Origin of the sequence: Microbacterium sp. cx-59 (genome assembly GCF_020805625.1) — a bacterium.
Classification (GTDB): Bacteria; Actinomycetota; Actinomycetes; order Actinomycetales; family Microbacteriaceae; genus Microbacterium.
Window position 1 is genome coordinate 341876 of sequence record NZ_JAJHGO010000009.1, and the last position, 114247, is coordinate 456122.

Below are 114247 nucleotides of genomic sequence, written 5' to 3' on the forward strand. Positions count from 1 at the left end.
GCGGTCTGGGCGGTGCGGGCGGCCTGGGCCGCGGCGGGCTCGCGGGTGGCCTGACGGCCAACGCGGGCGGCGCATCGGGCTCGGGCGGGATGCTCGGCCGAGGCGGCGCCGGTGCGGGCGCGGCCGGCGCGGCAGCAGAGTCGGGCGCCGGCACGCGCGGCGGAACCGGAATGATGGGCGGCGGCGGTGCGCCCGGCGGCGGCGGTCGCTCAGAGCAAAAGGGGCGGGGCCTGGGCGGTCCGATCGCGCCGAAGCTCGAGGACGATGAAGAGTTCGGTCCGCGTTCGGAGAACGCGGGCTCGGGGGGAAGGGACTGACCATGTTCGAACGAGCGAAGCAGGAATGTGAGGAGGGGTCATGAGCAACCAGATTTCCGCAACCGAGGGCGCGTTGCTGCGAGGTGCGGAGGCCGTTTCCGGCACCCACCTCGACATCACCGACGCCACTCGGCGCGTGCAGGCAGAGCTCGAGCAGATCCAGTCGATCTGGCAGGGGGATGCGTCGAGGTCGTACACCGAGATGATGAACTCGTGGACGGCGGGTGCGCACCGCATCAACCAGACACTGATTCACCTCGAAGAGGCACTGCGCAGCACGCACCGCGATCAGACCGCGCTCGAGGAGCAGCACCAGTCCACGATCAGTGGTCTCGGTTCGATGATGGGAGGGCAGTAATCATGGCAGATATGAGTGTCTCCCCCGCGGCGCTTTCCGCGTCCGCGGCACAGCTGCGCAGCGAGAGCCAGCGCATCGAGTCCGCTCTCCGCAGCCTCGAGCAGGAGGCCAACCGCCTGCGCGGAAACTGGGATGGCGCCGCACGCGTGGCCTACGACAACGCGCAGCGGTCGTGGTCGGTCACGTTCGAGCAGATGAAGTCGGTGCTGGCGAGCATCGCTTCGGCCACGGAGCAGATCTCGGACGGCTACGTCGAAACCGACAAGCGGTCCGCGAAGCTCTTCAACCGCTGACACGCGGCGCAACACCACCGTGCGGCTGGCGTCGGTTCCGTCCGATACCAGCCGCACTCCCTTTTTCCGCGTGTGTACGGGCGGCGACGACGGACAGCCGCGGCATCTGTCAATGGCCGCGGGAGTTCGTGCCGCGAACGATACGCTGATGGCACTGTTGTGACTGCTCGGGGGAACGATTTCGCATGACACGCGCTGACGCTGACGCCGCTGGTCGCGCCTCCACCGACGGGGTCGACCGCGCCCTGGTCGACGGGGGACGCTGACCGGTGCCGACAGAGCTCACCGAGCGACGTCGCGTCGCCATCGTCGACGGCGCGCAGCGACACGATCTCCTCATCCCTCTCGATGCCACGCTGAACGACGCCCTCCGCATCCTCGGCATCCGACCCGAAGTGGGCCGCGACGTGCTGATGGAACGCGACGGCCGCGAGGTCAGCCCGCTCCTACGCGTCGAAGACCTCGCCGACGGCGCCGTGCTCGCCGTCATCGACCTCTCGCAGCGCATCACCGCTCCGCGCGGACGCCGCGGCCGGCGACCCTCGCGTGCCCGCGGCGACGTACCGGGCGCCTGGTGGGCGATCGCCGGAATCGCCCTCGTCCTCGCCGTGGTCACGCTCGTCGCACCCGACGCGGTGCCGTCGGGGCTGCGCGCGCCCGTCGCCAGCGTCGCGGCGCTCGCGGCCGTCGTCTCCGGGCTCATGTTCAGCATCCGCGCACGGTCCGACCGCCCCGGCGGACACCCGGCCATCATCGCGATCCTGCTTCTCGCCTTCGCCGCGGGCACGACGATCGTGCCGCTGCTCCCCGCGGCGACCACGACGCTCTCCGTCTTCGTCGGGCTCCTCTTCGCCGCCGTGCTCGCCGGAGTGCTGCGCCTGGTCGGGCGCCCCGCGGCGCTTAGCGCGGAGTTCGGCGCGAGCACGACGATCCTGCTCACCATGGCCGCCATCTGGGGATTGGCGCTCCTGATGCACGTCGACGCCCTCGGCGCGACGGCCGTGACGCTCGGGATGGTGCCCGTCGCGCTGCGGATTCTGCTGTCGAGCCTCGTCGACGTGCCGCCCGGCATGTTCGTCGACTACGAGCGCTTCCAATCCACGCGGTGGAGCGTGCGCCAGACGCTCCCCGAATCCATCACGTCGATCGGTGCCGCCGACGCCCGCGACCTCGTAGCCCGCTCCACCGGTCGCCTCATCGCGGGAACGTTCATCCTCTGCGTCGCCGCGGCCGCCGCAGCGCCCATCGCGGTCGGCTCGTTCGACTCGCCCGATGCCCTCGTGACGGCGGGGCGCATCGCGCTCGCTATCACCACGGTGCTGGCGCTCCTCCTCGGCGCGCGTCGTTCGTCGGTGCCCTTCCTGCGCTGGATGCCGCGGGCCGCCGCCGCCGCCATCATCGTCGTCGCGGTGCTCGCCGCGACCCGGGACTCCGGGGCCGTATCGATGACCGTGCTGGCCGGCATCCTTCTCGCGATCGGCGCCGCTGCGGCCTTCGTCGTGATCCCCGCCGGGCGCGGCGCGCAGTCGCTCTTCTGGTCGCGGTTCGGCGACGTCTTCGAGTGGATCGCCATCGCCCTCTCGCTTCCCGCAGGGCTCCTGGCAGCCGACGCGATCACCGTTCTCCGAGGAGTGATGAACTCATGAGCCTGCCGCCACAGTTCACCGGCGAGCCCGCCAGCGTCGGCGCCCGACTCGCCGCGTTCAGCATCGACGTCGTGATCCTCGTCATCGTCGGGGTCGTCGCCTGGCTGCTCAGCGGCTCGCCCCTGTTCGGGCTCTTCCTCACCGCGGAAGCCGTGCTCGCGCTCTGGATCCTGCAGGCGCGTACCGGAGTCGGCCCGGGCAAGGCCATGCTCGGCCTCCGCGTGGCTCGTCTGGATGCCCCGTACTCGCCGGGCGCGGGGCGATCCTTCGTCCGCGGGTCGCTCGTCGCGCTCGGTGGCCTCGTCTTCGCCGCGGGCGCCTGGGTCGTCGAGGGAACGGCTGCATCCGACCGGTCCGGACTCCGTCGCTCCTGGGCTGACAAAGCCGCGCAGACCGTCGTCGTCGCGGTGCCGCGGCGCCCCAGGGCCGAGCGCGGACGCGGACGGAAGGGCGCCGCATCCGGGGTCTACTCCGTGCCCTCCCCGACCATCATCGCCCGCCCCTGGACCCCGGCCGCCGTGCCCGCCGACAAGTCGCGCGGTGCGACCGCTGCGGATGCCGCGGGCCCTCCCCCCGCCGCGCCCTGGGGTTCGCCGCTCACGCTCGCCCCAGCCCCCACCGCACCCGCCGACCTCGGCAACACCGACCAGCCGGTGCGCCCGACGGGTGCCGTCCCGCTCGTGGCGGCCGAGGGTGCCGATGAGGCTCTGTCGGGCGAACTGCTCCTCATCTTCGACACCGGTCAGCGAGCCCAGTTGCCCGTTCCGGTCGCCGTGAACCTCGGTCGAAACCCCGAGCAGACCGAGGCGACCGACGCTGTGCTCGTCGTGCACGACCCCGACTCGAGCGTCTCGAAGACCCATCTGCGCCTCGAACACGACCGTTCCGGCACCTGGGTGACGGATGCCGGTTCGACCAACGGCACCGAGCTGATCGACGACGATGGCGACGCCCGCACTCTTTCCCCGTACGTCCGCACCTACGTCGACGACGACACCCGCATCCGCATCGGAAACCGCGTGTTCACCGTCAGCCGCCTGATCGGAGACCTTTCGTGAGCAAGGGGCCTCGCCTGGCACCACCATCCGTGCCGAGCGGACGCATCGTCGTCCAGCCGCCGCCGGAACTCGTGCCCAACGAGGGCGGCAGCAGCATGCTCACCTCGCTCCTCCCGATGCTCGGGAGCGTCGGTGCGATCGTGATGGTGACGATCTCGAACGCCGGTCCCACCGGCTTCATCACGGGCGGCATGTTCCTGCTCTCCTCGCTCGGGTTCGTCGCCGTCAACGGCTGGCGGCAGAAGGCGCAGCGCAACGCCCAGGTGCTCGGCAACCGACGCGAGTACCTCGCCTACCTCGGCGAACTCCGCGAGACCGTGCGCACCGCGGCGCGCAAGCAGCGCCGTCACGGTGGCTGGGTCACGCCGGCGCCCTCGGCACTGCCCTTCATCGCTGAGGAGCGCACCCGCGTCTGGGAGCGCCAGCCGGGCGACGAGAACTTCCTCCGCACCCGCATCGGCACGTCCGACCAGCCCCTGTGCATCACCCTCGAAGCCCCCGAGCTGCCCCCGCTCGCGCAACTCGATCCCGTCGCCGCATCCGCCGCGCACCGGTTCATGCTGACCCACGAGATGCAGCCCGCCCTTCCGCTCGGCGTGACCCTCACCGACTACGCGAAGGTCGAGATCGTCGGATCGGACGAGGATGCGGTCCGAGCCCTCGCCCGGGCGATGGTCATCGGCGCCGCCACCCTGCAGGACCCCGAAGACGTCGTCGTGGCGATTCTCGCCGGTGACGCGCAGCTGCCCGCCTGGGACTGGGCGAAGTGGCTTCCGCACGCACTGTCGGGCCGTGTCACCGACAAGCTCGGACCCGCCCGCCTCATCGCCTCCACGCTCGACGACCTCGAAGACCTGCTGCCGGCGAGCCTGCGCGAGCGCCCGCGCTTCGGCCGCGGCGGCGGCGTCACCCCTCACGTCATCCTCGTCGTCGACGGCGTCCGTCTGCCGATGGGCGACCCGGTCGTCGGCGGCGACGGGATGCTGGGCGTTACCGTGATCGATCTGCCGAGCCGCTGGGCCGAGCTCGAGAACCCCGACGTACTGCGCATCGCGATGCCGGATGCGGACGCCGCCGAACGCCAGGCCGAGTTCATCGACCTGTCTCTCGGGTCGAGCCTGTTCACCCCCGACACCACGACGATCGCCGAGGCCGAGGCCACCGCTCGGCGCCTGATGCCGCTGCACACGAACCCGACGGCGCTCACCGACACGAACGCCGCCCTGCAGGGTCAGCGCGAACTCGTCGAGCTGCTCGGACTCCCCGACGTGCGCGAGGTCGACTTCGACCGCGCCTGGGCGGGGCGCCTCGAACGCGACCGGCTGCGTGTGCCGATCGGTCAGGACGTCGACGGCGTGCCCCTCGTGCTCGACCTCAAGGAGGCCGCGCAGCAGGGTATGGGCCCGCACGGCGTGATGATCGGTGCGACGGGTTCGGGGAAGTCCGAGGTGCTCCGCACCCTCGTGCTCGCGCTCGCGCTCACCCACTCCCCCGAGCAGCTCAACTTCGTGCTCGTCGACTTCAAGGGTGGCGCGACGTTCGCCGGGATGGCGGGCATGCCGCACGTCTCCGCGATCATCACGAACCTGGGCAGCGAACTCGCGCTCGTCGACCGTTTCCAGGACGCCCTGCAGGGTGAGGTCGTGCGGCGCCAGGAGCTGCTGCGCGCCGCCGGCAACTTCGCGAACGTGTCGGACTACGAGAAGGCCCGGAAGGGCGGGCGCACCGACCTGGCACCGCTTCCCGCGCTGCTGATCGTCGCCGATGAGTTCTCCGAGCTCCTCGCCGCCAAGCCCGAGTTCGTCGAGAGCTTCATCAACATCGGTCGCGTCGGCCGTTCGCTGCAGGTGCACCTGCTGCTCGCCTCGCAGCGGCTCGAAGAGGGCAAGCTCCGCGGCCTCGACACCTATCTGTCGTACCGCATCGGCCTCCGCACGTTCTCCGCGGCGGAGTCGCGCACCATCATCGGCACGCCCGACGCGTACACGCTCCCGCAGGAGCCGGGCGTCGGATTCCTCAAGGCCGACACCGACAACCTCGTCCAGTTCCGCGCGGCGTACGTCTCGGGCACCCCGAAGACGAAGCTCCGCGGCGGATCGACCGCATCCGCCCAGGAGACAACCGACTACACCGCGCAGATCGAGATGTTCACGGCCGCCGCGCAGCCGCTGGACCTGGTCGAGGAGACCTCCGCCCCGGTGCGCGACGCCGCCCAGCCGAAAGAGGAGCGCTCGACGTTCCAGATCGCGGTCGAGCGGATGTCGGGACGCGGCCCCGAGGCCCACCAGGTCTGGCTGCCGCCGCTCACGGATCCGTCCTCGCTCGACGAGCTCATGTCGGACCTCGTCGAAGACCCGCAGCTCGGACTCGTGTCGAAGGCCTGGCGCGGAGCCGGTGCGCTCACCGTGCCGCTCGGCATCGTCGACGTGCCGCTCGAGCAGCGCCGCGAGCACCTCGTCGTCTCGCTCGGCGGGGCCGCCGGTCACGTCGCGATCGTCGGCAGCCCGCTCAGCGGAAAGTCGACGATGGCCCGCACGCTCGTCTCGGCGCTCGCGCTGACGGCCAACCCGCTCGAGCTGCAGTTCTACGTGCTCGACTTCGGCGGTGGAAGCTTCACCGGCATGCAGCAGCATCCGCACATCGCCGGCGTCGCGACGCGCACCGAAGCCGAGTCGGTGCGCCGGACGGTCGCCGAGGTCGAGTCGATCATCGACGACCGCGAGAAGTTCTTCCGCCAGAACGGCGTGGACTCGATCGACACCTACCGCCTGCGCCGCAGCCAGGGCGTGGTCGACGACGGCTACGGCGACGTGTTCCTCGTGGTCGACGGCTGGGCGACGCTCCGCTCCGAGTACGAGGCCCTCGAGACCCGGGTGCAGACGATCGCGGCGCGCGGCCTCAGCTTCGGCGTGCACCTCATCGTCACCGCGAACCGGTGGCTCGAGATCCGCGCAAGCCTGAAGGACCTCATCCAGACTCGACTCGAGCTGCGTCTGGGCGACCCGACAGACTCGGAGATCGACCGCAAGCAGGCGGCCAACGTGCCCGCCGGCCAGCCCGGCCGCGGCCTCAGCCCGAAGCGCCTGCAGATGCTGTCGGCGCTCCCCCGCATCGACGGCTCGGGCGATGCCACCGCGCTCGTCGACGGCGTGGAAGACATGATCGCGCGCGTTTCGGCGGCCTGGCACGGACCGGCCGGCCCCAAGCTGCGCCTGCTTCCCGAGAACCTTTCGCTCGACGAGCTGCGCACGCAGGCAGGTGCCGACGACCCGCGGATGCTGCTCGGCGTCGACGAGGCGCAGCTCGCCCCGTTCGGCATCGACCCGCGCAAAGAACCGCACATGTACCTCTACGGCGACTCAGGCATGGGCAAGTCCGCGTTCCTGCGGAGCCTCACCCAGGAGATCATGCGGCTGTACGGCCCCAACGAGGCGAAGATCTTCGCGGTCGACTACCGCCGTTCGCTGCTCGGCGAGATCCCGTCCGAGTATCTGGGCGCGTACCTGACCTCGCACGAGCCGGCCTCGAGCGGACTCGCGGAACTCTCCGCGTTCTTCTCCGGCCGCATCCCCGGTCCCGACGTGACCCCCGAGCAGCTGCGCGACCGCAGCTGGTGGTCGGGCGCCGAGGGCTTCGTGATCGTCGACGACTACGACCTCGTCGCGACCAGCCAGGGCAACCCGCTAGCCGTGCTGCAGCCGTTGCTCGCGCAGGCCGCCGACGTGGGCCTGCACGTCATCCTCACGCGGCGCACCGGTGGCGCGAGCCGCGCGGCGTACGACCCGATCATCCAGCGCTTCACCGACCTCGGGGTGACCGGCATCCTGCTCGGCGGCAGCCCCGAGGAGGGACCGCTGATCGGCCGCGTGAAGGCCGTGCCGTCGGTACCCGGTCGTGCGCAGATCGTCAGCCGCGCGCAGGGCCTCGTGGCCGCGCAGCTCGCGTTCGCGCCCCCGCGCATGCACTGACTCCCGCCCGCTCGAATCGCGCCCCGGTGCTCCCGGGTTCGGGGCCGGGGTGCTCCCGGGTTCGGGCCTGGGTGCTCCCGGGTGCTCCCGGGTTCGGGGCGCGATTCTGCGTTTGGGGCGCGATATTCGCGCCCCAAACGCAGGAATGTGCCCCGAACCCGAAAGAAGGGAGGACGGGGCGCGGCAGGGGACGGACGAGGCGCGGCAGCGCGCGGCAGCGGGGTGACAGCGCGGGGAGCGGCGCGACAGCGGGGCGACAGCACGCGCGGAGCACAGTCGAGGCAACGCCACAGAAAGGCTCCCCATGACCTCCTCCTCCACCCTCGCGGTGCACGCCGAAGGGCTCGTCAAGACGTTCGGCGCCATGCGCGCCGTGGACGGCGTCGACCTGATCGTTCCGGCCGGCACCGTGTACGGCGTGCTCGGCCCCAACGGCGCCGGCAAGACGACCACCATCAACATGCTCGCCACGCTGCTTCGCCCCGACGGCGGGTCGGCGCGGATCTTCGGGCACGACGTCGTCCGCGACGCGCAGATCGTTCGTCAGCTGATCGGCGTGACGGGCCAGTTCGCCTCCGTCGACGAGACGCTCTCGGCCACCGAGAACCTCGTGATCTTCGCGCGGCTGCTCGGCCTCAGCCGCAGCGCTGCCCGCGCGAAGAGCGACGACCTGCTCGAGCGCTTCGGCCTCACCGAAGCGGCACGGCGTCCGCTGAAGAAGTTCTCCGGCGGGATGCGGCGGCGACTCGATCTCGCCGCATCCCTGATCGCCCAGCCGCCGTTGATCTTCCTCGACGAGCCCACCACGGGACTCGACCCGCGCACCCGCGGTCAGATGTGGGACACCATCCGCGAACTGGTCGCGAGTGGCTCCACGGTCCTCCTGACCACGCAGTACCTCGACGAGGCCGACCAGCTCGCCGACCGCATCGCGGTCATCGACCGGGGTCGTGTCGTCGCCGAGGGCACGTCCGACGAGCTGAAGGCGTCGGTGGGGAAGTCCAGCCTGCACCTGCGACTCGCGGATGCCGGAGACTCTGGCCTCGCCCTCGAAGCGATCGACCGCGTCCTCGGTGTACGCGGCACCCGATCGCCGGAGGCTGCGCGCCTCTCCGCGCCGATGACCCACCCGGACCGCGTCGCCGATCTGCTGATCGCGCTGCGCGAGCAGAGCATCGACGTCGTCGAGATGAGCGTGCAGAAGCCGACGCTCGACGAGGTCTTCCTGACCATCACCGGCCACGACACGGCCGATCAGAACACGTCGGATACCTCCGACGAGAAGGAGCCGGTGACGGCATGAGCACTCTCACCATCCACCCCGCCCGCATCGTTCCGGCCGGGGAGCGGGATCTGAAGAACCGCACCAGCATCGTCCAGACCCTGCAGAACACCCTCACCATGGCGTACCGCGGGCTCGTCAAGATCCGCCGCACCCCCGAGCAGCTGGTCGACGTCACGGTGCAGCCGCTCATCTTCACGCTCATGTTCGCCTACATCTTCGGCGGGGCGATCGCGGGCGACGTACAGGACTACCTGCCCGCCCTCATTCCCGGCATCCTCGTGCAGACCGTCATCACGACATCGGTCGTCACCGGTACGCAGTTGCGCGAAGACATGGACAAGGGCGTGTTCGACCGGTTCCGGTCGCTCCCGATCGCCCGCATCGCGCCGCTGTCAGGCGCTCTCCTCGCGGACACCGTGCGGTACGCGATCGCCACCACCCTCACGTTCGTGACGGGTTACATCATGGGCTACCGTCCCGCCGCCGGCCTCGGCGCGGTCATCGCATCGGCCCTGCTTGTCATCGTCTGCTCCTGGGCGATCAGCTGGATCTTCGCGTTCTTCGGCGTGATCGCCCGCACGGCATCGAGCGTGCAGGGCATCTCGATGCTCGTGCTGTTCCCGCTCACCTTCCTCTCCAACGCCTTCGTCCCGGTCGACACCCTGCCGAGCTGGCTGGCCTGGTTCGCGAACGTGAACCCGATCTCGCACCTCATCAGCGCCGTGCGCGATCTTGCCAACAGCGGCATTATTGGCGTGGACTTCTGGATGTCGCTGGCCGGCGCCGCGGTCATCGTCCTGATCTTCGCCCCGCTGACGGTGCGCGCGTACATGCGCAAGGCCTGAGCAGCCGGATGAGGGAGGCCGCGGTGATCCGCGGCCTCCCTCATCGCGTCAGTCCGAGTCTGCTCGCGCCACGAGCCGAGTGAGATCCGGTACCGGCGCGCGAGGCGCGTCGGGGTCGCGTCCCGCCGCGATCAGATCGCTCCGCAGACGCACGACGGCCGGATCGGTGGCGTCTGCACGCCCGCGGAGCGCATCCGCGGCGGCCACCGCATCCTGTGCGTCGTCGAGGCGCCCGGCGCGAACGAACCAGCCGGCGAGGGTCACGGCGATCTCCGCCAGGATCGGGGAATCGGCCGCGCGAACCGCGATCGGCACCGCCTCGCGCAGCGGCACGATCGCGGCGGCCGTGTCACCCGCGAGGGTGAGCGCCGCGGCTCGCCGCGCGAGACTCACCGCGATCACCTGCGGCGGGTAGCCGACCGTATCGACCTCGGCGATCCCGTCGAGGTGCCTCAGGGCTGCCGCGCCGTCGCCGACAGCGAGTTCGACGGATGCTGCCGCCAGCGCGAACTGGTGCCGCGCGCGCAGGGATCCGTCCCGTTCGGCCGTCGCGCCGCTCATCGCGAGCCTCGCGCGGGCCTCATCGATCCGCCCCATCCGCGTCAGCAGGAGCACGCCCTGCGACTGCTGCTGGATGACATCTCCCACGCTCGTCAGCCCCTCGAGCTCGCTGCTGACCGCATCCGCCACGGCGAGCGCCTCCTCGAGACGGCCCTGCAGCGTGAGCCACTCGGAACGCATCTGACTCGCCAGCGCGAGACCCCAGACGTCGCCGACGCTTTCGAACGCGGCCAGCGCACGCTCGCTGCGCACACCGAGCTCGTCCACCAGCCCGCTGTTCTGCGCGATCGCGGCCTGGATGACGGTGACGAGAGCCCGGCTCCACGCGGGAGCGCCGACGGGGAGATCGTCGTCGCGCAGCTCGATGGCCAGAGACCAGGGTTGATCGGTCGTGCCGCGCCCCTCGCTGCGAAGCGCGGCCCGCAGCAGCGCCGCGAGCGTCGCCGCGAGATCCGACGGCGTCGCATCCGCGGCATCCAGCACCCGCCGCGGATCGAGCGCACCGACGGGCACGGAGATGACCTCCTGCTGCATCACGCGGATGAGGATGGCGAGTCCCGCAACGATCACGGCGGGTTCGGAGTCGAGATCCTCGGCGGCCGGGAGCACCTCCGTCAGAGCGCTGCTCAGGGCGTCGAATCGTTCTCGCATGAGCCACACCCAGAACTGGGATCGCACGAGATCGAGGGACGTGCGACCGAGTTCCGGTCGCGACGTGCTCCAGCGCAGCGCCGCCGACAGGTTCTCTTCCGCCGCGTCGAACCATGCGACGGCGGCACGCACATCGGGCGTGCGCAGCAGTCGGTCGCGCGGGAGCGCGAGGGAGGCCATGACCCGCGCCTGCCGGTCGTGCGAGGCGGCCAGTCGGCCTTCGCGCCGCAGCGCGTCGAGGCCGTACTCGCGCACGGTTTCGAGCAACCGGTAACGGCCTCGCCGCCGGTGCACGAGCGATCGGTCGACGAGCGCATCGACGTCCGCGGCATCCACATCGAACGCGGCCGCGACCGCGACGACGTCTTCGGCGGCCACCCCGTCCGGGAAGACCGCCACGGTCAGCAGCGCATCGCGCTCGGCCGCGGTGAGCAGCTCCCAGCTCCAGTCGATGACAGCGCGCAGCGTCTGGTGACGGGCCTCCGCGGACCGCGGCCCGCGGGCGAGCAGCGCGAATCGGTCGGCGAGTCCTGCCTCGATCTCGTCGACCGTGAGAACGCGCGCTCGCGCCCCTGCCAGCTCGAGCGCGAGCGGCAACCCGTCGAGGCGACGGGCGATCCGCGCGACGGCGGCCCGCTCACCCGGGTCGAGCTCTCGACCGCGCGCGGCACGGATGCGCGCCGTCAGCAGCAGCGCGGCGTCCGCATCCGCGAGCGGACCCAGTTCGACGAATGCCTCGACGGGCAGTCCGAGCGGTTCCCGGCTCGTGACGAGCACCCGGCACGCGGGCGCGACGCGCAGCACGTCGGCGACGACGTCCGCGGTCTCGGCGACGACGTGCTCCGCATTGTCGAGCACGAGAAGCACGGCGCGGTCGGCGAGCGCCTGCAGCGCGCGTTCGCGCGGGGTCGCGGACGCGACCGGGGTGGTGTCGTTGACGCGGATGCTGCGCCCGAGCGCTGTGGCGACCGCATCCCAGACCTCCCCGCCCGACACGGGGGCGAGCTCGACGAGCACCGCGGGGCCACGCGCTCGTGCGGTTTCGAGCGCGAGCGTGGTCTTCCCCGCACCGCCGGGCCCGATCAGGGTCACGAGACGGTTCTCCGCGAGCTGCCCGCGGATGAGCGAGAGTTCGTCGGCGCGACCGACCAACGTCGTCACCGCGGCCGGGATCGATCCGGGTCCCGAAGCGGCGCCCGCATCCGGGGTCGCGGCGCCCGCATCCGAGGCATCGGGACGTCGTTCGGCAGCGAGCCGCTCCGCGTGTGCGCGGTCCTCCCACAGATCGCGCACCACCCAGTCGAAGCCGTCGGGGGTCCAGACCTCGCCGCGCCAGAGCGAGAGGGCGTCGCGCGCGCGGCGTACCGCGGTGTCGGGATCTGCCACCCGCGCCGCCGCAACGAGATCCGCGAACGCGGTGACGTCGACGTCGGCCCGCGGCACGTCGAGGAGGTACCCGCCCGGCGCCGCCCGCACCACTCCGGCGGGCAGCGTTCGACGCAGTCGCGACACGAGCGACTGGAGAGCGGCGCGCGGGTCTTCGGGAGCATCCGCCGGCCAGACGTCCTCGGCGAGGGCCCGGTAGCCGACCGTCGTGCCCGCATCCAGGGCGAGGCGGAAGAGCAACGCGCGCTGTCCGGCGCCGCTCACGTCGAGGCGAGCGCCGTCGTCGTCCCAGGCGCCGAACCCGCCGAAGAAGCGCAATCGCACGTCCTTACTGTAGGACCGCGGCGCCGCCGCCCCCGCCGCCCACCGCACGCGCGTCCTTCCGCATCCGGCTCCCGATTCTCGTCGGCCCGGCTCCCGTCTCCCGCATCCGGCTTGCGTCCTCCCGGTTCGGGGCGCGTTCCTGCGTTTGGGGCGCGAGATTCACGCCCCAAACGCAGGAATGCGCCCCAAACCCACGAGGGCGCGCGGGCGCGGGTCAGCCGCGGGTGGTGACGTGCTCGGCGAAGAGGCCGGGCCACGCCATGACGCCGTACGGGCTGCGAGCCACGACGAGGCGGCTGTCGGAGATCAGGTCGCAGAGGGTGCGGGCGGTCTTCAGCGGATGCGTGCGGTCGCCCGTCCAGGCGAGCACGAGCGTCGGCGCCGTGATGCGGGCGACCTTCTTGCGCGTCGGCAGGTCGGTGGCCGCGGCGCCGCGGAGCACCGTGGGCAGCAGCTCCGCCGGCACGGTCGGCCGCGTCTCGGGGGCATCGGCGAGCGCCGGCGGAACCGGCGCCGTATCGCCCAGCGCGAGAAGCGCCGAAAGACCGCCGCGCTCGACGAGCTTCGCGTTCGCCCGATAGACATCGCCCTGCGCCCGGCGGCGCTTCCACGCCGTCGGCGGGGTGACGAGGGTCAGACTCGAGAACCGGTGCCGGTCGGCGACCGCCGCGTGCAGCAGCGTTCCCGTTCCCATCGACGGCCCGACGCCGTGCACGCGTTCACCGGGGGCGACACGGTCGAGCAGCGCAAGCAGGTCGTCCGCGAGCGAATCCCATCCGTAATCCTCCGCGCGGTCGGTGCCGGTGGAGAGGCCGTGCGCCCGAGCGTCGTAGCGCAGCACCCGGTGCCCGCGCAGGGCCCGGCCGAGATCGAGCCCGAGCTGGGCGTCACGCGCGCGGCTCGAGGTGAGGCCGTGCAACTGCACCACGAGGGGTCCGTCGTCTCCCGTGATGTCGTAGTCGAGCGTGGCCCCGCGCACCGTCATCGCGGGCATCGGCCCTCCTGGAATCGTCGAGAAATCTGCGACCCCTAGACTACGACGCCATGCGCCTGACCAACGTCGCCCAGCTGTCGCTCCCTCCGGGACGACTGCACAGTTACGTCGTGCCGGTGCGGCGCACCGACCGGAGGCTGCCGGTGTCGTTCGACCAGGAGCGGCACGTGGGTCAGGGCGATCGTCCCGGCTCGTGGATGGCGATCTCGTTCCGGATGCCGCGCGCCACCCGCGACGAACTCGGCGCCGCGTGGGACGCCGTGGTGGCGCGGCACGCGACGCTGCGGACCGTGTTCGCCGACGAGGGCGGCGTGCGCCTGTACGAGGGCGAGGCGGAGGCGGGCAGCTGGCGTCCGCATCCGGTATCGGGCACCACCGCCGCCGCGGTGCGTGAGATCTTCGACGCCGAGTGCCGGCCGTACGCACCCGGGTCGTATCGCCTCTGCGTCGTCGAGCCCGACGGCGAGGCTCCGGTCGTCGTGATCGGCGCCGACCACTCGCACGTCGACATGTGGTCGCTCGTCGTGCTCGGGCGCGACCTCGGACTGGCCGTGGACTCCGTCCGCACGGGCGCGCCGATCCCCCTCGAGCCCGTCGACGGGTTCGCCGCGCACACGGCGGCACTCGAGCGGATGCCGCCGGCCCCGGCTGAGGTCAGTGAGCGGTGGGAGCACCTGCTGGCGGCCGAGGGCGAGGCGATGCCGCGCTTCCCGCTGCCGCTCGGCGACCTGTCGGTGCCGCATCCGGAGGTCGTCGAGGTGCACGACGTGCTGGATGCCGACGGGGTCGTGCGCCTCACCCGGGCGGCCGACCTGCTGCGGGTGCGCGTGACCGCGCTGGCGCTCGGCGTGCTCACCGAGGTCTCGCTGCGACTGGCGGGCACACCGCTGCGCGCGGTGTTCCCCGTGCACAGCCGGAACGATCCGCGCTGGTTGCACGCCGTGGGCTGGTTCATCACCAACGCGGTCATCGAGTGCACCGACCCCGACCCGCGGGCGTGCGCCGCCGACGTGAAACACGCCCTGCAGCTCGGTTCGTTCCCGCTCGCGCCGATCTTCGGGCCGCGCGGGGGGATGCCGGCCACTCCGGGGATGTTCGCCATCTCGTGGCTCGACACGCGGCGCCTGCCGGTGTCGGTGCCGGCGGATGCGGACGCCCACTGGGTCTCCGCCGTCATCCGCACCGACGGGGTCATGATCTGGTTCGTCGTCAACGACACCGGGCTGCACCTGCGCTGCCGCTATCCCGATACTCCCCAGGCCCGTGATTCGGTCGGGCGCTGGCTCGAGGCCGTCGAAGAGGGCGTTCGAAAGGCGGCGGACGACCCGGTCGTGTCGGCCCCGCCGTTAGCCTGAAGGGATGGCCACGCGGGATGAGAACAGACGTCGACGACTCACCCGAATGCCCTCGCAGGGCGCGATCGTCGCGGTCCTCGCCCTCGCCGGCCTCGCGTCGTCGTTCATGTTCACGCTCGTCGTGCCGATCCAGGCGAAGCTGCCGGAGCTCTTGGACGCGAGCCGGGAAGACACCGCCTGGGTGGTGACCTCGACCCTGCTGGCGTCGGCGGTGATCACCCCGATCGCGGGTCGACTCGGCGACATGTACGGCAAGCGCCGGATCGTGCTCGTGCTCCTCGGACTGCTCGTGCTCGGTTCGGTCATCGCGGCGCTCTCGCCCGGGATCGTCGGCGTCGTGGTCGGCCGCACCCTGCAGGGCGCGGTGACCGGTGTCGTGCCGCTCGGCATCTCGATCCTCCGCGACGTTCTGCACGAGGACCGCGTGGATGGCGCGATCGCGCTGATCAGCGCGACCCTCGGCGTGGGCGGCGCGCTCGGTCTGCCCATCAGCGCCCTGGTCACCGAGAACGCGGACTGGCATGTGCTGTTCTGGGTCGCCGCGGCCCTGGGCGTCGTCGTCTTCCTGCTCGTGCTCTGGATCGTGCCGGTCAGCGTGCTGCGCACCGCCGGCCGCTTCGATTACGTCGGCGCCGTCGGGCTCGCGATCGGGCTCGTCGGCGTGCTGCTCGCCATCTCGCGCGGCAACGAGTGGGGTTGGGCGTCGCCCGCGACCCTCGCCTGCGGACTCGGCGGCATCCTGGTGCTGCTCGTCTGGGGCGCGTACGAACTCCGGATCGCCGAGCCCCTGCTCGACCTCCGGATCGCCGCGCGGCCGGCCGTGCTGCTCACGAACATCGCCTCCATCGGCATGGGCTTCGCGCTGTTCGGCTCGAACGTCGTGTACCCGCAGATGCTCGAGCTGCCCGTCGAGACGGGTGCCGGATTCGGACTCTCGCTGCTCGCCGCATCCCTCGTCGTGATGCCGTCGGGTCTCGTGATGATGGTGCTCTCGCCGTTCTCGGGTCGCCTCGCGCGCACCGTCGGGCCCCAACTGCTGCTCGTGCTCGGGGCGATCTCGCTCGTCGTGGCGTACGGCTTCACACTGCTCTTCTCGAGTGAGGTCTGGCACATCGTCGTCGCGAACATCATCATCGGGGTGGGCATCGGGTTCGGTTACGCGGCGATGCCGATGCTGATCATGCGGTCGGTGCCGCAGTCCGAGACCGGAGCGTCGAACGGGTTGAACGCCCTGTTCCGGTCGCTCGGCACGTCGAGCGCGGCGGCCGTCATCGGCGCCGTGCTGGCGACCTACTCCCGTCCGTTCGAGGGGATGCCGACACCGACCGCCGAGGCCTTCCACATCTCGTTCCTGCTCGGCGGCGGGGCGGCGGTCGTGGCCCTCGTGCTCGCGCTGTTCATCCCCCGCCGGCGCGACGCCCGCGAGGGCCGCCCCTCGCTGCCCGAGTAGCCCGCGCCGGCCGCGATGGCACGGGGCCGCGAGACAGCATCCGCGGGTCGAGACAGCTGTCGCCGACCGACGTCTCGCCGCCCCACTGCAGTCTCGCGGCCGACGTGCTGTCTACGCGCGCCGAGCGCCGCCGCGCGAGGAGCACCGCAGCCGGGCTACGGTGAGGCCATGAACGACTCGACGGGGGCATCCTCCGCCCCAGCGGATGCACACGCCACCGGTTCAGACACCGACGCCCGGTTCTTCGGCCAGCCGTGGGCTCTCGCACACATCTTCGGCGTCGAGATGTGGGAACGCTTCAGCTTCTACGGTCTGCAGGGCATCCTGCTCATCTACCTGTACTACACGGTCGATCAGGGCGGCCTCGGCATCGACAAGGCCGTTGCGACCGGCATCGTCGGCGCCTACGGCGGAACCGTGTACCTCTCGACGATCCTGGGCGCGTGGATCGCCGACCGCATCCTCGGATCCGAGCGCGTCCTCTTCTTCAGCGCCATCGTGATCATGGCCGGGCACATCGCCCTCGCCCTGGTTCCGGGAGTCCTCGGCGTCGGGATCGGTCTCGTGCTCGTCGCGCTCGGCTCCGGCGGGTTGAAGGCCAACGCGACCTCGGTCGTCGGCACCCTCTACGCGGCCGACGACGCGCGTCGTGACGGCGGTTTCTCGCTCTTCTACCTCGGCATCAACCTCGGCGCGTTCTTCGGCCCGATCCTGACGGGACTGCTGCAGTCGACCCTCGGGTTCCACTGGGGCTTCGGGCTCGCGGCCGTCGGCATGGCGATCGGTCTGGTGCAGTACTCGTTCGGCCGGCGCAGCCTGCCCGCCGCGAGCCGCGCCATCCCGAATCCGTTGCCGAGAAAACGGTACGGGATGTGGGGCGCCATCGCTGCAGCCGGCGTGATCGTCATCGTGATCGCCGTGGTCACAGGACTCATCCGCGCCGACAACCTCGCGCTCGTCGTGATCGCGGTGACGGTCGCCGCAACGATCGCGTACTTCGCCGTCATCCTGTCGTCGAAGCGGGTGTCGTCGGACGAGCGCTCACGCGTGTTCGGCTTCATCCCGCTGTTCATCGTGAGCGTCGGCTTCTGGTCGCTCTACCAGCAGCAGTTCACGGTGCTGACGATCTACTCGGACGTGCGCCTGAACCGCGACCTGTTCGGGTGGGAGATGCCGGTGTCGTGGGTGCAGTCGATCAACCCGGTGTTCATCATCATCCTGTCCGGGGTGTTCGCCGCCCTGTGGACGAAGCTGGGCCGGCGCCAGCCGACCACCCCGGTCAAGTTCGGTCTCGCCGCGATCGTAATGGGAGCGGCGTTCCTGCTGTTCCTCATCTGGGCGGATGGCGGCCAGAACACCACCCCGATCCTCGCGATCATCGGCATCCTGTTCGTCTTCACGGTGGCCGAACTACTGCTCTCACCCATCGGCCTGTCGGTGTCGACGAAGCTCGCGCCGTCGGTCTTCCGCACCCAGATGGTGGCGCTGTTCTTCCTGTCGGTCGCCCTCGGCACGGCGATCGCGGGCCAGCTCGGCACGTTCTACGATCCGACCAACGAGGTGCCGTACTTCGCGATCCTCGGCGCGATCGCCGTCGCCCTCGGCGCGGCCCTGCTGCTCTGCGCGAAGCCCGTGCTCGCGCTGATGCGCGGCGTGCGCTGACCCACCCGCGGCCCGTCCCACCTGGCCGGCCTCACCCGCGAGACGGGATCTGCGCGCCGAGACAGCGGGGTTACCCCACGGTCTCGGCGCCAAGATCCCGTCTCGCGGTAGGAGGGGGGGGTTACGGCGTGGCGGAGAAGGCGGCGTCGAACGCGGCGGCGGACGGCTCGTACGACGACAGCCGGCGCACGAAACCGAGCGCCTCGGGCGCCCCGACGAGGCGATCCATGCCCGCGTCCTCCCACTCCACCGACAGCGGTCCGCGGTAGTCGATCGCGTTCAGCATCCGGAACGCGTCCTCCCACGGCACGTCGCCGTGCCCCGTCGAGATGAAGTCCCAACCGCGCCGCGGGTCGGCCCACGGCAGATGCGACGAGAGCCGGCCGTTGCGGCCGTTCCCGAGGCGCTTCTTCGTGTCCTTGCAGTGCACGTGGTAGATCCGGTCTTGGAAGTCCCAGAGGAAGGCGACCGGGTCGATGTCCTGCCACACCATGTGCGACGGGTCCCAGTTCAGTCCGAACGCCTCCCGGTGTCCGATCGCCTCGAGCGCACGCTGCGTCGTCCAATAGTCGTACGCGATCTCCGAGGGGTGCACCTCGTGCGCGAATCGCACCCCGACCTCGTCGAACACGTCGAGGATCGGGTTCCAGCGGTCGGCGAAGTCCTGGTAACCGGCCTCGACCATGGCGTCGGATGCGGGCGGAAACATGGCGACGTACTTCCAGATCGACGAGCCGGTGAACCCCGTGACGGTCTTCACGCCGAGCTTCGCCGCGAGCCGTGCCGTGTTCTTCAGTTCTTCCGCCGCGCGCTGACGGACGCCCTCCGGGTCGCCGTCGCCCCACACCGAATCGGGCAGGATGTCGCGGTGGCGCTGGTCGATCGGGTCGTCGCAGACCGCCTGACCCTTCAGGTGGTTCGAGATCGTCCACACCTGGAGGCCGTTGCGCTCGAGAACGTCGCGCTTGCCCTGCACGTACGCGTCGTCGTCCCAGCGGTTCGGGTCGAGGTGGTCGCCCCAGCAGGCGATCTCGAGTCCGTCGTAGCCCCACTCGCCCGCGAGCCGCGCCACCTCCTCGAACGGCAGGTCGGCCCACTGGCCGGTGAACAGGGTGACAGGTCTGGCCATGAGTTCGTCCTCTCCTCGGTTCAGGATGCCGCGAAAGCGCGGCGAGCGTCCGTCGTGTCGGTGTGCGTCCATGCGCTGGCCTGTGCGGCGCTCCGCTCGACCGCGCCGAGCACGCGCTGCACGTGCAGTCCGTCGGCGAAGGACGGCGAGGGTTGCGCACCCGCGGCGATCGCTTCGACGAAGTCCTTCGCCTGGTGCGAGAACGCGTGCTCGTACCCCAGCATGTGCCCGGCCGGCCACCACGCGCCGACGTAGGGGTGGGTGGGTTCGGTCACGAGGATCGTGCGGAAGCCCTGCTCGCCAGCGGGCGCCGTCGCATCGTAGAACGCGAGCTCGTTCAGGCGCTCGAGGTCGAACACCAGAGCGCCGCGCGATCCCGAGATCTCGATGCGCAGGGCGTTCTTGCGCCCGGTGCGGAAGCGGGATGCCTCGAACGAGGCGAGCGCACCGCTCTCGAGGCGTCCGGTGAACAGTGCCACGTCGTCGACCGTGACCGCGCCGCGCCCGGCCGCGGCAGTGCCGGAGAGCCCGGATCCGGCGGCGAGCAGCGGGCGCTCGGTGACGAGGGTGTCGAGGATGCCGGACACCTCGGTGACCCGCTGCCCGGTGATGTACTCGGCGAGGTCGACGGCGTGCGCCCCGATGTCGCCCAGCGCCCCCGAGCCGGCGTGCTCTTTCTCGAGGCGCCAGGTCAGCGGCGCGTCCGCGTCGCTGAGCCAGTCCTGCAGGTACTCGGCCCGCACCTGTCGCACGTCGCCGATGCGTCCCGCCGCGACCATGTCGCGCGCGAGCGTGGTCGCGGGCACACGGCGGTAGGTGAAGCCCACCATGGCGCGGGCTCCATGGGAGAACGCGGCGGATGCGGCATCCGCCATCCGCTCCGCCTCGCCCACGGTGTTCGCCAGCGGCTTCTCGCACAGGACGTGCTTTCCGGCGGCGAGCGCCGCGATGGCGATCTCGGCGTGCAGGTCGCCGGGGGTGACGATGTCGATGACATCGATGTCGCCGCGCTCGATCGCGGCCCTCCAGTCGGTGCCGGATTCGGCCCAGCCCCAGGTGTCGGCGGCCGCGCGGGTGCGATCGGCGTCGCGCGCGACCAGCAGGGTCATCTGCGGGTCAAGCGGAAGGTCGAAGAAGCGCGGGGCGACGCGCCATCCCTGCGAGTGCGCTGCACCCATGAAACCGGCGCCGATCATGGCGACGCGGAGCGGTCGAGTCAACGCGCTCTCCTTACTGTGTGGGGGTGAGGGCGCCCGAGACGAGCTCGGACGCCCCCGGGGTCAGGACGCGAACGCCAGGTCGATGAACTCGGCCACGTTGTCCTTCGTCACGACGGGCGCGTCCAGCACGATGCGGTTGGGCACGCTCGGGGTGATCAGATCGCTCTGCGTCTTGCTCTGCGCGATCAGACGGGCGAGGGCGATTCCGTCGGCGGCCTGCGTCGACGGGTAGATGACCGTCGCCTTCAGCACGCTGTCATCGGCCTCGATCGCCTCCATGGCGTTGCGGCTGCCGGCGCCGCCGACCATGAAGAACTCGTCGCGGCCGGCCGCGTTGATGGCCGCGAGCACGCCGATGCCCTGGTCGTCGTCGTGGTTCCAGATCGCGTCGATCTTCGGGTTCGCCGACAGCAGCTGCGACGTGACGGCCTCACCGCCCTGCACCGTGAAGTCCGCGGCCACGCGCGGCCCGACCTCCAGGCCGCAGTCCTCGAGCGCGTCCGAGAAACCCTGCGAGCGATCCTGCGTGAGCGGCAGCGCGTCGATTCCAGCGATCTCGGCGACGACGGCATCCGGGGTGTCGCCGAGCTGAGCGCAGATGTAGGTGCCCGCGCTGACACCCATCCCGTAGTTGTCGCCGAGCACGGTCGTGCGGGCGGCGAACGGGCTGGAGAACTCGCGGTCCACGTTGATGACGGGGATGCCGGCTTCCATCGCCTGGATGGCGACCTCGGTGAGGGCCGCGCCGTCGCTCGGCAGCAGCACGATCGCATCGACGCCGTCGTTGATGAAGGTCTCGACGGCGGCGATCTGCGCGTTCACATCGTTCGTTCCCTCCGCGACCTTCAGGTCGACGTCGGGGTAGCTCTCGGCAGCGGCGAGCGCGCCCGAGTTGATGGCGCCGAGCCATCCGTGGTCGGCGGCCGGTCCGGAGAACCCGATCGTGACGGTTTCGCCGGTTTCGGCATTCTCCTCGGTGGTGGTGCCCTGGTTCACGACGTCGTCGCCGTCATCGGATGAACCGGTGCACCCAGCGAGGAGTCCGATACCGGTCAGAAGCGCGACGCCGGTCAGTGCCAGGCGGGTACGCGGCTTCAGGTATGAGCGCATGTCAATTTCTCCCTTGAATGTGATGCAGCTGAGGCCATCGCCGACCTCGAGTCATCCACGCTGAAGAGAGGTCTACGTTGACGAACCTCACCGTAGCAGAAGCATTGTGCATTCAGGCAACTTTTGTTTGTTTCTCAATATAAGTAGGTGCTGATCATTTTGCCCGCAATTCCGGGCAGATTTCTGTGTGCCGCGCCTGCCCGCATCCGAAACATGTGGCGCAGAGGGGTCGCGCCGCCCTCGCTCGACGTGTTACGTTTCGCCGCGTGATCAAAGTTGACCATCAAACGTCATTACTCCGCGTGCGAGGGGTGACGAAGTCGTTCGCCGGTGTGCGCGCCCTTCGCGGGGTCGACCTCGACGTCGCCCCGGGCGAGGTGCACTGCGTGCTCGGCCAGAACGGCGCCGGAAAATCGACGCTCATCAAAACCCTTGCGGGCGTCCATCGCCCCGACGACGGCGAGATCCTCTGGCGCGGCGAGCCCGCCGAGATCACGACGCCGGAAGCGGCGATCGACCTCGGAATCGCCACCATGTATCAGGAGCTGGACGTGGTCGACGGGCTCACGATCGCCGAGAACATCTTCCTCGGGCACGAGCTGGCGCGCGGAGGATTCACCCGGCGGTCCGAGGCCGCCGCGCAGACGCGGGCGCTGCTGAAGCGGCTCGGTCACGGCGGGCTCTCCCCGCACACCGAGGTCGGCCGGCTGAGCGCCGCGAACAAGCAGATCGTCAGCATGGCGCGGGCGCTCTCGCACGACGTGAAGCTCATCATCATGGACGAACCGTCGGCCGTCCTCGACACCGAAGAGGTGAAGAACCTCTTCCACGTCGTCCGCGAGCTGACCGCCGAAGGCATCGCCGTCGTCTACATCACGCACCGCTTGGAAGAGATCCGGCAGATCGGCGACCGCATCACCGTCCTGAAGGACGGCCGCACGACCGCGGTCGGTCTGTCGGCGGCGGAGACCCCCACCCCCGAGCTCATCCGACTGATGACCGGGCGGGAGGTCGCCAACGTCTTCCCCACCCGGGTTCCGGTCGCCGACGATGCCCCGGTGGTCCTCGATGTCGAGAATCTCACGCTCGATGGGGCGTTCACCGACGTCTCGTTCACCGTGCGGGCGGGCGAGGTCGTCGGACTCGCGGGGCTCGTGGGGTCCGGCCGCTCCGAGATCCTCGAGACCATCTACGGCGCCCGGAAGGCGACATCCGGAACCGTGAGAGTGCGCGGCGCAGCGCTGCGGCGCGGATCCGTCGTCTCCGCGGTGGGTGCGGGCATCGGCCTCTCCCCCGAGGAGCGCAAGAGTCAGGGGCTGGTCCTCGACGAACCGATCTACGTGAACGTCACCCTGGCGTCCATGTCCCGATTCGCTCGGGGCGGATTTCTCCGTGACCGTGCCGCGCGGGCCGTGGCACGGGCCCAGATCGACGCGCTCGAACTGCGCCCGGCCGACCCGGACCGACCGGCCCGCACTCTCTCCGGCGGCAACCAGCAGAAGATCCTGCTCGCGCGCTGGCTCGTGCACGGCACCCGCGTTCTGCTTCTGGATGAACCCACACGCGGGGTCGACGTCGGCGCCCGCGCCGAGATCTACACCCTCATCCGCGACCTCGCCGCCGCCGGCAACGCGGTCGTCGTGGTCTCCAGCGAGATCGAAGAGGTTCTCGGCCTCGCCGACATCGTGCTCGTCATCGGCGACGGTCACGTCCTCCGCGCCCTCCCCTCCCCTGAGATCGACGAGCACGGCGTGCTCGACCTCGTCATGAAAGGAACCGCCGCGTGAGCGAGCAGCCTTCCCCCACCGGCGTCCAGACCCTCGCCCCGGATACCGCGGCGACGTCGACGGATGCGGCGACGCCCGCGTGGCGCCGCATCCTGTCGGGTTCCGTGGGTCGCAATCTCGGCCTCGTGGTCGCGCTTCTGCTGATCGTCGTCGTCGGCGCGATCGCGGGCGGCGGCGACTTCGTGAAGATCGACAACATCCTGACGATCCTCCGCCAGGCCTCGATCGTCGGCGTCATCAGCGTCGGCATGACCCTCGTGATCATCGCCGGCGGGATCGACCTGTCGATCGGTTCGGTACTCGGCCTCGCCTCGGTCGTGGCGACGCTCGCCGCCGTGCAGGACCTCGCCGACCAGATGCACTGGATCGTGATGGTCGTCATCGCCCTCGCCGTGGGCGTCGGGGCGGGACTCATCAACGGCATCGTCATCGCCTACGGCAACGTCGTCGCCTTCATGGCGACGCTCGCGATGCTGGTGGCCGCCCGCGGCCTCGCCGAGATCCTCGCCGACCGCCGCACTCTCGTCGTGGAGGATCGCGGCTTCGTCACCTTCATGAACGCCGACATCCTGGGCATCGACATCCTGATCTGGATCTTCGCGATCGTCGCCGTACTCGGATGGGTGCTGCTGAACCGCACCACGTTCGGCCGCCGCACCGTCGCGATCGGCGGCAACCGCGAAGCCACACGCCTGGCCGGCATCAACGTGCGGCGCCACACCATGTGGCTCTACGCGCTGGCCGGACTGAGCGCGGGCATCGCCGCGGTCATGATGCTGGGTCGCACGACCGCCGGCAGCTCCACGAACGGGCTGTTCTACGAACTCGACGCCATCGCGGCGGTGGTGGTCGGCGGCACCCTCCTGCTCGGCGGGCGCGGCACCGTCACCGGCACCGTCTTCGGGGTGCTCATCTTCACGACACTCACGAACGTGTTCGTGCAGCTCAACCTGTCGTCGTCGGTGCAGCAGGTCGCGAAGGGTGTGATCATCGTCGTTGCGGTGCTGCTGCAGCAGCGTTTCACCCGATCGACCGGACGTTCCGGATGATGAGTGGGCCGCGAGAGGGCCGGCCGCACCGGCTCGTCTCGCGGTCAGGCGCCCCGCAACGCGGGGCGTAATCTGGCAACCACGGGGACTCGGCGTGCACGTGCCTACCCGGGACCGATCGATCGAAGCCGGGAACAGAGATGGCCACCGACACCTCCCGCGCCCCCTCGGGCGTGACGGAACTCTTCCAGCTCCTTCGCGACGGGGCGCCTCGCACCCGCGCCGAGCTCGCCAAGTCCACCGGGCTGGCGCGTTCGACCGTCGCCATGCGCGTCGACGAGCTGATGCGCATGGGGCTGATCGCCCCCGTCGCGGATGCCGTCTCCACCGGCGGGCGTCCGCCATCCCAGTTCGCGCTCAATCCGGCGGCACGGGTCGTGCTGGCCGCCGACATCGGCGCCTCGCACGCGACCGTCGCGGTCACCGACCTCGCCGGCAGCATCCTCGCCGAGCACAGCGAACCGCTCGACGTGACGCTCGGACCGGAGGTCGTGCTCACCTGGCTGTGGGAGAGCGGGCAAGGGCTGCTCTCCGGCCTCGGGCGCGATGAGCGGAGCGTGGCCGCCATCGGCATCGGCGTGCCCGGGCCCGTCGAGCACTCCACCGGGCGCCCGGTCAACCCGCCGATCATGCCCGGCTGGGACCGCTTCGACATCCCCGGCTGGCTGCAGGCGCACCTGCCCGTTCCGGTGCTCGTCGACAACGACGTGAACATCATGGCGCTCGGCGAACGTGCCACCGCCTGGCCGGGCGTGGATCATCTGCTGTTCGTGAAGGTGGCCACCGGAATCGGGGCCGGCATCATCTCCGGCGGCACCCTGCAGCGCGGCGCCCAGGGATCGGCCGGCGACATCGGGCACGTCCAGGTCGCGCGCGGCGCGGATGTGCCGTGCACGTGCGGTAACCGCGGATGCCTCGAAGCCCTCGCCGCGGCTCCGGCGCTCGCGCGACAGCTGCGCGCGCACGGCCTCGACGCGCACTCGGGCAACGACGTGATCGAGCTCGTCAAGCGCGGCAACATCGAAGCGATCCAGGCCGTCCGCCAGGCCGGCCGCGACATCGGCGAGGTGCTGACGGTCGCCGTCAGCTTGATCAATCCCTCGGTCATCGTGATCGGCGGGTCGATGGCGCGCGTCGGAGAGCACCTCATCGCCGGGGTCCGCGAGGCCGTCTACACCCGCTCGATGCCGCTCGCGACCGAGCACCTCGCGATCGTGCACTCCGCAACGGGGGCGAAGGCCGCGATCCTCGGCGCGAGCATGCTCGCCGCCGAGTACGCCCTCTCGCCCGAGGGTCTCGCCCGCGGCTTCGCCGTCGGCTGACCCGCCCGCATCCGCCGGCGGGCCCGAAACCCGCGAGACAGCAGTTCGGCGTCGAGACGTCGGTCGCGAGCCAACGTCTCGTTGCGAAACTGCAGTCTCGCGGATGGTGGGGGGTCAGGCCAGCGCGTGGCGCAGGAGGGCATCGGCGTTTCCGCCGAGCACTCGCGCGGACACGTCGTCGGGCAGGGCCGCGCGGCGCACCTCGCCGACCGGATCCTCCGACCCCATATCGAACGGGAAGTCGCTGCCGAGCACGACCTGACTCGCGCCGACGCTCTCGATGAGGCGGCGGAGCGCGAGCGGATCGTGCACGACCGTGTCGAACCAGATCCGCTCGAGGTAGGAGGACGGCGGATGCTGGCAGCCGCGCGCATCCGGACGCACCCGCCACGCGTGATCGGAACGCCCGATCACGGTCGGCAGGTAGCCGCCGCCGTGAGCGGCGACGATGCGGAGACCCGGGTGCCGGTCGAGGACGCCGGAGAAGATCAGGTGCGACAGCGCCACGGCGTTCTCGGTCGGCTGCCCGACGGTATTCGCGAGATAGAAGCGATCGAGCCGCTCGTCGAGGCTGCAGCCGAACGGATGCAGGAACACGACGCAGCCGAGTTCCGCCGCGCGCGCCCAGAACGGCTCGAGGCGCGGGTCCGACAACTCGACGTCTTCCGCGAACGACGAGATCTCGACGCCGGCGAGCCCCCGGCCGAGCACGGCATCGTCGAGGCATTCGACGATGCGTTCCGGATGCTGCAGCGGCACGAGCCCGAGTCCCACCAGCCGCTCGGGGTCGTGCGACACGTGCGCCGCGATCAACCGGTTGGCCTCGACGGCCGCCCAGACGGCGAGCCCCTCCGGAGCCCACGGGTAGAAGTGGTTCGGCGAGGCGCTGACCCACTGCCGGTCGACGCCCTGCGCGTCCATCGCGGCCAGTCGGACACCCACGTCGGTGAGCTTCGGGATGCGGGCGCCGACCATCGGACCGGAGACGGCCTGACTCTCCGGTCCGTTCCGGCGGGCCTCGAGCTCGGACGCGGCACGCACGAGATCGGGAACCCGCCGTTCGATCTCGGCGTGCAGCCCGGGCATCAGCAGGTGCGCGTGCACATCGGTCACCCGGGTCATGCGGGCTGTGCCATCAGGTGCGCGGTCGCGAAGATGAGCCCGGGGGCATCCGCATCCCGATTTCCGTCGAGCTGCCACTGCCCGAGCTGCACGGACGCCTCGACGACCGCCGACGCCCGCGGCACCCGACGCGCGTGGAACTCGTCCCAGAGCGATTGGTCAACAGCGTCGGCGGCGAGCAGCAGTTCGCTCAGCACGACCGCGTCCTCGAGCGCCTGGGCCGCGCCCTGCGCGATCGTCGGCGGGCAGCTGTGCGCCGCGTCCCCGATGACGACGACACGTCCGCGGTTCCAGGCGCCCTCGATCAGATGCGCGGTGAACCACGTGTAGTTGACCCGCGAACCGGCGGCGAGGTCGGCGCGCACCGAGTTCCAGGGCCCGCCGTACGCGCGCGACTCCTCGAGCATGATCTGGGCCGCATCCGCATCCGTCACCCCTTGGCGGTCCTGCGCCTTTTCGACGAGGAACGCGTACATCGTGTCGTCTCCGGTGGGCGTGTAGCCCGCGATGTAGACGGGGCCCCCGTAGTACAGCTCCGTCCGCTCGACCTCGGCCGGTCGCGAGACGAGGGTGCGCCAGATTCCCATGCCGGTGGGCTGCGGTTTCGTGTCGATTCCGATGAGGTCGCGCACCGTGGAGTTCAGCCCGTCGGCGCCGATCAGCAGGTCGTACACCCCGGCGGACTGCTCGCCGAGGAAGACCTCGACCCCGTCGTCGTTCTGGGCGAGGCCGGTCACCTTCGCACCGAAGCGGATGCTGACCCCCGCCCGCGCGGCGTGCGCGTGCAGGATGGCGGCGAGGTCGGGGCGGTACATGCCCATCCCCGCCGGGTAGTCGGGTCCGCCGGTCTGCACGTCGGGCAGCTCCGCGACGATCGGCGCATCCGGCCCGGGCGCTCGCAGGGTCAGCCCCGTGAAGGGGTACCCCTGGGCGCGGGCGTCGTCCCAGACGCCGAGCAGGTCGAGGGCGCGCAGCGAGTTGCCCTGCAGGGTGATGCCGGAACCGAGGATGCTGACCTCGGGCTTCTCCTCGAAGACATCGACGGTGACGCCCGCGCGGGCGAGCAGGATGGCGGCGGCGAGCGCGGCGGCGCCACTGCCGGCGATGGCGACCTTCTGGACTGCGGTCATGTCAGAACCTCTCTGTTCTGGAGAATGCGCGAACGGCGTTCACGCGCGGAGCGGTCACGCCGGGGCGATCACGGGGCGGTCACACGGATTCGTCGGCGACGCAGCGCACCGTCTGGGTGCCGAGGCCCGCGATCGTTCCCGTCATGACGTCGCCGTCGCGGAGGAAGCGCTTCCAGTGCTGGCCGTTTCCGGCCGGGCTCCCGGTGAGCAGGATGTCGCCCGGAAGCAGCGGCATGGTCTGCGACGCGCCCGAGACGAGGGCGGCGATGTCGAACAGCAGGTCGGACGTCGACGCATCCTGCATGGTCTCGCCGTTCAGCGCGAGATGCAGGCGGGCGTCGTTCGCCTCGACGAGGTGCGCCGGCACGAGGAAGGGTCCGGTCGGCAGAAAGCCGGGCGCGTTCTTGGCGCGATACCAGTCGGTGCCGATCTCCTTCATGTCTTTCCGGAAGACGAGGTCGCGCGTGGTGACGTCGTTGACGATCGTGTACCCCGCGATGTGGGATGCCGCATCCGCCCGCGAGACGCGGAACGCCTCGCGCCCGATGACGACCGCGAGTTCGAGTTCCCAGTCGTGCACGTCGCTGTAGGCGGGCAGCACGAGCGGCACGTCGTCGCCGACGACGCACGCGGGCAGCCCGATGAAGAAGTAAGGTTCGCCGTTCGCGGCGCGATCGTCCATCATCTTCGCCGCGAACTCGCGCGCTTCTTCCGGCGTGCGGTCGCTGTTGTTCGTGAGGCCGGCGGCCACCAGTTCGATCACGTGCTGCCGGTAGTTCGCACCCGTCTGCAGCACCTGCCGCGGCTCGACCGGCGCCGTGAGCACGACATCGGCGAGCGGTCGCCACGGACCGTCGGCCCGCGCGAGCGCGGCGAGGCGGTCCCAGTCCGGTGCCGCGAGGAACCCGTTCAGGTCTGCCGCGCCGAGGTCTTCGGCGTCCAGCGGACGGATGCGGTCGCCCGCGGCGAGACCGAGACGCACCGCTCCCCCCTCCCGGTACCTGGCGAGCGCGAACGGTGCGTCGAGTGTTGACGTCGTCATGATTCCTCCTCGATTCGTGACGGGTGGAACCCGGGGGCGACCGCTGCCGCCCCCGGGTCGGGAATCATCCCTGGCCGTGCCGCGCGTACGGGTTCAGCAGGGCGTCGCGGATCTCGTCGGGCACACCCTCCTCGGTCGCGGACGGACCGTCGGCGGGCGGGAACGACTCCGTCATCGACATCGGCATCGCGCCGTTGCGGTAGAAGTTGTTCGATCCCTGGGAGGGACGCCAGGTGTTGGGCTCCCAATCCGGCACGTAGTTGCGGTAGCCCCCGGTGTTGAGCTCGATCCGGAGGGTCGACGGCTCGCGGTAGTAGAGGAAGTTCTGCTCGCCGATGCCGTGGATCGACGGACCGTACTCGATCGGGATGCCGCGTTCGAGAAGCACGTCGGCGGCGATCAGGAGCTCTTCGCGGGTATCGACCCAGAACGCGTAGTGGTTGATGCGTCCGGCTCGCGAGGATCCGTCGAGAACGACCCCGAGGTCGTGCGACTTCTCGTTGGTGGTGAGCACCGAGAACACCGAGATCGGCGCGTCATCCAGCACCGTCTTGGCCATGATCCGGAAGCCGAGCACCGTGTTGTACCAGGCCGCGAACCCGTCCACATCGCTCGTCGCGATGGTGACGTGGTCGAGCTGACGCGGAGCGCCGGCGACGAGGCTCCGCTGCTCCGGGCGGTCGGGGTAGATCGAGGCCACGTGCGGTTCGGCGCGGTGGCGTTCCACATCCCAGTGCACCGTCATGCTGTGGCCCCACGGACCGATGAAGCGGTAGGCGCGGCCGATTCCGTAGCCGTCGAACCATTCGCCCTCGACACCGGCGGCCTCGACACGCTTCGCGACCTCCTCGAGCGCCTCCGGGCTCGACGTGCGCCATGCCATGGTCTCGAGCGCGGGCTCGTCGCCCGGCACGATCACGACGCTGTAGGCGTAGTAATCGCCCCAGCAGCGCAGGTACACGTTGCCGTCTTGGCGCGCGACCTCCGTCAGCCCGACGTTCTTCTTGTAGAACTCCACCGATGCCTCGACGTCGGGGGTGGTGACCGCGACGTAGGACAGGTGCGAGAGAAGTGTGATCATCTTCGATCGTTCCTTTCGAAAGGGCGACGACTCCGTGCCCAGGTCCACTATGCGAGGCGAATCGATATCAGGGAATCCACGGTTGGCTATCTCGCGCATCGACGCGGCTGATACATTGGCGGCACCCAACCGGAGGAACACACCGTCGTGTCCGAACCCGCATTGCTGTCCCGTCTCGACCTCAACCTGCTCGTGTCGCTCGACGCGCTGCTCACCGAGCGGAGCGTCACCCGCGCCGCCGAGAGCCTGCGCCTGAGCCAACCCGCGCTGAGCGCGTCGCTCGCGCGACTGCGCGCGCACTTCAACGATCCGATCCTGGCGCGGCGCGGCAACACCTACGAGCTCACGCCGTTCGCCCTGCGCCTCACCGACCACACGACGACCGCGCTCGAAGCCGCCCGCCGGGTGTTCGAGAGCCGGGCGGCCGGGTCGTTCGCGCAGTCCACCCGCGAGTTCTCGATCTACGGCTCCGACTACGGCTTCGCCACCATCGGCCCGGTCGCCTCGAGGCTCGCGAGCGAGCGATCCCCCGGGGTCCGCTTCCGTTTCATGCTGCACACGCCCGCCGTCGTCGAAGACGCGAGCAATCGACTGCGCTCGGTCGACGCGATGATCCTTCCGCACGGGTTTCTCGCCGACCTGTCGTTCACCGACCTCTGGCACGACGACTGGGTCGCTGTCGTCGCCGATGACAACCCGCACGTCGGCGACCGGCTCGAGATGGCCGACCTCGGGACGCTGCCGTTCGTGCTGACCTACGCATCGCGGAGCGCGTTCACCTCGGTGAGCCGGCAGATCCAGCAGCTCGGCATCGAACCGCGGGTCGACGTCGTCGTGGGGAGCTTCCTGAGCCTGCCGCATTTCGTGCGCGGCACGGAACGCGTCGGCCTCATCCAGAGCGCGCTCGCCCCGATGGCCGGAGAGGTCAGCGGCATCCGCGTCGTCGACCTGCCGTTCGCCGCGACTCCGCTGCTGAACGCGCTGTGGTGGCATCCGGTGCACGAACGGGATCCGGAACACGCGTGGATGCGGGCGCTGTTCGCCGAAGCGGGCGCGGTCGTCGCGGCGGGCGACCACGCCGCCTGACGGGGCTGCGCGGCCGCTGGGCACGCGGCCCGGCCCGGAATGCGCGGCCGCGACTGCACGCCCGCGGCTCGACCCTGAGGAGGGGCACCGGACGACGTCCGAGTGCCCCTCCTCCGGCCGGCGTTCAGGCGGCGACGGTCTCTTCCGCCGGCGCCTCGACGACGGGCGCTCGACGCAGGGCGACGGCGACCAGCACGGCGACGACCGCTGCCGCGATGCCGACGACACCGACTGCCGTGCCGAGCGAGCCCAGCACCCCCGAGAGCACGCCCATCAGCACCGGCGTCAGGAACTGACCGAAGTAGAAGGCCGCGGTCCACCATCCGGTGACGCGACCGCGCTCGGCGAACGTCGTCGTCGCGACCACCCACTTCACGAGCGAGGGCAGCAGCAGGCCCGATCCGAACGATGCGATGACCGCGCCGACGACGAGGCCCGGGAGGGCGGGCACGGCCCACACGATCAGCATCCCGATCGCCTGCAGTGCGAACCCGATCGGCAGCAGCAGCCGTTCCCCCCGCTTCGCCAGCCGGGCGAAGGTGATTCCACCGGCCGCGGTGGCGAGCGAGGCGACCGCCGCGACGCCGCCGATCGTCGACGTCTCCGTCGCCGGGACGCCGGTACCGACCACGAGGTAGCTGACCTCGATGATCATGACGTAGAAGGCGAATCCGCCGAACACCGACACGATGAGCGGCACAGCGATGCGGCGCCACGGCACGGGCGGGCGCTGAGCGACCTCGACGGCGGCCTTGCCGGATGCGGCGCGCGGTTCCCACAGCGCGAAGATCATCGGGATGCCGATCACGAGGCTGATGGCGTACACCCAGAACAGTGTGTGCCATCCGCCGACACCGAGTGCGCCGCCGAGCACGATGAACACGGTCGCGGCGAGGGTCGTGGTGATGGTCTGCGCCGCCAGGTAGCGGTTCCGTCGCTGCTCGTGGAAGTAGTCGACGATGAGCGTCGTGCAGACGGTCATGATCGCGGCCTCACAGATGCCGACGAGCACGCGGCTGATCAGGATCTCGGGGAGACCCTCCAGCCAGGCCGGAGCCGTGCCGACGAGCGCGTAGGCGAACATCGCGATGATCAGCAGGGTCTTGCGCCCGAGACGATCGACGACCTGACCGGCGAACGGCGCGAAGATCGCGATCATCAGCGCGGGCAGCGCGACGATCATCGGCACGAGCACTTCCGAGCCCTGCACGTCCGCGAAGTGGGCGGACAACTGCGGCAGGACAGGGGTGATCAGCACGGAGCCGAGAACGGGCATGCAACTGCCGGCCAGCAGGAGGATGCCCTGCCAGGTACCGGCACGAGCGGTGCGGTGGGTCGTGGTGGATGCGGACGTCATCGTCTGTGCTCCTCGGGATCAGGACAGCGCCCGCGTTCCCCACGCGAACACCGCGCCCCGCGACAGTGCGGTGGCGCGTCCATTCGACTGCGACGGCCGCATCCGCGGAAGACGTGATCACTGATCCGCACCATCAGCGGAGCCGATGCGCGCGCACGGTCCGCATCCGCGAGACGGGTTCTTCGCGCCGAAACAGCGGGGTAAGCCCCCGATCTCGGCGCGAAGATCCCGTCTCACGGTTCTCGGGCGGCGGTCACGCGGGAGCGGGGGCCTCAGCCTCGAGAGTCGATGCGGGAACCCGGATGGCGGCGCGGCTGCGGAAGTGGCCCGCGAGCGCGAGCAGGATGCCGCCCGCCGCCCAGGCCGCGAGCGTCAGCCACTGCGCAGAGGTGTCGGCCGCCGGGAAGTACGCGACCGACCGCAACAGCGTGCTCGATGCGCCCGGCACGAAGTACTGGCCGATCGCACCCCACGGCTGCGCGAGGAACTGCCACGGAAGGGCCGCGCCCGAGATCGGATTGCCGACGAGCATCGTGAGGATGGCGCCGACCGCGACGCCCGGCGTGCCGATGAGCGCGGTGAAGCCGACGATCAGCGCCGACGTCCCCAGCACCGAGATACCGATCACGAGCGCGATCGTCGCGTAGTCGCCCGGGACGAATCCGAACCAGGTGTGCAGCACGAGCGACAGGATGAGTCCGCTCGCCACCGCGAAGCCGCCGAGCGCGACCAGGCGGCGGATGACGCCGACCACCAGCAGTGAGATCACGATGCCGCCGATCATGCCGCCCATCGTCAGCGGGAAGGCCGCCGCCGTGAGCCCCGTGCCGTTCGGGTCGTCGGCGGAGAGCGGAACGATCGGCGTCACGGCGACCGTGACCGCATCGGCGTCTCCGCCCGCGGCGGCGACCTGCGCGCTCAGCTGAGCCTGCAGCTGCGCCGCGAGTCCGCCGAGCTGCTGCGAAACGGCGGTGCTGGCGGCGGGCGCCGTCAACACCTCGGGCGCGTTCGGCGCCTCGTTCAGCACGATCGCGCCGTAGGTGTGGCGCTCCTCGATCTGCGCGACGGCGGCATCGCGATCGGACGCCTCCGTGAGGTCGAAGACCCCGGGCGCGCTCGCGTCGAGGGCGTCCTCGAACGCGGCGACCGCATCCGCCGACCCGACGATGCCGAGCGGCACATCGTGCGCGCCCGCGGTTTTCGAGGGCCACAGGAACGCGAGCACGACGAGGGTGACGATCAGGGCGCCGATCACGCCGATGCCGACGGACAGGGACCACTTGGTGTGCGGGCGCACGGACATGACGACTCCAAAGAGAATGATTGATCTTTTTGAAGAATGCTAGCAGAACGATTATTCTGTGAACATGCCCCGGCTCACCGACCCCGTCCGCCAACAGCGCATGACCCGGATCGCGGATGCGGCGCAGCGCTGCTTCGCTCGCGAGGGCTTCGCCGGAACATCCATGGCCGACATCATCGCCGAGTCGGGAATGTCAGCCGGCTCGATCTACTCGCACTTCACCGGGAAGACCGACCTCGCCCGCTTCACCGCCACCGCGATGCTCGAGAAGCGTCGCACCTCGCTCGCCGAGCTGACCGCGAGCGGGGGCACGCCCACCCCGCTGCAGGTGCTCACCCGCCTCTACGGCGACATCGCCCACCCCGGCGTTGCCCCGATCCTCGTGCAGCTCTGGGCCGAGGCGCCGCACAACCCCGACCTCGCAGAACTCGCACACCACAAGTTCACGGAGATCCGCCGGCTCCTGCAGGGAACGCTCCGGCCGTGGGCCGACACGCAGGGCCCGGATGCGGAACGCCTCGCCTCGGACGCCGCCGACACGATCATGCTCCTGTTTCAGGGCATCGTGATCCGGGGCAGCATCGATCCGGATGCCGACAGCGACGCCCTGCTCCGCGCCGTGTCGAGGCTTCTGCGCTGACGAGACAGGCGCTCAGACGAGGCGCGAGTCGGCTTCGATCCGCGCCGTCGCCGCGCGCAGCAACGGCAGGTACGTGCCCGTCAGGGTCTCGATCGGGGCCCGAGTGCTGCTCGTGGAGACATTGACGGCCGCCGACACCGCACCGTCCTTGTCGTGCACGGGCACCGCGATCGACCGCAGCCCGGCTTCCAGCTCGCCATCGACGACGGCGAAACCCTGCGTCCGCACGCGCGCGAGTTCATCGCGCAGACCGTCGAGGTCGGTGAGGGTGCGCGGCGCACGGGCCTGGAGGTCGGATGCGGCGAGCACCGCATCCGCCTCCGCCGGGTCGAGCCCCGCGAGCAGGACGCGCCCCATACTCGTCGCGTACGCGGGAAACCGGGTGCCGATCGTGATGCGGACGCTCATGATGCGACGCGTCGGCACGCGCGCGATGTAGACGATGTCGGTCCCGTCGCGCACCGCCGCCGACACGCTCTCCTCGACCTCACGCGACAGGATCTCGAGGTGCGGCTGCACGATCTCCGGCAACGACAGCGCCGACAGATAGCTGAACCCGAGCTCGAGCACGCGGGGCGTGAGCGCGAACTGCCGGGCATCGCTTCGCACGTAGCCGAGGGTCTCCAGGGTGTGCAGGAACCGCCGCGCCGCCGCGCGCGGCAGACCGGTGCGCCGCGCGACATCGCTCAGCGACAGGGCCGGATGCTCCGCATCGAACGCACGGATGACGGCGAGACCGCGCGCGAGCGACTGCACAAACTCGCCAGTCGCGCCCGCATCCGCGGATCCTGAGTCACTCACCGGTCCATCCTCCCCCGTCGGCGCGATCCGCGACGACCCGATGCGGTGCGGTCGTGGCACGTGGCGCGGGGCGCGGGGCGCGGGGCGCGCGGCTCGTGGCACGCGGCGCGTGGCTCAGCGTTCGAGAACGACGGCGAGACCCTGCCCGACGCCGATGCAGATCGCGGCGACCGCGACACCGCCGCCGCGGCGGACGAGTTCGTGCGCCGCGTGTCCGATGATGCGGCCACCCGAGGCCCCCAGGGGGTGCCCTATGGCGAGAGCGCCGCCGTGGATGTTGAGGTTCGCCGGATCCAGGTCGGGCCAGAGCTTCGCGCACGCCAGTGACTGCGCGGCGAAGGCCTCGTTCAGTTCGACGAAGTCCACATCCGCCCAGGTACGACCGGCCCGCGCGAGCGCACGGTTCGCTGCTTCCACGGGGGCGACCCCGAACACATCGGGATCGTTGCCGAACACACCGCGCCCCGTGATTCGGGCCAGCGGCTCGACGTCGAGCGCACCCTCCGCGCCCAGCAGCACGGCCGACGCACCGTCGTTGATCGGCGAGGAGTTGCCGGCCGTCACCGAGCCGTCCTTCGCGAACAGCGGCTTCAACCCGGCCATCTTCTCCGGTGTCGTATCGGGACGGATGCTCTCGTCGCGCGCGAGCTCATACCCGTCGACCTGCACGATCTCGCCGTCGTAGATTCCGGCCGCCCACGCATCGGCGGCCCGGCGGTGGCTGAGCAGGGCGAACGCGTCCTGCTCCTCGCGGGATATCCCGTAGATCTGCGCGAGTTTCTCTGCGGACTCCCCGTTCGAGATCGTCCAGTCCGACCGGAGGGCGGGGTTCACCATCCGCCATCCGATCGCCGTGTTCCACATCGTGGGGTTGCCGGCCGCCGGCCACGGCTTCGGCGACTTCTCCACGACGAAGGGCGCGCGGCTCATCGACTCGACGCCGCCCGCCAGCACGATAGCGGCGTCACCGGTCTCGATCGCCCGCGACCCCTGGATCACGGACTCGACCGACGACCCGCAGAGCCGGTTCACCGTCACGCCGGGAACGCTCGAGGGAAAGCCCGCCAGAAGCGCGCCGAAGCGTGCGACGTTGCGGTTGTCTTCGCCGCCCTGGTTGGCATCGCCGAAGATGACTTCGTCGATCCGGGCCGGGTCGAGTCCGGCGCGCTCGGCGGTCGTGCGCATGACGAGCGCCGCGAGGTCGTCGGGGCGGACGCCCGACAGTGCCCCGCCGGCGCGCCCGAACGGCGTGCGGACGGCGTCGTAGATGTAGGTACCGGTCATCGGTTCATCCCTTCGGAAGCGGCGGGCCGCGGGGACGCGGCGTCGATCAGGTCGAGCCCGGTCAGAGCCCGCAAGTCGTCGATCGTGTTCTCACCGAACAGCTCGCGAACGGCGAACCCCTCGGCCGTCACGTCGAACACGGCGTGATCGGTGTAGACCCGCGAGACGCAGCCGACACCGGTGAGCGGATAGGTGCACTCGGCGACCAGCTTGGAGCCGCCCGTCTTGGTGAGCAGGTCGGTCATGACGTAGACGTCCTTCGCGCCGATCGCGAGATCCATCGCACCGCCGACCGCGGGAATCGCGCCGGGCTCACCCGTCGACCAGTTCGCCAGGTCGCCGTTCTGCGCGACCTGGAACGCGCCGAGCACGCACACGTCGAGATGACCGCCGCGCATCATCGCGAACGAGTCGGCGTGATGGAAGTACGCCGCCCCGGCCAGCGCCGTGACCGGCTGCTTGCCCGCGTTGATCAGGTCGGGATCGATCCGTCCGGCCTCCGGCGCGGGCCCCATCCCGAGCAGTCCGTTCTCGGTGTGCAGGATGATCTCGTCGCCCGCGGGAAGGAAGTTCGCGACGAGGGTCGGCGCCCCGATGCCGAGGTTGACGTAGGCGCCCTCCGGGATGTCGGCGGCGATCCGCCGGGCCAGATCGTCGCGCGAGATGCGGGTGGTCATCGTGCATCCTCCTTCGAGGCGGGGGCGGGCGCGGGGTCTGTCGTTGCGGCGGAGGCGGGCGCGGGCGCGGCGTTCGGGCGGCCCTCGATGTCGACGCCGCCGACGAAGGCACCATCCTCCAGCCAGCGGCGGGATCCGACCGCAACCAGGCAGTCGACGAAGATTCCCGGGGTCACGACGGTCTCGGGGTCGAGTTCACCGAGCGGCACGACCTCGTCGACCTGCACGATAGTGGTCGTCGCGGCCGTCGCCATCACGGGCCCGAAGTTCCGCGCCGTCTCGCGGAACACCAGGTTGCCCCAGCGGTCTCCGCGGAGGGCGCTGATCAGGGCGAAGTCCGCGCGGATCGGATACTCCAGCACGTACTCGCGCCCCTCGATCACCCGGGCTTCCTTCCCTTCGGCCAGCACGGTTCCCACCCCCGTGGGCGAGAAGAATGCTCCGATGCCCGCCCCGGCGGCACGGATGCGCTCGGCGAGGTTGCCCTGCGGCACGATCTCGAGCTCGATCTCACCGGCGCGGTACAGGCCGTCGAAGACCCAGGAATCGCTCTGACGCGGGAACGAGCAGATGATCTTGCGCACGCGCCGCTTCGCGAGCAGCGCCGCGAGTCCGGTATCGCCGTTGCCCGCGTTGTTGTTGACGATGGTCAGGTCGCTCGCCCCCTGGGCGATGAGCGCGTCGATGAGTTCAACGGGCTGCCCGGCGCGGCCGAATCCGCCGATCATCACGGTCGCGCCATCCGGAATTCCGGCGACGGCGGCGTCGACGTCGGTCACGGTCTTGTCGATCACGGTGCTCCCTCGCTCGTGCGTCGTGACGCCGGCGGGGCCGGCGTCCTCGCACGTTGTGTTCGCTGTGCGAACGTGCGTGCGTATGATGAACACTTTACAAGCAGAGTGGGTCATGCACCAGCCCCGTGCGCGCTCCGGCACGCAGCGACGCCCCGCGCGGCCGCTGCACGGGTCCGCGAGGCCACTCCACGGGTCGTCGCGGGGCGCTCGAGGCGCCGATAGGTCGTGAGTCGTCGGACCGGTGGGGCAGAAGTGAACCAACGGGACGCATGCGACGCCCCAGCACCGCCGAATCCGACGACTGCGGACCCAACCGGGCCCTCGCGAGCGGAATCCGACGGGCGAAGACCCGTCCCGCACCCGCGAGCCCACTGCGACCGGCGGCGAGCTACGACCGGCGAAGACAGGCGGCCGGACGGACCGACGGGTCATGAGTCGTCGGACCGGTGGGGCAGAAGTAGACCACTGGGACACCTGTGCCGCTTCCCCGTCACCGAATCCGACGACTGCGGACCCACCCGGGCTCGACGCCGCCGAATCCGACGACTGCGGGCACGCCCGGGCCCGCGTTACCGAAATCCGACGACGGCGAACCCACGTGGGCCCGCGCCGCGGATCACTCGGCCGCGAAGACGTCCGTCGCGATGCGGAAGGCGGTGTTGGCCGCCGGCACGCCGCAATAGATCGCCGACTGCAGGATGACCTCGACGATCTCGTCCTGCGTCAGACCGTTGCGGATCGCTGCGCGCAGATGCATCGCGAGCTCTTCGTGATGCCCGAGCGCGATAAGGGCGGTGAGCACCGCAACCGACCGCTCGCGGCGGGCGAGTCCCGGCCGCGACCAGATGTCGCCCCAGGCGTAGCGGGTGATGAGGTCCTGGAAGTCCGCGGTCAGCGGCACGGTTCCGGCAATCGCGCGGTCGACGTGCGTGTCTCCGAGCACGTCGCGGCGCACCGCCATGCCCTGCGCGTGGCGCTCCGCATCGGTGAGTCCGTCGGGTCGGGTCATGCGCGGTGTCCTTCCGGGAGGCTGCCGAAGAAGTCGAGCAGCGCGGATGCGGTGGCCTCCGGCTGCTCGGCCGGCGGGAGGTGCGCGGCGCCCTCGATGACGTCGGCGCTGCCGCCGGGCACGCCGGCCGCGATCTCGACCGCCTTCGCTTCGGGGGCGACCTGGTCGAAGCGCCCCCAGAGCGCCCGGATCGGCACCCGGATCTCGGACAACCGCGAGCGCACGTCGTACGCGGCGAGCGCCTCGCAGCAGAGGGCGTATCCCTCGTCGTCGGCGTTCTGCAGGGCGTGCAGCAGCCGCCCGCTCAGGTCGGGTTCGCGCTCGATCGACCCGGGCGCGAACCAGCGCTGGGCAGAACTCACGATGAGCGACGACGTGGACTGCGCGCGCACCTGCGCCGCGCGGGCGTGCCAGGAGTCCGGGTCACCGAGCACCGCGCCGGAGGCGACGATCGCCGCGCCCGCCACGAGGCCCGGATGCCGCAGCGCGAGCGCGAGTCCGGTCGCGCCGCCGAGCGACACTCCGGCGTACAGGATGCGGTCCGCGCCCTGGGCCCGTGCCGCCTCCGCGACGGCGTCCGCGAGCTCGCCGACGGTGAAGGGCGACGTCGGATGCGGCGACTCCCCGTGCCCCGGCAGATCCCAGGCGGTGACGCGGTAGCGGGCGCGGAGAGCGGGCGCAGCCGCGTCCCACAGGATCGTGGACGTGCCGAGCGACGGCCCGAGAACGAGCAGCGGCGCGGCCGACGGCCCCTCGGGGTCGGTCAGGGTGATGGTGGGCACAGTCATTGCGCGCTCTCCGCCTCAGCCGCGGAGCCAGGCGACACGTCGGTCGAAGGCGCCGGCGCGCCAGAACCCGAAGCGCCCGGCGCCGGCAAACCACGACCCGGCAAACCACGCGTCGGCGCGTCAGAACCCGGAGCCCCCGCCGGCTCGTCGGGGTGGGTGGCCGCCGGCTCGTCTGCGTAACTCCTCCACAACACGCCCGAATCGTCCACTGGGGCCGCATCCGCAGGATCTGGAGGAGTTGTCGCCGCCGCACGCACCGCACCGTCGACGAGCTCCCCGGCCAGCCCGGTGTAGTGCGCCGGATCGAGCAGGTCGTCGACGCCATCCGCCGGATGCGTCGCGCCCGGCGCGCGATCGACCGCCGCCTCGAGCGCCACCGCGACGAGCGCCCGCAGGTCGCCGCCGCGGCCGGCGTCGCGGACAATGCGCGCGACCTCGTCGGAGCCGAGGAGCGCGGTCAGGGCGAGCGAAAGGCGTTCGGCGACGACGAGGCCGCCGGTCACGGCCAGGTTCCGGGCAGTCGCCTCCGCGTCGACGCGGAGGCCCGCCACGAGCGACACCCCGGTCGCCGACGCGCCGAGCGCGAGGCGCAGCAGCTCCCGCAGCGTCGGCCACTCCGCGTGCCAGGCTCCGTCCGGACGCTCGTCCGCCGCCAGCGCCGCGGCCAGGTGCAGGGTCGCGGCGAGCTGCGGGGCCCGTAGTGCCGCGGAGCGGATCAGCACGGATGCCGCGGGATTCTGCTTCTGCGGCATCGCGCTCGAGCCGCCGCCCGCCCCCTCGGCCAGCTCACCGATCTCGGTGCGGCTGAGGGTGGCGACGTCGGTCGCGAGTTTGCCGAGGGCGTCGATCGCCTGCACCAGCGCATCGCCGAGCTCGGTGACCGGCCAGCGCTGCACGTGCCACGGGGCGTCGGGCACGGCGAGCCCGAGCTCACCGGCGAACGCGGCGGGGAGGGCGGCGGCCGCATCCGCTCCGCCGATCTCGACGAACGCGGCGAGGGTGCCGCCGGCTCCGCCGAGCTGCGCGGGAAGCGCCGCGAGAGTCTCATCGAGCCGGATGCGGGCGCGCCGCACACCGCGCAGCCATCCCGCCGCGCGGGCGCCGACGGTGGTGGGCACGGCGTGCTGCGTGAGCGTCCGGGCGGCGGCGGCGACGTCGCGGTGCGTCGCGGCGAACACGGCGAGCCGCTGCTCGGTCTCCCGCAACGCGGTCTGCACCGACGCCCCCGCCCGCTGCGAGACGAGCATGAGCGCGGAGTCGAGGATGTCCTGGCTCGTCGCACCGCGGTGCACCCACGCGCGCGTCTCGAGCGGCACGCGCTCCTTCAACGCCCCGACGAGCGGAATGACGGGGTTCCCGCCAGCCACGGATGCGGCGACGATCCGCGCGAGCGTGATCCCGCCGGCGACGGCCAGGGAATCCGCGACCGCGACGGCGACCGCATCCGGTGCCGTTCCGACGGTCGCCCACGCGCGGGTGAGCGCGACCTCGACCTCGATGAGGGCCGCGAGGATCGCCGCGTCGGACACCTCCGCGTCGGCACCGACCGTGACGGGCGAGAGCAGTCCTTCGTCGAGGGCGCCGATCGGGTCAGAAGGCAAGGAACACGGTCTCCTTCTCGCCCTGCAATCGGATGTCGTGGCGGAGATATCCCTCGGGCGTTCGCGTCGCCACGAGCGTAGCGCGCTCGGCGTCGCTCAGCTCCGACAGCAGCGGGTCGGCCGCGAGCGCAGCCGCGTCTTCGGGCAGGTAGATGCGGGTGTGCAGCTTGTTCGGCAGCCCGCGCGCGAACACGACGACGGCGAAGAACGGTGCCTTGCCGGGCTCGGCGCCGGGGTTGCGCGTCCAGAACTCGTAGCGTCCTTCGTCGGTCGTGAACGCGCGACCGAAGCCGGTGAAGGTATGGTCGTCGCGGCGGCGCGAGCCGCGCTCCCGCGAGATCGTGCCGTCGCTGTCGGCACCCCAGATCTCGACGCACGCGTCGGGGATCGGTGCTCCCGCACCGTCGTAGACCGTGCCGCCGACGACGATCGCGCCGGGGGTGTGCGGAAAGACGACCTCGTGCATCTTCGGGTACTGCAGGCCGAATGCGAAGAACGGGCCGATCGTCTGCCCGCCGGTGGGCGCGAGCGCGGCCGGTCCCCGGTCGTCGGCGATCGCGGCGCGTGCGCGGCTGAGGCCCGCCGCGCGGAAGTCCTCGGTGACCGACGGCGCGTCGCTCAGCCCGGTGTCGTTGCCGGTATCGCTCATGTCAGTGCTCTCCCTCGGGCTCGAACCACGTCGCATCCGGACCGTCGACGACGATGTCCCAGCGGTACCCCATCGAGAACTCGGGAACCGTCAGGTCGTGGTCGTACGTCGAGATCAGGCGGTCGCGGTCCTTCTGGTCGCGGATCGTGTTGTAGATCGGGTCGAGCGCGAACAGCGGGTCGCTCGGGAAGTACATCTGCGTGATGATCCGCTGCGTGAAGCCCGTGCCGAACAGCGAGAAGTGGATGTGCGCCGGCCGCCACGCGTTGATGTGGTTCTTCCACGGGTACGGCCCCGGCTTGATCGTGGTGAAGAAGTACTCGCCGTCCTCGCCGGTCACCATGCGCCCTGCGCCCGTGAAGTTCGGGTCGAGGGGAGCCGGATGCTGATCGCGCTGGTGGATGTATCGTCCCGCCGCGTTCGCCTGCCACACCTCGATCAGCTGGTTGCGCACCGGACGACCCCACGCGTCGACCACGCGGCCGGCGACGGTGATGCGCTCGCCCAGCGGTTCGCCGGAGTGCTGCAGGGTGAGGTCGGCCTCGATCGCGGCGACGTCGCGCTGACCGTACGCCGGGGAGGACAGCTCGATCGTCTCGGGATCGACCAGGCGCGGGTTCTTCGTCGGATGGCGCAGCACGCTCGACCGGTACGGCCGGAAGTCGTAGAGCGTGGTCGGCACCGATTCGCCGCGGGCGTCGCGCGCCGCGGCATCGGCGTGGAGCTCCGCGATCTCGGCGGTGATCTCGCGCTGGCTGGGCATATCGGGCGAGGCGAGCAGCGACTCGGGCGCAGCGGCCTTGACGGCCTGCTCACTGGCGGCGCGAGCCGGATCGGCAGCGATCATGGGGTCTCCTTCGACGTTCCACACACGTGCACCCAGAGTCGCACCGGAGGGCCCTCCCCCGGCACTAATGTTCTCAATCAGTGGGAATCCGGATGCCGAAGCGCGCGCGTCAGATCTTTCGCGGCCTGCATCACGAGCGGGGCGAGGCGCCGCTCGTGATGGGCGTCGTCGAGATGGGCCACGATCCCGATGGCCGCCACCGGCAGGCCCGGCACGACGCCGAGTGCCGCGGCGACCGAGAAGTTGCCGAGCGTCATCTCCTCACGGGTGGTCGCGTACCCGCGCCCCCGCGCCCGCTCGATATCTGCCCGCAGCCGCACCGGATCGGTGATCGACAACCGCGTCTCGAGCTCCAGCGGCGCCGCCAGGTACGCCTCGAGCCAGCCCTCGTCGCGCGTGGCGAGGAGCGCCTTACCGACGCCCGTCGCGTGCAGCGGGTGGCGCCCGCCGCTTCGGCTGATCGTCGGCACTGATCCGCGTCCCGTGATGCGCCCGACGAAGATGGCGGATGCGGCCGCCGGAGTCGGATCGTCGAGCACCGCGAGATGCACGTTCTCGCCCGTCGCCTCGTACAACCGCACCATGTGCGGCAGCGCGGTCTCGCGCAGGTGCGCCGCGAGCGGTGAGAGCTCGCCGATCTCCCACAGTCGCGCCCCCACGGCGTACCGATGCCCGGGGGTGCGCGTCAGCATCCCGAGCTCCACCATCATGCCGATCAGGCGGTGCACGGTCGACAGCGCGAGCCCCGAACGGGCGGCCAGTTGACTCGCGGTGAGCTGCGGATCGTCGTCGGTGAAGGCGGCCAGCACGTCCATCGCCCGCCGCAGCACACCGTCGCTCATGCCCGTCCCCTCCTCCGCCGAGGCTACCCGGGCGGAGGCGCCAGTGCCCGGGCACGACCCGCCGCGCGCCCGGGCGCGACCCGCCGCTCGGCCCGGGCGCGACCCGCCGCGCGGCGCGGGTGCGACCCGCCGCCCTCCGCCGTGCGTCGCCTACGATCGGGACATGAGCGCTGCCCGGACGATCGCCCGCTGGGCGCTCGGGGCGGGCCTCGTCTTCGCCGGCACAGGCCACCTGACCTTCGCGCGGCAGTCGTTCGTCGCGCAGGTGCCGCAGTGGCTGCCCCTGCCGGTCGATCTCGTGGTCGTCGCTTCGGGCGTGGTCGAGATCGCGCTCGGGCTGGCGCTCCTTCTGCTCGCACGACACCGCGTGCTCGTCAGCTGGATCGTCGCCGCGTTCTTCGTCGCCGTGTTCCCCGGCAACATCGAGCAGTTCGTGCGCGGGACGGATGCGTTCGGCCTCGACACCGACCTCGCCCGCGGCATCCGCCTCCTCTTCCAGCCGCTGCTGGTCGTCTGGGCGCTCTGGTCGACCGGCGCCTGGCGCGCGTGGCGCACCCGGAACTCGCGCGAACGGCCGGTTCCGCCCGCCCGCTGACCCGGCAGACTCCCAGTGAGTGAGAACTGTCTGCGGATGCGGCGCCCCGCCGCGCGAAGCTGACTTCCGCATCCGATTGCCTGACCGTCGAAGGAGACGTCATGACCACCGCCGACCGTACGCGCGTCGCAATCGTGGGAGCGGGGCCCGCCGGCCTGCTTCTGTCGCACCTGCTGGCCGCCTCCGGCATCGAGTCGATCGTGGTCGACCGGCGCTCGCGCGAAGAGATCGAGAACACGATCCGTGCCGGCATCCTCGAGCAGGGCACGGTCGATCTGCTGGTCGAGAGCGGCGCGTCGACGCGCGTTCTGGAAGACGGCAACCGGCACGACGGCATCGAGCTGCGTTTCGCCGGCGAGGGTCACCGCATCGACTTCCCCTCCCTCACCGGGCGGAGTGTGTGGCTCTATCCGCAGCACGAGGTGCTCCGCGACCTCGTCGCCGCGCGCCTCGCGGCGGGGCAGGATCTTCGTCTGGGCATCACCGTCGAACGGGTCGAAGACGCCGAGACGACCCGCCCGCGCGTGATCGGCACGGATGCGGACGGCCACCCCTTCGAGATCGAGGCGGACGTCGTCGTCGGTGCCGACGGTTCCCGATCGGCGGTGCGCTCGGCCGTCACCGGCGGCATCCGCAGCGACCTCTTCCGCGAGTACCCGTTCGCGTGGTTCGGCATCCTCTGCGATGCCCCGCCGAGCGCCGACGAGCTGATCTACAGCAACTCCCCGGACGGGTTCGCCCTGATCAGCCAGCGGAGCGCGACCGTGCAGCGGATGTACTTCCAGTGCGACCCCGACACCGACCCGGATTCCCTCAGCGACGCGCAGATCTGGGCCGAGTTGCAGGCGCGCGTGCCAGGCACGACCCTGCACGAGGGGCACATCTTCCAGCGTGACGTGCTGCGGTTCCGGAGCTTCGTCGCCCACCAGCTGCGGCGCGGCCGGGTGGCGCTGATCGGCGACGCCGCGCACACCGTGCCGCCGACGGGCGCGAAGGGGATGAATCTCGCGGTCGCCGACGTCGTGCTGCTGGACCGTGCCCTCGGCGCGCTGCTGGTCGAGAACGACGAGCGCCCGTTCGACGCGTTCGCCGAGACGGCGCTGCGCCGCATCTGGAAGGCGCAGCACTTCTCCTGGTGGATGACGAGCATGCTGCACGTCTCGCCGGATGCCTCGCAGTTCGACCGGGAACGCCAGCTCGGCGAGCTGCGCTCGGTCGTGGAGTCCGAGGCCGGCCGCACCTACCTCGCCGAGGCCTACACCGGCTGGCCGTTCGAAACCAGGCTGCCCTGACCCCCTCCCCGGCTCACTACCCGCGAGACAGCATGCGGGCCGCGAGACAGCGGTCGGGAGCCGACGTCTCGCGGCTGCACTGCAGTCTCGCGGTCAAGAGGGGGCGGGCGGGGGCGGGCGGGATGAGGCGGAGTAGAGTCCCGTGCTCGTGACCCCTTCGCCGCGCGGCCCGCGCATCGCCCTGCTCGTCTGCGCGGTGTGCCTGATCGCGGCGAACATGCGCGCGACGATCACGGGGGTCGGGCCGCTGCTCGATCAGATCGCCGACGACCAGGGCACGACGAGCGCGGCACTCGGGGCGCTGGCGTCGGTGCCGCTGCTCACCTGGGCGATCGTCTCCCCCGCCACCCACGCGCTGTCGACGCGGTTCGGGATGTCGCGAGTGGTGCTGTGGGCGATGATCGCGCTCGGCGCGGGAACGGCCTGGCGCTCCTGGCCGGGGGCATCGGTGAACCTCTGGCTGGGCACCGTGCTCATCGGTGTCGCACTCGCGGTGGCCAACGTCCTGATGCCGGCCGTCGTCAAGCGCGATTTCGGCACCCGCGTCCCGCTCATGATGGCCGTCTACACGGCCCTCCTCGGCGGCGTGGGCGCCGTGGCGTCGGGCGTCGTCGTGCCGATCTCGCAGGCCGTCGGCGGCGAATCGGACGGATGGCGCATCGCGCTCGCGTCCACATCCGCCCTCCTCCCGATCGCGATCGCCCTCTGGGTGTGGGTGATCGCCCGCTCCCCGCACTCCCCGCCCGCGCGGCGCACCGGCGCGCAGCCCGCCGCTACCACGCGACGCGGTTCGGGAATCTGGACCGACCCGGTCGCCTGGCAGGTCGCCGCGTACATGGGCCTGCAGTCGTCGTCGTTCTACATGCTCGTGACGTGGCTGGCGCCGTTCGCGGCGTCGCACGGCCGGTCAGCGGTGGCGGCCGGATTCGACGTGATGATCTTCCAGGTCATGGGCGTCATCGGCTCGCTGGCCGTGCCGCTCGCCCTGCGCGGCCGCGCCCGGCGGTGGGTGCCGGCCGCGCTCCCCGTCGGTGGCGTCGTCGCCGGCATCGGCCTGATCGTGGCGCCCGACGCGCTGACCCTCTGGGCCGCGTGCGGCGGACTCGCGGCCGGCGCATCGCTCAACATGTCACTCACCCTCATGGCGGAGCGCGCCCGCGACCCGGCGACCTCGTCGGCCCTGTCGGGCATGTCGCAGTCGGTCGGCTACCTCTTCGCCGCGGCCGGGCCGATCTCGTTCGGCGCGCTGCACGCGCTCGACCCCGGGTGGACGGCGCCGCTGCTTCTGCTGATCGCGGTGCTCGTGGCGCAGTTCGCCGTCGGGGTGGCCGCGGGCCGCGACCGGTTCGTTCTCGAACGGCGCTGACTCCCGGCATCCCACGGCGCCCGCACCTCGCGGCGCCGACATCCCACGGCACCCGCCCCTAATCGGAGAACGCGATGCGGCGCAGCAGCCCGGCGAGCTGCGCGCGCTCGCGCTCGTCGAGGTCGGCGTGCAGCGTCCGTTCCGCCACCCGCGCCGACTCGAGCGCCAGCGCGTGCAGCGCGCGTCCGGCATCCGTTGCCCGCACCACGTTCGCCCGGCGGTCGGCCGGGTCGGGTCGGCGTTCCACGAGTCCGCGCCGCTGCAGGTCGTCGACGAGAGCGACGACCTGGCTGGGGTCGAGCCGGAGGAACGCCGCGAGCTCACGCTGACTCGGGCGGGCCCCGTCGGCGACGAGCGCGAGCACCGAGTACGAGCGCACCTTCAGCCCGTGCGGCGCGAGCGCCGCGTTTCCGGCCGCCAGCGAGAGCGCGTTCGCGCGGGCAAGAAGAAAGCTCACGTCGTCGGTCAGCGACGACGTCGACAGGTCACCCGCCGCATCCGTGCTCCGGGTCGCACGCGCTTCGCGCACGGAGGGCGCATCGCTCGACGTCATGACCGAAGAGTAGCAAAGAGTGTGCGAAACAATAATTGACAATTTCAACGACTAGGCGCTTCAATGAAGACACCAACGAAGGAGTTCCCCATGTCTCTCGACGGCAAAGTCGCCATCGTCACCGGATCCGGCCGCGGACTCGGCCTCGCGTACGCGCAGGAGCTCGCCCGGCAGGGCGCCGCCGTCGTCATCAACGACGTGGATGCGGACACCGCCGCCGAGGCCGTCGCGGGCATCGAGAGCGCGGGCGGCAAAGCCGTCGCCGTGGTCGCCCCGGTCGGCTCCTCCGACACCGCGAAGGAGCTCGTGCGCACAGCCGTCGACACCTTCGGCCGGCTCGACATCCTCGTCACGAACGCCGGGGTGCTCCGCGACACCGTGCTGTGGAAGATGAGCGACGACGACTTCGACACGGTCATCGGAGTGCACCTGCGCGGCACGTTCACGTGCGTCCGCGAGGCCGCCACCTACATGCGCGAGAACCAAATCGCCGGTCGCATCATCTGCATCGGATCACCGACCGGCCAGCGCGGCAACTTCGGCCAGACCAACTACGCAGCCGCCAAGGCCGGCATCGTCGGCATGGTGCGCACCTGGGCGCTCGAGCTGAAGAAGGCGGGTATCACCGCGAACGCCGTGATCCCGGTGGCCGCGACCGCGATGACGGCGACCGTGCCGTACTTCGCCGCGGCCGTGGAGGCGGATGCGGCGGGCGACCCGATGCCGGCGTTCTACCGCCACGATCTCGGCTTCGGCACCTCCGACGACGTCTCGGGGCTGATCGCCTACCTCGCCTCCGATGCCGCATCCGGTGTGACCGGTCAGGCGATCGGGGTCGGTGGCGACCGCATCCAGCTCTGGTCGCATCCCGAGCCGGTGGTCACGGCCTACCGCGACGGCGGCTGGACCTACGCCGCACTCGAAGACGAGTTCCCCGCCGTGATCGGTGACCACGCGCAGTCCGTCGGCGAGCGCTTCCCGGCCCTGCCGGAAGATCTGCAGCGTCCCTGACTCCGGATGCTCGGGCTCGCGCCCGGGCACCCGTCTCGCGCGAAGGAGCCGAGATGACCCGTTACGAACCCGCCATCGATGTCGCCGCGGTCCGGGCGATCGACGTGCACGTGCACATCGAGGTCGATGCCCATGGGCACTCGTCCCTGCCGGACGACCTGGCCGATGCCGCATCCGCCTATTTCAGTGCCGACGTCGGCCGGCCCGACCTCGACGGGGTCGCGCAGTACTACCGCGAGCGGCAGATGGCCGCTGTCGTCTTCACGGTCGATGCGGAGACGGCACTCGGCCACGCCCCGCTCTCCAGCGAGGAGATCGCCGAGGGCGCTGCCCGCAACAACGACGTGCTCATCCCGTTCGGCTCGGTCGATCCACGGAAGGGCGCAGCGGCCGTCGATCGCGCCCGCCGACTCATCGAGGACCACGGCGTGCGGGGCTTCAAGTTCCACCCGACCGTGCAGGGCTTCGACCCGAGCGACGAGGCGTGGTTCCCGCTCTACGCAGCCCTGCAGGACGCCGGTGTCGTGGCGCTCTTCCACACCGGCCAGACCGGGATCGGCGCGGGGATGCGGGGCGGACGCGGCTTTCGGCTCGCCCTGTCGAACCCGATGCTGCTCGACACCGTCGCGGCGGAGTTCCCCGACCTGCAGATCATCATGGCGCACCCGTCCGTGCCGTGGCAGGACGAAGCCATCTCGGTGGCGACCCACAAGCACAACACGTGGATCGATCTGTCCGGGTGGAGCCCGAAGTACTTTCCGCCGCAGCTCGTGCGCGCCGCGAACTCGTTCCTGAAGAAGCGAATCCTGTTCGGTTCGGATTTTCCGCTGCTCACCCCCGACCGCTGGCTTCGCGACGTCGAACTGACCGACCTGAAGCCCGAGGCGATGCCCGGCATCCTGAAGGACAACGCGGTTCGCCTGTTCGGACTGGGCTGATCGTGCCCCCTCTGCTGCGCAGCGCGTCGCCGTTCGGCGTCGACGCCCTCGGCTTCGCGGGGGCGCACCTCAGCCCGGCGGCCGTCGCCGCGCTGACGCGGCTCGACGAGGTGCTCGGCAGCGCGGTGCATCCGCAGCTCGCCGCGGCGTGGGAGACGGCGACCCTGCCCGCATCCGTCCTCGATCCCCTCATCGCCCTCGACCTCATGCGCCCGGACGGCGTGGATGCGGACGAGGCCGCGTCCTCGATGTTCTCCGGATGGCGCACCTACGTGCTGGCGCGCACCGACGCGTCGATCGCGACCGCGTACAACGCGCAGTCGGGCCTGTTCCGAACCGCGGTCCGCCTCGGCGGCTCCCCCGCGCAGTTCGCGGCGCTCGACGACGAGATCGCGGCGTTCCGCATCCGCGGCGTCTTCGCCCTCACCGAACCCGGGCACGGATCCGACATCGCCGGCGGCCTCGAGACCACGGCGCGGCGGGACGGCGACGCGTGGGTGATCGACGGCGCGAAGCGGTGGATCGGCGGCGCCGACACCGCCGACGTGCTGGTCGTGTTCGCGCGCGACGTCGCCGACCGGCAGGTGAAGGCGTTCCTGGTTCCGCGCACCGCGCCCGGCGTCACGCTCACCCGCATCGAGGGCAAGGTGTCGCTCAGGCCCATGCAGAACTTCGACGTCGCGCTCGACGGCGTCCGCGTGGCGGAAACCGATCGGCTGCCGCGGGTGCGGGCGTGGCGTGACGTCGCCGGTATCCTCCGCGCGCTCCGCTCCGACGTCGCGTGGATCGCGACGGGGATGCAGGCCGGCGCGCTCGATGCCGCCCTCCGCTACGTCGGCGCGCGCGAGCAGTTCGGCGGCCCGCTCGGCGGGTTCCAGCTCGTGCAGGAGAAGCTCGCCCGGATGCTCGGAAACCTCACCTCCTCGCTCGGGATCGTGACCCGGCTCTCGGCCGCACAGGACGCGGGCGATGTGCGCGATGAGACGTCCGCGCTCGCGAAGATGCAGACCGCGCTGCTCGCGCGCGAGACCGTGTCGCTCGCCCGCGAGATCCAGGGCGGCAACGGCATCCTCCTCGCCCACGACGCGGCACGGTTCTTCGCGGATGCGGAATCCGTCTACTCGTACGAGGGCACGCACGACATCAACGCCCTCATCGTCGGACGCGCACTCACCGGCGAATCCGCGTTCACCTGACCCGCCGCACGCCCGACGGGCGGCATCCGACCCCTCTCATCCACCAAGAGCTCAGCCACCACGAACTCAGCCACCACGAGGAGACACCACATGACCACGACCGCCGCCTACCCCGACGCCCCGACCCTCGTCGGTACCGACCTCGGCTGGACCGACTGGGTCGAGGTCACCCAGGACCGGGTGGACCTGTTCGCGGACGCAACCGACGACCACCAGTGGATCCACGTCGACCCGGAGCGCGCGAAGGACGGCCCGTTCGGTGCGCCGATCGCGCACGGGTTCCTGTCGCTGTCGCTGACGGTGAAGTTCTGGTCGGAGCTCTTCGATCTCGACGGCGTCACGACGAAGGTGAACTACGGCCTCGACAAGGTGCGTTTCGTCTCGCCGGTGAAGGTCGGATCCCGCGTCCGCGGCGGGGCGGTGATCGCCGAGGTGACCGAGGTCGCCGGCGGCTACCAGTTCGCCGTCGACCAGACGATCGAGATCGAGGGCGGCACGAAGCCCGCCGTCGTCGCCCGCGGGCTCTACCGCTTCTACGCCTGACCCGCACACACCGAACGCGCCACCTCGACGAAGAGGACACGACGATGCAGAACCACGGACTTGGCTCCTGGATGGCCACCCGGCGACGGAAGAATCCCGACAAGCCCGCCGTGATCTTCGGCGACGGCGAGGTGCTCACCTACCGGGCCTTCGCCGACGCGGCGGACCGGATCTCGGCAGTGCTCTCGCAGCGCGGGATCGGCAAGGGGGATGCGGTCGCGTATCTCGGTGAGAACAGCCCAGAGTTCCTGCAGGTGCTGTTCGCGTGCGCGCAGCTCGGCGCGGTGTTCGTGCCGGTGAACACCCGGCTCGCCCCGCCCGAGGTGACCCACGTGCTCACCGACTCGGGCGCGCGGGCGCTGATCCACGACGCGGAGTTCGCCGGCCGGGTCGCCGACGGCATCGAGGCGGCGCAGATCGCGCACGCGATCCTCACGGGCGACGGGGCCGCCGGCATCCCCGGGCTCCGGCAGTGGATGGCCGAGGCGGGCGCCGGCCATGCCGATGTCGCCGTCGGGCTCGATGACCCGGCCGCCATCGTCTACACCTCGGGCACGACGGGCAAGGCGAAGGGCGCGGTGCTCTCGCACGGCAACCTCACCTGGTGCGCCATGAACTGCATCATCGATTACGACGTCGTCTCCACCGACATCGCCCTGATGATCTCGCCGCTGTTCCACGTCGCATCGCTCGGCATGGGCGCGTTGCCCGTGATCCTCAAGGGCGCCACCATCGTGCTCGAGAAGGGGTTCGAGGCCGGCCGCGCGCTCGCACTCATCGAACGCCACCGCGTGACGATGCTGAGCGGTGTGCCGACGACCTACCAGCTGATGGCCGATCACCCGAGCTGGCCGGATGCCGACACCTCCAGCCTGCAGAAGCTCACGTGCGGCGGCTCGGCCGTGCCCACCCGCATCCTGAACGCCTTCGAGGAGCGCGGACTGTCGTTCTCGCAGGGGTACGGGATGACCGAGACCTCGCCCGGAGCGACCGCGCTCGCCCCCGACATGACGCGCACGAAGCAGGGCAGCGTCGGGCTGCCGCACTTCTTCACGGACGTCCGGATCGCCGATGACGCGGGGCGGATGGTGCCGCGCGGCACCGTCGGCGAGATCGAGATCTCCGGCCCGAACGTGTTCCTCGGGTACCACGGACTCCCCGACGCGACAGCTGCCGCGTTCACCGACGACGGCTGGTTCCGCTCCGGCGACCTCGGCTATCTCGACGAGGACGGGTACCTCTACATCGCCGATCGACTGAAGGACATGATCATCTCCGGCGGCGAGAACATCTATCCGGCCGAGGTCGAGAACCTGATCAGCGACATCCGCGGCATCTCCGGTGTCGCCGTGATCGGCGTTCCCGACGAGCGCTGGGGCGAGGTGCCGTGGGCGGTCGTGACGCTCGGCGAGGGAGCGCAGGTGACGACCGAGTCGGTGCGCGCCGAGCTCGACGGGGTGCTCGCCCGCTACAAGCTGCCGAAGAACGTGGTGGTCGTCGACGACCTGCCGCGCACCGCATCCGGCAAGATCCGAAAGCCCGACCTCCGCGCCCGCTTCGGCCGGCGCTGACCCCCGCCCCGCCCGAGCCCTGACTCCGAGCCCAGGCCAGGCCGACCGCGAGACGGGATCGGGGCGCCGAGACATCGGGGTAACCCCACTGTCTCGGCGCGAAGATCCCGTCTCGCGGAATAGGGGCGTCGGGCCGAACGAAGGAAGGGCGGTCAGCGGTCGGCGAGCGCGGAGAGATCCTCGCGCGCGGCGGCCAGCAGTTCGGTGCGCCGCGCACGGTAGGCGGCGATCGACCGGGCGGCCGGCCAATCCTCGTCGAGGAAGTCGCCGGGCAGGCGCGGGTCGGCGCGGAGCAGCGCGAGCCAGTCCGACACGAGCATCGTGAGCGCAGATGCCGGAGGCACGGATGCGGCGAGCACCGCCGGGTCGTCCCACACCGCGAGGAACCGCTCGTGGGCGGCTCGCAGCGCGTCGAGATCCCACGCGCCGCGCACCGACGCGGCGAGCGGGAACTCCGGCAGGTCCTGCGCGCGGAACGCCACGACGCACGACTCCGGGAGCTCGTCGCGGAGCGAGCCGAGCGCGGCGACGAGGTCGACAGCCCCGGGCGCCACCCACAGTCCGTCGCGCACCGGCGCGAAGCCCTCCCAGGTGAGCGCGGCACGCAGCCGGTGCCGAAGCGTCCGCTGACCCTCGGGCACCGAGAATGTCACGAGCGTCCATCCCTGTCCCTGGGGCGAGAACGGATGCGGGGAGTGCACGCGCTGAGATGCCTCGCGCAGCACCTCGCGGCCGTGATCGGTGAGACCGTACTCGACCCCCCGGCCGACGCGGCCGCGGGTGAGGAACCCGCGAAGCACCATGCGGTCGAGTGTCGCACGGGCCGTCGGCACGGCGACCCCGGCGCCCTCGAGCACGTCGAGATAGACGCCCGCACGCACCGGATCGTCCATGCCCACGTCGAGCTGCTCGCCGAGAAGGGCGAGGAGGAGCTGTTTGGGGTTGCGGGCGGATGCCGCATCCGGAGTCGTGTCCGCGGCGCGCGCCTGCGTGGCGATGGCCGGCACGTCAGGCGACCGGCCGCACGGCTTCGCCGCGCTTGGCGCGCTGGATCTGCTCGTACACGTGCGTGCGGAGCTCGGTGAAGCGCGGCAGCGCGCGCGTGGTGATCTGGTCGCGCTCGGGGGCGAGGTCGACCCTGAGGTCTTCCTGCACCCAGGTGGGCGACTTCGAGAGCACGACGACCCGCTCGCCGAGGTAGACGGACTCGTCGATGTCGTGGGTCACGAACAGGATCGACATGCCGCGCTCGAGGTGCAGGCGCCGCACGAGGTCTTCGAGGTCGGCGCGGGTCTGCGCGTCGACCGCCGCGAACGGCTCGTCCATGATGAGCACTTCGGGCTGGTAGGCGACGGCGCGCGCGATGGCGACGCGCTGCTGCATGCCCCCCGACAGCTGCCACGGGTAGCTTCCGGCGGCGTGGTCGAGCCCGACGGCCGCGAGCGCGTCGTCGATCAGCCGGTCGCGCTCGGCCTTGCTGAGCTTCTTATGCTTCAGGGGCAGCTCCACGTTGCCGCGCACGGTGAGCCACGGGTAGAGGCTGCGGCCGTACTCCTGGAAGACGAGGGCCATGTTCGGCGGGGGGCCGGTGACCTTCTTGCCGTCGAGCACGACGGACCCCGCCGTCGGGGAAAGGAGCCCCGCGATGCACTTGAGCAGGGTCGTCTTTCCGCATCCGGACGGACCGACGATGCACACCAGCTCGCCGCGGTTCATCGTGAAATCGATGTCGCCGATCGCCTCGACCGAGCCCGTCGACGATTCGTACACCTTCTTGAGGTGCTCGACCTGCAGGAGTGTGTCAGGCACGCTCCACCTCCTTGATTCCGTGGTACCAGCGCAGAACCCTGCGCTCGACGAGAGTGAAGATGACCGCGAGCAGGATGCCAACGAGACCGAGGAGCACGATGCCGCTCCACATCTCCGCGATCAGATAGTTGCGCTGGAAGTAGGCGATCCGGAAGCCGAGTCCCGATGACGAGTAGAACATCTCCGAGATCACCATCATGATGAGCGCGACCGACAGGGTCTGCCGAACGCCCGCCATGATCCGCGGACTCGCGGCCGGCAGCACCAGTCCGAAGAGCCGCTGCGAGCGGGTGAGCGCGAACGAGCGCGCCGTCTCGGTCATGACCGCATCCGTGCCGCGCACCCCTTCCACGGTGTTCAGCAGCACCGGCCAGAGCGATCCGAACACGATGACGACGATCTTCATGTTGTCGGTCACGCCGAGGAGGGCCACGAACACCGGGATGAGGACGGGCGGCGGGATGGCGCGGAAGAACTCGAGCAGCGGCTCGAGGAGCTCGCGCAGCCAGCGCGTGAGGCCGATGACCGTGCCGGCGGCGACACCGATCGCGACGGCCAGCACGATCGCCAGGGCGAGGCGCGCGAGGCTCGGGATGACGTCGGCGAGAAACGCCGGACCGATCCAGGTCTGGATGAACGCGTCGAGGATCGTCAGCGGCCCGGGGAAGAACTTCGCGGGCGACACCGTGCCCCAGATTCCCCAGATCACGAGCAGCACGATCGGGAGTCCGATCGCGAACCCGACGCTGCGCGAGAGACCGCCCCAGATGGACGGGCGGGCGGGTGCCGTTCGCACGGTGCTCGTGTAGAGGGTCACAGGATCTCCTCCCCGCGCACCGACTGATGCCAGGCGAGGGCCCGGCGCTCGATGGCACGGAAGCCGAGGTTGACGATCAGCCCGAGGACGCCCGTGACGAGCACGATCGCGTACACGGTGGTGATGTTGCCCACGTTGTAGGCCTGCACGATCGTGCGGCCGAGCCCCGGGTTGCCGATGGTCATCTCCGCGGTGACCGCCAGGATGAGGGCGACCGCGGCGGCGAGCCGGAGCCCCGTGAAGATGTACGGCAGGGCGGTGGGCAGCACCAGGCTTCGCAGCTGCGCCGAGCGGGTGAGCCCGAAGCTGCGTGCGGTGTCGCGGGCGACCGTGTCGATGTCGGCGACGCCGTAGAGCACCTGCACGAACACCTGCCAGAAGCACGCGTAGACGATGATCACGAGCGCGGCCTGGATCTGGATGCCGTACGCCAGGATCGCGAGCGGGATGAGGCCGACCGAGGGGATTGGGCGGAGGAACTCCACCATCGAGTGCGTCGCGCGGCGGAGGAACGGGATCATCCCGACCAGCGCACCGAGCGCGATACCGAGCACCGCGGCGATCGCGAGTCCGATCAGCCAGGCGGTCATGGTGCGACCCACGTTCCGCCAGAACTCGAGATCGGTGACCATCTTCGCGAGCTGCGAGAAGGTGTCGACCGCGGAGGGGAGCTGGGTGGGGCTGACGATGCCGGCCATCGCGACGAGCTGCCAGCATCCGAGGAACCCGACGATGCCGAGCACGCCGAGCGCCGCCTTGCGGACGGAACGCGGCGACCGGCGGCGGGTGCGCGGAACGACGATCGTCGAGGTGTGCACCGGCGCGGGAGGGGCGAGGGTCATGAGACGCCTTCCGGGAAGAGGGGATGCGGGGATGCCGCCGCGGGGGCGGCATCCCCGGGAGTCACGACTGCGGCTGGATCAGCGTGTCGAAGTCGGGCTCGGCGTCGATGTAGCCGTACTCGACGGCGAGCGCGGCCAGGTCCTCGATCCCGGCATCGCCGAGCTCGGGCGTGAAGTCGGGCAGTGTGATGGCGGCAGCCGCCGCCTCCGGGATCTCGAGGTTCTTCACGATCGCCGCGCGGACGGCGTCTTCGTTGTCGGTCGCGTAGGCGAGGGCGTCGGTCATCGCCTCGGAGTACGCGGCGACGAGGTCGGGATCGCTGTCGATCTTCTCCTGCGTCGTGAAGTTCGTCAGCACGGTGAGGCCCGGAATCGTGGCCTGGTACGGCGAGACGACGTCGACGCCCCCGGCGCCGACGATCTGGCCGCGGAACGGGTCGGGCGCCCAGCCGGCGTCGATGTTGCCGGCCTCGAGCTGCGCCTTCACATCGGGGAACGCGACCTCGATGAACTCGATCGTGGACGAGTCGCCGCCCGCGTCGTCGACGGCCTTGCGGATGGTGAGGTCGCCCGCGGCGCCGATGCTGTTGACCGATACGCGCTTGCCTGCGAGGTCGGCGGGACTCGTGATGCCCGAGTCACCGAGGGCGACGACCGAGTTGACGTCGGCTCCGTCGGCGAGGCTCGAGGCGTAGTTGCTGAAGATCACGACGCCCAGGTCCTGCAGGCTCGCGCGGATCGGGCCCATCGGCTGCCCGATCGCGAAGTCGATGTCGCCGCTCAGCAGAGCGGGGATCGCCTGCGCGCCGCCCTGCGCGGGCACCACCTCGACGTCGAGGCCGTGCTCCTCGAAGATTCCCGCGTCGATCGCGGCCCAGAGTGCGCCGGTCTCCGCGATGGGGAGCGCCGCCACACGAACGGGCGTCAGCTCCCCGGAGCCTTCGGGGGCGGCGGAGTCGCTCGCCGCGGGGGCGGCCGAGTCGGAGCATCCGGCCAAGGTCAGTGCGGCGACGGCCGCCAGAGCGAATGCTGCAAGGGTCTTCTTCATCGAAGGGCCTCTCAAGGAACGGGTCAGCGGGATGTCGGCCACGGCGCGGCGTCGTCACGCTCGGGCAAGAATGCACCCGCACGCGTCGGCACCGCGGTGTGCTGACTCCGCCATCGTGGGCGACCCAAGCCCCTGTGTCAAGACTTTCGTGACGATCGTCACGATTTCGTTGACTGAATCACGCCCGTCCCGGTTTCGTTGAGCAACCCTCCGCGGTCCGCACGCTGCCCCGATCCGCGGCCCGGGGCGACCCGGTCGTCGCGGACAGCGTGCGGATGGCGGAGTCAGAGTCCGCGGCCGCGCAGGCGCGCGGGCCAGATGCCCGCCTTCCCCGGGTTCAAGATCCCGCGCGGATCGAGCGCGTCCTTGAGACGTTCGTTGAAGCGACGCTGGGCGTGATCGTTCCAGGAGTAGGTGTCGGCGACGTGGTCGGCCCAGGCGTGGTGCGCGCGGTACTCGCCGTACCCGTGCGCCGCGGCCTCGTCGATGAGATCGTGCACGAGGCGAAGCGTCTCATCGCGCTGCACGGCATCGGTCCGGCTGTAGAGCAGCAGGCTGATGTGGTGCATCTCGCGCAGGCCCACCACGAACTGGGCGGCGTAGTCCTTGCGTGCCGCATCCGCCCGGGCCTTCACCATCCGGAACTGGCGCAGGGCGTCCTCGCCGTCGGGGGCGGAGATGGGCGAGAACCCCATGTGCGCGCCATCCGGAAGCCAGTTCAGCAGGTTCGCCTCTTCGATGGTCGGGATGCCGGTGTTGATCCGGTGCCGATCGTGCAGGGTGTGCGCCCCGCGGTCCTCCTCGGTGAGCGGGCGGGTCTGCGTGGTGGAGAACTTCGCCCCCGGGATCTTCCCGAAGGATCCCTCGATGATCGCCAGGTACTGCTCGATGACCGGCGGCGGTCCGTAGACCGTGCCGTAGAGGTTCCAATACCCGAGGCCGAGTTCGGCCTTCATCCGGTCCACCACCTCATCCGGGATCGGGGTGTCGTCCGCGTGCCAATCCGCGCGCGCGGAGACCTGGGCCGCGTCGAGGAAGATGTTGCGCAGCACCGGCACGTTCTGCAGCGGCGCCATGTTGATGCGCAGCGGCAGCATCGTGTCGATGATGGCGCCGAGGTCGTCGGCCCGATCGAACGTGATCTGGAACGTCTCCGCCGCGGGCGGTGCACCCATGAGCTGCACGCCCATCTTGGTGACGATGCCGAAGTTGGACTGCTCGAACAGGTTGTCGGGTTGCGGCCCGAAGCTCGGGGCGAACAGCTGCCACGTGTTGCTGCCGGGGATCCCGCCCATGCCCGTACGCAGCACATCGCCGTCGGGCAGGACGATCTCCATCCCCGACTTCCAGGCGGAGTGGTTGCCGTACGGCGTGTATCCGACGCCACGATCGAGCGTGTTTCCGACGATGCTCCCCCAGGAGAGATCGGGGCCGTCGATCCAGAGGTCGTACCCCTTCTCCTGAATGGCCGCGTACAGCTCGAAGTAGGTGACGCCCGGCTCGATCAGCGCGTAGGCGTACTTCTCGTTCAGCTCGAGCACCCGGTTCAGCCGGCGCCCCACGTGCACGATGATGCTGCCCGCGACGCGCGGGGCCGCACCGCCGTACCCGAGATTCTTCCCCGTGGAGATCGCGTGCAACGGCACCAGGTACTCGTTCGCGATGCGCACGATGCGCTGCACGTCTTCCGTGGAGCCGGGGTACACCACGGCGCTCGCCGTGAACGACAGGTCTCCGGTGACGGGGAACTCGTCGTCGTAGCGGGACACCTCGGCCGGGTCGACGTGGACCCACTCGTCGCCGAGCGCGGCGACCAGTTCCGCGATCGCCGCATCGAACGCGTCGGCGGTGACGTCGGGGGGAAGCACGCGGACCGAATCGGACGGTCGAGTGGAGGCGGATATGGTCATGGCGAACTCCTCGTCGAGTCTGCGAACGGCGGTGCCGTCGGGCGCCGCCGGCCCGGGAACGGGCAGACCCACCCTCGCCCCGCGTCGATGCACCGCCAAGGCCGACTGCGCGAATCGGATATCGAGGGGAACGCCGCTCAGCCGCGGCGGAGCGTCTCCACGGGCGACTCGCCGAAGCGCCGCCGGTAGTCGGTCGCGAAGCGCCCGTGGTGCGCGAAACCGCACCGGTCGGCGATCTGCGCCACGGAGATCTCCGGCGCACTGGCACGCTCCAGCTCGCGTCGCGCGAGCGTCAGACGTCGCTGGCGCAGATAGGCCAGCGGCGTGGTGTCGAGCGCCCGGCGAAAGCCGATCTGCAGGGCGCGCACGCTGACGCCGACCACCGCCGCGAGTTCGGGGACAGCGAGCGACGTGACCGTGGGCGACGAATCGACGTAGGCGATCGCGCGGCGGATCGCCCCCGGGCCCGCCGCGTCTCCGGGGTGGGCCAGCTCATCGCGGAACGCGTGCGGAGAAGCGACGAGGAGACCCGCCATGAGCGCCTCCTGAAGTCCGTCCCGCACGACCGGATCCGCGCCGAGTCCCGACGGCCCCCACAGCCGACGCGCGAGCAACTGCACCACCGCGAACCAGTCGCGTGCCGCGGGGCTCGTGAGCGGGAACTCCAGCGCGAACTCGATGTGGGCGCCGCCGAGCCGCCTTCCCAGCAGCGACTCGAGGCGCGATTCGAGCGCCGCGGAGTCGATCTTGATGCCGAGCACGCGAGTGGGCGTCTCGAACCCCTCGAAGCCGTGCGGGTGGAGTCCGTACTGCGCCGCCCGGAGGCCGGTGGCGAGCATCTGCTCGCCGGGGCGTCCGGTGCGAAGGGTTCCGGTCAGCGGGATGTTGATCTGGTAGGCGCCGGGCACCGATCCCGATTCGACGCGGGCCCCCGCGCTGTACTGCACCGTGCCGAGCGTGACCGGGCCGGCGCGGTACGAGGTCAGGGTGAGCCGCGGCGGACGCGCGGTGTCCAGCGGCCGGAGCGTGTGCCGGTGGAAGACCTGCGCCCCGACCGACTCCGCTTCCTCCATCGAGGCGTTCCGCACGGCGAACGATGCGGGGGCCACTCGACCCGGCGCCTCGGCCTCCTCGCCCGCGCGCGGGGCGGAGCGGTCGCCGCGGGCACGTCCGGCTCGGGGCGTGCCGCCATCATCCGATATGCGCATCATCCACCGCCCGCCGCGACGGCGAGCGCACCGGGCGCGCGATCGAGGTCGTCATGAAGTCTCCGGTTCGTCATCGAACGGGGTATGTCGGGCGACGAGTCGTGTCGGGCGACGGGTCGCATGACCAGTATCCGTCTCCGCGGATGCATCGGGTCATCCGTGAGATCACGGAATCGACCCGCCGCATGCGCGGGCATGGATAATCGACGTCAGGACGAAGGAGTCTTGATGCTCAGCGAATCGCGCAGCGAGTTCGTCGGCCGCCGGGCCGAACTCGCGACGATCGGCGCGCTGCTGGGCGACGCGCGACTCGTCACCCTCACCGGAGTCGGCGGCGTCGGGAAAACCCGCCTGGCCCTCCGCGCCGCCAACGAATACGCGCGTTCGCGGGAGGTGCTCACCTGGTTCGTCGCCCTCGACACCCTGCAGGATCCGCAGCGGGTTCCGTTGACCGTTGCGCGCGCGCTCCCCCTCGGCGAGCATTCCGCGCGCGACCCGCTCGACTTCCTCGTCGACGTTCTCGCGGACACCCCCGCGATCGTCGTGCTCGACAACTGCGAGCACCTCATCGACGCTGTCTCCGCGTTCGCCGACGAGCTTCTGGATGCGGTTCCGGGCCTGACGATCCTCGCCACCAGCCGCCGGCGCCTCGATGTGGACGGCGAGCAGGTGTACGCGGTGCCGCCGCTCTCGCTGACAGAGGATTCGGCAGCGCCCTCGGATGCCGTCGCCCTGCTCCTCTCGCGCGCCCGCGCGGCGGATGCGGCGTTCGAGCTGGCGCCGCGGGAGTGGGCGGTGGCGGCGGAACTCTGCCGCGCGCTCGACGGCCTGCCGCTCGCGATCGAACTGGCGGCGACGCGCCTTCGCGCCCTCCCGCTGACCGACCTGCTGGGCCGCCTCTCGTCGAGATTCACGCTCCTGCGTGCGGCGGGGCGCTCGGCGGTCGCCCGGCAGCGCACCCTCCGCGCCGTCGTGGACTGGAGTTACGAGCTGTGCTCCCCCGAACAGCGCGCTCTCTGGGACGCGATGAGCGTCTTCCGCGGCCGCTTCGATCTCGCCGCCGCCGCGGCCGTCGCGGAGCGGCCCGAGGCCGAGGTGGTCGACATCCTCGACGACCTCGTGGCGCAGTCCGTCGTCGAGGCCGACCGCGAGAGCGGCGGATTCCGGATGCTGGAGACCATCCGCGCCTACGGACGCGAGCGTTCCGAAGAGCACGGAACGCGGCCCTCGCTGCTGCGGCGCCACCTCGACCACTATCGACGGCTCGCCGAGCGGTCCCACCGGGAGTGGTACGGACCGCATCAACCGCAGATCATCGCCGCCCAGCGCGCCGATCGGGCTGAACTCCACGCCGCCCTCGCCACGGCCGTCGCCATCGACACGGACGCCGCGCTCGATCTCTTCGGCCGCCTGCGCTACCACTGGGGCGTGAGCGGGCTTCTCCCGGAAGGCCGGGCGTGGGCGACGCGGGTCCTCGGCCTGCCGGGCGGCGGATCGGTGGTGCGCACCCGGGCGCTGCTCACTGCCGCCTGGCTCTGTCTGCTGCAGGGAGATCTCGCCGAGGCCGACGAACTCCTGACCGAAGCCGAGCGGCTGGCTCCGAGCGCACCGCCCGCGGACGCGGCGCAGTTCGCGATCGAGGTGCATCGCTGGCGCGGTTCGCACGCCCTGTTCTCGGGTGATCCTCGGCGCGGGGCCGTCGAGTTCGCTCGGTCGATCCGGCTCGCGACCGACGCGGGCCATCCCGAGGAGGCCCTCCTCGCCCAGTTCCAGTTGACGACTGCCCGCTGTCATCTCGGCGAGCGGGGGGCCGGCGCGTCCGCGCAGGCGGCCGTTCGTCACGCCGAGGCGATCGGGGAGATGTGGATGCGGTCCCTCGCGATGTGGTCGCTCGCGCTCGCCGCGTTCTGCGACGGCGAACTGGACGAGGCCGAACGCTACGGTCGCGCCTCGCTGACCGCCGACGACGGGATCGACGACCCGGTCGGAGACTGCCTCGCGCTCGAGATCCTGAGCTGGATCGACGCCGCACGGGTGCCCACCGAGCGGTCCGCGGTGCTGCTGGGTGCCGCCCGCACCCGGTGGCGCCGGGTCGGCTCCGACATCTCGCGGCTCGGCCCGCACCTGACCGCGCACCACGATCGCTGCCTCACGCGGGTGCGCGAATCGCTCGGCGAGCGAGCCTTCGAGCGGGCCGTGTCAGCGGGCGAGCAGCTCTCGCCCGCCGAGGCCGTGTCGTTCGCCGCGTCCGCACACGGCTCCGGCGCGCTCAGCGAACGGGAGTCCCAGGTGGCCGCCGGCATCCACGCCGGACTCAGCAACCGGGAGATCGCCGACCGCCTGGTGCTCTCCATCCGCACGGTCGACACGCACGTGCAGCGCATCCTCGCGAAGCTCGGGTTCGGCTCCCGCACGCAGATCGCCGCGTGGTTCGAAGCGACCTCTCCGCCGCCCGTCGACACGCTCCGGATTACGTAGTCCTACGGATACCGCACAGCCGGACGACGGCGGACACTGACCGAAGACATCGTCGTCATCGGACAGCCGGCTCGCGCCGCCCTCCGCGGATCAAGGAAGACCCGGCTATGGAATCACGCCCGCATATCGTTCTCGTTCACGGCGCCTGGGTGGGCGGATGGGAGTTCGCCGGCATCATCCCGCTGCTGCAGCACGCGGGCTGGAGCATCGAGACCGTGGAGCTTCCGTCGACCGGATCCACGGGCACCATGAGCGCGGATGCGGACGCCGTCACCGCCGCCCTCGATCGGGCGCCCGGACCGGTGCTGCTGGTCGGCCACTCCTACGGCGGGGTGCCCGTGACGCAGGCGGGCGACCACCGCGCCGTCGCCGGGATCGTGTACGTCGCTGCGTTCGCCCTGGATCAGAACGAGAGCGTGCAGAGCGCGCTCGGAGGCGAGCTGCCCGGGGTCTGGAGCGCCGCCGAAGGACAGGTAAGGCTCGGCGCCGACCGCGCGGCGCTCGTCGCGCTCGTGTCGACCGGACTGCCGCCCGGCACTCCGCCCGCGGTCGGAGAACAGCTGGCCGACATGTTCCGCCCGCAGTCGCTCGCCTCGCTCACCGAACCCGTGCGCTCGGTCGCCTGGCGGACGAAGCCCAGCTGGTACGTCCTCACCGAGAACGACGACCTCGTCCCGCCGGATTTCCAGAGATCCCTCGCCGAGCGCGCCGGCGCTGAGATCATCCGCGTCCCCACCGGGCACGCGCCCTTCCAGGAGGCCCCGGCGGACTTCGTCGCGGTCATCGAACGGATTGCGGCGGAGTTGCCGCAATCGACCCCGAACACCCCCCACCCGAGGAGCGAACAATGACGATCACTCACCCCGCATCCACCGACGAGGCCACCGCCTTCTCGCCCGGCCGACTGTTCATCGACGGCGTCTGGCGGGAGGCATCCGACGGCGGCCGCACCGACATCATCGCGCCGGCGACCGGTCAGAAGATCACCGATGTCGCCCGCGCGACCGTGCAGGACGTCGACGACGCGGTCGCCGCCGCCCGGCGCGCGTTCGACTCGGGAATCTGGTCGGGCCTGTCCAGCCGGGAACGCGCCCGCATCCTGCAGCGGGCGTACGACCTCATCCGCGAGCGCAGCGAAGATCTCGCGCAGGCCGAGAGCATCGATGTCGGCAAGCCGATCATGCTCGCCCGGGTCGTCGACGTGAACAACGCCGCAGAGCTCTACGAGTACTACGCGAGCCTCGGTCATCACCTGGACGGCGAGGTGCGCGAGATCACCGCGGACGCGCACGCCTTCGTCACGAACGAGCCGTACGGAGTGGTGGCGGCCATCACCCCGTTCAACTTCCCGCTCATCCTGTCGAGCTCGAAGATCGCCCCCGCCCTCATCGCCGGGAACACGATCGTGCACAAGCCGGCGGGCGAGACGCCGCTCTCGGCACTGCTGATCGCCGACATCCTGCACGAGGCCGGTGTGCCCGCCGGAGTGTTCAACGTCGTCACCGGGTCCGGTGCGACGATCGGCGATCACCTCGTCGGACACCCCGACGTCGACAAGGTCGCGTTCACCGGGTCGACCGAGATCGGCGCCCACGCCGCGGCACTGGCCGGGCAGACGCGCAAGCCCTTCACCGCCGAGCTCGGCGGGAACGCGGCCAACATCCTGTTCGCCGACGCCGCCCTCGATACCGCCATCCACACGGTCATCTCTGCTTTCGTGTTCAACGCCGGCCAGTTCTGCATGGCAGGACCCCGGCTGCTCGTCGAGCGGCCGCTGTACGAAACCGTGCTCGGCATCCTCGAGCAGGCGGTGCCGCACGTCCCGTTCGGCGACATCACCGATCCCGACACGGTCATCGGGCCGCTCGCCAGCCGCGTGCAGCTCGAGAAGGTCCGCGACATGGTCGACCGGGCGCGCTCGGCCGGCGCACGGGTCGTCACGGGTGGTGCGCCCGTGCCGCGGGGCGGCGGGTTCTTCTACGCCCCGACCGTGCTGGCCGACGTCGCCGCCGATGCCGAGATCGTGATCGAGGAGGTGTTCGGTCCCGTGCTGACAGTGCAGCCCTTCGACACCGAGGACGAAGCCATCGCCCTCGCGAACGGCACCCGTTACGGTCTGGCGAGCGGCATCCAGACCTCGGATCTGGCCAAGGCCCACCGGGTCGCCCGCCGCCTCCACGCCGGCATCACCTGGGTCAACGGATGGGCGATCCTCGACCCGGCGATCTCGTTCGGCGGGGTCAAGGATTCCGGCTGGGGCCGGGAGGGCGGCCCGGAGGCGATGGCGTCGTACCAGAAGTCGCACTCCATCGTCATCAACCTCGCCCAGGGCGTCGGCCGATGACGGCGGGGCGCGCGGCGGTCCTCGAGAACGGAGCGCTGACGGTCGCCGACGTCGAGTACGGACGCCCCGGTCACGGCGAGGTGCGCGTGCGACTGGTCGCGAGCGGCCTGTGTCACACGGATCTCGGCGTCATCGCCGGCGGCATCCCGTTTCCATCCCCCGGGGTCATCGGGCACGAGGGCGGCGGCATCGTCGACGAGGTCGGGGCGGGGGTGACGCAGATCACGGTCGGTGACAAGGTGCTCCTGAGTTTCACGTCGTGCGGTGCGTGCGCCGGATGCGACACGGGCCACCCCGCGTACTGCGAGACCTGGCAACCGCGCAACCTGTTCGGGCTCCTGCGCGGCGAGGACTCCGGGGCGATCACCCGCGACGGTGCGCCGATCTCCGGCCACTTCTTCGGTCAGTCCTCGTTCGGCACCTACGCGATCGCCGATGAGCGGTCGCTCGTGAAGGTCGGGGCAGACGCCGACCTCGCGGTGCTCGCGCCGCTCGGCTGCGGGGTGCTCACGGGCTTCGGGTCGATGTGGAACGTGCTCGATCCCGGCACGAGCGACACCGTCGCCGTGTACGGCACCGGCGCGGTGGGGCTCTCCGCCGTCATGGCGGCCGCGGATCGGCATCCGGCGGCGATCGTCGCGATCGACCTCGTGGACGAGCGGCTCGCGCTCGCCCGACGACTCGGCGCCACCCACACGATCAACCCCGGCACGGAGAACGTCGCCGAGCGGCTGGCGGAGATCACCGGCGGGCACGGCATCGATCTGAGTTTCGACACCACGGCGAACCCGCGGGTCGCCCGCGGGGCTCTGGATGCGGCCGCCATCCGGGGCACCGTGCTCGTCTGCGGCGCGCCGCCCCCGGGCACGGAGATCCTCGTCGACATCCAGGGCATCCTGACGGGCAAGGTGCTTCGCGGTGTCACGATGGGCGACACCGTGCCGCAGGAGCTCATGCCCCGCCTCGCGGCCCTGCACGCCGAGGGGCGCCTGCCCCTGGAGGAACTCGAGAAGACATACGCACTCGACGAGATCGACCAGGCCGTCGCCGACATGCACCACGGCGTGACGGTGAAACCGGTCATCGTCTACTGAGTCGTGGGGGCCACAGCGATGCGGCCCCCACGCGGACGGTTGTGGACACGGCGCCCAGCGCACACAATCAACCGTAACGGCCCGCTCATCGTCGATGCGAGGGCCGTGCACGATCGTCGTCGCACACAGGGGTGCACACCCGCTCGCCCCCGACGAACGCAACGCTTCACAACACGATTCACAGAGAGGTGAATGTCGATGACCGACAACGTTCTTACCGCCGCCGGAGTGCGGACGGGTCTCTACATCGGAGGGGAGGAGCGGTTCACCGAGAACACGCTCGACATCGTCGACCCCGCACAGCCGGGCACGATCGTCGGACGCGCGGCCGCCGCATCCGCCGATGATGTGACGGATGCGGTCGCCGCCGCGAAGTCCGCCTACCCGGCCTGGTCGGCGCTCGGGGCGACCGAGCGCGCACGCCTGATGACCGAGGCGATCGCCGGAATCGCGGACGACCGCGACGAGGATGCGGCGATCCTCTCGCAGGAGAACGGCAAGGTGAGATTCGAGGCGTGGGTCGACGCCCTCGTCTTCGAGATCCGCTGGAACCTCGCCCTCATGCTGGCCGCCGAGGTCGACACGAGCAAGACCCTGCCGGTCGTTCCGGGCGCGATCCCGGTCTCGACCGAGGTCGCGTACCAGTCGCTCGGGGTGGTCACGGTGATCGTGCCGTTCAACTGGCCCATCGCCATCCTGGGCGCCGCGCTCCCGCATGCTCTGCTCGCCGGCAACACCGCCATCGTGAAGCCGCCGCCCTCCGCACCGCTCGCGACCGCGCGCCTCGTGCAGCGCATCGCCGAGAAGCTTCCCGCCGGTGTGCTGAACATCGTGACGGGTCGCGACGAGAACATGGCCGCCCTCATCCAGAACACGGATGTGGCGAAGGTCTGCTTCACGGGAAGCGTGAACGGCGGAAAACGCATCATGGAGATGGCGTCGAAGAGCCTCACCCGAGTGACGCTCGAGCTCGGCGGCAACGATGCGGCGGTGTTCCTCGAGGACGCGATCCTCGACGATGCGCACCTGGACCGACTCTTCGCGGCCGTGTACGACACGACCGGCCAGATCTGCATGAATGCGAAGCGGGTGTTCGCCCACCGCTCCCGGATCGACGAGGTCGTCGCGGGGCTGTCCGCGCGCCTGGAGAAGGTCGTGATCGGTCACGGGCTCGCCGAGGGCACCACGATGGGCCCGCTGCACCAGCCCGCGCAGAAGGCGTTCGTCGAAGACCTCATCCGGGAGGCGAAGGACGCCGGAGCCGACGTGCGCGAGTTCGGCGAGCTGCCCGGCGGCGACCTGGCGGACGGCAACTTCCTGCGCCCCGCGATCGTCGTCGACCCGCCTCTCACGCTGCGCGTGGTGACGCAGGAGCAGTTCGGCCCGGTCATCCCCATCATCCCGTTCGACACCGAGGAGGATGCGGTGCGCCTCGCGAACGATACCTGGGGAGGCCTCTGCGGATCGGTGTGGACGGCCGACCCGGCCGCGGCGCACCGCGTCGGCAGTCAGCTCGAGTGCGGCTACGTCTGGGTCAACGACCACGGCGCCACCCGCCTCGATCTGCGGGCGCCGTTCGGCGGCGTGAAGCAGTCCGGGTTCGGGCGGGAGCAGGGCATCGAGGGCGTCCGCGCCTTCCAGGACACCCGCTCGATCGCGACGATCGACCCGGAGGCGCTCGCCGCCATGGCGCACTAGCACCGCCGCCGCATCCGCATCCGCATGCGTCCGTCTCCGCCCGTCGCCTGACCGCGAGACTGCAGTGGGGGGGGGGGGGGGGGGGGGGGGGGGGGCGGCGCGCGCGCGCCCCCCCGCCCCGGCCCGGGGGGGGGGGGGGGGGGCGGGGGTTGTGTCCCCCCCCCGGGGGGCCCCCCCCCCCCCCCCCGCGCCGGGGGGGGGGGGGGGGGGCCCGGGGCGCCCCCCCCCCCCCGCCTCTCCGGGAGACCCCATGAAAGCCCGCTCCGCGCCCTACCTCTTCATCGCCCCGACGATGATCCTGCTGCTCGCCTTCGGCGTGCTGCCGATCCTGATCGCCCTCTTCGTGAGCTTCACCGACATGAACCTCGCGGGGCTCGGCAACTGGTCGGTGATCGAGTTCATCGGTCTCGACAACTACACGAAGCTCTTCGCCGATCCCGACTTCTGGCAGGCGCTGACCAACACCGGGATCTTCGCGATCATCGGGGTCCCGTGCGTCGTGATCATCTCGCTGGTCATCGCGCTCCTGCTCAACCGCTCCGGCAACTGGTTCTTCAAGGCCCTGCGGACGTTCTACTTCGTGCCGGCGATCACCGCGATCGTCGCGATCTCGCTGGTCTGGGGCTACCTCTACAACACGCAATTCGGGCTGTTCAACTACATCCTGTCGCTCGTCGGTCTGCCGCCGGTGCAGTGGCTGAGCGACCCGGTCATGGTCAAGGTGTCGCTCGTGCTCGTCGCCGTCTGGCGCGGCACCGGGCTGAACGTGATCATCTTCCTCGCCGCACTGCAGGGCGTGCCGAAGGAGTATCTGGAGGCGGCGAGCCTCGACGGTGCGAGCGAATTCCGTAAGGCTGTCTCGGTCGTCATCCCGCTCCTCCGCTTCGCGATCTTCTTCGTCACGATCACGACGATCATCGCCTGGCTGCAGTTCTTCGACGAGCCCTTCGTGCTCACCAAGGGCGGGCCGCTCGGGGAGTCGACGAGCGTGTCGCTCTTCCTCTACCAGACCGGTTTCTCCGCCAGCCAGTTCGGTTACGCCAGCGCGGGCTCCGTGATCCTGTTCGCGATCATCGCCGCGATCACCCTTATCCAGCTGCGAACCAGGAGATCCGATGACGATTACTGACCTCCGAGAGACGCTCGCCCCGAGCCCCGACGTTCCGCTCTCGCGTGCACCACGGAGCGCACGGCGATCCACCGCCCGGGCGACCACGGTCATCATCGGCATCATCCTCGGTATCGGGGCGCTCATCACCGCCTTCCCGTTCATCTGGATGATCACGTCGTCGGTGAAGCCGCGGAGCGAGTCCGTGGCCTACCCGCCGGCGGTGCTGCCGGAGAGCCCGACGTTCGAGTACTTCGTTCAGCTCTTCCAAGAGCTCGACTTCGGTCGCTATCTCGTGAACACGATCGCGATCGTCGCCATCAGCATGATCGGCCTCATCCTGATGGCCATGGCGGGCTACGGGTTCGCGAAATTCAGCTTCCGCGGCCGCGAACCGCTGTTCTTCCTCGTGCTGATCACGATGATGATCCCCGTGCAGGTCACGATGATCCCGACGTACCTCATCCTGAACGGCGCCAAGCTCACCAACACCCTGATCGGGATCGCGCTGCCGACGCTCGTCTCCGGCTTCAGCGTGTTCCTGTTCCGGCAGTTCATGGTCACCATCCCCACCGAGTTGATCGAGGCGGCGCGGATCGATGGGGCCTCGGAGCTGCGGATCTTCTGGCGGATCATCCTGCCGATGTCCCGCCCGATCTTGGCCGTTCAGGTGGTACTGACCTTCATCGCGGGGTGGAACAGCTTCCTCTGGCCACTCATCCTCGCCAACGACGAGCGGCTCTACACACTGTCGGTCGGCGTCTCGCTGCTCAACCAGCAGATCGCCACGAACCCTTCTCTGCAGATGGCGGCCGCAACGCTCATGGTCGTCCCGATCCTGATCGTCTTCGTCATCTTCCAACGCTTCGTCGTGCAGGGCTTCGCTCTGTCCGGCCTGAAATGACAGGTACCTCCATGACAACGTCGCGGTTCGACGGATTCGTGCACGCCCGAGACGCCCAGCTGGTCGACGGCCAGGGGCATCCGCTGCTGCTGCGGGGGATGGGTCTCGGCAACTGGTTGCTGCCCGAGGGGTACATGTGGAGGTTCGGCGACGAGATGAGCTCGCCCCGGCAGATCGAAGCCCGCATCCGGAGCCTGGTCGGGGCGGAGCGAGCCGAAGAGTTCTGGCGCCGGTTCGGCGAGGCCTTTCTGACGGAACTCGACATCGCCCGCATCGCCGAGCTCGGCTACGACCATGTGCGGCTGCCGTTAAACTCCCGATCGCTCATCGACGATGACGGTCGGATGCTCGAGGCGGGTTTCGCGCGCATCGACGATCTGATCGGATGGTGCCGGTCGCACGGTATCTGGGTGCTGCTCGATCTGCATGGCGCTCCGGGCGGCCAGACCGGCACGAACATCGACGACTCCCCGCGCGGTCTGCCCGAGCTGTTCATGGAGGAGCGCTACCGGATGCTGACGATCCGACTGTGGGAAGAGCTCGCACGACGCTATCGGCACGAGACCGTGGTCCTCGGGTACGACCTGCTCAACGAGCCGCTTCCCAACGACTGGCAATACACCTACGCGGGCGAGCTCGCGGAGCTGTATCGAGCGCTCACCATCGCCATCCGGGAGATCGATCCCGATCACCTCATCGTCTACGAGGGCGCCCACTGGGCGACCAACTGGTCGATCTTCACGGAGGTCTGGGATGCGAACTCGATGCTGCAGTTCCACCGCTACTGGTGTGCTCCGGACGAGTCGAGCATCGACGAGTATCTCGCCGCACGCGACCGTCTCGGGCTTCCGATCTACATGGGCGAAGGGGGCGAGAACACGCCGGAGTGGATCTACACCGCGCACCGGCTCTACGAACGGCACGGGATCGGCTGGAACTTCTGGCCGTGGAAGAAGCTCGACACCCGCACATCGCCGCTGTCGATCCGGAGGCCGGCCGGCTGGGACCTCATCTCCGACCCGGGCGCCACTCCGGGGCCGAATGAGGCCTGGGCGATCCTTGAGGTGTTCCTCGCGGCACTCCCGGTCGATCAGTGCGACGCGCGGTCCGATATCGTCAACGCGATGTTCGCTCGCGCGCCCCTCTCTCTTCCGGCGTGGGGCCATGATCCGCAGACCCCGCCGTCGACCCGAGGGCTGGCCGGGATCGCCGCTCCGACGATGTGGCATCACACGGCGGGCGAGCCCTACACGGCCGAGGAGGTGCTTCCGTTGCAGATGGCGGTCGACGCCGAGGTGCGCTTCGCGCTGGAGAAGAGACCCGAGGAGTGGACGCTCGACAGCGACACTCCGGACGACTTCGTGGGCCGATGGGCCGACGGGCACCTCGTGATCCGTGCGCTCCGTCCCGCCGTGCTCCGCGGCGTGAAGGTCTCTGCGTGACGACGGTCGACGGGCACCGCGCGGGCGCACTCCCGTATCGTCGTCTCATCATGAATGGTCCCCTCCCGCAACGGGCCGTGACGGCACCCTCGGACGCATCAACTGTCACGTCCCTGCGGCAGCGTAACCGGGCAGTGGTGTTGAAGCACATCCTGCTGCGCGGTGAAACGACGCGCGCCGAGATCGTCGCGGAGATCGGCCTCTCGGCCGCATCCGCGGCGAATATCGTCGTCGAGCTCATCGACGACGGCCTCGTGGAGGAGCGCGGAAGCAAGTCGTCTCGGGGCGGCCGACCAATCACGATAGTGGGACCGCGCACCGACGCCGCCGTGACAGTGGGCATCGACGTCGGGGAACGCGGTGTGGCCGCGGAACTCTTCGACCTCTCGATGAACCGCATCGATCGCGAGTTCCGGGGCGGACATGAAGCGGAGACGGCGCCGCGCATCGCCGCAGACATCGCGGCGGCGCTCGACGCGTTGCGATCCCGCCATCCGGCGCGTTGGGGCACCCTGGTTGGCGTGGGCCTCGGCCTGCCGGGCATCGTGGAGACGGATGCGGACGGCATCCAGACGGTCTACGCGCAGAGCCTTGGGTGGGAACCGGTCGCGGTGACCCGACTGTGCGCGGTGGATGCGGTGCCCGTGATCGCCGAAAACGGCGCCACCCTGCAGGCGCGAGCGGAGCTCTGGTTCGGGAACGCGAAGGACAGCCAGCACGCTATCGTCGCCCAGATGGGTCGTGGCATAGGAATGGGGCTCGTGATCAACGGCGAGATCGCGACGGGAAGCCGTTCGAGCGCCACCGAATGGGGACATACGACCCTCCAGGTGGGCGGCGCGCTCTGCCGCTGCGGAAACCGCGGATGCGTAGAGGCCTACCTCGGCGCCGATGCGATCCTCCGTCGCTGGAAGGACACCGGCGCCGACGTTCCGGGCTCCGGATGGTCGGCACTCGGCGCGCTCATCGATTCCGCTGAGGAGGACCCTGCAGCACGAGCCCTCATCATCCGGGTGATCGACGAGCTCGGGGCGGCGCTCGGCAGCATGGTCAATCTCAACAATCCCGAGCGCGTGTTGATCGGGGGCTGGGTCGGTGAACGCCTACTCGCTGCCTACGCGGAGGAGATCGACGCCGCAATCACCGCGCACGCGCTGCACCGCCCGGCGTCGCAGTACAGGCTCATGGGCACTCGATTCGCCGGCGACTCTGTTGCGGTAGGAGCAGGGCTCCTGCCCCTGGATGCTCTCATCACCACGGGCTGGACGGTCGCTCGCGCCGGGTGACCGTCAGGCGGACGATCGATCATCGCGCAGATCGCCGAGCAGGTGCGGGTGCTCCTTCCCGCCTGAGCATCAGGCCCCGGATGCGGCCGCCGCGATGATCTCTGCGACGGCGTCGGGCTGCGACAGGAACGGGGAGTGGCTCGCGTTCAGGCGCGCGACGCGGGAGCCGGCGCGGGCACTCAGGGCCTCTTGTGCGGGAATCGGGAAGATGGCGTCCTGCTCGGTGAGGATGTAGGTCGTCGGCCGATCCCGCCATGCGACCTGCGTGAGCGGTTCGGTGAACGCGCGGACCGACTGCGGAAGAAGCCGGGCGGCCGAGGCATCCGCGACGTCCGCGTCGACATCCCCGTAGAACAGGTGCTGCGGCGGCTGGTCGTCGTCGCCCGCGGTCACGACCGGCCCGTTCACGTGCCACCAGTCGGGAGCTTCTCCGCCCACCGCGGCGAGAAGCGACTCGCCCTCGTCGAGCGCGAAGGCCGCGATGTAGACGATGTGCCGCACCCGCGGGTCGGTCGCCCCCTGCGTCGTCGGCACGCCCCCGTACGAGTGGGCGATGACCGTCACCGGGCCGGCGATCTCGTCGATCGCGGCGGCCACCGCATCCGCGTCGTCCTGCATGCCCAGAAGCTCCTTGCCCTCGGCGTGCACCGTCGGCAGGTCGATGAGGCGGATGCGCCATCCCTGATCGGAGAGCAGAGTCGTCACCTCGTCCCAGCACCAGGAGCCGTGCCAGGCGCCGTGGACGAAGAGCAGGGTGGGTCGGTTGTCGGGCATCGTCGCCTCTTCCGTCGGAATTCGTTCGGGTGCGACGAGAATAGGATGCGGCGGTGTCACGGCGATGTGGCAGGAGGCGAGAATCGATGGCGATGCGCGAAGCGGCGATCGGCGCGCGAGTGGTCGGCACCACCCGGGGGCTCCCTCCCGGCCGGGACTTCGACTACTTCTGCGATGCGGTCGCCGATGTCTACGTCGGCATCCGGCCGCAGCGGTCGGCATCCTTCGCTGCGGACTTCTCGCTCTACGACATCGGGCCTTTCTCGCTCGGACTCATCAGCACCCCCGGGGTGTCGGCGAGTCGCGACCGGGCGTCGCTGCGCCGGGTGTCCGATGACGCGGTGTTCGTGAACCAGAGCTCCGGCGCATGGGGCCTCGCGCAGGGCGGTGCCACGTGGCACGTGGGCGCCGGCGCGCTGGTGCTCGACAACGATGCTCCGTTCACGGTCATCGCCGACCCGCGGCGACGGTTGCGGCTCGCGTCGGTGCGCATTCCGCGCGCGATGCTGTCGCGGCGGGCAGGGTCGATGATCGCCCTCTTGGACGACCGTCTGGCCGGAACTCCGCTCGGCGCGCAGGTGTCGGCGCAAGTCGAGCTGCTCACGTCGGCGGCCCGCAACGGCATGGTGCGGGTCGCCGAGGTCATGGCAGTCAGCGTGCTCGAGATGCTCGAGGCGGCCTGCGCGGCGGAACCCGCACTCCCCGGTCGTCGCGATGCCATGCGGGCGTACGCCCTGAGTCGGGTCGGCGACGCCCGTCTCGACCTGACCGCGATGGCCCGGGCGTTCGGATGCTCGACCCGCACGGTCCAGACCGAGTTCGCCGCCGAGGGCGAGACCTTCTCGACGTGGCTCCGCAGCGTTCGCCTCGATCGGGCCCGCGAAGCCCTGCGTGGGCCCGACGATCGCGGCCGGTCGATCCGGTCGGTCGCGGCGGAGTGCGGTTTCGCGGATGTCGGCACATTCCACCGTGCCTATCGCGCCCGGTTCGGGCGCACCCCCGCCTCCGATCGCTGAATGCCGGACGAGCCACGTCCTCGCCGGGCCGCGGCCGGTGCGTGTCGAGCAGGTGCGCCCGCACTTCCCGGGATACGCCCCTGACAAATCCGCCTTTCGTTGAAAGGCTGTTCCTATGGAGACGATTGCCCATCGACGCTTCAGCGCACCTCTGCGTGCCGTGCTCTTCGTCGGTCCCGCGATACTTCTGCTCGTCGGCGTCCTGAACGTGCGTACCCCCGCCGGGGCTGTCGTCGTGCTTGTCGCCATCGCCATGCTCATCGTCGTGACCTTCTTCTCGGGTGTCCGGCTGCGCGCGGGTCAGGCCGGCGTTGCGTTCTCGCTCGTGCCGTTCTGGGGAAAGACGCTGCGATGGACCCACATCGCCGCCATCGATGTCGAAGAGGTGCGCCCGTTCGAGGACTTCGGAGGGTGGGGCATCAAGGGCAGCCAGAAGCGACACGGAATCCTGCTGAGCGCCGGGGAGACGACGGCCGTTCGCATCACGACGACGGACGGTCGCCGCTATCTCGTGGGTGTCGGGGATGCGTCGAACGCCGCGGTCGAGGCGGTGCGTGAGCTGGCTCCGCCGGATACGACGGCGCGGTTCCTCCCGTGACGGCCGTTGATCTCGCCCCATCCACTCGGCGGGCGCGGACGGGAACCATGCCCACGGATCGCGCACTCGAGGACGAGATCCGGCGACTCCTGAGCCTGCGGGCGGCCGGCGCGACGATCTGTCCCTCGGATGTGGCGCGAAGCCTCGGCGACGAGCGGTGGCGAGAGCTCATGGACCCCGTGCGCGAGGCCGCCCGTCGCCTGACCGAAGCCGGGGAGGTCGAGATCACCCAGGGCGGCGAGGTGGTCGAACAGGCCAGCGCGAAGGGTCCCATCCGCATCCGACGGCGGAGCTGACCGCCCCGCGCCGATGGTCCCGACCTCCTCCGGCGGTGCGATCAGAGCGTCGTTGTCGCGGCAACCGAGCGGGCGTTCGCGACCGTCCAAGCCAGCGCGTAGTCTGCGACCACTTCCCAGCCGGGCTCGGCGCAGGTCCAGTGGCCCCGCCCCGCGAACTCGTAGTACTCCGTGACGGCGGGCGACTTGGACCAGTGCTTCGCATTCGACTTGTTGACGGCCGGCGGCATGATGTGGTCTTCGCTTCCGCCGATGAAAAGAAGCGGAGCCCGATCGATCGAGTAGTCGACCCAGGTGGCCTGGTGGCCGGGCTGATAGTTCGCGAGCAGACCGTACGCCCAGATCCAGTTGCCCGGCGCGGGGATGGCGAAGCGGTCGTGGACCGCGTCAGACTCCTCCCGGCTGAGCGTGTTCGTGAAGGCGTAGTGCCACTCGTCCTTGGTGAAGCCCACCGCCTTGTGCAGGTTCGCCGGGTTCTTCAGCGCCGGAAAGAGAGATCGTGCCTGCGACAGCGGCGTCACGCGGACGCCCTCGGTGGGGGCGGAGTCGATCACGGCACCGGCCGCACCGAGTCCGCGGGCGAGCAGGAGCTGGGTAAGGAGGCCGCCGAAGGAGTGGCCCATGAGGATGGGCGGCTTCGGCAACGCTTCGATGACGCCCGTCAGATGCGTGAGAGTCTCCGGGACGGTGAGATTCGCAATGAGGTCCGGGCTCTCGCGCAGAGCTTCGACCTCGATCTCGAATCCCGGGTACGCAGGCGTGATCACGGTGTAGCCCTGCGCTTCGTATCTCGCCTTCCACTCCGCCCAACTACGCGGAGTAACCCAGAGGCCGTGAATGAGGACGATCGTGTCTGGCGTGTCGGAGCTCATGGTCGTTGCCTTTCAGATATCGGTCTGACAGCCCGTCGTCGCGCGGGCCGGGATTGACTCCACCTTCGCCTCGATCTTGAATGCGCGCACCCCGTGGAGTACGTAGTGCTGACGGGTCAGGTGCGGCGCGCGTCCGTGAGCTGTCGGCGAGAGGTGATGCCGAGCTTTCGGAATATTTTGCGGAGGTGATAGTCCACCGTATGGGGGGAGATGAAAAGTGCGGCGGCGATCTCCGGGTTGCTGCGCCCCTCCGCAGCAAGGGTCGCGATCAACGACTCCTGAGGACTGAGATCGCTCTCGGATGCGGGTGGCGGCGCAACATCGCCGGTCGCGGCGAACTCGTGCCGGGCGCGGGTCGCGAACGGCACGACACCGAGCGCGTCGAAGGAACGCACCGCTCGGGCCAGATGCACCCGTGCGTCCCGTCGCCGTCGCTGACGACGCAGCCACTCGCCGTAGAGCAGGTGCGTCCGAGCGAGGTCGCCCGGCGCAGGGATCTGCTCGAATTGCTGGATCGCGGCGAGAAACTCTCCTTCGGCGGAAGCGGTACTCGCGAGCAGTGCCCGGGAGCGATGTGCGAGCCCGCGCATCCACGGGGTGGGTGTCGCCGTCGCAAGTCCCTCAAGCGATGCGGTCGCCGCCCGCGCGTCGCCCAGGTACCCGCTTCGCCCGGATGCTTCGGCGTAATCGGCCAGCGACAGATGGGCCACATGGAGAAAGCCGTTCTCCACCAGAGGGCGCAGCAGAAGGTAGGCCTCTCGGTACTCGCCTTCGGCGACGAGGCGGCACCCGAGACCGCGCTGCGCCACCGTCCACGCTCCGGTAAAACCGCTGTCGCGCGCTGCGTCTCCGGCGGTATCGACCGCCCCGCGCGGGGCGCCCGCGAGCGCCAGGTGCGCCGCGTTGACCACGTGCTCTGCGGGATAGCCGATCGCTCGCCGGAGCTCACGGATGTTCTCGAGAGCGTGTCCGGCTGCGGCGATGTCGAGGAGTTGGACATGGATCGTGGATTGCATCCACAGCGAAGAATCCAACGCTTGCAATGCTCCGCGCGCACGCGCGATGTCGACCAGGCGGCGGGTGACATCGAGCGCGGCGTGCGGGTCGGCGAGAGCCATTCCGAGGGGCACGGCGCTGGCGCCCACCTCGAAGAACGCGTCGTCATCGAGCTCGTCGATGACGCGCATAGTCTCGCGCATCGGCGGCAGAGAGTCCGGAATCGGACCGAGGATGTGGGCCGCGAGCCCGCGAAGGATCTCGGCGTGCGGTCCAGGCGCTGAGTCGGCTCCCGTCTGCAATCGCTCGCCGAAATCTGTGAGCTCGATGCCGGTGGTACGTCGTTCTGTCGTCCACACGTACGAGTACGCGTTGATCAGGGCGTGCTGCTCGGCGACGGCAGAGACCGGACGAAACGCGTCGGCAGCGCGCGCGAACATCGAGGCGACGAGCGGAACGCTATCGGCATCTGCAATGAACAGCGCGACGAATGCGCGCGCGGAAAGCGCGCGACCCCGGTGCTCCGGGGTCAGGGCTTCGAAGTCGAGGGCGTCCAACATCTCGCGGGCGAGCAGCGCGGCTCCTGCGCCGAGGGCGGCTTCCACTGCGGCGATTTGATGCTCGTCATGTGAGACACCGACGGGCGTCAGCTCTGCGGAGCGTGCCAGAAGTCCCGCCTGAGCAAGGAGGGCTCCCCGCCCGCCGGCGGCATCTGCGAGCGCGGCCAGCCGTGCGGCCAGTGGGATGTCTGGCGCGACGGCGACCGCCGAGGCATGCATGGCCGCAGCCGTGACGAAGCCCTGGGCGTGGGATGCCCCCTCGAGAGCGATATGTGCCTTGCGCCGATCGGCCGACGAGGCGCCGTTGTACACGGCAGAGCGGATCAGCTGGTGGCGGAACCGCATTCGCACTCCGACTTCGAGCAGCTTCGCGTTCTCGAGCGGGGTCGATGCGTCGGGAGGGAGTCTCCGCTCGTCCGCCGCCTGCCGAACGACGTCCGCGGCACCGGTCGTATCGGTGGCGGCGAGCAGGGCGAAGGCGACGGCGCTCGCAGGAAGCTCTCGGACTTGCTGGAGGTAGAAGTCCTCGAGGAGTGCGCCGGGCGGAAGTGGCTCCAGCGACAGGGCGCGAAGCGCGAGCCGCTCCGCATCCGCGTGTGACGCGAGGTCGGTAATCGCGAGGGGGTGGCCATCCAATTGCGCGGCGACCCTCACTGCGAGGTGGGGATCGAACTGCCGCGGAGAACGAGCGTTCAGGAGTGCGACGGCCGATAGCGCATCCAACCCATCCAAACGGTGCACCGCGATTCCGGCGAGCATCTCCAGGGTCGTCGGAGTCGGACGCGATGCGAACACAATGAATGCGGATTCCGCAGTGAGACGACGCGCGACGAACGCGAGGGCGGCGAGCGACGCCGGGTCAAGCAGGTGAGCATCGTCGACAACGCACACCACCGGACGGGGCGCCGACGCGAGGAGCGTGAGAACTGCGGCGCCGACCTGATATCGGTCTGGTGGCGGGCCGCCCGCGCGTCCTGTGGCCACCTCGAGTGCGTGTCGCAGGTCGAGAGGAAGAGTCGAGAGATCGTTCTGCAGATCACGGAGGAGAAGATCGATGGCGGCGTAAGGGAGGTCTGCTTCGGTGGAGAAGCCGGTCAGCCGAAGGACTCTCGAGTCGCGTGTCTCGCGCCGCGTGAGAAATTCATCGAGAAGTGCTGTCTTGCCGATCCCCGGGTTGCCTACGATGACGAGAGCGGACGCATTCCCGCTTTGGGCAGCACGGAGGAGTGTGCCGAGAGTCTCGAGGTCATCGGACCGGCCCACGAAGAGTGTCGGATTCGCGTCGATGGGGGCAGGGTATCGAAGTCGGTGCCTGCAAGCGACTACCCGCATCCGCCCGGAGGATGATCCCGCGATGCGCGGATAAACTCTCGTGTGCCCTCCTCCGATCCCGCTGCCACCGACGGGCCGTCGATCGACCCCGACGACCTCGCCACCGCCCTTCGCGTGCTGGCCGCCGCCGAGGCGCTCGAGAAGGACGACCCCGACTACGTGACGCTGCGGCACGCGACCGGCAAGTTGTACAAAGCGGTCAAGCTGCAGGGCCGCCGCGACAAGCGCGACCGCATCGCCGAGGCGGATCGGGCCGTCGTCGCCGCGACCGCCACCGGGGCCTCCGATCGCATCGACGATGAGACGCGCGGCATCCCGCTCGCGGTGCGGATCGCCGCGCCGACCGCCGGCGAACTACTCAAGCCGCGGGCCTGTTACATCTGCAAGAAGCCGTACACGACGGTGGATGCGTTCTATCACCAGCTCTGCCCGGACTGCGCCGCGATGAGTCACGAGAAGCGCGATGCACGCACCGACCTCACCGGACGCCGCGCACTTCTCACCGGTGGCCGCGCGAAGATCGGCATGTACATCGCGCTGCGGCTGCTGCGCGACGGGGCCCACACGACCATCACGACGCGCTTCCCCCGTGACGCGGTCCGTCGGTTCGCCGCGCTCCCGGACTCGGCGGACTGGCTGCACCGGCTGAAGGTCGTCGGCATCGACCTGCGCGACCCGGCCCAGGTCATCGCGCTCGCCGAGTCGGTCGCCGCCGCCGGGCCCCTCGACATCCTGATCAACAACGCGGCGCAGACCGTTCGTCGATCCCAGGGGGCGTACAAGCCGCTCGTCGACGCGGAGCTCGCGCCGCTTCCGGACGGACCGCTGCCGGAGCTGCTCACCTTCGGGCACACGAACGACGCGCACCCGCTGGCGCTCGCGCAGTCCGTCTCCGCCCACCCGATTCTCGCCTCCGCCGCGCGGACGGCCGACGAACTCACCGCTGAAGCGATGACGGCCGGTTCGTCATCCCTCGAGCGACTCGCCGCGGGAACCGCGATCGACGCGGGTGGGCTCGTGCCCGACGAGGACCACATCAACAGCTGGACCCAGCACGTCGACCAGGTCGACCCGCTGGAGATGCTGGAGGTGCAGCTGGCGAACACGACGGCCCCGTTCCTCCTCATCCGCGGACTCCGTGCCTCGATGGCCGCCTCGCCGGCACGCCGCACGTACGTCGTGAACGTGTCGGCGATGGAAGGCGTGTTCGGGCGCGGCTACAAGGGCCCCGGCCACCCGCACACGAACATGGCCAAAGCGGCGCTCAACATGCTCACCCGCACGAGCGCTCGCGAGATGTTCGAGTCTGACGGCATCCTGATGACCGCCGTCGACACGGGGTGGATCACCGACGAACGCCCGCACTTCACGAAGGTGCGTCTCGCCGAAGAGGGCTTCCACGCTCCGCTCGATCTCGTCGACGGCGCGGCCCGTGTCTACGACCCGATCGTGCGCGGCGAGGCCGGCGAAGACCTCTTCGGGGTCTTCCTCAAGGACTACCAGCCGGGCGCGTGGTGACCTCGGGAAGGAAGTAGGCGAGGGCGAGCGGGGCGATCTCGATCTCGTCGGCATCCGCCCGTGTGACCCAGCGCGACTCGGCGATCTCGGCCGCGATCACCGGAACCGCGGCGCCGATCTCGACCCGGAAGACGTCCGCGACGACGAGGTGCCCGGGTTCGTTCGCTGCGGGCGCCGTGAACGTGCCGAGCGAGGTGATGGCCGACGCGGGCGGACGGATGCCGATCTCCTCGTCGAGTTCGCGGACGAGGGTCTGCGCCGCGGTCTCGCCCGGGTCGGGCTTGCCACCCGGCTGCATGAACGCCGTGGTGCCGCGCTTGCGCACCAGCAGAAGGCGGCCGCTGTCGTCGGTGATGACGGCGGCGGAAACGTGGATGCGGCGCTCCGCGGGCACGTTCGCGTCGACGCTCACGGGCGCACCGACTCCGACGTCATCCACGCCACGACGACGTCGCCGATCATGGCGCGCAGGTGGTCGCGGCGCGACGGGTCGAGCAGGTCGCGGTCGAACAGGTACCCGAAGGTGTACTGGTTGGCGACCTGGAAGAAGCAGTACGAGCTGATCACCAGGTGCACGTCGAGCGCGTCCACGTCGTCTCGGAAGACGCCGTCTTCGCGACCCCGGGTGAGCGCCACATCGAGCACACCGAGCGCGGGTGCGTTGAGGGTGCGCAGCGACTCGAGTTTGTGGATGAAGTCGCCGCGGTGGATGTTCTCGATCGACACGAGCCGGATGAAGTCGGTGTGCGCGAGATGGTGGTCGTACGTGAGTTCGGCGATCCGGCGGAGGGCTTCGATCGGCGGCAGGTCGCCGACGTGCAGCGACTGCTCGGCCTCGCGAATGCCGCGGTAGGCCCGCTCCAGGACGGCGAGATACAGCCCCTCTTTGCCCCCGAAGTAGTAGTAGATCATCCGCTTCGTCGTTCGCGTCCGGGCGGCGATCTCGTCGACCCGGGTGCCGGAGAAGCCCGACTCGGCGAAAGTGCGGGTCGCGACGTCGAGCAGCTCTGCGCGGGTGCGTTCCGCGTCGCGCTGTCGGATGGCGGGCTCGGTCACGGTGTCAGCCTACTGAGCGCCGCATGCGGGCGACGGCGGCGCCGACCCGTCGTCGCTCCGGAGCTGGTGGATCATGCTCCTCCTCCACGACCGGGCCTGAGGTCGCGTCCGGCATCGGCGGAGGTTGCACGACTTAGACTGGAGCCATCTTCCCTCCCGTTTCGCAGACCCCGACGAGTTCCGCCATGCCCGACCGCACCCCAGAGCGCGCATTCCAGCCGCGCCACGTGCAACTGGCGCGCGCGCTCTTCGCGGTGGTCGCGGCCGTGATGATCACGTTCTCGCCCGACCATTCCGCATCCGTCGGTCTGTCGGTGTTCAGCGGATTCGCGATCGCGACCGCGCTCGTGCTGCTGATCTCGGCGTGGCTCGTCTTTCCCGCGGGGCAGCGTGCGCTGGTGCTCACGCTCGGCGTGCTGACGGCGCTCGCCGGGATGGCGTCGGGGATCCCCGCGTTCCGCACCACCGAGGTGTTCTTCGGAGTGGTCGTCTCGTGGGCGCTCCTCACCGGACTCGTCGAGGGGATCGCCGGCTTCCGCGCCCGGCGCGGCTCGGCCCGCGGGTCAGCGCTGCGCTCGCAGGCGAATGACGAGCTGACGGTCGGTGTCGTGGGCGTGCTCCTCGGTCTCGGGCTCCTCCTCGTGCCGACGCAGTATGCGCTGGACTACTACATCGATGAGGCCGCGCAGTCGTTCACGCTGACCGGCATCACGATCGGCGTCGGTCTGTTCGGCGCCTACGCCGCTATCGTCGGCGTCTACCTCGCGATCGCGGCGTTCTCGCCCCGCCGTGAGACATCGGTAACGGAGGTTGCCTCATGACCGACAAGCCGACCCGACGTGACCTGATGAAGCCGGTGCAGCTGCTCGGCCTGGCGTTCGTCGCCGCCGCTTTCGCCGGCATCGTGACCCTCATCTCGATGGGCTTCTTCCAGAACCGCGCTCCGGGTCAGTCCGGGCACGCGCTGGTCGTCGGCGGCATCGTCGCCGGCATCACCTTCATCGTGACGCTCGTCGTCATCGCCCTGCTGGTGCTCGCGGTCGACCCCGTGCAGATGACCAAGGGCATCGATGGCCCCGTGCTGTTGCCGAAGAAGCCGGATGCTGCCGCCTCGGGCGAGCCCGACGCATCCGACTCCGAGTCTCCGCCGACCGCCTGACGCAATCTGCGGGTCGCCGATGTATCGGCATCCGGAATCGCGTGCTCCCCGATGGCGGGGCGGGCTCCGCTCTCAGCGTGACGCGAGTCCGACGAGCGCGGCGATGACGCCCGCGAGGATGAGGACCCCGATCCCGATGAAGTGCACGACGTATCCCGCGACGAGCATCGGCAGGTCGGGGCCGCCGTAGCCGGCGGGGGAGAACATGAATCCGCGGGCGCCGATGCTCCAACGCATCTGGAACGCGATACGGCGCAGGTTGTCCGAGGGCGCCGTAAAGGTGCGTCCCTGCCGTTCACGCGGAACTTTCCAGGCGGCCTGCGCGGCATACCAAGCGATGACGAAGAACGGCATTGCCAGCGATGCCGCCCATCCGATCAACGCCACGCCGATCAGGATGCCCATCCCGGTGCCGAGCGATGTGAGGAAGAACACGCCAAGAGCCGTGAGCCCGATCGCGGCGGGCACGAGGAGCAGTCCCCACGTCCAGCCGGGGAAGGCGTCGCCGGACTGGCGGCGCGCCACGGGGTACGGGTTCTGTCCTGTCATATCGGTCTCCTCTGCGTCACCACCCTAGACGGCGCCCGGTCGGCATCCGGATGCGGCCTCTTGCGCTCCGGCAGCTGCCGGACAGGCGGAGTGCCCCGGCCGAGACCGGGGCACTCCGTGATGAGAAGGGTGCTCAGTGCACCGGCATCCCGCCGGTCACGGCGATGGTCTCGCCCACGACGTAGCTCGACTCCTGCGAGGCGAGGAAGACGAACGGTGGGGCGAGTTCGGCGGGCTGACCGGCGCGGCCGATCGGCGTCTGCGAACCGAACTCCTCGATCTTCTCGTTCGGCACGAACGCCGGCTGCAGCGGGGTCCAGATGGGTCCGGGCGCGACGCCGTTCACGCGGATGCCGCGCTCGATGAGCTGCTGCGACATCGCGCGCGTCCAGTTGGCGATACCGGCCTTCGAGACGGCGTACTCGGCGAGCGACGGCGAGGGCTGGAATCCCTGCACGCTCGAGGTCGTGATGATCGACGCGCCGGGCTTCAGGTGCGGCGAGGCTGCCTTGGTCAACCAGAAGAGCGGGTAGATGTTGGCCTTGAGTACATGGTCGAGCGTCTCGGTCCGGAAGTCGTCGATGCTGTCGACGGTCGGCATCGTGCCCGCGTTGATCACCAGGATGTCGAGGCCGCCGAGCTCGGCGACCGTCTTCTCCACGAGCTCCTGGTTCATCGCCTCGTTCTGGATGTCGCCGGGCAGCAGCACCGCGGTACGGCCGGCCGCGCGCACGAGCTCGGCGACCTCCTCGGCCTGCGCCTGCTCCTCCGGAAGGTAGCTGAGTGCGACGTCGGCGCCCTCGCGCGCATAGGCGATCGCGACGGCGCGACCGATGCCGGAGTCGGCGCCGGTGATGAGGGCCTTCCGTCCCGGCAGACGGTTGTTGCCGACGTAGCTCTGCTCGCCGTGGTCGGGGGCGGGGTCCATCTTGTGGATGTCGCCGGGTCCGTCCTGCTGCTGCGGGGGGAACGGCGGACGCGGGTACTGGGTGGTGGGGTCCTGTGCGGTGTACATGTTGTCAGCCATGCGTCGCACGCTACCCAGCGGTCTCTTCCCGGGGCCCCTCTTGACCCTTCCTCCGGATTGACCTACCGCGGGCGCCCGGCGCCGCGTTTCCGCGAGACGGGATCTGGGCGCCGAGACGTAGGGGTAACCCCACTGTCTCGGCGCGAAGATCCCGTCTCGCGGTCGGGAGGGGGGCGGGAGGGGAACCGGCGGGGCGGGGTGGGAGGATCGAGGGGCGCGCGGGGAGCGGCGCGCAGCGAGCGGAGGGTGACGATGAACGCACCGGCGTCTCGGGACGACCTGCTGCGGATGCGGATGGCTTCGCAGTTGCTCGCCGCATCCGCTCCGGAGGCATCCGGAACACCACCCGACATCGCCGGGGTGGCGCGGCACATGCTCGCGGTGCAGGGCCAGGATCCGGTCGCCGCGTCGTGGGCGCTCGGGGTCCGTGCGCCGGGGGCGAGCGTCGCCGACGTTCGCGCGGCGCAGCGCCGAGGTGAGGTCGTGCGTTCGTGGCCCATGCGCGCCACCGTGCACCTGGTGCCCGCCGAAGACATCGGATGGATGCAGCAGCTGCTCACGCCGCGGCTGCTCGCGGATGCGGCGCGGCGCCGCGAGCAGCTGGGTTTTCCGCTCGACATCCTCGAGCGGATGCGCCGGATCGCGATCGAGCGGCTGTCGGGCGGCACGCAGCTGCCCCGCGCCGAACTGTTCGCCGCCTTCGTCGAGGAGGGCATCGAGATGCGGCCCGGCTGGTCGTACCACGCGGTGTGGTGGCTCTGCCAGACCGGCACGCTCGTGTTCGGGCCGCCCCTCGGGGCGAGGGATGCGGCGCTGGTTCTCGCCGACGAGTGGATCACGCGCCCGCGGCAGTTGGAGGGCGACGACGCGCTCATCGAGCTCGCTGCCCGGTACCTGGCAGGCCACGGCCCGGCCACGCCCGCCGACCTCGCGTGGTGGACGAAGCTCACGCTCGGCGACGCCCGCCGGGCCTTCGCTCGCGCCGCGGAGTGCGGTCGTGCGGCGGTCGTGGAGGTGGACGGCGCGCCGTGGTGGGTCGCGCCCCACGCCCTCGATGCGGAGCTCCCGGAGCCGCCCGACGTGCTTCTTCTTCCGGCGTTCGACGAACTGCTGCTCGGCTACCGTGACCGCAGCCTGTCGGCGGATGCGGTGCACACCTCGCTCCTGATGTCATCGAACGGCATCGCCGTGCCGACGGTCATGCTGCGGGGTCGGGCGGTCGGCTCCTGGAAGCTCATCGACGGTGAGGCCGTGGTGACGCCGTTCCCCGGGGCACCGCATCCGCCCGCATCCGCCCTCGCCCAGGCCGTCGCGCACGCCGAGCGCTTCCCGCGCTGACCGGCGCCCCCGCGCGCCCGCCGGTGCCCGCGAACCCCGCGAGACTGCAGTCGGGCGGCGAGACAGCAGCTCTGCGCAGACGTCTCGCCGCGCCACTGCAGTCTCGCGGTCAGAGCGGCCCGATGAGGGGGGGGCCACCGCGAGCGCGCGAGATCAGTCGCGGGGGGTGACCAGGGCCTCGGCGAGGCCGACGTAGGTGGCGGGGGTCAGGGCGAGCAGGCGCTCCTTCGCGGCGTCGCCGATGTCGAGGCCGCGAACGAACTCCGCGAGCTCCGCGGCGCCCACCCGTCGGCCGCGCGTCAGCTCTTTGAGGAGCGCGTACGGATCGGTGATCTGCGACCGACCGGCGACGACCTCGGCGCGCACGACGGTCTGGATGGCCTCGGCGAGCACCTCCCAGTTCACGTCGAGGTCGGCCAGCAGCACGTCACGAGCGAGCGAGATCTCGCCGAGGCCGCGCAGCAGGTTGTCGAGCGCGAGCAGCGAGTGACCGAACGCGACGCCGATGTTGCGCTGCGTCGTCGAGTCGGTCAGGTCGCGCTGCATCCGCGAGGTGACCAGCGTCGAGCCGAGCGTGGCGAACAGGCCGCCCGCGAGCTCCAGGTTCGCCTCGGCGTTCTCGAACCGGATGGGGTTGATCTTGTGCGGCATCGTCGACGACCCCGTCGCCCCCGCGACCGGGATCTGCGAGAAGTAACCGAGCGAGATGTACGTCCAGATGTCGGTGGCGAGGTTGTGCAGGATGCCGCCGGCGTGCCGTGCGCGGTCGTACAACTCGACCTGCCAGTCGTGCGACTCGATCTGCGTGGTCAGCTCGTTGAAACCGAGGCCGAGTCCTTCGATGAAGGTGCGCGAGATCTCGATCCAGTCCGCATCCGGCTCCGCGGCCAGGTGCGCCGACCAGGTGCCCGTGGCCCCCGAGAACTTCGCGAGATACTCCGACGACTCGAGCTGCGCGAGCACGCGCTGCAGGCGCCACACGAAGACGGCGAGCTCCTTGCCCATGGTGGTCGGGGTCGCGGGCTGGCCGTGCGTGCGGGCCAGCATCGCCGCATCCTTCGTCTCGTGGGCGACGCCGTCGAGGCGCGCCGTGACCTCCTGCAGCTTCGGCAGCCACACCCGGGTCACCGCGCGCTGCACCGTCAGGGCGTACGCGGTGGAGTTGATGTCTTCGCTCGTGCACGCGAAGTGCGTCAGCTCGGCGATGCGGGTGAGGCCCAGGGCGTCGAGCCGGTCGCGGACGAGATACTCCACGGCCTTCACGTCGTGACGCGTCACGGCCTCGCGTTCGGCGAGCCAGTCGATCTCGTCCTGGCCGAAGTCGCGGTAGAGCTGACGCAGGTTCTGCTTCTCGTCGTGCGTCAGCGGCTGCGTTCCGAACAGTTCACGGTCGGTGAGGGCGATGAGCCACTCGACTTCGACCTCGACGCGGGCCCGGTTGAGCCCTGCCTCCGAGAGAAAATCGCCGAGAGCGGAGACCGCGGAGCGGTACCGGCCATCGAGCGGGCTGAGCGGCTGAACGGGGAAAGACGACACGGTACTCCGTCGGTCGGATGCGGCGCCCGCTTCGCGGCCTACCCGGCGGAGCGAATGGCGGGTTCGAGTTGCCGGAAGAGCGCCCGGCACGCGTTCTCGATCATACCGAGGACCTCATCGAACGCCTCGTCGCCCGCGTAGTACGGGTCGGGAACGTCCTGCACCTCGTCGACGGATGAGTCGAACGACAGCAGCAGCGCCACCTTGTCGCCGTCGGCTTCGGACCGCGCCCACGCCCGCAGGTTGCGTTCGTGGGAGCGATCGAGCGCGACGACGAGGTCGTTCCGGTCGAAGTCGGCGTAGCTGAACTGCTTCGCGCGGTGCCGCGTGCCGTCGTACCCGTGGCGTTCGAGTGCCGCCGTGGTGCGAGGATCCGCCGGTTCGCCGACGTGCCAATCGCCGGTGCCGGCGCTCGTGGAGACCACGCGGTCGCCGAGGCCCACCGAATCGGCGAACCACCGGAAGACCACCTCGGCCATCGGTGAGCGACAGATGTTGCCCGTGCACACGAACACGACGCGGAAGGGCGCGGGTTCGGTCATGCCTCCATTCTGGTCCCCACTCCTCCTGCACAGCACGGTCGCACGCTGGATCGATCCCGAAGTCGGATGCGGACGCCCCCGCCGGACGCGCAGCGCAGGCACGCTCGACTCATGTCCTGGGTACCCGATCCGACCACGACGGCGAACTTCATCGCGGACGTCGCCGCTGCCCGCGGTTATGTCGCGGTCGCGCGTCACCACCTCGTGGCGGCGCGCACGCTGACCACCGGGCTCGCGGCGGCGACGAAGTGGGCGTCTCCGGCGATGGTCGCGTTCGAACACGACCTCGACGCGTGGTTACGCGACCTCGCGCTGCGGGAGGAGGCCATCGAGGCCTTCGATCAGCAGCTCGAGGCGGCGAATACCCGCCTCGTGCAGCGCGGTTGGCCGGGCTAATGGGCGATGCGATCACGATCTCGTCGGGCGGGGGCATCGCGGTCGACACGGCGGCCTTGGATGCGGCCGCCGCCGTGCTCGCGTCGGCCGCCGACGAGTTGCATAACGCGGCGACCCAGTTTGTGCTCTGCGAGCACCGGATCCCGGCGCTGTTCCTCGGGATCCCGACCAGTCCGGCGCTCGTGGCGTCACGGCTGTCGGAGACCGGTGGTCGCGCCGACGAACTCGCCGGCGCACTCCGCGCCGCATCCGCGACCTACACCCTGGTCGAGCTGCGCGTCGCGTACGACGTGGCGATCGCTGCCGGGGATGAGGCCGGCGCCGCCGATGCGCAGCGCGCCATCGACACGTTCGAGGCGCAGCATCCGGATGCGGTCGCCACCGCCGACGCCGCGCTCGACGCCGCGCGAGCCGCCGGCGACGGACCTGTTCTCGACGCGTTCTGGGGCGGGTTGCCCCTGTGGGTCGTGGGCGTGCCGGTGGTCAGCCTGATCGGGATGGCGCTCGCCCAGGTGCGCTCGAGCGGCCAGGGAACGGTCGCGGCGGGCACGAGGGTCGCTCCCGGCGGAACGGCGGCGAACCTCGTGCCCCTGCCGGTGTCGCAGAACGCGACGGCCCCGCGGACGCTGGCGGATGCGGCGGCGCGGATCCCCGCATCCGGAGACGCCCGGGTGCGGATCGAGCAGTATGTGCGTGCGGGCGGCGGCCGCACCTTCGCGGTGTACGTCACCGGCACGCGCTCGATGAGCGGCGCCGACCCGTGGGACATGACCTCGAACGTGCAGTCCTTCACCGGGCATCGCTCCGACGCTCTCGCCACGGTCGAGGCCGCGCTCGTCGAGGCGGGGGCGGAACCCGGCGACGAGGTGCTCGGATGGGGGCACTCGCAGGGCGGCATGAGCGTCGGCCAACTCGCGCAGACGGGTGTGTACGACATGCAGGTGGTGGGCACGTTCGGCTCGCCGACCTCCGTCGATGTGGGCGCCGACACCCTCAGCGTGCAGGTGCGGCATACCGACGATCCGGTCGCGTCGCTCGCGGTCGGGCACCCCGATCGCGTCGGGGCGGAGCAGAGCTTCCTGGTCGAGCGCACGGTGGATGAGACGGGCGGCCTGCACGATCTCACCCTTCCCGCGCACCACCTGGAGACGTACGTGCAGACGGCCGAGGCGGCGGATGCATCCGGTGATCCCCGGGTGATCGCCCTGCACGACCGGCTCAGTGAACTCGCGGACGCCGAACTCGTCGAGGTGCGGGAGTACGGCGCCGAACGCGACACCGACCGCGGATCGTTCTACCCGCAATCGAGCACCCGGAACCGGCCGTGAGCGTCAGTCCTCGCGACGCTTGGGGCGCAGGATGACGCCGAAGATCCAGTTCATGAGGCTGATCAACAGCGCGGCGATCACACCCCACCAGAAGCTCTCGACGCGCAGGCCCCAGGCCCAGAACTCGGTGATCCAGCTCGTCAGCCACAGCAGGAACCCGTTGACGACCAGCGAGAACAGACCGAGGGTCAGCACGTAGAGCGGGAAGGTGAGCACCTTCACGACCGTGCCGACGATGGTGTTCACGAGCGCGAAGATCGCAGCGATCACGAGCAGGGAGATCACGAGCTGCAGCGTCTCGCCGGGGGCGAAGGCGATGACGCTGACTCCGAGCGCGGGGATGAGGGTGACGACCCAGATCGAGAACGCGTTGACGACGACGCGGATGAGGAAGCCCATGCGGTCAGTGTGGCACGCCGCATCCGTCCCCCGCAGGCGCATTCGGCCGGCAACCGGGGCGCATGAGCGCGCGGGAATGGGTGCGCTCTTAGACTCGGGGTCGTGAGCGATCCGATTCCCGTCCGCGTCCGCCCCGAGATCGCCGCCCTGCCGGTTTACCGCCAGGGACGCCAGGCCGGCGCCGACGCCTTCAAGCTCTCGAGCAACGAGAACCCCTTCGATCCGCTGCCCGGCGTCATCGACGCGATGCATCAGGCCGTGTCGGTGAACAGGTATCCGGATGCGACGGCCACCCGCCTGCGCGAACGCCTCGCCGCCCGGTTCGGGGTGACGATCGACGAAGTGCACATCGCGGCGGGCAGCGTGTCGATCCTGTCGCAGCTCATGCTCTCGGTCGCCGGACCCGGCGACCAGATCGTGTACGCGTGGCGCTCGTTCGAGGCGTACCCGAATCTCGTGACCGTGACCGGCGCCGATCGCGTCGAGGTTCCCCTTACCTCCGACGGACGGCACGATCTGTCGGCGATGGCCGCGGCCGTCACCGACAGCACCCGCGCGGTGGTCGTCTGCAGCCCGAACAACCCGACCGGCCCGGTCGTGACGCAGAGCGAGTTCGACGCGTTCCTCGACGCGGTGCCGAGCGACGTGCTCGTGATCCTCGACGAGGCCTACGCCGAATTCGTCACGGCACCGGATGCGGTCGACGGACTCCGCGAGCTCGGTGTCGTGCGCCCGAACGTCGTCGCGCTCCGCACCTTCTCCAAGGCGTACGGCCTGGCGGGGCTCCGCATCGGCTACGCGGTCGGGCACCGCCGGGTGCTCGACGCCGCGCGCGCGACGGCGATCCCGCTGTCGGTGACGGCGCAGGCCGAGAACGCCGCCCTCGCCAGCCTCGACGCCGAGGACGAACTGCGCGAGCGCGTGCGGCAGATCGCCGTGCGCCGCGACCGGATCGCCGACGGACTCCGGGAGGCGGGCTGGCAGGTGCCCGACGCGCAGGGCAACTTCGTGTGGCTGGCGACGGGAGTCGATTCGGCGGAGGCGGCGGAGGCGTTCGAAGCCGCCGGAATCATCGTGCGTGCCTTCGCCGGCGACGGCCTGCGGGTGTCGATCGGTGAGGAGGAGTCTGTGGAGACCGTCCTACGAATCGCCGCATCCGTTGTGCAGCACCTTCCAGAGGGCCACCCGGCACGGCGGATAGCGTAGACGCTGTGACTGCACCCGACACGGTGACCCACGACGCCTCGAACTCCGACGATCCGCACCTCGTGCGGGTCATCGCGGCCGACGGATCCTTCGCCCCCACCCCCGCCGCAGAGCCGTACCTCGAGGCGATCGCGGCCCTGAGCGACGCAGAACTCGAGACCTTCTACCGCGACATGGCGGTGATCCGGGCCTTCGACCGCCAGGCGACCAACCTGCAGCGGCAGGGGCAGCTCGCCCTGTGGCCGCCGAGCTACGGCCAAGAGGCCGCGCAGGTCGGCTCCGCCCGCGCCGCCCGCGCGCAGGACCACCTGTTCCCCTCGTATCGCGAGCACGTGGTCGCCACCATCCGCGGCGTCGATCCGATCGACATCATCCGGCTCATGAAGGGACTCACCCACGGCGGGTGGAACCCCTACGACCCGAAGAACGGCAACACGCACCTCTACACGCTCGTGCTCGGATCGCAGACGCTGCACGCGACCGGTTTCGCGATGGGCCTCTCCCTCGACGGCAAGAGCGGGTCCGGCGACCCGGAACGCGACGAGGCCGTCATCGTCTACTACGGCGACGGGGCATCCAGCCAGGGCGACGTGCACGAGGCGATGGTGTTCGCCGCCAGTTTCCAGACGCCCGAGGTGTTCTTCCTGCAGAACAACCAGTGGGCGATCTCGGTGCCGGTGCGCACCCAATCGCGCGGGCCGCTGCACCTGCGGGCCGCCGGATACGGCATGCCCAGCATCCACGTCGACGGAAACGACGTGCTCGCCAGTTACGCCGTCACACGCCGGGCGCTCGATGAGGCGCGGGCCGGCGGCGGGCCGCGCGCGATCGAGGCGACGACCTACCGGATGGGCGCGCACACGACCAGCGATGACCCCACCAAGTACCGCACGTCCGAAGAGGAACAGTCCTGGGCGCTGCGCGACCCGATTGAGCGGATGCGGGCGTTCCTGCGCGGCCGCGGCGCGAGCGACGAGTTCTTCGCCGACGTGGATGCGGAGGGCGCAGCCGTCGCCGAGGACGCCCGGGCGCGCACCGTCGCCCTCGAGTCCATCCCGTCCGACGTCATCTTCGACCACGTCTACAGCGAGGAGCACCCGCTGGTCGCGGAGCAGAAGCAGTGGCTGGCCGACTACGAAGCGTCGTTCGAGGAGGGCCGGGCATGACCGACATCTCCACCATGCCGCTGAGCAAGGCGATGAACGCCGGGCTCCGCGCCGCGCTCGCCGCCGACGACCACGTGCTGCTCATGGGTGAGGACATCGGCCCGCTCGGTGGCGTCTTCCGCGTGACCGAGGGCCTGCAGGCCGAGTTCGGCCCGCGTCGCGTGATCGACACTCCGCTGGCCGAATCCGGCATCATCGGCACGGCGATCGGCCTGGCGATGGCCGGTTTCCGCCCGGTGTGCGAGATCCAGTTCGACGGGTTCGTCTTCCCCGGCTTCGACCAGATCACCACGCAGCTCGCGAAGCTCACCAACCGGCACGAGGGCGCGCTGCGCATGCCCGTCGTCATCCGCATCCCGTACGGCGGACACATCGGCGCGGTCGAGCACCACCAGGAGAGCCCGGAGGCGTACTTCACGCACACCGCGGGCCTACGGGTTGTGAGCCCGTCGACCCCGAACGACGCCTACTGGATGATCCAGGATGCGATCGCGTCCGACGACCCGGTCGTCTTCCTCGAGCCGAAGAGCCGGTACTGGCCCAAGGGCGAGGTCGATCTATCGGCCCGCGCCCTGCCGCTGCACGCGTCGCGCGTGGTGCGTCGCGGCACCGACGTGACGCTCGTCGGTCACGGCGCGATGGTGTCGACGATGCTGCAGGCCGCGGCGCTGGCCGAGTCCGAGGGCGTGTCGATCGAGGTCGTCGACCTCCGGTCGCTGTCGCCGGTCGACTATGGTCCGATCCTCGAGTCCGTCCGCCGCACCGGCCGCATGGTCTACGCGCAGGAGGCGCCCGGGTTCACCTCGCTGGGTTCCGAGGTCGCCGCGACCGTCGCCGAGCGCGCGTTCTACTCCCTCGAAGCCCCGGTCCTCCGGGTGTCGGGCTTCGACACCCCCTTCCCGCCCGCACGACTCGAGGGGCAGTACCTGCCCGATGCCGACCGCATCCTCGAAGCCGTCGACCGCGCCCTGACCTACTGATCCGCCCGCCCATGACCGCGAGACTGGATCTGGACGCCGAGACGGTGGGGTTACCCCCCTGTCTCGGCGCGAAGATCCCGTCTCGCGGTCGGGGCTCCCGGCGAAAGGAGCTCGCATGAGCGACCAGACCTTCCACCTGCCCGACGTCGGTGAAGGCCTCACCGAGGCCGAGATCGTCACCTGGCGCGTCGCCCCCGGCGATCAGGTGGCCGTGAACGACGTGCTCGTCGAGATCGAAACCGCCAAGTCGCTCGTCGAGCTCCCTTCGCCGTACGCGGGCGTCGTCGGCGACCTGCTCGTAGAGGAGGGCAAGACGGTCGACGTGGGCGCGCCGATCATCACGATCGCGGATGCTGCGGCCCCCGCGGCCGTCGTCCCCGCGCCCGCCGCGGCCCCCGCTGCAGACGAGGGCGGGTCGGTGCTCGTCGGCTACGGCTCGGCCGGCCAGGTGTCGTCGCGGCGGAGGAAGCCCGCGGAGCGGCCGGTTGCCGCATCCGTCGGCGTCGTGGCCAAGCCCCCGATCCGCAAGCTCGCCCGCGACCTCGGGGTCGAGCTCGCCTCGGTCACCCCCAGTGGCCCCGCCGGCGAAGTGACCCGCGAAGATGTCGTGGCCCACGCCTCGCAGGCCAGCGTCTTCCGCAACATCGAGACGCCCGAGTGGCCCGATGAGCGGGAGTCCACCATCCCGGTTTCCGTCGCGACGGCCGCACCGGCAGCCCCGGCTCCGGCCCCGGCCGCCGTGGTCAACGACGCGCGCGAGGAGTCGATCCCGGTGCGCGGCGTTCGCAAGGCGACCGCATCCGGCATGGTGCGCAGCGCCTACACGGCCCCGCACGTCTCGGTGTGGCGCGACATCGACGCCAGCCGCACCATGGAGCTCGTCAAGCGCCTGAAGTCCTCGCCGGACTTCGCCGACGTGAAGGTGTCGCCGTTGCTGATCATGGCGCGCGCGGTGATCTGGGCCGTGCGTCGCACTCCGATGGTCAACGCCGCGTGGATCGACGGCGACGAGGGCGCGCAGATCCGCGTGCGCCACTACGTGAACCTCGGCATCGCCGCGGCCACCCCGCGGGGCCTTCTCGTGCCGAACATCAAGGACGCGCAGGACCTCAACATGCGCGACCTGGCCCGCTCGCTCGAGAAGCTCACGCTCACTGCGCGGGAGGGCAAGACGACGCCCGCCGATCAGTCCGGCGGCACCATCACGATCACGAACATCGGCGTGTTCGGGATGGATGCGGGCACCCCGATCATCAATCCGGGCGAGGTCGGCATCGTCGCGCTCGGCGCCATACGGCAGAAGCCGTGGGTCGTCGACGGCGAGGTGCGCCCGCGCTGGGTGACGACCGTGTCGGGGTCGTTCGATCACCGCGTGGTCGACGGCGACGGCGTCTCCCGGTTCATCGCCGACATCGCCTCGGTGCTGGAGGAGCCCGCGCTGCTCGTGGAGTGAGGCTGCTCGTAGAGCGAGTGGGTCCGCACCGGCGCCCGGCCGACCACCGGTGCGGAACCCCACTCAGTGCGCGGAGACCGCGACGCGCTCCGCGGGCGCGTCCGCCGGGTCGACCCGGATGAGCACCGCCGCGATGACTGCGGCGAGAGCGAGCCCCACGGCGGCCACGATGTACACGCCGGCGTAGTCGATGGCTATGCGTGCGAACATATCTGCCACCCATCCAATCCGTGTGCGGGTATATCCGAGCTCCCGGTGGGTCGGATGCCCCCGGCTCGGACCTGTCCAGTGCTCCCCATAATCGCCCGGCACGCTCCCGCGGGTGCGAGCCGGAAGAGACGAGTGTGATGTCCGCCGGGATGTCGTGGTGCGCTTGTTTGGTTGCTTCGGGTGCACATTGTTGGCCAACGCTTCCCGAACGATTGTGGGACCCGGCGAGCATGACTCCGCGTGGAGGCGATCGGCGCGCGTGCGGCCAGACCGCTTGAAAACCCTTATGCACCACGCAGCCGATGTCTGGCGAGCTCGTACGCCGGGCGAACCTGCCTGGCATTACACGAGCCTCGATAAACCTGACCCGAATCCTCGACAACAACTACCTCCTGGCAACGGAGGTTGCGTTCCAGAACGACGTCGGCGAGACGGCCACGGCCGACGAAGCGTTCCGCGATGCTCTAGACGAGCTCGCGAAAAATCCGGCGTACGCCGTCGTTGCCGGCACCGCGCGCCAGTTCCTCGCTAACGTCGATAATGTCATGGTGTGGGGCGGGTGCTCCCGAAACGAGCGCACGCTCATCGACAACGCTCGGTTCATCGTGTGTGCGTCAGATGAGCCGGACCACCTTTACGCGTGGCGAACTTATGCCGACGGCGGTATCGGCTGCGCCATCGGCCTCGACACGTCCGTTCCGCTCGGAGTCGTCATCCCGAACGGCAGCCCCGGCAGCAGTCGAGTGCGGCACTGGCGACGGGTCACTTACGCCACAGAGGAGGCTCACGGGCGCGCCATGCGGCTGCTTCGAGAGCTCGGTGACGATTGGCGATTGAAAAACGACAGCGCTGACGACCAGGACTGGGCCTTTGGCCTCATCATCGGCCACATCGAGCTCCTCCGATCCAACGTGCGGGTGGTCGCAAAGGACGAGTCCTTCGCAGACGAGCGCTAGTTGCGGGTCACCGTAGAGGGCGTACCGCACCGCTCGGCCCTCATGACGACGCCAAGCAGTATGGGGCCGCGTCCTCACCTTCGGCTGATGACGGCTAGGGGCTGGGGCGAAGGTGTGTCCAGCGCAAGCGCGGCACCGAAGCTGCCCATCCGAGCGGTGAGCCTTGGCCCGAACGCGCCGGACAGCGCGTTAACGGCGGTCGAGTGGATGCTCATCGCGAACGGTTACCAGATCGATGAGGTTCCGGTGGATCCCGTAGAAGACGGACATTCAACGTGGGAGGAATCCGTGACTGTTAGTCGGTCGAACCTTCCGAACCGCGCGGGCTGAGCCCTCATGGCGCGCCCGACCTTGCCGGCAGCCATTGCGCAGTTACTCAGCTCCGCCGGTTCGGTGATGTTGACGCGCTCGTGTCTCCGGTCAAGCACTTCGCGCCGTTCCTGCGCTTGTGTCCGTCTATACGGATCAGCACCGTGTCCGCGCGCGGCTTGACCGGTCGGTGTCGTCAGCGTGACCCGCGCACCACCTCTGTCGGCCCGTCGCGTAGCGGTTGCTCCTGCATTTTGGACAGCCAGTAGCGCGCCGTCACGGGCTGGCGACCAATGCCGATGCCGTCCGGCTCGGTCGGGAAATCGTATGACCCGGTGAGAACCCACGTCTCTCGAAGGCCGGCGGAGGAAGGGCGCACGGCGGTACCACCCATCCTTAGCGTGAACGAGTACCCGGCACCGGTGTCATGCCCGTCATCAACGTAGGCGGAGAACTCAGTTTCGGAGCCTTGCTCGCCGCTCTGGCGCGCGTCGTAGATCGCGATCCACTCATCGAGTGTCCGAGTAACTTCCCAGTAGCCCTCCACACTTTCGGATGGCTCGAGCAGGACGTCGGGGCTTCCGGGCGCGGTGCCCACCATTTCGATCATCGCCTGTCCGGGTTTGTAGACGGATTGCCGAAGGTTGCCATGCAGGACGAAGCGCGTCGCTCGGCTTCCGGTGTTGCGTAAGAACACCATGACTCTTGCAGTGATCGTCTGGCTGCCGTCCCGAATGTGGAACAAATGGTTCTCGGGCCAGGGCTGGGAGTGCCCAGAGGCTACGGTGCTGGGGGCGAGGAACTTCAGCGTGTCGATTCGTGCTTCGAGGTCAGCGCTCGGTGCGTTGGCTGCGATCCGTGTCTTGAACGCTTCGACGCTCATCAAGGATGCGTGGGATTGCGCCTCCCGTGCGACAGCCAAGGAGTCCTGGGCAATCTTCATACTTCGCGCAGCTTCGTTCAGTGCGCGGCGCGTGAGAACGGCCTGCCAGATGACGGCTATCGCGGCGATGGCGGCCACGAGTACGGCCGCCGCCTGGACGACCACGGCGGGGTCAGCCCAGGTCGACGCACTGGACGCGAGTGAAAGCATCAGCGGCCTGCGTAGTTCAAATCGTCGCGAAGAGTACGACGCAGGCGTACTCCCTCCGGAAGGCTCCGAGAAAGCAACTGCACGTGCAACCGCTTGAGGCCAAGTTCGACCAGTTCGGCTGTCGAAATGTCGTGAACGAGGAAATCGGTCACTGGCAGCTCGCGATGCTGCGCATGAAAGGCCAGCATGCTCTGGTAGTCACTGATGCCCGTCGCTTCGCGGTCGATCGCGAAAATGGTCAGGCCGCTGCGATTGAGGCGGGTGCTGTAGATGTCCAAGCCCACGACCCAGAAGCGGTCAAGGTCCAGCCCAACGCGGTTTGCGAGCTCGTGAAGGACCGGCCCACCGTGCCCGTCAGCCGCTGCTGTCCCTCGAAAATCGCCGTACTGAACACTTGCCAACTCAACCGGTTCGTCAGTTTCGACCGCCATGGTTCCCCCATCCGGGCGCTCTCCCCGAGGCCTCGCAGTCATCATGGCGTATTCCGGCCTGCGGCATGGGCGGGCGCGAGTGGACGGCAGCATCCGGAGATGGCATTGCTGCTAGCTGTTCCGCCGGGTCCACGCCGATCTCCCGTTGCTTAAACGTCTCGGTGACGAGTTGTCTCGACCGGTACTTCCTAAGAGTGCCCCGTTCGGATACATCCCCAGCCGGCACCTTTGCGAGTTCATAAAGCACTGCGGATTCGACGGCGTGATCTACCGAAGTTCCGTAGGCGAGGGCATCAACATGGTCCTGTTTCATCCAGCAGCTGCGACTGGAGTACAGGTGCAGCGTTTTGCCGTGGAACGCGTGGATGTGCACGTCGCGCATTGGCCATAGACGCTCCATGCCGGCTCAAACGTGTTGTCAGTGGCGGGGGAACAGTTCTCGTTCAGACCACCCGACGGGCAGGCCTCGTGTTTTCGTAGGATCAACTACCGGTCCGGATTACACTCCGCCGGAGTTCGCGGCAGTGGAATTGCTCTTCCTCGGGACAGGCGCCGCGCGACGGAGGCAAGACGATGGATCAATGTCATCGAAGGAGGAGAGCTGTGAGTGAAATGGATCGGCTGCAACAGTGGTTTGATGACGCCGATGCCGGGATGTCGGCAAGCTATGCGGAGAATCACGCGAAGGCCCGTCAGTCTCAGCGAATCCAGCAGACGGGGCACGCCGCCGAACACGCCTGGGGCCAACTCCTCAGCAGTTGGCTTCCTCCGCAGTATGAGGTCGCGTACCGGCGGTACATACTGCCGGAAATAGACGTTGAGCACTACACACCGCGCGAGACGGACATCGTCATACTTCGTCCCGGATACCCGCAAGCGCTTCGACAAAAGGAAGAGGTTCTGGCGGCGGGTGTTGCTGCGGCGTTTTCAGTTAAGCTCACGCTGGATGCAGCCGGATTGAAAGAGGCAGTGGAGGAAGCGGCGGCGGTGCGACGCCACGTCGCTCCACGTCTAGGAACAGTGCGTCAGGAGGCGACTCCACCTTTCCGGTATGGCGTTCTTGCTCACGCGCATGCTTTCGGAAAGAACGCTCGTTCGAATGTTGCAAGTAACTATGCCGGCGCTGACGGACAGTTCGCCCGCCACCCTCGTGAGTCGCTCGACCTTATCTGTGTCGCCGATCTCGGGGCGTGGTCCAAAATGACCACCTCGTACATACCCATCTGGAACGAGGCGGAAAGATTGAAGGGCAACCTCGTGGTGGATCGGCATGCTGTCACGACTACCCTTTTGGACGCTGAAACCTCCCAGTCGGTGAACCACCCACACCCCGACGGCGTCACCGGCTTGGCGAAGTCGGCTTCTCCGCTTTCAGTTTTCATCAGCGAGCTCTACTCGTTTCTCGCCCAGGAAGATGAAGTTGCGGAGCCGTTTCATCGAGGGCTGCTTGGGACAGAAATCTCCGCTTCTGGGTCGGGGACATCACGCGTATGGGAACTGGTAGACGTTTTTCAGCCCGCCACGCTTGATTCGCTGCCCCGTCGGCTTGTGAACGGGCGGGACCGTGAGTGGAGCATGACGTATTGATTAGGCCCGTAGAGCGCACCAGGACGTGAGGCGGGTCTTCCGTGTTCTGTGAGTAGGCGGGCGAGGGAAGTAGATCAAGCATGGTGGCGACGCCATAGGACGTCGATAGTTTGGGTAGTGCGCGATACCTGGGTGGAGTGACGGCGATGTGGATCGGCCGTTGCAACGCTTGATAAGTGAGCCATCCCGTACCGGCGGAGCCGCGGTACGGACTCTCGTTCAGTGCGCGGAGACCGCGACGCGCTTCGCGGGCGCGTCCGCCGGGTCGACCCGGATGAGCACCGCCGCGATGACTGCGGCGAGAGCGAGCCCCACGGCGGCCACGAGGAAGACGCCGACGTAGCCGCCGGTGCCTGCTCCGCCCCCGACCGCGACGAAGACGTTCGTCAGCACGGCGAGGCCGACGGCGCCGCCGACCTGGTTCATGGCGTTGGATGCGGCGCCCGCATCCGTATCCGCCACTCCCATGAGCGCGAGGTTCTGCGCTGTGGCGAACACCCCGGCCATGCTGGCGCCCATCACGATGATGCCCGACAGGGTGCCGCCCGACCGGGCGGGATCGGCACGTTCCCTCGCTGCATCGGAAACTCAGCCGGATGATTTTGATAACGATTATCAGTAGTTGTACGATGGGCGCATGCCCAAAAGCCGTCTCCTCCACGTCGCGCCCGCTCTGGCCGCCGTATCCGTCCTCGCCCTCGCCGGCTGCGCGGGGGGCGCATCCGCATCCCCCTCGTCGTCGGACGAGTTCACGATCGTGACGTCGACCAACGTCTACGGTCAGATCGCCCAGGAGATCGCGGGGGATGCGATCACCGTGACGCCGATCATCACGTCGAACTCGCAGGACCCGCACGAGTTCGAGGCGAGCCCTGCCGACCAGATCACGGTGCGCGCGGCGAACCTGATCATCGAGAACGGCGGCGGATACGACGCCTTCATGGACACGCTCATCTCCGGAAGCGGCTCGGAGGCGCCGGTCATCGTCGCGGCCGAGTACTCGCACGCGTGGCCCGAGGGTGAGGCCGGCGACACCGACACCGAGGCCCTCGAGGAGTCGCCGCACTCCGAAGAGGACCACGCCGAGGCTCAGGATGCCGACGGCCACAGCCACATCGAAGGCTTCAACGAGCACGTCTGGTACGACCAGGACACGATCAAGAATGTGACGGCGGCCATCGCGCAGGAGCTGTCTGCCCAGCTGCCCGACCAGGCCGACACGTTCGAGGCGAACGCCGCGGCGTTCACCGAGAAGCTCGAGGCGCTGCAGTCGAGCCTCGCCGACATCAAGACCGCGCACGCGGGCGAAGGCGTGTTCGTGACCGAGCCGGTGCCGGGCTACATGATCGAGGCCGCGGGGCTCGAGAACGTCACCCCGTCCGAGTTCAGCGAAGCCGTCGAAGAGGGCCAGGATGTGCCCCCCGCGACGCTGCTCACCGCGCTGAACCTGATCGGTTCGGGCGATGTGAAGCTGCTGATCGCCAATTCGCAGGCCGCCGGCGCCGAGACCACGCAGACCATCGATGCCGCCGGCACCGCGGGCGTGCCCGTGCTCGAGTTCTCCGAAACGCTCCCGGACGACCAGACTTACGTGCAATGGATGCAGCAGAACATCGAGGACATCGCGACAGCCCTCGGATCGTGACGCCGGGCGACAGCCCGCTCGTGATCACGTCCGCCGCGCTCCGACGCGGCGGACGTGACCTGTGGACCGGACTGAACCTCACGGTCGCGCCGGGCGAGCTGGTCGCCGTGCTCGGTCCGAGCGGCGCGGGCAAGACGACGCTCCTGCGCGCCATCCTCGGCCTCGACCGGTTGAGCAGCGGCAGCATTGAGGCGCTCGGCGCCCCGGTCGTGCGCGCGGGCAACCGGCGCATCGGCTACATCCCGCAGCAGCGCCCGTTGCCCCGCGACACCTCGATGCGGGGGCGCGACCTCGTCTCCCTCGGTGTGAACGGGCACCGCTTCGGCCCGCCCCTGCCCCGGCGCCGCGACCGCGAACGGATCGCGAGCCTCATCGCCGCCGTCGGCGCGGACGAGTTCGCCGACCGCCCGGTGGGTCTTCTCTCCGGCGGCGAGCAGCAGCGACTGCGAGTGGGGCAGGCGCTCGCCGACGATCCGCGGCTGCTGCTCTGCGACGAACCGCTCACGAGCCTCGACCTCGCCAACCAGCAGGCGGTGGTGGGTCTCATCGATCGGCACCGGCGCGACACCGGAGCCGGAGTGCTGCTGGTCACCCACGACGTGAACCCCGTGCTCTCGGCGGTCGACCGCATCCTCTACATCGCGAACGGCGCGTTCACCCTCGGCACCCCCGAGGAGGTCCTCGACTCGCGCGTGCTCAGCGAGCTGTACCGCGCGCCCGTGCAGGTGCTGCGGGCCGGCGGGCGTCTCGTCGTGGTCGGCGCTCCGGATGCGGACGACTCCCACCACCATCACGATGAGGTGCGCGGATGAACCTCGATGACATCGGCGACGCGCTCTTCGGCGGGGCCTCGCAGTACGGCGCGATTCTCGAGCTCGTGCAGAACTCGGTCTGGGCGGGCGCGGTGCTCGGCATCGTCGGCGGCCTGATCGGCGTCTTCGTGCTGCAGCGCGACATGGCGTTCGCGGTGCACGGCATCAGCGAACTCTCGTTCGCCGGCGCGGCCGGGGCGCTCCTGCTCGGGTTCGACGTCGTGACCGGCTCGATCGTGGGCTCGATGATCGCGGCCGGCCTGATCGGATGGCTCGGCGCCCGCGCCCGGGACCGCAACTCGATCATCGGGGTGCTGATGCCGTTCGGGTTGGGGCTCGGCATCCTGTTCCTGTCGCTCTACAACGGACGAAGCGCGAACCGCTTCAGTCTGCTCACGGGGCAGATCGTCTCGGTGAAGTCCGGCCAGCTGGGCGTGCTCGTCGGCATCAGCATCGTGGTCCTGATCGGCCTGCTGCTCATCTGGCGCCCGCTGACGTTCGATTCGCTCGACCCGCAGTCTGCGGCCGCGCGCGGTGTGCCGACGGGGTGGGTCTCGTTCGCGTTCATGCTGCTGCTCGGACTCATCGTCGCCGTCGCGGTGCACATCATCGGTGCGCTGCTCGTGCTGGCCCTGCTCGTGACGCCGGCTGCGGCGGCCATGCGCATCTCCACCGGGCCGCTCGCCGTGCCGTTGCTCGCCGCGCTGTTCGGTGTGGTCTCGGCGGTGGGGGGCATCCTGCTCGCGATCGCCGGCACCCTCCCGGTCAGCCCGTACATCACCACGATCTCGTTCGTCATCTACCTGGTGTGCCGCATCGTCGGCTCGCGCCGGGATCGCGTGACCCGCGCCGCGTGACTCGGGGCGGACGAGACGCGGGCCGCGTGACCCGGGGCCTGTGCCTCACGCGGGGAGTGCCGCGCACGTCCGAACCGCGCCGGCCGCGCCGTGCACGCGGCACATCGACTCTGCCCGGCCCGCTGCCAGGCGTCGCCGGTAGACTTCCGGCCATGGCTCAGCGCAACACCTGGCAGCGCGAGCGCGTCCGCGAGGCCCTTTCCGACGCGAGTGGCTTCGTCAGCGCGCAGTCGCTGCACGCGCGCTTGCGCGACGAGAACACCGGGATCGGTCTCGCGACGGTGTACCGCGCGCTCGCCGGTCTCGCCGCCGATGGCAACGCCGACTCGTTGCAGAGCCCGGAGGGCGAGAACCTCTACCGCGCCTGCGTGACCAGCGGCCACCACCACCACCTGATCTGCCGCTCCTGCGGTCTCACGGTCGAGATCGAGGCCACCGAGGTCGAGGCGTGGGCGAAGCGCACGGCCGCCGCGAACGGGTTCACCGAGGCCGAGCACATCGTCGACATCTTCGGCCTCTGCGCCGCATGCACGACCACGCGGGCGAAAGAGCGTGACGCGGGTTAGTCCCGAGCGCGAGCGGGCCACCGTTCCCGCGCGCGTCCGCTCGCGCGGCGATCGTACGCTCGTCGCTCTCGCGCTCGGCGTCGGGCTGATCGTCGTTCTCGTGCTGCTCGACCTGTTCGCGCCGAGCGTGCTGCCGGGCGACGTGCCCACCCGCCTGCAGGACGGCCTGACGCTCGCGCTCAGTGTGCTCATCGAGTCGCTGCCGTTCGTCGCCCTGGGCGTCGTGCTCTCGATCCTCGTTCAGGTGTGGGTGCCGGCCGGGTGGCTCGAGAGATGGATGCCGCGACGGGCATGGGCCCGGCGGGCGGTGCTGTCGCTGCTCGGGATGGTGATCCCGGTGTGCGAGTGCGGCAACGTGCCGTTCGCCCGGGGTCTGCTCATGCGCGGGTTCACGGTGCCGGAGACCCTGACCTTCCTGATCGCCGCGCCGATCGTGAACCCGATCGTCATCATCACGACCCACCAGGCCTTCGGATTCAGCGACGGCATCCTGATCGCACGGCTTCTGGGCGGTTACGTCGTGGCCAACCTGATCGGCTGGTTGTACAGCCGGCATCCGTCTCCCGATGCGCTGCTGACCGACCGGTTCCGGGATGCGTGCGCGATCGCCGCCGACGAACCCGGCGGGCGCGGGCGCCGCAGCCTGGCCCAGTTCATCGTCGAGTTCCGCGCGGTCATGCCCGCGCTCGTGATCGGTTCTGCGCTCGCGGGTGCTGTGCAGGTGCTGGTGCCGCGCGACGCGCTGCTCGCGATCGGATCGAACCCGGTGCTCTCGATCGTCGCGATGATGTGCCTCGCGATCGTGGTCGCCATCTGCTCGAACGTGGATGCGTTCTTCGCGCTGTCGTTCGCGTCAACGTTCACGCCGGGCTCGATCGTCGCCTTCCTCGTGACCGGTCCGCTGGTCGACGTGAAGATGATCGCGCTGCTGCGCACGACGTTCAGCACCCGCGCGATCGCGGGGATCGTCGTCGTGGTGCTGCTGTTCTCCTTCGCCCTCGGAGCGGCGGTGAACCTCCTTGCGTGATGCCCGCTGGATCGGTTCGCGATGGCTCGGGGTGGGCCTTGCCGCCTGCCTCGCCGTGATCACCCTCGTGCTCGCCCTGACCGACCGGATCGCGCTCTACATCAACCCCGAATCGGCCTGGTTCGCGGTCGTCATGGCGGTCGTCGTGCTGGTCGGCACGGTGCTCAGCTTTGTCGTGCCGCTCGGTGCCGAAGCCGATCACGGCCACGATCACGGCGCGGATGCGGCCGCCCACGGTGCGGGCGACGGCGCGGGCGATGCGCACGACCACGGCGCCGCGCCGCACCTCCACCCCCCGGCACCGGAAGCGATCCTCCACCGGCGCCGCCCTGCGCCGGTGCGCATCGGCCGGATCGCGACCGTCTCGGGCGGGGTGCTCGCCTCCGGCATCGTGCTCGGCATGCTCGTGCTTCCGCCCGCGTCGCTGTCGGCCGAGCTCGCCGCATCCCGAGACGTCGGCGCGCCGCCGCTCTTCGCCGGCGACGACACCGTGACCCTCGCTGCGACCGGCGACACCACCTCCTTCGGTGTCGGCGACTGGGCGAGCGTGTTCGCAACGGCGACGAACCCGGATGCGTTCGACGGCGACGCCGTGACCCTCACCGGGTTCGTCAGCGGGGACGCGGACGGCGGCTTCGACCTGTCGCGGCTCGTGATCACGCACTGCGTGATCGACGCGCAGCCCGCGAGCCTCACGGTCACGAGCGCCCAGAGTGTGCCCGCGACCGGCCAGTGGGTGGAGATCACCGGCACGGTGCGGAGTTCGAGCACGGGTGAGCTCGCGATCGTCGCGGCCGAGGTGACGCCGATCGACGAGCCGCAGGACCCGTATGAGTACTGACGGTCCACCCTCGAGGCGCTCCCGCGATGGCGGCGCCTCGACCGGGGTCTCCCGCCGCGAGCACGCCCGCCGGCGTCGCGCACGCGCGTACCTGCTCTCGTTCCTCGCGGTGCTCGGCGTGCTGGTGATCGTCGGCGGCGTCGCCGGACTCGTCGGAGCCGCGCAGGGGCCGCGGGTCACCGGCGTGCAGTTCGATCCGGATGCGGCGGTGTCCGCATCCGGATCCCGCATGATCCTCACGACGTCTCAGTCGCTCGCCGAGATCGACCCGTCGCAGGTCGAGGTGACGCCCGCCGCCGACGTGACGGTGCAGACCTCGGGGCGGAGCATCGGCATCCGGTTCACGCTGCCGTTGCGAGACGACACCGACTACACCGTGAAGGTCAACGGGGTCACGGCCGTCGGTGGTGAGACGACGGCGACGCTCGAGCAGAGCTTCCGCACGCCGCCGCTCGCGGTGTACCTGCTGCAGCGCGGCGACACTGAAGACACCGTGTTCCGCACCGGGCTCGACGGCGCCACGGCCGTGCCGATGTACACGCACGCGCACATCGAGGACTTCCGCGCGACCGGCCAGCACCTCGTCATGTCGGTGAAAGACGATTCGGGGGCGTCGCAGCTCGTCGTGACCGACACCGACGGCGCCAACGCGCGGACGCTTCCGCTTCCGGGACCGGGCACCGTGCAGGACCTGCAGACGGCCGACCGCGGCGAGTCGATCGGCTACACGTACACGCCGCCCGACATGTCGGTCGCGGGTGCGCAGGCGAGCGTCCTCTACACGGCGTCTCTGAAGGACGCGGATGCGGACGCCCCGCCCACGCGCATCGAGGTCGCGGGTCAGCCGGTGAGTGTCGCGCAGTGGAGCTTCGTTCCCGACACCGACAGCCTGCTGCTGCTCAGCTTCGAGGGGCGGCTTCTGCTGACCGCGACCGCGGGCGAGGGGCCCGTGGACCTCGGGGCCGCCGCGCAGATCGAGGGCATCGCGCGAGGGTCGGCGACGGCCGTGATCCTGCGTGCGGACGGGCTGTTCGAGGTGAACCTGCAGGACGGCAGCGATGTGCCGCTCGTCGACGCGATTGGCACCACCGGGTACCTCGGCGGCATCGTGCCCGTCGCGTCGGGGGCGACGCTCCGCCAGTACACGGCGGCAGGCGCCGACGCCGCCGGCAGCGGCAGCACGCTCTACCGGGTGGGCGCCGACGGCACGTCGACGCCGGTGTTCACCGTGCAGGGCACGTCGTCGCTGCTGCAGACCTGCATCTCCCCGTCGGGACGGTACGCCGCCGTGCTCGTGCAACCGGATGCGGTGTCGAACCCGTACGACACGTCGTACGACCTGCCGTTGCCGCGTCGGGTGGAGACGCACATCCTCGACCTCGACGCGGACGGGACGGCGACCGAGGTCTCGAGCCTCGATGCCTTCGACATCTCGTGGTGCCGGGTGCCGTTGCGATGACGCGGCGCGTGCCGGCCACCCGCGAGGCCCTCGCCGCCGTGCCGCTCGAGGTCGCCCCGCGCCTCCTCGATGCGCTGCTGCAGACCGAGGTCGCGGGCGAGCGGGTGGTGCTGCGCATCACCGAGGTCGAGGCGTACCACGGCCGCGGCACGGGTGACGTGCCCGACCCGGGGTCGCACGCGCGGATGGGGTCGACCGCCCGCAACGCCACGATGTGGGGCGAGCCCGGGCATCTGTACGTATACCTGAGCCACGGAATCCACTCGTGCGTCAACGTCGTCTGCGCGCCCCAGGGGATGGCCGGGGGAGTGCTGCTGCGCGCGGCGGAGGTCATCGAAGGGGCGGATGCGGCGCTCCGGCGCCGCACGGTGCGGGGCGTCGTGCGCGAGCCGCGCGACCTGGCGCGCGGGCCCGGGCGGCTCGGCGACGCGTCGGGCCTGCGGCATCCGGTGCACGACGGGATGGATGCGGTCACCGGAGCGCCCCTGGCCGGCGCCCGCGCCACTTTGCTGCTGCGCGCCGATCCGCTGCCGGCGATCGCCAGCGGACCCCGTGTCGGAGTGGCGGGAGTCGCCGGCACCGACGCGTTCCCCTGGCGGTTCTGGATCCCCGGCGACGACACGGTCTCGCCCTTCCGGTGGGGCAGAGGCGCTGCTGCCGCATCCGGGACTCTCGTTAAGCCGACGCGCCGCGGGATGCTAAGCTGATCTCTTGTCTGCCCGCACTCCAGCGAGCAGTACGCACCCTCCCTCACATCGCCGATCCGAAACGATCGGGTGCGAGTGGGGTGCAGACAAGGGATCTTGGGTGGGGCCGTCCGGCCTCACGGTACAGAAGGAGACATCACCATGGCAGCAGTGTGCCAGGTGACAGGAGCAGTTCCCGGCTTCGGTCACAACATCTCGCACTCGCACCGTCGGACGAAGCGCCGCTTCGACCCGAACGTGCAGAAGAAGACCTACTTCGTTCCGTCGCTGGGTCGCAACATCAAGCTCAACGTTTCGGCGAAGGGCATCAAGGTCATTGACGCACGTGGCATCGAGTCCGTCGTGAAGGACATCCTCGCGAAGGGCGTGAAGCTCTAATGGCCAAGAAGGCTCAGGACGTTCGTCCGATCATCAAGCTGCGTTCGACCGCGGGCACGGGGTACACCTACGTGACGCGCAAGAACCGCCGCAACAACCCCGACCGCATCGTGCTGAAGAAGTACGACCCGGTGGTCCGCAAGCACGTCGAATTCCGAGAGGAGCGCTGATCCCATGGCTAAGAAGAGCAAGATCGCGCGCAACGAGCAGCGCAAGGTGGTCGTCGACCGCAACGCCGCCAAGCGCGCCGAGCTGAAGAAGGCGCTCGTCGCCCCGACCTCGACCGACGAAGAGCGCGAAGCCGCTCGTCTCGGCCTGCAGAAGCTGCCGCGCAACGCGTCGCCGGTGCGTGTGCGTTCGCGCGACGTCATCGACGGCCGCCCCCGCGGTGTGCTGACGAAGTTCGGCATCTCCCGTGTGCGCTTCCGTGACATGGCCCACCGTGGCGAGCTGCCCGGTGTGACCAAGTCCAGCTGGTAAGCACCCGCAGCAGAAAGCCCCGGAGTTCTACGGAACTCCGGGGCTTTCGCGTTGGCGGATGCGGGGGTGGGCTGGGGGCTGGGGTTCGGGGTGCGAGGTCGGGCTGGGGTCTGGTGCTGGGGTTCGGGGTGCGAGGTCGGGCTGGGGTCTGGTGCTGGCGGTGGAGTCAGCATCCGGTCGCGATCGCTCCCATCCGCGGCCCGTGGCGAGGTGATCTGCCGAAGCGAGGGCGGATGCGGGTGATTCGGTCCTCGCTAGGGCAGATCTCCTCGCTTCCGCCGGGGTCCGGGCTGGGGAGCCTGCATCCGGGCGTGATCGCTCCCATCCGCGGCCCGAAGCGAGGTGATCTGCCGAAGCGAGGGCGGATGCGCGTGATTCGGTCCTCGCTAGGGCAGATCTCCTCGCTTCCGCCGGGCGTTCGCGCCAGCCACCTCGCTTCGGCGGGGCGTTCGGGTAATTCGCCTCGCTCTGGTCGAGAGTTCCGAAAGATGCTCGGGGGTTGTTTCAGGACTGAGGTGGTCCGGGCGAGGCTGCATCCGGGCGTGATCGCTCCCATCCGCCTCCCGAAGCGAGGTGATCTGCCGAAGCGAGGGCGGATGCGGGTGATTCGGTCCTCGCTAGGGCAGATCTCCTCGCTTCCGCCGGGCGTTCGCGCCAGCCACCTCGCTTCGGCGGGGCGTTCGGGTAATTCGCCTCGCTCTGGTCGAGTGTTCCGAAAGATGCTCGGGGGTTGTTTCAGGACTGAGGTGGTCCGGGCGGTGTGAGGCTGCATCCGGGCGTGATCGCTCGCATCCTCCTCCCGAAGCGAGGTGATCTGCCGAAGCGAGGGCGGATGCGGGTGATTCGGTCCTCGCTAGGGCAGATCTCCTCGCTTCCGCCGGGCGTTCGCGCCAGCCACCTCGCTTCGGGCGGGCTATCGGGCACATCTCCTTGCAACGCGCGGGCGATCGGGCAGCTCTCCCTCAGGCGCACGGCGGACGGTGCGGGGGCAGGTCTCCGGGCGTCAGCGGCGGGCGAGGTGCAGGCCCTGTCCGATCGCGCGAAGGATGAGGTCGAGTACGGTCGCCCAGCCCTCCATCACCTGGGCGTAGGTGACCCGGATGACGTGGTAGCCGAGCAGCATCAGCTGCGCATCGTGCGCGATGTCAGCGGCTCGCTGCGCGCCGACGTGGTGTCCGCCGTCGATCTGCAGGATGAGGCGCTCGCCGATGAGGAAGTCCACGCGATGGCCGGCGATCCACACCTGCGAGACGATCGGCATCCGAAGAAAACGCAGCCGTACGTAGACGATCGTCTCGAGCCCCGAATCGCGGTAGGCGCTGGCGCTTTCGAGAACCTCGCGTGCCTTGAGGCCCAGGTCGTAGCCCGACATCGCGTGCGGGTCGGCGATGCCCTGGCGGAAGGCGGAGTCCCAGATAGCGAGCGCCCGCTCGAACGGCTGGCAGACGGCGACGAGACTCAGCGTGTTCTCGATCGAGTCCTCGAGGGAATCCGGATGGCGCGGCACCAGCGGCGCATGCCGGTGCACGACGGCGGCGCGGGTCGTCACCATTCCCGCGTGCGGAGCCGCGGCGACGTGCGGACGCTCGTCATCGAGCACCCACAGACGCAGCCGCTGCGCCCGCGTGATGCACGACAGAATCACCCCCTCCCGGGCGGCGCTGATGAGAAACGGGTCGGCGTCGGGGATCGCCACCCAGCGGCGCCGGATGCGGACCAGCGCGCCGGCGTCGACGGCCTCAGCGAGCGCGTGCTTCGACACCCCGGCCCGCATCAGGGTCGCACTGCGCGCAACTCCGCCGGCGGCCGTCACGGCGTCGACGGCACGGAAGGCGGTAGCTCTCATGCCGCGAGCCTGGCGGCCGCAGGGTTGCGACCGCATCCGATTCTTCCCATCCGTGGACGATGCGCGCTGCACACCGACCTGGGGAGGAACGGTCGCGCGCTGTCAGGACTCGGACGCCGGAGTACTCCGCCCTCGGGCTCATCGCTCGGCATCGATCGGCTTGGCTCGCCCTGGCTCGGCTCGGCTCGGCTCGGCGTCGCGCGGATCGGCTCGGCATGGCTCGGCTTCGCTCGGGCTCTTCGCTCGGATCGGCGCGGCCGCGGAGGCTGGCGGCGCCGGCCCGAGCGAGGTGATCTGCCGAAGCGAGGGCGGATGCGTGCGATTCGGTCCTCGCTCCGGCAGATCTCCTCGCTACGGGTCGGGCCGGGACGTGATCGGCCCCCCACCCGGCCCTCGACCCGCCCCCCACCCGCCCCCACCCGGCCCTCGACCAGGCTCCCGCCCGGCCCCCCGCCCCTCGACCCACCCCTCCCGCAGAAACCCGCGAGAAACCGCACGAACACCGCTGCGGATGCGTGAAAACGGCCTCATCCGCCCGCTACGCCCGCGGCGTAACCGGACACGCCGCCTTTTCGCGTCGTAAAACCCCGTAAATCCGCGGAATGTCGGGGAACGTGGGTATATTCGAGCACGGTCGATCCGACCAACCGAGGGCCAAGCCCCCGGGTCGAAGTCAAGCAGCGGCGAATCTCGCCGCTTGGAGGACAACCACATGGCCGACAAGTCCATCACCAAGACCGAGCTCGTCGCGAGCATTGCCAGCGCAACCGGACAGAGCCAGTCCGCCGTCTCGAGCGTGCTCGACTCCCTCTTCTCCACCGTGTCCGAGGCCGTCGCCAAGGGCTCGAAGGTCTCCATCCCGGGCTGGATCGCGTTCGAGCAGGTCGAGACCTCCGCTCGCACCGGCCGCAACCCCCAGACCGGCGCCGAGATCCAGATCCCCGCGGGCAAGCGCGTCAAGGTCACCGCAGGTTCGAAGCTGAAGGCAGCCGTCAAGTAATCGACGGAAGACCCGCGAAGGAGGACGCCGCTCGGCGTCCTCCTTCGTCGTTCGCGCCTAGGCTTAAGCGGTGACCACGACGCTCCCTCCCCGCGGCGTCGATGCCGCGCGCGGAGGCGCGAACCGCCCGGGATCACCCACGATCCTGCGGTTCGCGGGACCGGCGATCCTCTTCGTCACGGCGATTCTCGCTCTGGTCGCCGCGCTCCTCTACGGCGGGGGCGCTGCGCCGCTCGCGATCGCCGACGCGGGTCCCGTGGTGCGATGGGGACTCCCCGTCGTCACCCTCGTCGTCAACCTCTCGGCGGCCGGGTTGGTCGGCTCGCTCGTTCTCGCGCTGTTCGCGCTGAAGCCCGAGGAGCGCGCGTTCGAGATCGCGCTCGATACCGCATCCGTCGCCGCCGCCGTGTTCACGGTCGCGGCCGCGGCGACCGGCTTTCTCACCTTCGTCAACGTGTTCAATGCCGCCCCCAGCGCCGACGCGGTGTTCGGGCAGCAGCTCGGTCGATTCCTCGTCGACCTGGAACTCGGCCGCACCTGGCTCATCACGACCATCGCCGGGGCCGTCCTGACGGTGCTGACCTTCGCGGTGCGCTCGTGGACGCCGACCCTCATCGTCGCGCTGCTCGCCACGGCGACACTCGTGCCGATGGGCACCCAGGGGCACTCCGGCGAACTCGCGAACCACAACATCGCGACGCTCTCGCTGGTGCTGCACATCATCGCCGCGGCCGTGTGGCTGGGCGGGCTGCTCCTGCTCGTGCTCATCCGTCCGGTCATGGGGAGCACCCAGCTGACCGGAGTGCTGCGTCGTTACTCGAGCATCGCGCTGGTGGCGTTCATCGTCGTCGCGATCTCGGGAACCGTGCGCGCAACGGTCAGCCTCGGGTCGCTGCCGGCGCTGTTCTCGCCGTACGGAGCGATCCTGATCGTCAAGGTCGTCGCCCTGGTCGCGATGGGCGTCCTCGCCGCCTGGTATCGCCTGCGCCTGATCGGACGATTGACGGCGGATGCGGCATCCCGGAGCTTTTGGATGCTGATCGGCATCGAACTCGCGCTGATGGGCATCGCGAGCGGGGCGGCTGCGGCGCTCGCGCGAACGGCCCCGCCGACCGACCAGACTCCGCCGATCGCCCAGACGCCGGCGCAGTTCTTGACGGACGCGACCGTTCCCCCGGAGCTCGGTATCGGCCAATGGTTCACGTCGTGGAACATCGACCTGCTGTGGGCGTTCGCCGCCGGGTTCGGGCTGTTCTTCTACCTCGCCGGAGTGTGGCGGCTGCACCGCCGCGGCGATCGCTGGCCCATCTACCGCACCATCCTCTGGGTGCTCGGGATGCTGCTGCTGCTGTGGGTGACGTGCGGACCGATCAACGTCTACCAGGACTACCTGTTCAGCGTGCACATGGGCGGCCACATGGCGCTCACGATGGCGATCCCGGTGCTGCTGGTGCCTGGTGCGCCCGTGACCCTCGCACTCCGCGCCATCCGCAAGCGTGATGACGGCACCCGCGGCGGACGCGAGTGGATCCTGTGGGCCGTGCACTCGCCGCTGTCGAAGGTCGTGACGCATCCGCTCTTCGCGGCCGCGAACTTCGTCGCCTCGCTCTGGATCTTCTACTACACCGACCTGTTCCGCTGGTCGCTGTACGACCACCTCGGGCACGAGTGGATGGTCGTCCACTTCCTCATCACGGGGTACCTGTTTGTCCTCTCTCTGATCGGGATCGATCCGGTGCCCTACCGGCTCCCGTACCCGTTCCGCCTGGTGACGCTGGCGATGGTGATCGCCATCCACGCCTTCTTCGGCATCGCGATCATGATGCAGACCGGCCTGTTCGCGGCGGAATGGTTCGGGTCGATGGGGCGCACGTGGGGGCCGACGCCGCTCGAGGACCAGTACATCGGCGGCGGCGCGGCCTGGTCGATCGGCGAAATCCCGGCCCTGATCATCGGCATCACGGTGGCGATCCAGTGGAGCCGCAGCGACGACCGGCTGCAGCGCAGCAGCGACCGTCAGGCCGATCGCTCGGGTGATGCCGAGCTGCACGAGTACAACGCCCGGCTCGCGGCGCTCGCCGAGAAGGACTCCCGCGCAGCTCGGTGAGCTTTGCCGGGCGCTGACGCGCGCTGGGGCCGTGGGGCGGCCCCGAGCCTCGCCGGGCGCTGAGCCTCGCGGGGACGCGCCCTCGAGCCTCGCCGGGCGGCCCTCAGTCGAGGTCGGAACCGCCGAGCCGAATCGACGCGGTGCCGTCGGGCAGCACGGAGATCGTGCCGTTGACGACGAACGGCACGTCCTCGGCCACGGGGTACAACGCGCCGTCGAACAGCGACCGCACCGTGAGATCGATGTGGGCGGTCGCTGCCGTGTCGGGGATGCGCCATCCGGCACCGTCGGCGACCACGCTGATCTCGGGCTGTTCCGTGATCGTCCACTTCGGCAACTGCTCGACGCGGTTGCGGACCACGAAGCCGAATGGGCATCCGGTCGGCTGCAGCACCTGCTGGGAGGTGCAGTTGGTGAGGAACTCCTCGACGCGCTGCTGCACGACGTCGATGAACTTCTGTGTGGGCTCGGCCTGCAGGGTCACGGGCACGTTCACCATCGGCGCGTCGGCGAGCACAGCCATCCCCGGCGTCTTCGCGATCGGGGTGTCGACCGAGATGGAGTACAGGCCGGGCGAGAACACCAGCATCGACACGGGGGCGAGCGGGTCAGCGTCGGCCCCCTCCGGCGACACCTGGCGCTTGTCGAGCGAGAAGGAGTTCACCTCGAACGTCATCGAACCGGCGACCGAGACCTTCATGACCGCGAGCGGGCTCTGTGCGAATCGCCAGGACGGGGCGAGGCCGATGGTGCCGTTGCGCGCGATCCGGAACGAGGTGGTCGCGCGGTGCCCGCCGGCTTCGTATCGGGCGCTGACGATTGTCGTGTCGCCGTCCTGCACCTCGCCGGTGATCTCCGCGTCATCGAGGTCGCCGAGCGCGGCGCTGCGCAGCAGGGCATCGGATGCGGACTGCGGCAGCCCCGCGTTGGTCAGCTGCCGGCCGTCGAGTGTGACGCCCGGCA

General features: G+C 70.1%; 107 protein-coding genes and 1 pseudogene (2 of these 108 cut by a window edge). 62 read left to right on the forward strand and 46 right to left on the reverse strand.

Features of this window, described 5'->3' with window-relative positions:
• The 8 genes from LMI96_RS13775 to LMI96_RS13810 all read left to right on the forward strand — a co-directional run.
• Positions 1-317, forward strand: partial view of a hypothetical protein gene (locus tag LMI96_RS13775; protein WP_228361894.1) — the 3' end only. Its footprint begins 1003 nt before the window's first position; the window shows 317 of its 1320 coding nt (coding positions 1004-1320); its start codon lies beyond the left edge, outside the window; the stop codon is at positions 315-317.
• A 40-nt stretch (positions 318-357) separates the two neighbouring features.
• A complete protein-coding gene (locus tag LMI96_RS13780) occupies positions 358-675 on the forward strand; it encodes a WXG100 family type VII secretion target (RefSeq protein ID WP_223723141.1) in 318 nt (105 codons plus the stop codon).
• A gap of 11 nt (positions 676-686) precedes the next feature.
• The gene (locus LMI96_RS13785) at positions 687-968 is read left to right on the forward strand and encodes a WXG100 family type VII secretion target (protein WP_223723142.1); all 282 of its coding nucleotides are present in this window, start codon (positions 687-689) and stop codon (positions 966-968) included.
• A 269-nt stretch (positions 969-1237) separates the two neighbouring features.
• Complete coding sequence (locus LMI96_RS13790) at positions 1238-2614, forward strand: hypothetical protein (protein WP_223723143.1); 1377 nt, start codon at positions 1238-1240, stop codon at positions 2612-2614.
• Entirely contained in the window at positions 2611-3672 is a 1062-nt protein-coding gene (locus tag LMI96_RS13795; protein ID WP_228361895.1) for an RDD family protein, read from the forward strand. Before LMI96_RS13790 ends, LMI96_RS13795 begins: the two co-directional genes overlap by 4 nt.
• Positions 3669-7640: a type VII secretion protein EccCa gene (eccCa, locus tag LMI96_RS13800; RefSeq protein WP_228361896.1), complete on the forward strand. Its 3972-nt coding sequence runs from the start codon at positions 3669-3671 to the stop codon at positions 7638-7640. The genes LMI96_RS13795 and eccCa overlap by 4 nt, the downstream gene beginning before the upstream one ends.
• A 304-nt stretch (positions 7641-7944) precedes the next feature.
• Positions 7945-8943, forward strand: coding sequence for an ATP-binding cassette domain-containing protein (locus LMI96_RS13805; RefSeq protein ID WP_228361897.1), 999 nt, complete (start codon positions 7945-7947; stop codon positions 8941-8943).
• A complete protein-coding gene (locus LMI96_RS13810) occupies positions 8940-9770 on the forward strand; it encodes an ABC transporter permease (RefSeq protein ID WP_228361898.1) in 831 nt (276 codons plus the stop codon). The genes LMI96_RS13805 and LMI96_RS13810 overlap by 4 nt, the downstream gene beginning before the upstream one ends.
• A 48-nt stretch (positions 9771-9818) precedes the next feature.
• On the opposite strand, the gene LMI96_RS13815 is transcribed toward LMI96_RS13810, so the two are convergent.
• A complete protein-coding gene (locus LMI96_RS13815; protein ID WP_228361899.1) occupies positions 9819-12692 on the reverse strand; it encodes an AAA family ATPase in 2874 nt (957 codons plus the stop codon).
• Between the two features lie 214 nt (positions 12693-12906).
• Positions 12907-13686 carry an alpha/beta fold hydrolase gene (locus tag LMI96_RS13820; protein ID WP_223723149.1) on the reverse strand — a complete coding sequence of 260 codons (780 nt, stop codon included), beginning with the start codon at positions 13684-13686 and terminating at the stop codon, positions 12907-12909.
• 50 nt (positions 13687-13736) lie between these two features.
• Here LMI96_RS13820 and LMI96_RS13825 point away from each other — a divergent pair, with 50 nt between their 5' ends.
• The 3 genes from LMI96_RS13825 to LMI96_RS13835 all read left to right on the forward strand — a co-directional run bounded on the left by LMI96_RS13825 (position 13737) and on the right by LMI96_RS13835 (position 18153).
• On the forward strand, positions 13737-15041 hold the full coding sequence (locus tag LMI96_RS13825) for a peptide synthetase (protein ID WP_228361900.1): 1305 nt from the start codon (positions 13737-13739) through the stop codon (positions 15039-15041).
• Between the two features lie 46 nt (positions 15042-15087).
• Positions 15088-16491, forward strand: a complete 1404-nt coding sequence (locus LMI96_RS13830) for an MFS transporter (RefSeq protein ID WP_228362028.1) — start codon at positions 15088-15090, stop codon at positions 16489-16491.
• 168 nt (positions 16492-16659) lie between these two features.
• Complete coding sequence (locus tag LMI96_RS13835; protein WP_228361901.1) at positions 16660-18153, forward strand: peptide MFS transporter; 1494 nt, start codon at positions 16660-16662, stop codon at positions 18151-18153.
• A gap of 121 nt (positions 18154-18274) precedes the next feature.
• On the opposite strand, the gene LMI96_RS13840 is transcribed toward LMI96_RS13835, so the two are convergent.
• From LMI96_RS13840 to LMI96_RS13850, 3 genes are all read right to left on the reverse strand, one after another.
• On the reverse strand, positions 18275-19282 hold the full coding sequence (locus tag LMI96_RS13840; protein ID WP_228361902.1) for a sugar phosphate isomerase/epimerase: 1008 nt from the start codon (positions 19280-19282) through the stop codon (positions 18275-18277).
• Between the two features lie 20 nt (positions 19283-19302).
• A complete protein-coding gene (locus tag LMI96_RS13845) occupies positions 19303-20478 on the reverse strand; it encodes a Gfo/Idh/MocA family protein (protein WP_228362029.1) in 1176 nt (391 codons plus the stop codon).
• Between the two features lie 84 nt (positions 20479-20562).
• The gene (locus tag LMI96_RS13850) at positions 20563-21612 is read right to left on the reverse strand and encodes a substrate-binding domain-containing protein (protein WP_228361903.1); all 1050 of its coding nucleotides are present in this window, start codon (positions 21610-21612) and stop codon (positions 20563-20565) included.
• 311 nt (positions 21613-21923) lie between these two features.
• Here LMI96_RS13850 and LMI96_RS13855 point away from each other — a divergent pair, with 311 nt between their 5' ends.
• The 3 genes from LMI96_RS13855 (at position 21924) to LMI96_RS13865 (ending at position 25770) form a co-directional block, all read left to right on the forward strand.
• The gene (locus LMI96_RS13855; RefSeq protein ID WP_228361904.1) at positions 21924-23399 is read left to right on the forward strand and encodes a sugar ABC transporter ATP-binding protein; all 1476 of its coding nucleotides are present in this window, start codon (positions 21924-21926) and stop codon (positions 23397-23399) included.
• Positions 23396-24448 carry an ABC transporter permease gene (locus tag LMI96_RS13860; protein WP_228361905.1) on the forward strand — a complete coding sequence of 351 codons (1053 nt, stop codon included), beginning with the start codon at positions 23396-23398 and terminating at the stop codon, positions 24446-24448. The genes LMI96_RS13855 and LMI96_RS13860 overlap by 4 nt, the downstream gene beginning before the upstream one ends.
• A gap of 140 nt (positions 24449-24588) precedes the next feature.
• On the forward strand, positions 24589-25770 hold the full coding sequence (locus LMI96_RS13865) for an ROK family transcriptional regulator (RefSeq protein WP_228361906.1): 1182 nt from the start codon (positions 24589-24591) through the stop codon (positions 25768-25770).
• A 114-nt stretch (positions 25771-25884) separates the two neighbouring features.
• Here the strand turns inward: LMI96_RS13865 and LMI96_RS13870 are convergent, their stop codons facing one another.
• From LMI96_RS13870 to LMI96_RS13885, 4 genes are all read right to left on the reverse strand, one after another.
• Positions 25885-26892: an amidohydrolase family protein gene (locus LMI96_RS13870; RefSeq protein WP_223723157.1), complete on the reverse strand. Its 1008-nt coding sequence runs from the start codon at positions 26890-26892 to the stop codon at positions 25885-25887.
• The gene (locus LMI96_RS13875; RefSeq protein ID WP_223723158.1) at positions 26889-28022 is read right to left on the reverse strand and encodes an FAD-dependent monooxygenase; all 1134 of its coding nucleotides are present in this window, start codon (positions 28020-28022) and stop codon (positions 26889-26891) included. Before LMI96_RS13875 ends, LMI96_RS13870 begins: the two co-directional genes overlap by 4 nt.
• Before the next feature lie 79 nt (positions 28023-28101).
• Positions 28102-29064: a fumarylacetoacetate hydrolase family protein gene (locus LMI96_RS13880; protein ID WP_228361908.1), complete on the reverse strand. Its 963-nt coding sequence runs from the start codon at positions 29062-29064 to the stop codon at positions 28102-28104.
• 64 nt (positions 29065-29128) lie between these two features.
• Positions 29129-30145, reverse strand: a complete 1017-nt coding sequence (locus tag LMI96_RS13885; protein WP_228361909.1) for a VOC family protein — start codon at positions 30143-30145, stop codon at positions 29129-29131.
• Between the two features lie 147 nt (positions 30146-30292).
• On the opposite strand from LMI96_RS13885, the gene LMI96_RS13890 reads away from it, so the two are divergent.
• Entirely contained in the window at positions 30293-31231 is a 939-nt protein-coding gene (locus LMI96_RS13890) for a LysR family transcriptional regulator (RefSeq protein WP_228361910.1), read from the forward strand.
• A gap of 124 nt (positions 31232-31355) precedes the next feature.
• On the opposite strand, the gene LMI96_RS13895 is transcribed toward LMI96_RS13890, so the two are convergent.
• Both LMI96_RS13895 and LMI96_RS13900 read right to left on the reverse strand, forming a co-directional pair.
• On the reverse strand, positions 31356-32588 hold the full coding sequence (locus tag LMI96_RS13895) for an MFS transporter (protein WP_228361911.1): 1233 nt from the start codon (positions 32586-32588) through the stop codon (positions 31356-31358).
• Positions 32589-32841: 253 nt separating this feature from the next.
• A complete protein-coding gene (locus LMI96_RS13900; RefSeq protein ID WP_228361912.1) occupies positions 32842-33891 on the reverse strand; it encodes a hypothetical protein in 1050 nt (349 codons plus the stop codon).
• A 64-nt stretch (positions 33892-33955) separates the two neighbouring features.
• Between LMI96_RS13900 and LMI96_RS13905 the strand changes: the two genes are divergently transcribed.
• The gene (locus LMI96_RS13905) at positions 33956-34531 is read left to right on the forward strand and encodes a TetR/AcrR family transcriptional regulator (RefSeq protein ID WP_223723164.1); all 576 of its coding nucleotides are present in this window, start codon (positions 33956-33958) and stop codon (positions 34529-34531) included.
• Positions 34532-34543: 12 nt separating this feature from the next.
• Here LMI96_RS13905 and LMI96_RS13910 read toward each other — a convergent pair whose 3' ends face one another.
• The 10 genes from LMI96_RS13910 to LMI96_RS13955 all read right to left on the reverse strand — a co-directional run bounded on the left by LMI96_RS13910 (position 34544) and on the right by LMI96_RS13955 (position 43823).
• Positions 34544-35332: an IclR family transcriptional regulator C-terminal domain-containing protein gene (locus tag LMI96_RS13910; RefSeq protein ID WP_223723165.1), complete on the reverse strand. Its 789-nt coding sequence runs from the start codon at positions 35330-35332 to the stop codon at positions 34544-34546.
• 114 nt (positions 35333-35446) lie between these two features.
• Positions 35447-36616, reverse strand: coding sequence for a thiolase family protein (locus LMI96_RS13915; RefSeq protein WP_228361913.1), 1170 nt, complete (start codon positions 36614-36616; stop codon positions 35447-35449).
• Positions 36613-37293: a 3-oxoacid CoA-transferase subunit B gene (locus tag LMI96_RS13920; RefSeq protein ID WP_223723167.1), complete on the reverse strand. Its 681-nt coding sequence runs from the start codon at positions 37291-37293 to the stop codon at positions 36613-36615. The genes LMI96_RS13915 and LMI96_RS13920 overlap by 4 nt, the downstream gene beginning before the upstream one ends.
• Positions 37290-38087, reverse strand: coding sequence for a 3-oxoacid CoA-transferase subunit A (locus LMI96_RS13925; protein ID WP_228361914.1), 798 nt, complete (start codon positions 38085-38087; stop codon positions 37290-37292). The genes LMI96_RS13920 and LMI96_RS13925 overlap by 4 nt, the downstream gene beginning before the upstream one ends.
• Before the next feature lie 616 nt (positions 38088-38703).
• Complete coding sequence (gene pcaC, locus LMI96_RS13930; protein ID WP_228361915.1) at positions 38704-39096, reverse strand: 4-carboxymuconolactone decarboxylase; 393 nt, start codon at positions 39094-39096, stop codon at positions 38704-38706.
• Positions 39093-39884: an alpha/beta fold hydrolase gene (locus tag LMI96_RS13935; protein WP_228361916.1), complete on the reverse strand. Its 792-nt coding sequence runs from the start codon at positions 39882-39884 to the stop codon at positions 39093-39095. Before LMI96_RS13935 ends, pcaC begins: the two co-directional genes overlap by 4 nt.
• A complete protein-coding gene (locus tag LMI96_RS13940; RefSeq protein WP_228361917.1) occupies positions 39881-41485 on the reverse strand; it encodes a lyase family protein in 1605 nt (534 codons plus the stop codon). The genes LMI96_RS13935 and LMI96_RS13940 overlap by 4 nt, the downstream gene beginning before the upstream one ends.
• Positions 41475-42134, reverse strand: coding sequence for a protocatechuate 3,4-dioxygenase subunit alpha (gene pcaG / locus LMI96_RS13945; RefSeq protein WP_228361918.1), 660 nt, complete (start codon positions 42132-42134; stop codon positions 41475-41477). The genes LMI96_RS13940 and pcaG overlap by 11 nt, the downstream gene beginning before the upstream one ends.
• A gap of 1 nt (position 42135) precedes the next feature.
• Complete coding sequence (gene pcaH, locus LMI96_RS13950; RefSeq protein ID WP_228361919.1) at positions 42136-42981, reverse strand: protocatechuate 3,4-dioxygenase subunit beta; 846 nt, start codon at positions 42979-42981, stop codon at positions 42136-42138.
• Between the two features lie 77 nt (positions 42982-43058).
• Positions 43059-43823, reverse strand: coding sequence for an IclR family transcriptional regulator (locus LMI96_RS13955; RefSeq protein WP_223723174.1), 765 nt, complete (start codon positions 43821-43823; stop codon positions 43059-43061).
• 163 nt (positions 43824-43986) lie between these two features.
• Between LMI96_RS13955 and LMI96_RS13960 the strand changes: the two genes are divergently transcribed.
• The 3 genes from LMI96_RS13960 to LMI96_RS13970 all read left to right on the forward strand — a co-directional run bounded on the left by LMI96_RS13960 (position 43987) and on the right by LMI96_RS13970 (position 47076).
• Positions 43987-44418: a hypothetical protein gene (locus LMI96_RS13960; protein WP_228361920.1), complete on the forward strand. Its 432-nt coding sequence runs from the start codon at positions 43987-43989 to the stop codon at positions 44416-44418.
• Positions 44419-44519: 101 nt separating this feature from the next.
• Positions 44520-45710, forward strand: a complete 1191-nt coding sequence (locus LMI96_RS13965; protein WP_228361921.1) for a 4-hydroxybenzoate 3-monooxygenase — start codon at positions 44520-44522, stop codon at positions 45708-45710.
• A gap of 148 nt (positions 45711-45858) precedes the next feature.
• Positions 45859-47076 (forward strand): MFS transporter, encoded by a 1218-nt coding sequence (locus tag LMI96_RS13970; RefSeq protein ID WP_228361922.1) that lies wholly within the window; start codon positions 45859-45861, stop codon positions 47074-47076.
• 58 nt (positions 47077-47134) lie between these two features.
• On the opposite strand, the gene LMI96_RS13975 is transcribed toward LMI96_RS13970, so the two are convergent.
• Positions 47135-47629 carry a MarR family winged helix-turn-helix transcriptional regulator gene (locus LMI96_RS13975; RefSeq protein WP_228361923.1) on the reverse strand — a complete coding sequence of 165 codons (495 nt, stop codon included), beginning with the start codon at positions 47627-47629 and terminating at the stop codon, positions 47135-47137.
• 90 nt (positions 47630-47719) lie between these two features.
• On the opposite strand from LMI96_RS13975, the gene LMI96_RS13980 reads away from it, so the two are divergent.
• From LMI96_RS13980 to menE, 5 genes are all read left to right on the forward strand, one after another.
• Positions 47720-48640, forward strand: a complete 921-nt coding sequence (locus LMI96_RS13980) for an SDR family NAD(P)-dependent oxidoreductase (RefSeq protein WP_228361924.1) — start codon at positions 47720-47722, stop codon at positions 48638-48640.
• Between the two features lie 53 nt (positions 48641-48693).
• Positions 48694-49578: an amidohydrolase family protein gene (locus tag LMI96_RS13985; protein WP_223723180.1), complete on the forward strand. Its 885-nt coding sequence runs from the start codon at positions 48694-48696 to the stop codon at positions 49576-49578.
• Positions 49579-49580: 2 nt separating this feature from the next.
• Positions 49581-50774: an acyl-CoA dehydrogenase family protein gene (locus LMI96_RS13990; RefSeq protein WP_374197929.1), complete on the forward strand. Its 1194-nt coding sequence runs from the start codon at positions 49581-49583 to the stop codon at positions 50772-50774.
• A gap of 90 nt (positions 50775-50864) precedes the next feature.
• Positions 50865-51317 carry a MaoC family dehydratase gene (locus LMI96_RS13995; protein WP_223723181.1) on the forward strand — a complete coding sequence of 151 codons (453 nt, stop codon included), beginning with the start codon at positions 50865-50867 and terminating at the stop codon, positions 51315-51317.
• A 44-nt stretch (positions 51318-51361) separates the two neighbouring features.
• Positions 51362-52888: an o-succinylbenzoate--CoA ligase gene (menE, locus tag LMI96_RS14000; RefSeq protein WP_228361925.1), complete on the forward strand. Its 1527-nt coding sequence runs from the start codon at positions 51362-51364 to the stop codon at positions 52886-52888.
• 152 nt (positions 52889-53040) lie between these two features.
• Here the strand turns inward: menE and LMI96_RS14005 are convergent, their stop codons facing one another.
• The 7 genes from LMI96_RS14005 to LMI96_RS14035 form a co-directional block, all read right to left on the reverse strand.
• A complete protein-coding gene (locus LMI96_RS14005) occupies positions 53041-53895 on the reverse strand; it encodes a PaaX family transcriptional regulator C-terminal domain-containing protein (RefSeq protein WP_223723182.1) in 855 nt (284 codons plus the stop codon).
• 1 nt (position 53896) lies between these two features.
• Complete coding sequence (locus LMI96_RS14010) at positions 53897-54697, reverse strand: ABC transporter ATP-binding protein (protein ID WP_228361926.1); 801 nt, start codon at positions 54695-54697, stop codon at positions 53897-53899.
• Positions 54690-55514: an ABC transporter permease gene (locus tag LMI96_RS14015; protein ID WP_228361927.1), complete on the reverse strand. Its 825-nt coding sequence runs from the start codon at positions 55512-55514 to the stop codon at positions 54690-54692. The genes LMI96_RS14010 and LMI96_RS14015 overlap by 8 nt, the downstream gene beginning before the upstream one ends.
• Positions 55511-56356, reverse strand: a complete 846-nt coding sequence (locus LMI96_RS14020; RefSeq protein ID WP_228361928.1) for an ABC transporter permease — start codon at positions 56354-56356, stop codon at positions 55511-55513. Before LMI96_RS14020 ends, LMI96_RS14015 begins: the two co-directional genes overlap by 4 nt.
• Before the next feature lie 61 nt (positions 56357-56417).
• Complete coding sequence (locus LMI96_RS14025) at positions 56418-57404, reverse strand: ABC transporter substrate-binding protein (RefSeq protein ID WP_228361929.1); 987 nt, start codon at positions 57402-57404, stop codon at positions 56418-56420.
• A 284-nt stretch (positions 57405-57688) separates the two neighbouring features.
• Positions 57689-59314: an FAD-binding oxidoreductase gene (locus tag LMI96_RS14030; protein WP_228361930.1), complete on the reverse strand. Its 1626-nt coding sequence runs from the start codon at positions 59312-59314 to the stop codon at positions 57689-57691.
• A gap of 137 nt (positions 59315-59451) precedes the next feature.
• Positions 59452-60423: an AraC family transcriptional regulator gene (locus LMI96_RS14035; RefSeq protein ID WP_228361931.1), complete on the reverse strand. Its 972-nt coding sequence runs from the start codon at positions 60421-60423 to the stop codon at positions 59452-59454.
• A 327-nt stretch (positions 60424-60750) separates the two neighbouring features.
• Between LMI96_RS14035 and LMI96_RS14040 the strand changes: the two genes are divergently transcribed.
• The 9 genes from LMI96_RS14040 to LMI96_RS14080 all read left to right on the forward strand — a co-directional run bounded on the left by LMI96_RS14040 (position 60751) and on the right by LMI96_RS14080 (position 72876).
• Positions 60751-63000 (forward strand): LuxR C-terminal-related transcriptional regulator, encoded by a 2250-nt coding sequence (locus LMI96_RS14040; RefSeq protein ID WP_228361932.1) that lies wholly within the window; start codon positions 60751-60753, stop codon positions 62998-63000.
• A gap of 107 nt (positions 63001-63107) precedes the next feature.
• Entirely contained in the window at positions 63108-63851 is a 744-nt protein-coding gene (locus LMI96_RS14045; RefSeq protein WP_228361933.1) for an alpha/beta fold hydrolase, read from the forward strand.
• A complete protein-coding gene (locus LMI96_RS14050; protein ID WP_228361934.1) occupies positions 63848-65344 on the forward strand; it encodes an aldehyde dehydrogenase in 1497 nt (498 codons plus the stop codon). Before LMI96_RS14045 ends, LMI96_RS14050 begins: the two co-directional genes overlap by 4 nt.
• On the forward strand, positions 65341-66438 hold the full coding sequence (locus LMI96_RS14055) for an NAD(P)-dependent alcohol dehydrogenase (protein WP_228361935.1): 1098 nt from the start codon (positions 65341-65343) through the stop codon (positions 66436-66438). Before LMI96_RS14050 ends, LMI96_RS14055 begins: the two co-directional genes overlap by 4 nt.
• Before the next feature lie 198 nt (positions 66439-66636).
• Complete coding sequence (locus LMI96_RS14060; RefSeq protein WP_223723193.1) at positions 66637-68136, forward strand: aldehyde dehydrogenase family protein; 1500 nt, start codon at positions 66637-66639, stop codon at positions 68134-68136.
• Between the two features lie 250 nt (positions 68137-68386).
• Positions 68387-69265, forward strand: a complete 879-nt coding sequence (locus LMI96_RS14065) for a carbohydrate ABC transporter permease (protein WP_223723334.1) — start codon at positions 68387-68389, stop codon at positions 69263-69265.
• Positions 69252-70148 carry a carbohydrate ABC transporter permease gene (locus LMI96_RS14070; protein ID WP_228361936.1) on the forward strand — a complete coding sequence of 299 codons (897 nt, stop codon included), beginning with the start codon at positions 69252-69254 and terminating at the stop codon, positions 70146-70148. The genes LMI96_RS14065 and LMI96_RS14070 overlap by 14 nt, the downstream gene beginning before the upstream one ends.
• An 11-nt stretch (positions 70149-70159) precedes the next feature.
• Positions 70160-71590 carry a glycoside hydrolase family 5 protein gene (locus LMI96_RS14075; RefSeq protein WP_228361937.1) on the forward strand — a complete coding sequence of 477 codons (1431 nt, stop codon included), beginning with the start codon at positions 70160-70162 and terminating at the stop codon, positions 71588-71590.
• Positions 71591-71727: 137 nt separating this feature from the next.
• Positions 71728-72876, forward strand: coding sequence for an ROK family protein (locus tag LMI96_RS14080; protein ID WP_228361938.1), 1149 nt, complete (start codon positions 71728-71730; stop codon positions 72874-72876).
• Between the two features lie 69 nt (positions 72877-72945).
• Here LMI96_RS14080 and LMI96_RS14085 read toward each other — a convergent pair whose 3' ends face one another.
• The gene (locus LMI96_RS14085; RefSeq protein WP_228361939.1) at positions 72946-73650 is read right to left on the reverse strand and encodes an alpha/beta hydrolase; all 705 of its coding nucleotides are present in this window, start codon (positions 73648-73650) and stop codon (positions 72946-72948) included.
• 86 nt (positions 73651-73736) lie between these two features.
• Here LMI96_RS14085 and LMI96_RS14090 point away from each other — a divergent pair, with 86 nt between their 5' ends.
• The 3 genes from LMI96_RS14090 (at position 73737) to LMI96_RS14100 (ending at position 75560) form a co-directional block, all read left to right on the forward strand.
• Complete coding sequence (locus tag LMI96_RS14090) at positions 73737-74666, forward strand: AraC family transcriptional regulator (protein ID WP_228361940.1); 930 nt, start codon at positions 73737-73739, stop codon at positions 74664-74666.
• 115 nt (positions 74667-74781) lie between these two features.
• On the forward strand, positions 74782-75264 hold the full coding sequence (locus tag LMI96_RS14095) for a hypothetical protein (protein WP_228361941.1): 483 nt from the start codon (positions 74782-74784) through the stop codon (positions 75262-75264).
• A 47-nt stretch (positions 75265-75311) separates the two neighbouring features.
• The gene (locus LMI96_RS14100; protein WP_228361942.1) at positions 75312-75560 is read left to right on the forward strand and encodes a DUF3253 domain-containing protein; all 249 of its coding nucleotides are present in this window, start codon (positions 75312-75314) and stop codon (positions 75558-75560) included.
• A gap of 41 nt (positions 75561-75601) precedes the next feature.
• Here the strand turns inward: LMI96_RS14100 and LMI96_RS14105 are convergent, their stop codons facing one another.
• The 3 genes and pseudogenes from LMI96_RS14105 to LMI96_RS16440 all read right to left on the reverse strand — a co-directional run.
• The gene (locus LMI96_RS14105) at positions 75602-76432 is read right to left on the reverse strand and encodes an alpha/beta hydrolase (RefSeq protein ID WP_223723303.1); all 831 of its coding nucleotides are present in this window, start codon (positions 76430-76432) and stop codon (positions 75602-75604) included.
• Between the two features lie 116 nt (positions 76433-76548).
• Complete coding sequence (locus LMI96_RS16365) at positions 76549-78783, reverse strand: helix-turn-helix transcriptional regulator (protein WP_228361943.1); 2235 nt, start codon at positions 78781-78783, stop codon at positions 76549-76551.
• Positions 78784-78855: 72 nt separating this feature from the next.
• Positions 78856-79320 (reverse strand): annotated as a pseudogene (locus LMI96_RS16440) (AAA family ATPase); the annotation flags it as partial.
• 42 nt (positions 79321-79362) lie between these two features.
• Here LMI96_RS16440 and LMI96_RS14120 point away from each other — a divergent pair.
• Positions 79363-80838: an SDR family oxidoreductase gene (locus tag LMI96_RS14120; RefSeq protein ID WP_223723302.1), complete on the forward strand. Its 1476-nt coding sequence runs from the start codon at positions 79363-79365 to the stop codon at positions 80836-80838.
• Here the strand turns inward: LMI96_RS14120 and LMI96_RS14125 are convergent.
• Together LMI96_RS14125 and LMI96_RS14130 are read right to left on the reverse strand one after the other, a co-directional pair.
• Entirely contained in the window at positions 80810-81277 is a 468-nt protein-coding gene (locus LMI96_RS14125) for an NUDIX domain-containing protein (protein WP_228361945.1), read from the reverse strand. The genes LMI96_RS14120 and LMI96_RS14125 overlap by 29 nt on opposite strands.
• Entirely contained in the window at positions 81247-81894 is a 648-nt protein-coding gene (locus tag LMI96_RS14130) for a TetR/AcrR family transcriptional regulator (RefSeq protein ID WP_223723300.1), read from the reverse strand. Before LMI96_RS14130 ends, LMI96_RS14125 begins: the two co-directional genes overlap by 31 nt.
• A gap of 185 nt (positions 81895-82079) precedes the next feature.
• On the opposite strand from LMI96_RS14130, the gene LMI96_RS14135 reads away from it, so the two are divergent.
• The gene (locus LMI96_RS14135) at positions 82080-82715 is read left to right on the forward strand and encodes an acyl-CoA synthetase (protein ID WP_223723299.1); all 636 of its coding nucleotides are present in this window, start codon (positions 82080-82082) and stop codon (positions 82713-82715) included.
• A complete protein-coding gene (locus LMI96_RS14140) occupies positions 82712-83053 on the forward strand; it encodes an amino acid transporter (RefSeq protein WP_223723298.1) in 342 nt (113 codons plus the stop codon). The genes LMI96_RS14135 and LMI96_RS14140 overlap by 4 nt, the downstream gene beginning before the upstream one ends.
• Positions 83054-83125: 72 nt before the next feature.
• On the opposite strand, the gene LMI96_RS14145 is transcribed toward LMI96_RS14140, so the two are convergent.
• Complete coding sequence (locus LMI96_RS14145; protein ID WP_223723297.1) at positions 83126-83602, reverse strand: hypothetical protein; 477 nt, start codon at positions 83600-83602, stop codon at positions 83126-83128.
• Between the two features lie 133 nt (positions 83603-83735).
• A complete protein-coding gene (locus LMI96_RS14150; RefSeq protein WP_269216551.1) occupies positions 83736-84629 on the reverse strand; it encodes an SDR family oxidoreductase in 894 nt (297 codons plus the stop codon).
• 252 nt (positions 84630-84881) lie between these two features.
• On the opposite strand from LMI96_RS14150, the gene LMI96_RS14155 reads away from it, so the two are divergent.
• Complete coding sequence (locus LMI96_RS14155) at positions 84882-85967, forward strand: winged helix DNA-binding domain-containing protein (protein ID WP_228361946.1); 1086 nt, start codon at positions 84882-84884, stop codon at positions 85965-85967.
• A gap of 153 nt (positions 85968-86120) precedes the next feature.
• Here the strand turns inward: LMI96_RS14155 and purB are convergent, their stop codons facing one another.
• Both purB and LMI96_RS14165 read right to left on the reverse strand, forming a co-directional pair.
• Positions 86121-87503: an adenylosuccinate lyase gene (gene purB, locus LMI96_RS14160; RefSeq protein WP_228361947.1), complete on the reverse strand. Its 1383-nt coding sequence runs from the start codon at positions 87501-87503 to the stop codon at positions 86121-86123.
• Between the two features lie 38 nt (positions 87504-87541).
• Positions 87542-88045 carry a low molecular weight protein-tyrosine-phosphatase gene (locus LMI96_RS14165; RefSeq protein WP_223723294.1) on the reverse strand — a complete coding sequence of 168 codons (504 nt, stop codon included), beginning with the start codon at positions 88043-88045 and terminating at the stop codon, positions 87542-87544.
• Between the two features lie 111 nt (positions 88046-88156).
• On the opposite strand from LMI96_RS14165, the gene LMI96_RS14170 reads away from it, so the two are divergent.
• Complete coding sequence (locus tag LMI96_RS14170; RefSeq protein WP_223723293.1) at positions 88157-88441, forward strand: hypothetical protein; 285 nt, start codon at positions 88157-88159, stop codon at positions 88439-88441.
• Positions 88441-89769, forward strand: a complete 1329-nt coding sequence (locus LMI96_RS14175) for a hypothetical protein (protein WP_228361948.1) — start codon at positions 88441-88443, stop codon at positions 89767-89769. Before LMI96_RS14170 ends, LMI96_RS14175 begins: the two co-directional genes overlap by 1 nt.
• A 3-nt stretch (positions 89770-89772) precedes the next feature.
• Here LMI96_RS14175 and LMI96_RS14180 read toward each other — a convergent pair whose 3' ends face one another.
• Positions 89773-90168 (reverse strand): phage holin family protein, encoded by a 396-nt coding sequence (locus tag LMI96_RS14180; RefSeq protein ID WP_223723291.1) that lies wholly within the window; start codon positions 90166-90168, stop codon positions 89773-89775.
• A 102-nt stretch (positions 90169-90270) separates the two neighbouring features.
• On the opposite strand from LMI96_RS14180, the gene LMI96_RS14185 reads away from it, so the two are divergent.
• From LMI96_RS14185 to LMI96_RS14200, 4 genes are all read left to right on the forward strand, one after another.
• A complete protein-coding gene (locus tag LMI96_RS14185) occupies positions 90271-91374 on the forward strand; it encodes a histidinol-phosphate transaminase (RefSeq protein WP_228361949.1) in 1104 nt (367 codons plus the stop codon).
• 5 nt (positions 91375-91379) lie between these two features.
• Positions 91380-92540 carry a thiamine pyrophosphate-dependent dehydrogenase E1 component subunit alpha gene (locus LMI96_RS14190; RefSeq protein WP_228361950.1) on the forward strand — a complete coding sequence of 387 codons (1161 nt, stop codon included), beginning with the start codon at positions 91380-91382 and terminating at the stop codon, positions 92538-92540.
• Complete coding sequence (locus LMI96_RS14195; RefSeq protein WP_228361951.1) at positions 92537-93520, forward strand: alpha-ketoacid dehydrogenase subunit beta; 984 nt, start codon at positions 92537-92539, stop codon at positions 93518-93520. The genes LMI96_RS14190 and LMI96_RS14195 overlap by 4 nt, the downstream gene beginning before the upstream one ends.
• Positions 93521-93635: 115 nt before the next feature.
• Entirely contained in the window at positions 93636-94973 is a 1338-nt protein-coding gene (locus tag LMI96_RS14200) for a dihydrolipoamide acetyltransferase family protein (RefSeq protein ID WP_228361952.1), read from the forward strand.
• 63 nt (positions 94974-95036) lie between these two features.
• On the opposite strand, the gene LMI96_RS14205 is transcribed toward LMI96_RS14200, so the two are convergent.
• The gene (locus tag LMI96_RS14205; protein ID WP_228361953.1) at positions 95037-95192 is read right to left on the reverse strand and encodes a hypothetical protein; all 156 of its coding nucleotides are present in this window, start codon (positions 95190-95192) and stop codon (positions 95037-95039) included.
• A 293-nt stretch (positions 95193-95485) separates the two neighbouring features.
• On the opposite strand from LMI96_RS14205, the gene LMI96_RS14210 reads away from it, so the two are divergent.
• On the forward strand, positions 95486-96139 hold the full coding sequence (locus LMI96_RS14210; protein WP_228361954.1) for a hypothetical protein: 654 nt from the start codon (positions 95486-95488) through the stop codon (positions 96137-96139).
• Between the two features lie 505 nt (positions 96140-96644).
• On the opposite strand, the gene LMI96_RS14215 is transcribed toward LMI96_RS14210, so the two are convergent.
• Positions 96645-97541, reverse strand: a complete 897-nt coding sequence (locus LMI96_RS14215; RefSeq protein WP_228361955.1) for a hypothetical protein — start codon at positions 97539-97541, stop codon at positions 96645-96647.
• A complete protein-coding gene (locus tag LMI96_RS14220) occupies positions 97541-97972 on the reverse strand; it encodes a hypothetical protein (RefSeq protein WP_228361956.1) in 432 nt (143 codons plus the stop codon). Before LMI96_RS14220 ends, LMI96_RS14215 begins: the two co-directional genes overlap by 1 nt.
• A gap of 145 nt (positions 97973-98117) precedes the next feature.
• Between LMI96_RS14220 and LMI96_RS16445 the strand changes: the two genes are divergently transcribed.
• Together LMI96_RS16445 and LMI96_RS14225 are read left to right on the forward strand one after the other, a co-directional pair.
• Positions 98118-98363: an RES domain-containing protein gene (locus tag LMI96_RS16445; RefSeq protein ID WP_374197930.1), complete on the forward strand. Its 246-nt coding sequence runs from the start codon at positions 98118-98120 to the stop codon at positions 98361-98363.
• 221 nt (positions 98364-98584) lie between these two features.
• Positions 98585-99559 carry a DUF6602 domain-containing protein gene (locus LMI96_RS14225; RefSeq protein ID WP_308015778.1) on the forward strand — a complete coding sequence of 325 codons (975 nt, stop codon included), beginning with the start codon at positions 98585-98587 and terminating at the stop codon, positions 99557-99559.
• Between the two features lie 219 nt (positions 99560-99778).
• Here LMI96_RS14225 and LMI96_RS14230 read toward each other — a convergent pair whose 3' ends face one another.
• On the reverse strand, positions 99779-100078 hold the full coding sequence (locus LMI96_RS14230) for a hypothetical protein (protein ID WP_228361958.1): 300 nt from the start codon (positions 100076-100078) through the stop codon (positions 99779-99781).
• A 118-nt stretch (positions 100079-100196) separates the two neighbouring features.
• Here LMI96_RS14230 and LMI96_RS14235 point away from each other — a divergent pair, with 118 nt between their 5' ends.
• The 11 genes from LMI96_RS14235 (at position 100197) to rpsN (ending at position 108331) form a co-directional block, all read left to right on the forward strand.
• Positions 100197-101204, forward strand: a complete 1008-nt coding sequence (locus LMI96_RS14235; protein ID WP_228361959.1) for a metal ABC transporter solute-binding protein, Zn/Mn family — start codon at positions 100197-100199, stop codon at positions 101202-101204.
• On the forward strand, positions 101201-102016 hold the full coding sequence (locus LMI96_RS14240; RefSeq protein WP_228361960.1) for a metal ABC transporter ATP-binding protein: 816 nt from the start codon (positions 101201-101203) through the stop codon (positions 102014-102016). The genes LMI96_RS14235 and LMI96_RS14240 overlap by 4 nt, the downstream gene beginning before the upstream one ends.
• Positions 102013-102873: a metal ABC transporter permease gene (locus LMI96_RS14245; RefSeq protein ID WP_228361961.1), complete on the forward strand. Its 861-nt coding sequence runs from the start codon at positions 102013-102015 to the stop codon at positions 102871-102873. Before LMI96_RS14240 ends, LMI96_RS14245 begins: the two co-directional genes overlap by 4 nt.
• A 152-nt stretch (positions 102874-103025) precedes the next feature.
• The gene (locus LMI96_RS14250) at positions 103026-103439 is read left to right on the forward strand and encodes a Fur family transcriptional regulator (RefSeq protein ID WP_228361962.1); all 414 of its coding nucleotides are present in this window, start codon (positions 103026-103028) and stop codon (positions 103437-103439) included.
• A complete protein-coding gene (locus LMI96_RS14255; RefSeq protein WP_374197931.1) occupies positions 103426-104466 on the forward strand; it encodes a permease in 1041 nt (346 codons plus the stop codon). The genes LMI96_RS14250 and LMI96_RS14255 overlap by 14 nt, the downstream gene beginning before the upstream one ends.
• Positions 104459-105307 (forward strand): TIGR03943 family protein, encoded by an 849-nt coding sequence (locus LMI96_RS14260; RefSeq protein WP_228361963.1) that lies wholly within the window; start codon positions 104459-104461, stop codon positions 105305-105307. The genes LMI96_RS14255 and LMI96_RS14260 overlap by 8 nt, the downstream gene beginning before the upstream one ends.
• Positions 105297-106766 (forward strand): hypothetical protein, encoded by a 1470-nt coding sequence (locus tag LMI96_RS14265; RefSeq protein ID WP_228361964.1) that lies wholly within the window; start codon positions 105297-105299, stop codon positions 106764-106766. The genes LMI96_RS14260 and LMI96_RS14265 overlap by 11 nt, the downstream gene beginning before the upstream one ends.
• Entirely contained in the window at positions 106763-107473 is a 711-nt protein-coding gene (locus LMI96_RS14270) for a DNA-3-methyladenine glycosylase (protein WP_228362032.1), read from the forward strand. Before LMI96_RS14265 ends, LMI96_RS14270 begins: the two co-directional genes overlap by 4 nt.
• Before the next feature lie 141 nt (positions 107474-107614).
• The gene (gene rpmB / locus LMI96_RS14275) at positions 107615-107851 is read left to right on the forward strand and encodes a 50S ribosomal protein L28 (protein WP_223723280.1); all 237 of its coding nucleotides are present in this window, start codon (positions 107615-107617) and stop codon (positions 107849-107851) included.
• Positions 107851-108021, forward strand: a complete 171-nt coding sequence (gene rpmG, locus LMI96_RS14280; RefSeq protein WP_029145259.1) for a 50S ribosomal protein L33 — start codon at positions 107851-107853, stop codon at positions 108019-108021. The genes rpmB and rpmG overlap by 1 nt, the downstream gene beginning before the upstream one ends.
• 4 nt (positions 108022-108025) lie before the next feature.
• Positions 108026-108331 carry a 30S ribosomal protein S14 gene (gene rpsN, locus LMI96_RS14285; RefSeq protein WP_223723279.1) on the forward strand — a complete coding sequence of 102 codons (306 nt, stop codon included), beginning with the start codon at positions 108026-108028 and terminating at the stop codon, positions 108329-108331.
• Positions 108332-109334: 1003 nt separating this feature from the next.
• Here the strand turns inward: rpsN and LMI96_RS14290 are convergent.
• A complete protein-coding gene (locus LMI96_RS14290) occupies positions 109335-110177 on the reverse strand; it encodes a DUF559 domain-containing protein (RefSeq protein ID WP_228361965.1) in 843 nt (280 codons plus the stop codon).
• Positions 110178-110889: 712 nt separating this feature from the next.
• Here LMI96_RS14290 and LMI96_RS14295 point away from each other — a divergent pair.
• Positions 110890-111177, forward strand: a complete 288-nt coding sequence (locus LMI96_RS14295; RefSeq protein ID WP_047543944.1) for an HU family DNA-binding protein — start codon at positions 110890-110892, stop codon at positions 111175-111177.
• Positions 111178-111319: 142 nt separating this feature from the next.
• On the forward strand, positions 111320-113284 hold the full coding sequence (locus tag LMI96_RS14300; RefSeq protein WP_228362033.1) for a cytochrome c oxidase assembly protein: 1965 nt from the start codon (positions 111320-111322) through the stop codon (positions 113282-113284).
• 103 nt (positions 113285-113387) lie between these two features.
• On the opposite strand, the gene LMI96_RS14305 is transcribed toward LMI96_RS14300, so the two are convergent.
• Positions 113388-114247, reverse strand: the 3' portion of a protein-coding gene (locus tag LMI96_RS14305; protein WP_228361966.1) for a hypothetical protein. Its footprint extends 208 nt past the window's final position; 860 of the gene's 1068 nt are visible here — the last part of the coding sequence; the start codon falls outside the window, past its right edge; it ends in the stop codon at positions 113388-113390.

Coding starts and splice junctions, on each gene's coding strand:
- LMI96_RS13780 (WP_223723141.1), top strand. CDS start 358: ATGAGCAACCAGATTTCCGCAACCGAGGGCGCGTTGCTGCGAGGTGCG.
- LMI96_RS14245 (WP_228361961.1), top strand. CDS start 102,013: ATGAACCTCGATGACATCGGCGACGCGCTCTTCGGCGGGGCCTCGCAG.
- LMI96_RS13885 (WP_228361909.1), bottom strand. CDS start 30,145: ATGATCACACTTCTCTCGCACCTGTCCTACGTCGCGGTCACCACCCCC.
- LMI96_RS13850 (WP_228361903.1), bottom strand. CDS start 21,612: ATGCGCTCATACCTGAAGCCGCGTACCCGCCTGGCACTGACCGGCGTC.
- rpmG (WP_029145259.1), top strand. CDS start 107,851: ATGGCCAAGAAGGCTCAGGACGTTCGTCCGATCATCAAGCTGCGTTCG.
- LMI96_RS13825 (WP_228361900.1), top strand. CDS start 13,737: ATGCGCCTGACCAACGTCGCCCAGCTGTCGCTCCCTCCGGGACGACTG.
- LMI96_RS13865 (WP_228361906.1), top strand. CDS start 24,589: ATGGCCACCGACACCTCCCGCGCCCCCTCGGGCGTGACGGAACTCTTC.
- LMI96_RS14020 (WP_228361928.1), bottom strand. CDS start 56,356: ATGACCCTCGCCCCTCCCGCGCCGGTGCACACCTCGACGATCGTCGTT.
- pcaC (WP_228361915.1), bottom strand. CDS start 39,096: ATGACCCGACCCGACGGACTCACCGATGCGGAGCGCCACGCGCAGGGC.
- LMI96_RS13985 (WP_223723180.1), top strand. CDS start 48,694: ATGACCCGTTACGAACCCGCCATCGATGTCGCCGCGGTCCGGGCGATC.
- LMI96_RS13785 (WP_223723142.1), top strand. CDS start 687: ATGAGTGTCTCCCCCGCGGCGCTTTCCGCGTCCGCGGCACAGCTGCGC.
- LMI96_RS13980 (WP_228361924.1), top strand. CDS start 47,720: ATGTCTCTCGACGGCAAAGTCGCCATCGTCACCGGATCCGGCCGCGGA.
- LMI96_RS14215 (WP_228361955.1), bottom strand. CDS start 97,541: ATGCTTTCACTCGCGTCCAGTGCGTCGACCTGGGCTGACCCCGCCGTG.
- LMI96_RS14090 (WP_228361940.1), top strand. CDS start 73,737: ATGGCGATGCGCGAAGCGGCGATCGGCGCGCGAGTGGTCGGCACCACC.
- rpmB (WP_223723280.1), top strand. CDS start 107,615: ATGGCAGCAGTGTGCCAGGTGACAGGAGCAGTTCCCGGCTTCGGTCAC.
- LMI96_RS14290 (WP_228361965.1), bottom strand. CDS start 110,177: ATGAGAGCTACCGCCTTCCGTGCCGTCGACGCCGTGACGGCCGCCGGC.
- LMI96_RS13965 (WP_228361921.1), top strand. CDS start 44,520: ATGACCACCGCCGACCGTACGCGCGTCGCAATCGTGGGAGCGGGGCCC.
- LMI96_RS13960 (WP_228361920.1), top strand. CDS start 43,987: ATGAGCGCTGCCCGGACGATCGCCCGCTGGGCGCTCGGGGCGGGCCTC.
- LMI96_RS14180 (WP_223723291.1), bottom strand. CDS start 90,168: ATGGGCTTCCTCATCCGCGTCGTCGTCAACGCGTTCTCGATCTGGGTC.
- LMI96_RS14250 (WP_228361962.1), top strand. CDS start 103,026: ATGGCTCAGCGCAACACCTGGCAGCGCGAGCGCGTCCGCGAGGCCCTT.
- LMI96_RS14150 (WP_269216551.1), bottom strand. CDS start 84,629: ATGGCTGACAACATGTACACCGCACAGGACCCCACCACCCAGTACCCG.
- LMI96_RS14055 (WP_228361935.1), top strand. CDS start 65,341: ATGACGGCGGGGCGCGCGGCGGTCCTCGAGAACGGAGCGCTGACGGTC.
- LMI96_RS14170 (WP_223723293.1), top strand. CDS start 88,157: ATGTCCTGGGTACCCGATCCGACCACGACGGCGAACTTCATCGCGGAC.
- LMI96_RS14085 (WP_228361939.1), bottom strand. CDS start 73,650: ATGCCCGACAACCGACCCACCCTGCTCTTCGTCCACGGCGCCTGGCAC.
- LMI96_RS14065 (WP_223723334.1), top strand. CDS start 68,387: ATGAAAGCCCGCTCCGCGCCCTACCTCTTCATCGCCCCGACGATGATC.
- LMI96_RS14265 (WP_228361964.1), top strand. CDS start 105,297: ATGAGTACTGACGGTCCACCCTCGAGGCGCTCCCGCGATGGCGGCGCC.
- LMI96_RS14235 (WP_228361959.1), top strand. CDS start 100,197: ATGCCCAAAAGCCGTCTCCTCCACGTCGCGCCCGCTCTGGCCGCCGTA.
- LMI96_RS14140 (WP_223723298.1), top strand. CDS start 82,712: ATGACCGACAAGCCGACCCGACGTGACCTGATGAAGCCGGTGCAGCTG.
- LMI96_RS14045 (WP_228361933.1), top strand. CDS start 63,108: ATGGAATCACGCCCGCATATCGTTCTCGTTCACGGCGCCTGGGTGGGC.
- LMI96_RS14195 (WP_228361951.1), top strand. CDS start 92,537: ATGACCGACATCTCCACCATGCCGCTGAGCAAGGCGATGAACGCCGGG.
- LMI96_RS14165 (WP_223723294.1), bottom strand. CDS start 88,045: ATGACCGAACCCGCGCCCTTCCGCGTCGTGTTCGTGTGCACGGGCAAC.
- LMI96_RS14040 (WP_228361932.1), top strand. CDS start 60,751: ATGCTCAGCGAATCGCGCAGCGAGTTCGTCGGCCGCCGGGCCGAACTC.
- LMI96_RS13845 (WP_228362029.1), bottom strand. CDS start 20,478: ATGATCGGCGCCGGTTTCATGGGTGCAGCGCACTCGCAGGGATGGCGC.
- LMI96_RS13955 (WP_223723174.1), bottom strand. CDS start 43,823: ATGAGCGACGGTGTGCTGCGGCGGGCGATGGACGTGCTGGCCGCCTTC.
- pcaG (WP_228361918.1), bottom strand. CDS start 42,134: ATGAGCGATACCGGCAACGACACCGGGCTGAGCGACGCGCCGTCGGTC.
- LMI96_RS13920 (WP_223723167.1), bottom strand. CDS start 37,293: ATGACCACCCGCATCTCGCGCGACGATCTGGCCCGGCGGATCGCCGCC.
- menE (WP_228361925.1), top strand. CDS start 51,362: ATGCAGAACCACGGACTTGGCTCCTGGATGGCCACCCGGCGACGGAAG.
- LMI96_RS14100 (WP_228361942.1), top strand. CDS start 75,312: ATGCCCACGGATCGCGCACTCGAGGACGAGATCCGGCGACTCCTGAGC.
- LMI96_RS14220 (WP_228361956.1), bottom strand. CDS start 97,972: ATGGCGGTCGAAACTGACGAACCGGTTGAGTTGGCAAGTGTTCAGTAC.
- LMI96_RS13805 (WP_228361897.1), top strand. CDS start 7,945: ATGACCTCCTCCTCCACCCTCGCGGTGCACGCCGAAGGGCTCGTCAAG.
- LMI96_RS14030 (WP_228361930.1), bottom strand. CDS start 59,314: ATGACCATATCCGCCTCCACTCGACCGTCCGATTCGGTCCGCGTGCTT.
- LMI96_RS14060 (WP_223723193.1), top strand. CDS start 66,637: ATGACCGACAACGTTCTTACCGCCGCCGGAGTGCGGACGGGTCTCTAC.
- LMI96_RS13880 (WP_228361908.1), bottom strand. CDS start 29,064: ATGACGACGTCAACACTCGACGCACCGTTCGCGCTCGCCAGGTACCGG.
- LMI96_RS14230 (WP_228361958.1), bottom strand. CDS start 100,078: ATGGGCGCCAGCATGGCCGGGGTGTTCGCCACAGCGCAGAACCTCGCG.
- LMI96_RS14295 (WP_047543944.1), top strand. CDS start 110,890: ATGGCCGACAAGTCCATCACCAAGACCGAGCTCGTCGCGAGCATTGCC.
- LMI96_RS14145 (WP_223723297.1), bottom strand. CDS start 83,602: ATGACAGGACAGAACCCGTACCCCGTGGCGCGCCGCCAGTCCGGCGAC.
- LMI96_RS13830 (WP_228362028.1), top strand. CDS start 15,088: ATGCCCTCGCAGGGCGCGATCGTCGCGGTCCTCGCCCTCGCCGGCCTC.
- LMI96_RS13835 (WP_228361901.1), top strand. CDS start 16,660: ATGAACGACTCGACGGGGGCATCCTCCGCCCCAGCGGATGCACACGCC.
- LMI96_RS13900 (WP_228361912.1), bottom strand. CDS start 33,891: ATGTCCGTGCGCCCGCACACCAAGTGGTCCCTGTCCGTCGGCATCGGC.
- LMI96_RS13975 (WP_228361923.1), bottom strand. CDS start 47,629: ATGACGTCGAGCGATGCGCCCTCCGTGCGCGAAGCGCGTGCGACCCGG.
- LMI96_RS13820 (WP_223723149.1), bottom strand. CDS start 13,686: ATGCCCGCGATGACGGTGCGCGGGGCCACGCTCGACTACGACATCACG.
- LMI96_RS14025 (WP_228361929.1), bottom strand. CDS start 57,404: ATGAAGAAGACCCTTGCAGCATTCGCTCTGGCGGCCGTCGCCGCACTG.
- LMI96_RS13840 (WP_228361902.1), bottom strand. CDS start 19,282: ATGGCCAGACCTGTCACCCTGTTCACCGGCCAGTGGGCCGACCTGCCG.
- LMI96_RS13875 (WP_223723158.1), bottom strand. CDS start 28,022: ATGACCGCAGTCCAGAAGGTCGCCATCGCCGGCAGTGGCGCCGCCGCG.
- LMI96_RS13905 (WP_223723164.1), top strand. CDS start 33,956: ATGCCCCGGCTCACCGACCCCGTCCGCCAACAGCGCATGACCCGGATC.
- LMI96_RS14135 (WP_223723299.1), top strand. CDS start 82,080: ATGCCCGACCGCACCCCAGAGCGCGCATTCCAGCCGCGCCACGTGCAA.
- LMI96_RS14095 (WP_228361941.1), top strand. CDS start 74,782: ATGGAGACGATTGCCCATCGACGCTTCAGCGCACCTCTGCGTGCCGTG.
- LMI96_RS14270 (WP_228362032.1), top strand. CDS start 106,763: ATGACGCGGCGCGTGCCGGCCACCCGCGAGGCCCTCGCCGCCGTGCCG.
- LMI96_RS13795 (WP_228361895.1), top strand. CDS start 2,611: ATGAGCCTGCCGCCACAGTTCACCGGCGAGCCCGCCAGCGTCGGCGCC.
- LMI96_RS13995 (WP_223723181.1), top strand. CDS start 50,865: ATGACCACGACCGCCGCCTACCCCGACGCCCCGACCCTCGTCGGTACC.
- LMI96_RS14210 (WP_228361954.1), top strand. CDS start 95,486: ATGTCTGGCGAGCTCGTACGCCGGGCGAACCTGCCTGGCATTACACGA.
- rpsN (WP_223723279.1), top strand. CDS start 108,026: ATGGCTAAGAAGAGCAAGATCGCGCGCAACGAGCAGCGCAAGGTGGTC.
- LMI96_RS14050 (WP_228361934.1), top strand. CDS start 63,848: ATGACGATCACTCACCCCGCATCCACCGACGAGGCCACCGCCTTCTCG.
- LMI96_RS13915 (WP_228361913.1), bottom strand. CDS start 36,616: ATGACCGGTACCTACATCTACGACGCCGTCCGCACGCCGTTCGGGCGC.
- LMI96_RS13810 (WP_228361898.1), top strand. CDS start 8,940: ATGAGCACTCTCACCATCCACCCCGCCCGCATCGTTCCGGCCGGGGAG.
- LMI96_RS14175 (WP_228361948.1), top strand. CDS start 88,441: ATGGGCGATGCGATCACGATCTCGTCGGGCGGGGGCATCGCGGTCGAC.
- LMI96_RS13870 (WP_223723157.1), bottom strand. CDS start 26,892: ATGACCCGGGTGACCGATGTGCACGCGCACCTGCTGATGCCCGGGCTG.
- LMI96_RS14075 (WP_228361937.1), top strand. CDS start 70,160: ATGACAACGTCGCGGTTCGACGGATTCGTGCACGCCCGAGACGCCCAG.
- LMI96_RS14200 (WP_228361952.1), top strand. CDS start 93,636: ATGAGCGACCAGACCTTCCACCTGCCCGACGTCGGTGAAGGCCTCACC.
- LMI96_RS14070 (WP_228361936.1), top strand. CDS start 69,252: ATGACGATTACTGACCTCCGAGAGACGCTCGCCCCGAGCCCCGACGTT.
- pcaH (WP_228361919.1), bottom strand. CDS start 42,981: ATGATCGCTGCCGATCCGGCTCGCGCCGCCAGTGAGCAGGCCGTCAAG.
- LMI96_RS13935 (WP_228361916.1), bottom strand. CDS start 39,884: ATGACTGTGCCCACCATCACCCTGACCGACCCCGAGGGGCCGTCGGCC.
- LMI96_RS14225 (WP_308015778.1), top strand. CDS start 98,585: ATGGATCGGCTGCAACAGTGGTTTGATGACGCCGATGCCGGGATGTCG.
- LMI96_RS14105 (WP_223723303.1), bottom strand. CDS start 76,432: ATGAGCTCCGACACGCCAGACACGATCGTCCTCATTCACGGCCTCTGG.
- LMI96_RS14155 (WP_228361946.1), top strand. CDS start 84,882: ATGAACGCACCGGCGTCTCGGGACGACCTGCTGCGGATGCGGATGGCT.
- LMI96_RS13895 (WP_228361911.1), bottom strand. CDS start 32,588: ATGACGTCCGCATCCACCACGACCCACCGCACCGCTCGTGCCGGTACC.